Below are 81,261 nucleotides of genomic sequence, written 5' to 3'. Positions count from 1 at the left end.
TGGATGGCCGACAAGAAAGCCGATACCCTGGCCGCCCTCTTCCATGAGAACGCCGTGTTCGTCCATATGGGGGGTAGCTGGGGAAAGGAACAGGAAGTCAATATCATCAGAGGCGGCGGCATCCATTACAAGCAGGCCGAAATCCAGGAAACGAGGGTGAAGTTCATCGGGAACACGGCCATTCTCTTAAGTAAGATCCGGCTATTGGCCGTGGTCGGCGGCAACGAGGTCACCAATCCTTTTATAGTAACGGAGGTGTATGTGAAAGAAGGGGGTAAATGGACTTTAGGCTCCCTTTCGTTCACCAGGTTGATGGGCAATTAAACCCCCTTTTCCCTGCTGGTATCCAGGCTTTTAATGGGATCCGCGGCGATAACCATAATATAACTACCTCTATGATGCAGCTACTGTTGGTGCTCTTTTTACTGTTCTCCTCTTGTTCTTCCCCCCAGACGGAGGATAGCGAGGTAAAACCTGTCCCTAACTTAACTCCCGACAAAGTATTGATTGTGTATCTGTCCCGGACCAACAACACCAAGGCCATAGCGGAGATAATCCACAAGAAGGTCGGGGGGGCTTTGGTGGCCTTGGAATTGGAGAACCCTTACCCCCAGAACTACCGACAGATCGTGGACCAGGTGGCCAATGAAAATGCCACGGGTTTCCTGCCTCCCCTGAAAACGAAGATTGCTGATATCCAAAGCTATGACGTGGTGTTTATCGGCTTTCCTACCTGGGGCATGCAACTGCCCCCGCCCATGAAAAGTTTTCTGAGGCAATATGACCTGAGCGGGAAAACCATCGTGCCTTTCAACACCAATGCGGGCTATGGGATAGGGAGCACTTTCGAGACCGTGAAAGCCTTGGCTCCCAACAGCATGATTCTGGAAGGCTTCACGACCAAAGGCGGCGTGGAAAGGGACGGTGTCTTTTTTGTGATGGAGGGAGAAAAGGAAAAGCAGGCCCAGGAGGAAGTATCGAGATGGCTGAAAAAAATTAATCTGGCTAAATAGGTGGGTTTATACCCGCCTATTTGGCAAACAATCATTTACCTATATTCTTGAAACAATGCATCGATTTAACAGGATACCCGATAATCTCAAGGCTGTTTTCTTCTTGTTTATAGCGTCAACCCTTTTTTCGGCTTGTGCAATAACCAAAGGTACAAGCCCCGGAGCGATAGTGATCCAGGAACAAGGCAGCTTCGCGGTCGGGGGCACCGTGGTCACCAACCCCGGCACCTTCGACCCCATAAAACACGGTTCCTATAACCCGGTAAACCAACCCTCCGAAGGGCAGACGCTGCACGGAGACCATGCCTATGTCTTTTACCAGGTACCGGTGAAGGCCCGCAAGTTACCGCTGGTATTCTGGCACGGCCACGGGCAGTCGGCCAAGACCTGGGAGACCACGCCCGACGGGCGCGAGGGGTACCAGAACATCTTCCTGCGCCGCCGCTTTCCGGTTTACCTGATGGATCAGCCCCGCCGGGGCCGGGCCGCGCGCAGCACAAAGCCCGTGAATATCACGGCGGCCGCCGATGAGCAGCTTTGGTTCGGCATCTTCCGCCTCGGCACCTACCCGGACTTTTACCCGGGGGTGCAGTTCCCCAAAGACCCCAAAGCCTTGGATCAGTTCTTCCGCCAGGGGGTGCCCAACGCAGGGCCCTACGACGCCCAGGTGAACATCGATGCGGTCTCTTCCCTGCTTGACAAGATAGGGCCTGGCATTCTGGTCACCCACTCGCAGAGCGGTGGCCCGGGGTGGCGCACGGCCATGAAGAACGACAAGGTAAAGGCCATCGTCGCCTTCGAGCCGGGCGGTGACTTCCCTTTCCCCGAGGGCGAGACGCCGGAAGGCATAAAGCTCGCCGGCCGTACGGTCACCCCACCGGCCGTCCCGATGGCGGACTTCATGAAACTCACCAAAATCCCGATTATCATTTACTACGGGGACAACATACCGGAGCAGCCTTCCGAAAACCCGGGGCAGGAACAATGGCGGGCTTTTCTTGCTATGGCAAAGCAGTTCCGGGATGCAGTGAACCGCCACGGGGGTGATGTGACCTTGGTGCATTTGCCTGGGATAGGAATCAAAGGCAATACGCACTTTCCTATGTCGGACCTGAACAATGTGCAGATCGCTGACCACCTGTCAAATTACCTTAAGGAAAAAGGGCTGGACTAACCCAGCCACTGTACATCCTCCCGAGATGATGACCCGTATTTTGTAAAACTTAGCCCCAATGAAAAACCACCATTCCATTTTCCTGCTCGCTTTGATTGCCCTTGTGTTCTGCTTTCCTGCAGGCATGAACGCGCAGGGCAAACCCCAAGGGGCCGAAATGTTAGATGCCCGGCAGCGGCATATCGTCACTATATCCTCCTTTACGGCGAAAGGTGATCTGGAAAGCCTTGGCAAAGCGTTGAACGCCGGGCTGGACGCGGGGCTTACCATCAATGAGACCAAAGAGGTGCTTGTTCACCTGTATGCCTACTGCGGCTTCCCCAGAAGCCTTCAGGGAATCAACACCTTGATAGCAGTCCTGGAGGAGAGAAAGGCAAAAGGCCTTGTTGATAGGGTCGGTAAAGAAGCTTCCCCGGTAGAAAGCCCCGTAACGAAGTACCAGCAGGGCAAAAAAGTTCTGGAAACCCTGACCGGCAGACCGGAAACAGGACTCAAGACGGGTTATGCCGCCTTCAGTCCTGAAATAGAGGTCTTCCTGAAGGAGCATCTGTTTGCTGATCTTTTTACGCGGGACATTCTGAGTTACACGGACCGGGAAATCACCACCGTCTCCGCCCTGATCAGCCTTGGGGGTGTGGAGCCTATGATGCAGTCCCATATGGGCATAGCGATGAACCTGGGCATGTCCGAATCCCAGCTGAGGCACCTGCTTTCCATCGTGGAGTCAAACGTCGGAAAGAAGGAAGCCGAGTCCGGCAGGAAGGTGCTTTCTGCCCTGCTGGCATCAAAGAAGAAGTAGAAAAATTGGAGACTTAGGATACTTACACCATAACACCTATTTGATATGAAAAACCTTGAAATAAAACTGGCGGTGTTATTTGCCGTGTTGGGCCTGTCAAGCTGCGCAGTGGCGCAAAACGTAAAGGAATCCGCCCAAACCCTAGGTCTTCTTTACGCCAAAGGGGTAAGGGCCCCATCCTCCAACTTCACGGGCACCGTTTGGGTGAATATGCTGGTGACCTCTGAAGACAAGTTGGACATCGGGGCTGGGAGCGTCACGTTTGAGGCCGGGGCGAGGACGAATTGGCACAGGCACCCGGGTGGGCAGGTGTTGCTGGTTACGGAAGGCAAGGGCCGCTACCAGGAAAGGGGTAAGCCGCCGAGGGTGATACAAAAGGGTGATGTGGTGAAATGCCCCCCTGGGGTAGACCATTGGCACGGTGCCTCGCCTGATACTGGGCTTACCCATATCGCCATTTCCACCGATGCCGAGAAAGGGAATGCAGAGTGGGGCAACCCAGTGACTGATGAAGAATATAGCAGATCTAGATAAGTTGTTTTTTGTATTAGAAAGGTGCTCTTAGATCTGATAGCTTTCTAATCGTTCAGGAGTCCTATAAAACTGCCATATCCTAGTACGGGAAACTTTGATAGATAAATCGGCAATTTTATTTTGATTTGGTTCATGTTTAATGGGATGGGTAGGTGAGACCACCACGGGAATATTTCTTGTCTAAATGGTAGGAGCTGGGGGGATCACCTAGGCATCTGAACCCAAAACATGCGACTCCCTTTTGTGAATGGTCTGGGTACAGGCGTGTGGCGCTCTGTGGATAGACCTATCCCGGCCTACTTTAGGTCAGGCAACTTTCTCTTCATCATTTTAGACCTTAGGTATGCTGGATAAACCATAAGCCCAGGCGGTACACCGCAAAAGGTATATACTTATCCGACACGATACGGAGTAGGGGGGCTTCAAAGGGGGTAGGGATACCGGTATTTGAAAAGAGGTGCATTCTCTTTTACTTGCCAGAATGCCTCATAGGGCAGGAAATCTGGTATCGTTGTTCAGACTCTTGCGATATCGGTGTCCGAATAGTGTCCGAAGGGCAAGAAAAAAGCTCCTCAGAATGAACTGAGGGGCTTTGTAGTAGTCCGTAGGAGTGAATTATCGAACTTTATCCACAGTGATTTGGCTGCTTTAGAAGATTACTTAAAGTTGTAAAAAAACGCTCATAATACTGATAGCAATCCTGTCTTACGTAAAATATGCCTCCAAGCGAGTTTGTCCTTTTTTAACAACAGAGTTGCAATTGATAACTTAAATGCCGCCTTTGGGCAGATTTAGAATCTGCTGCAGCTCATTTCTATACCACTGAGGTGCAATTGAAATTAGCAAAAGCCCGGAATTACCTACGGAATAGATTTAAAACTTTCTATACCACTGAGGTGCAATTGAAATTGTTGGGTGAAAGACCCGAACCTGCCCACGACCAGGTACTTTCTATACCACTGAGGTGCAATTGAAATTTGGTGGCGGTACTTCTTCGGCTTGGGCTTGGCCTCCACTTTCTATACCACTGAGGTGCAATTGAAATGCGCGTGCTTTGTAGTCAATACCGAAAGCGTTTCCAGGCTTTCTATACCACTGAGGTGCAATTGAAATGTACCTCGCATTGGCTAGGTTCATCACCACGATCAACACTTTCTATACCACTGAGGTGCAATTGAAATCGGTTGATACTATCCCGATGGCCGCGCCCACGCCACCTTTCTATACCACTGAGGTGCAATTGAAATCGCCTTTTTGGCGATGTCAAACAGTTCTTTCCCGACTTTCTATACCACTGAGGTGCAATTGAAATCGCCTTTTTGGCGATGTCAAACAGTTCTTTCCCGACTTTCTATACCACTGAGGTGCAATTGAAATCCATGCAAGACTACTCACAACTCTCAGTCCTACTACTTTCTATACCACTGAGGTGCAATTGAAATCTGAGACAGCATTAGCAACCGGGCTCTATATCAGCTTTCTATACCACTGAGGTGCAATTGAAATAAAGTAGAGTTTCAGGCAGATAAACCACTAAAAGCCCTTTCTATACCACTGAGGTGCAATTGAAATTTGGGAAGATGCGACGGTGAACGGGGTGGAAGATGAAACTTTCTATACCACTGAGGTGCAATTGAAATCAAATACCGGCACGTTATTGGCCTGGTTATTATCTTTCTATACCACTGAGGTGCAATTGAAATGGCCACGGACAGCGTACTAATCTTAGAGCCCCAGTCAACTTTCTATACCACTGAGGTGCAATTGAAATTATGAAATACTGCTGAACCTGTCTTACTTCAGCAACTTTCTATACCACTGAGGTGCAATTGAAATGCGCTTACCGCCTGATACTTTCGCGGTGGTGTAAGACTTTCTATACCACTGAGGTGCAATTGAAATTTAAGGCTTCTGAAGAAAGAATGCACCCGATTCAACTTTCTATACCACTGAGGTGCAATTGAAATTGGTAGCGGTGCCTTCCTGAAGCGTGTACTTCGTTACTTTCTATACCACTGAGGTGCAATTGAAATGTTGTTGGCATAGGTATCGCGGGAAAGAATCATGTACTTTCTATACCACTGAGGTGCAATTGAAATCGTGCTTTTGCCAGTTTGAAGCCCATGTCCATCAGGGCTTTCTATACCACTGAGGTGCAATTGAAATTTCTTTTTTTGGTAGCGCAACAGGTCACGGGCATGCTCTTTCTATACCACTGAGGTGCAATTGAAATGAGGCGTGCGATCTTCTGATAACTTCCGTGGTTCCTACTTTCTATACCACTGAGGTGCAATTGAAATGGAAGGCGAAGGACGATAAGGCGAAGTACCTTATACACTTTCTATACCACTGAGGTGCAATTGAAATTGAAGGCGCGGGGAACATCGCGGTCACCAGCGATTCCTTTCTATACCACTGAGGTGCAATTGAAATGTGGGCAGAGGCGCACGAAGACGAAAGCATCCTGCAACTTTCTATACCACTGAGGTGCAATTGAAATTCACCCAGAAACTAGAAGAAGCCATGGCCCTTATCAGCTTTCTATACCACTGAGGTGCAATTGAAATTGGGAAAGCCGTGTTTTGCTAGGTGAAAGTAATGACTTTCTATACCACTGAGGTGCAATTGAAATTCTGTTGTAGAGTTCTCGAATTGGAATGGAGCAATTTTCTTTCTATACCACTGAGGTGCAATTGAAATTGACACGAAGAGAAGAGACACCTGATTGAGTTTTTTGCTTTCTATACCACTGAGGTGCAATTGAAATTAACTATTGGTGATTCTTGGCGTTAGATGAATTACAGCTTTCTATACCACTGAGGTGCAATTGAAATCTTTATAGAAATAATCCTACGTTTTCGGGTGTTTACACTTTCTATACCACTGAGGTGCAATTGAAATGATTCCCTTGCTGCCCATGGCGGAGGTAGTCCAGCCTTTCTATACCACTGAGGTGCAATTGAAATTAAATGGCTGATAAACATCACCCAGCGAAAATGACCTTTCTATACCACTGAGGTGCAATTGAAATTGCCCAGAACAGACAGAGCTTCCTGCAGGATCTTCGCTTTCTATACCACTGAGGTGCAATTGAAATCATATCAAAGCTTACATTCTGCTTCCCGCTCTCCATTCTTTCTATACCACTGAGGTGCAATTGAAATATTGTCAGAGCGGCACCGGATGAAACCTTTTCTATACCTTTCTATACCACTGAGGTGCAATTGAAATGGCCTATTGCTCGCCTAGCAGCCATATTGAACCCAACTTTCTATACCACTGAGGTGCAATTGAAATCTTTTTCCGACTCGTCAACTCTTTCTGGTATTCAGCTTTCTATACCACTGAGGTGCAATTGAAATTTTCCTCCCTCAGTTTCTGGGATTGGGCGTTATACTCCTTTCTATACCACTGAGGTGCAATTGAAATGCGTTCTCCCTGAAGTTACTCCGCAGCATCTTCTTGCCTTTCTATACCACTGAGGTGCAATTGAAATGGTCAGTCGCAGCACCTGCGGTGTGTAAGACCGCTCCCTTTCTATACCACTGAGGTGCAATTGAAATCTTGAGTTTGCCTTTCACGTACTCCATTATCTCAGCTTTCTATACCACTGAGGTGCAATTGAAATCAACCCTAAAATTAGAAGAAAAAAGCCTTTTCCTGTACATAGGAAAAGGCTTTTCTAGAGAAAACTGCGCTAAAAAAGCGTCAGGCGGTAGTAAGGTAAAATCACCGGGCAGCCGACGACTGGCCTCATGATCTGTTTTTGAGGGGTTTTCATAAAAACAGCCTTGAAACGGACAAGCACTTGCCTCTACCCGCAGGAAGTAGACACCTCACCCGACGACTAGAGAAAACGTTGCGGGCTGCCTTTGTCGGTGCCGAGGACGTGGCGCTCGTGGTAGCGTTCCTCGCGCATGCGGTAGATGACCACGCCGTCGCCTTCCTCCATAAGTTGGTTGGCCTCGTGGCGGAGGCGTTGGTACTGGGCCTCGGTGAGCTCACCCTCAAACACCGAGTTCTGGATCCAGGTGAGATACTTCCGGAAGAGCTTCAGCATTTTGCCCACGCGCTTCTGGCCTACGTCATACACGGCAATAAAATAAGGCATATCAGTTTAAGTTTTTTACAAGATGTCAAAGAACTAGCAAGCGACGTTTTAGGCCTGTTTTTCGAAAAACAAGCTTAAAACGCACGTCAAAAATTGCCTCACCACCACATGTGCAGGCCTTGGTAAGCATCCTGCTTGGGGTCGCAGAGGTGGCGCACCAGCTTGTGGCACTCCAACCGCACTAGCCTCTCATAAGAGATGTGGCGGCCAAGCTGCCGGTGCAGCACGGTTTTCTGCAGGCGCTGGTCCAGGTGGGCCATGAAAATCTTCCGGCCCTCCTCCTTGAGGTAGCAGCCACCCAGCCGCTGCTCGAAGTGCTTGGGCTGGATCTCGCCGTTCTTGAGCAGCTTGAAGATGGCGCGGTCAATGAGCAGCGGCTTGAAAATCTCGGCCACGTCCAGGGAGAGCGAGTAGCGGCGGTCGCCGGGCTCGTGCAGGAAAGACACCGTGGGGTCCAGCGCGGTGCGGTAAATCTGCCGCAGCACCACCGTGTAGCACAGCGAGTTCCCGAAGGAGATGAGCGCGTTCAAAGGGTTGGAGGGCGGCCGGCGCTCCCGCTTGTTGAACGGAAACTTCTGCGCCACGGCCTCGCCCAGCAGCAGCGGCCAGCTCTGGTAGTAGTAGTCGCGGGCGCGGCCCTCGGCGCTCATGAGCGTGGGGATGTCGGGGCAGGCCGGAATCCGGGCGCGCTCGGCCTCAATCTGCTCACAGCTCTCCTGCAAGGCGAATGATTCAGGCTCTGGCAGGCGCGGCACGTAATAGCGCATCACCCGCAGGATGTTGAACAGCGCCGCATCCACTAACTCCTTCGCCAGCACCAGCCGCTTCTTCGGGCTGAGGTAGTGCTGGGCCTGTGCCATGCGTACCCGGCCGCTCACCACCGGCTGCCGCGGGTACAAAGAGGCGGTGTAGTTGCCGTAGTAGTCGAAGAAGAACAGCGGGATGCCCTGCTGCGCCAGGAACGTGACCAGCTTGGTGTTGATGTCAATCTCCCCGAACAGGTAGATGCTGTCCACGCTCTCCACCGCGAACGGCAGCCGCTGCCCGTCGGCGGGTTGGCTGGGCAGGCCCTCGGTGTCCTCATCGTCGGGGATGCGGCAGTCCAGGGCGCATTTCTCCAGGGCCAGCGTGTTGTGCTTCCGGCGCAGACGGCCGTTGGAGAACAGGTAGAAAGGGCGTTTCATGGGCAGAGAAGTTTTGTGTGTGAAAGGGGAGACCTCACCCCCGGCCCCTCTCCCGTGGAGAGGGGAGCTTTACCCTTGCGTTTTGGGGCAGTTTTTTGAAAAACAGGCCCAAAACGCAAGGGGTAGTATTGAAAGACATTGGCCAAGGCCGATGACGTGTTTATCCGTAGCAAAGCTCCTCAAAGGCACATTTGCGGCAGAATTCGCGCTTGGGCAGTCGGGCCGGCGGGTGCGGCTGTTCCAGCAGTTGCCCCAGGTACCGGAGCTGCAAAACCAGCTCCTCCTCCTGCTGCGGCCCCAGCGTAACAGGCTCTGACCGGCGCAGGGCGGGGTAGTCAATCTGCCCCCGGAAAGGCGCCCCGTCGGCACCCGTCACGCCGTTCAACTTCAGGAGCCACAGGTAGAACCGAACCTGGCTCAGGTGCGCGGCCTGGCAGGAGCGGCCCTTCTTGGTCTCGTGCAGCACTCCGTCGCGGAGCACCGCCCGGTCAATGCGGCCCGTGAGCGGCGTGCCGTCCGGAGCGGTGGCGTACAGGTCCAGGTGCTTCTCGCTGCGGCTGTAGCTGGTCTCGTCCAGGAGCCTCCCCAACGCCACGTCTTCTGATTCCTGCTCCATCCAGATGCCCTGCCGCACCAGCCACGCCTTGCGCGGGCAGATAAGGTAGTAGGAGAAGAGCATACCGCCAATGGGCGCTATGCTCTTTTGGGATGGAGGGGTATTAGAGGACTGCTGCGGCATAGTCAAACGCCAACAATCTGTTTTCCAAATCTACCCTAGCTTGTTCCATGGCATCGGCGGTGCCAGTCACACCAGAGATATAGCCTTTGGCAGTGAGTGAGGTGTACACATCAACTTTTGGAATTACATCAATCACCGGAACAGCACGGTTCGGGTTTTCTTCGTCTAAATCTGCGCGAATTGCAGATGCTATCAGTGAAGCATTTTCACTGATGGCCAGGGCTAAAGTGGTTTGAGGGCTATAGGTACGGGCTTGGTTGCTGGTGATTTGCCAATCAACAATTGCTGTTGCCAAACCTTCAGCGATGGCGCGGCGGCGGTTTTCAGGGCAAAGCAGAAATTCTCCATCTGCGGACGACTCCCAACCATCTGATTTAAGTTCCGCTAGCATAGCAGGGCTAAGTTCTGGTTCGTGTTGATTAGTTGCCACCGTGAACAAGCGTTTTAGGTCAATGGCCAAATCATAAACAAAGAGACCGGTAGTGCGGCTATTTTCAGGAATCCAGTGTCTTCTAGGTAAAGTACGCTTATTTGATTGTAAATATTCCTGAATCTCATCGGCTGTTAGCTCCTGGCCGGCCGCGTTCAGCACTCTTACGGGGTTTTGTTCTGGACGGTCGCTACGGTCAAAGGTGATGTTCTCTTTGTAAACATTTACTAAAAGTGGATGTAATGGGCGCATTGCAGAGATGGAAAGTGGGCTTCGCCTTTTTAAGGTGATTTCACCGGTGCGTGCTCGCATCCATCCTCCTAATAGCTGGTCAGCATAATGAGGGTCGCATGGAGACCAAGGCTCTTTATTTTCAATTGAGTCTTTCTTATTTATTTCATAATTATATGTAATTGGTGCGCGCGGTTCATTTAAAGTTTCAGATAAAGCATCCATTATTGAACGCTTTACTTGTTGTCCACTTGAAAATGCTACAGGTTTATTGGAAATAGGGTCAAAGTAGGTTTTTTGACCTTCCTGCACACAAAAGACAGTATGTTCAGCAATGCGTAATCCTCTGATGTAGATATAGTTTTTCATGGCTACTATTTTTTGTAAAGTTTATTTAACTGTTTGTTTAGCATCCGCTACAGCATACTTCAATTTAAGAAGTGCCATAAATAATGGAAAATTCTGTCTTGGTAGTTTAGCAATTTCAGTAATTGCATCATCCATAATCTGGTGTGATTTAGGATTTTCTTTAATGATTTTTGCTACTTGTAGGGATAACTCACGAAGATGTTTACTTTCAAGTAGACTGTTTATACTTTGTGATTTAGTGTTTTTACCTCTTTCTTCTTTAGAAAGATGGGTTAATGCTTCTGCCAACTCCTGGGCTTTTTGAAGCAATTGTTCGTTGTTTAGCATAGCGATTATCCAGATTTCGTAGATTTTATAAAGTTGATTTTCCTGAACGTTTTTAAATGGCTTGCCTGGGCCTTTAAAGTTGGGCATGTATTCTCGTAATTTAGCGGGCTCAATAGCTCTTAACCCGATAGAGCCCTGCAGGCAGGCGCGCTCAAACCCAAACTGGGTTTCGTAGATTTCATCCAGGCTTTTAAGGTTCTCGATACTCGTGTCCTCGCCAGCCAACTGCGCATACAAATCGGCTTTATTTACAATCTTTCTCACCTCATTCAACTGCAACTGCACAAAACCAAGGGTGGTGTTCATCTGGCTCATGGAGTACACGTAGGCCGTTGTAGGCTTCTCCAGTTTCTGAGCCAATGCAAACATCACCTGAATCCAAGGCTGTGTTTTTAAGCTTAGCACGCCATCTGCATTATTTGTCTCGGGTTGCTTCCGAAGCGGATAAAGTGGGTCAAAGCGAGGAGCAAAAGCATTGATAAGCCACCAGCCGTTCCAGGTGTTTATTTGGTGGGGCTTTAGCGAAGTGGTCTCTTTCATGTACCTTCTGTACCAATGCCACCCGTCGTACAAGGCAAGAATGACCTGGTCAGAATCTACTAAAAGATTAAGGCCCCCATTGATGCCGATTCCCAAGGCTGCCCCAATCCAGGAAGCATATACATCCTCGGCTGGTATCTCAATGGCAAGGTTATTCACTTGGCCGCTGGTACCAGCAGTTGGGTCTGCGGCGGCACCACCTAAATAAAAGGAACCATCTGGAAACTCAGTTTCTATTTTGGTTAATTGTTCAGACAGCGCCGTTGCCCGCACCTCAGCGGTAAGAGGCTTTTTCTTCTGCTGCTTGTAGGCCTGGTCAAACTTAGAATTATTGACGTGTTGTAGAAAGCGGTTGTCGTCAAAAAACAGCGGGTAGTACACCTCTTGATAAAACGAAGCGGCGGTGTGTTCTTTTTGCTCCCGTTGGTTGTACAGCTCAATGAGCCGTTTTCCTATATATGCAGTGTACATATGGCTATAGCATTTGAGTAGGTTGAACAGTTGGGGCAGTAGTAGATTTAGGGATAACTAAACCAATTTCTAAGCCGTCGGGATTATACCAAGTATTTTTAATGACATAGGGATAACTTCCTAGCTCTAGTTGTGTGAGGGAAGACATTTGGCCTAGCAACGATTTCCACGGAACCGGAATTTCAAGCATCTGCCGTGCGGTACCTCTGCAGCTGCGGTATTCCTCTACATCTTTTTCCTGAATGCAGACCGCGCTTTCTATCTCCAGGGCATCCAGCAGTACCGACTTGGGTCGGTGGCAAAGCAAGGGAAGGGGCATGGTGTGCATATCTATGGAAGGCAGTTCAACCTCTCCGTACACTTGGTTCATGAGCTTTTGCAGTTCTTTTTCTTCCAGTAAGCCATCTGGCAAAGCCTCAAAGCTTCGGCGCACAATGTCCGCTTCATAAGGGAAAATGTCTTCGTCTGTCTCGCTGGGAGTAATTGCATGAACGGGTTTGTAGGTGCCAATGGTGGTTTCGGAGCGTTTGCGGTGTACTCGTCCGAACCGCTGAACCAACGCATCCAGTGGAGCGGCATCGGTGACCATGCGGTCAAATGAAATATCTAAGCTAACCTCTACCACTTGCGTGGCAATGACCAGGCAAGGGCCTTTCATTTCATTGTAGCGGTAAATCTCGCTTTCCAACTCAGAACGGTCACACCTCCGGTAACGGCTGTGTACCAGTAAAACGGGCACATCAGGAAAGGCCTCTTGAGCCCACAAGTATCTGTCTTGCGCCAGCTGTACCCGGTTTGCCACAAGCAGAACCCGTTCTTTGTCTTCTAAGGCCTGTGCTACTATCTCCCTTGCCGTCTCTTCATCTTCGGTTTTAAAGACTTCATGCCGGTTGAATTTTACCAGCTCTTCTTCTGGTGGTTGCACTTGCTGCACCTTTTCGGCACCGCCTAATGCCGTAAGTATGTGCTGGATTAGGGATTCAGAAATTGTGGCAGTGCCAATGTGTATGCGGCAGCCGAGGGAAACCAATCGCTCAATCAGCTTAAGGGTCATGGTGCGCACCTGGCCGTTATAGACATGCACCTCGTCCAGGATTATATCACATCCCTGCAAATCCAGGGAAAGGGCTTCGTAACCGTTGATGTGAAAGATAAGAGGTAGCAATTGGTGTGGCGTAGTGACTTTCAGCCCTGCGCCCGCTTGCCGTTGCAATATTTGTTCTTCCGTTATTGCCTGCCCATCCTTCTTTTTCAGGCTTATTTTGCTGGCAGCATGCACTCGCCTAATGTCTTCTCTTTTATTTTCAGGCTTCCCTTGGTTCACATCATGCGCAATCCGTTGGAACATGGCATTGATGCTGGCTTGAAAAGGCAAGGTGTAGACCACGCGGCCTTGGCAGCGTTTTAAGAGGAAATCTGTTTTTCCGGCTCCGGTAGGCGCAATAACCAGCGTATGATTTTTGCCTGCATCAGAATCTTTAAGCGAGAGCGGGTAAAGCGGATGGCTCCGGTTGTAGAAGCTCAAATCTGGGACTTTGAAAAAGCCGCTTGCCAGACTTTTTGCTTCTCCCATAAACTCAGAGGCAAAATGGTCTGCGGCCATTAAAACCCCTCTCCATTTAGACCAGCCATAAGGCAGTGTTTCTGTATAGGCTATTGCGAAATTGAAAGCCTCACGAGCTTCGTCTAAACTAACCGGCCGGTATGAAATTAAAGTACCTTGCAGAACTTCGTTAAGTTTAACTTGCCAAGTCTCAAAATCCTCTGAATGACGTTGAAATACTTTCTCTCTTCCATATTGAGTAACTAAATCTAAAAGTCCACGGCTACGGGCATCATCTTCCAAGGATTTATGATGGGCAACTACCATCTCAATAAGCGGCTCCCAATCTTGGCGGTCAAAAAGCGGAAGTAAGAGCAGGGATGACAGTTCATGCCGGTGTGGCATAGAGCGTAATGTTTCGTCTTGGTTCACCTCGCCCTGCAAAATCCTTTGAAAGTAAGGGTGTGCTTTTCCCAAGTCGTGCAGCAATGCTCCTTTGATAGCCAACTCAACCGGCAGCCCATACGCTAAGGCAAATAATTCTACTGCCTCCGTAACATGTAGGGTATGGGCCCGGAGTGTTAAACCGCCTTGTTCGGGACTTTTAGCTAATAATGTCATAGCTCTGGGCTAAGGTCAAGGATAGGGTTGCCAGTAATCTTTATCTCGCCGTACATGGGCACATTATCTTCGTAACGGTTATGACCCACTAAGATGCTGGTAGGTGTTTTGCCGAAGAGCAGTTCAAAGCCCGGCATATGGTCGAACTCATCTTCTGTAACAGTGACAATAGTAGGAGAGGGAAGTAAGACATCTTCGTTACGGCTAAGGCAAATATGTTGCTCGGTAGCTAGCTCGGCGTCCTCCAATGTGGGGAATGCCAGCCAAAGGTGCGGGTAAAGCATAATTCCCCTTGATATGATGGAAAGTGTTCTTGTCGCTTCTTTATAAGCCCCTTTGCGCTTTTCTAGAAAGGCTCTGGACTGGGTTCTTTCTTGCTGCAAAGAAGTGCCTGCGTGCATGAGCTTGTGCCGCAAAATGGCAGATACACCTAGCTTAATGCGTATGCCTTCAAGGATGCTAGGGGTTAAAAATTGCTGACTGAAGGTTTTCTCATCTCGTACGGCCGTCCATGGTTTGATAAATCCGAATGTGCCGCTATATTCTACTACGTAATATTGTTCCATAGATTTACGCTCTTAACCCTCCAAAACCACTTCCTGTCAATTCCCCGGCACCCACCAGCCACGCAAACTGCACTGCTTCTGGCGAGCCCTCCACAATAACCGGGCAGAGGCTGCCTTTGTGCTGTATGCCTTTTATTTCCATCAACTTATGCCGTGGGGTTAAGAAGCTCCGGTCAAAGGCCACGGAAACGCCCTCGGCAGAAAGCCCCGCTTTTTCCAATTTGTGGCGCAGGGTAGCGGTAAGGGCCACATCTGCGGCGGGGGAGTCATGCAGCAGATATTCGCGGGTGCCGTCTGGCCGTACCTGCCGGGCAATCACGGGGCCGTCTGCCAGAAAGCGGTACTGCTCACCAAAGGCGGGGGTAGCCAATTCCTGCACCTCGTACACGCGCATACCAAAGAAAAGCTCCGGCTCGTTGATGATGCCCATAAGCAATTTGCGGGTGGCCTCTTCTGAGTAGAAGGAAATCTGCCAGGTAGCCCCAGCAGGAAATGCGAGTGCCCCGCGTTTTACGGTGCCTCCCCGCAACCACCCAAAACTGTATAGGCTCAATCCGTCATGCAGCGCATTCTCCGGCCCCAGCCAATAATGCAATCGGTGGGTGAGTTGGTATAGATGGTTGAAGGGCACCGATTGGGTATTAGGCGAAAGTTTTAGTTGTATCCTCATGTTTGTTTGAGTTTGATGTTCCGATTTACAAAATGCCATCGCCAGAATCTGGCGGCCATTTTAAAAAAGTTAAGTTTATTTATAAAAAAAGTGTGCATTCCATGCGCTTTGGTTCAGGTTGGGCTTTGGCTGTTTTAGGCTTATTTTTCTAAAAACAGGCTCTAAACAAGTCAGACCAGTTTCGGCAATAAAAATCACAATTTTATGCTTCGTACCTCCTAGCCATTTCCCGCACCCGCAACTTCATTTTCTCCCGGAGTTCCTGCGGCTCCAGCACTTCTATATGCTCACCATAAGCTAAGATGGCCATCTCAAGTTCGTTGTTCAGAACAATGCGCAGCGAAACCACCATGCCCTCGCGGCTTTCCTCAAGTGTTGTTTGGCTGAGGTGCAGGGGAACCGTCTTGAGGTAGGGGCGCATGGTGGAATCAACCCGCAACACCACTTCTGTTACTTGTTGCTCAGGTCCAATGAATACACCCAACCCATCTTGTTTCAAGGCCAAGAACTCAGGCCGGCGGTCTATCTGTACAGTTGTTTCGGTGAGTTGCGGCTCCCGCATCCGTTCAAGCCCGAAGGTTTTAAAACGCACGTCTGCTTGGTCCCAGGTGGCCAGATACCAGCGGTTGCGGTATTCCAGCAACAGGAGCGGGTCTAACTGGTACAGCTTGCTTTGTGGGGAACCAAAGGTTTGGTAGTGGAAAGAAAGTTGCCGCTGGCTTCGCAGGGCTTCCCACAGCACAGGTAAGTGCTCCAACTCGTGGGTTCGTTGGTTTTCTTCCAGCAGCAGGTATTGGCTCGTCCGCAAGGCATCTGTGGAATGGGTCAGAAAGGCCAGTCGCTCGCTTCGCTCCAGCAGCTGCAGGAATTGCCCGAAGTTGGAAAGGTCTTCGTCTTGGGGCTTCTCCAGATAGTATCCCTTACGCCGGGGACAGGACTTAATCCGGATGCCGTAATTCTCCTGAATCTCTTTGATGTCACGCTCAATTGTGCGGGGCGAAACCTTGTCCAGGTCTTCGGCCTGTAGCCGTTCCAGTAGCTGCTTCTTAGTAGGGAACAGAAAGGGCGGCTGCACCATGCGCAGGATAGCCAGGTGCCGCCGGATGATGGCGTGGTGGTTCATGGATTGAATATTGGATAACTTATTTTCCCTGAATATATGGATTTAAGCTTATAGGGCAGGGATTATAAGTACCTTCATAGACTTTTTATTAGAATGACGATGAGCTTCTATGCTGGTGCGAGTCATACCATAGCAAAACACTTGAATAGCTCAGTATATGTGTTTTTCTAATTCATAAAGATCAATGTTATTTGATAGTTTTACCTATCCCTTGTGAGGCCGTGTCTGTGGTAAGACTACGATGTGCATCCACCAGACTGGTGTTTATGGTTTATGGATATTGGTTTGATATTTAACATTATTGGGTTACTTCTATTCCTAATCGATTAAATATGTTTTCGATGCAAATAACGGATTACCTCTCCTACATTTTTAAAGGGGAGGAGCAGGAGAGCATGCACCAGTACATCTCGCAGCACCCCGGGGAGTACTACCTGGATCGCTCGGATGAGCTAAGCATGGAGCTCTGGCGCTTCTATTACCAGAATGTTTTCCTGGCGAGCCAGCTCTCGGCCATGTCCGGCTTCCTGGACTTCCACCTGTTCAAGTTCAGGGGGGAGCCGAGCGACTTTGTTTTCTTCGTCCGGATGAGCCCGGAATGGATACCAATGGACGCGGTGGGGTTCATCTCCAACACCAGGTTCAGGTCCGAGCTGGCCCTCATGCCGTTGGAATGGCTGGAGAAAAGAAGGCGGTCGGCCGAGCGGAGCCCCGCGCTGTCAACCGGGCAGGACTATAGGATAAAGGCCGTGCGGGAGGGCGAGCCGGTACCTATCTGGGAGATTGAGCGGTTCTTCGTGCATAGGCTGTGCAGGCCGAGGAAAAGGGGAGGGGAGAGCATCGTGGAGGAGAGTATGGTAAGGCGATGGGTGCACACCTGCTTCCACGGGTCGGACCTGAGGCTGGAGAGCGTAAAGGTACAGGTGAACGGAACCCAAAAAGACATCCTAGGGGCGGTGTACGAGTTCTTCGACAAGGTCGACACCGATACGTCCTCCACCCACGCGTACTGCTACATGCTGATAGACACCTTCGACAAGTTCTCCAGGTACATAGACCCAGTGACTGGGGAGTACAGGGTGGAGGTCCTGCAAACGAACTTCGCGCGCCACGGCAAGAAGACCAAGAGCTTCTAGGTAAGAATAAAATTGACGGAATTTTAGACGGAAATCTTGACGGAAGACGTACTTCCCCTTAGTTGGCCCCCGTTTCAGAAATTGCCTCCATAAACACTTAAAGACAACGTTTATGATAGAGCTATTTCTACTTTTATCCCTTGCGCGAGGGGCGGTTGCAGCAATCGCCTGGCGCATCAACCCTGGACCCCACGTCGCACCCTCTGCTGAGTGTGACAAACCATGAGCCTAATAAGTTTATTTAAGAACTTCACCCAAGTACTGGAGGACAGGCCCCTGGGGGGCATTCTCCATAGTATCCAAGATGGGGCTTACCGGAGCCAAGTGGAAGCGGTGCGCTCATTACTGGTACAGGGCAAAAAGAATGAGTACGAGCAGGCGAAGAAAAGCCTGCCCGCCTTCACGCCCTCTGGCCGGTACATGGGAGGGCGCAAGCTGGAGCACCTGCGGGTGTACTCCGGCGTGGTGGCGCTGGACCTGGACAAAGTCTCGGAGGGGGAGCTTGCCCTAGCCAAAAGAATAGCCTCGGGGGAGCCCCATACCTACGCCGCCTTCACCAGCCCCTCGGGCAACGGGCTGAAGGTGCTGGTGCGGGTGGACAGCGGCGCAGCTTCTCACAAACAGGCTTATCGCCAGGTGAAGGAGCACTACGCCATGCTGCTGGGGCTGAGGATAGACGAGTCGGGCAGCGACGTGACGCGTCTGTGCTTCGTCTCCTGGGACCCAGACCTTTACCTGAACCCGGAGGCGGCTGTTTTCCCGGTGAGTCAACAGGAGTTGCCTACCGTTGCCAACGCAGGTCAACGCACCACCGGCAACGCAGGTCAACGCAGAGCCAATGCCGCTGTAGGTGCTGGCAACACCGGGGAACCTTCGTTGGAAGAGGTGTTCGTTCATTGCGTCACGCTCACGGAGCGCAGGCACACCTACGCTGAGGGGAGCCGCAACGTCTTCGTGCACCAGCTGGCCTGCAACCTGAACCGCTACGGGATAAACCAATCCGATGCGCTGGGCTATCTGTTATCAGATTACGGCTATGATGCGCAGGAGGTCAGGGCGGCAGTCAACAGCGCCTACGCCAACACCCAGGAGCACGGGATGAATGTATTCCGGGGGAAATACGGCGCTGGGCAACGCCTTGGAACGACCACCAACGGATTCCAACGCGAACCAACGCCCTACAATCAACGCGAACCAACGTCCCTCCAACGCACGCCAACGTCCGGGCAGGAGTTTGAAGAAGATACTGAAACTGAATGGGGGAATGAAGGGCTTGGTTCAATCCCCAGCCCAAGTGGGGCGGAGACCTACATCGACCGGATAGAGGAGTTCCTGCTGGCCCGCTACGGGTTCCGCTACAACGTGGTCACCTCCCGGCAGGAATACCGCACCGGTGCTAAGGGCAGATGGCAGCCGCTGAGCGACCGCGCCGAGAGCACCATGCTCAGGGAGCTGAAGAAGGCCCAGGTGCGGGTGAGCCAGGCCGAGCTGCGGATGCTGCTCTCCTCGGATTTCTGCCCGCTCTACGACCCCTTCAAAACCTACTTCAACGCCCTGCCTTCCTGGGATGGCCATACGGACCACATCGGTGCGCTGGCTTCCACGGTGACGACTACCGACCAAGAGCAGTGGCAGACCTGCTTCCGCAAGTGGTTCGTGGCCATGGTCGCGGGCGTGCTGGACGAGAAGGTGGTCAACCACACGCTCATCGTGCTCAGCGGCGGGCAGGGGCTGGGCAAGACGACCTGGGTGCTGAACCTGGTGCCCAGGGAATTGAAGGAGTACCTCTACTCGGGGGAGATAAACCCGGGTAACAAGGACACCCTGCAGCAACTCTCGGAGAACATGCTCATCAACCTGGACGAGCTGGAGAACCTGAACCGCTCGGAGATAGGCTCCCTGAAGGAGATGGTCACCAAGGGCGAGATAAAGGTGCGCCGGGCCTACGGGCACCACCACGAGAAGATGCCCCGGCGGGCGAGTTTCGCCGGGTCGGTGAACACGGCCCAGTTCCTCTCCGACACCACCGGCAGCCGCCGCTTCCTCTGCTTTGAGGTCCTGGACATCGACTACCAACGACAGACGGACATGGGAATGGCCTACGCGCAGGCGCTGCACCTCTACAGAACCGGCTTCCGCTTCTGGTTTGACCGAGAGGAGATACAGGCGGTCACGGCCAGCAACGAGCGTTTCCAGGTAAGAACGGTGGAAGAGGAGCTGCTGCTTTCCTGGTTCGAGAAAGCCGGAGAAGGGGAAAAGGCCCTATTCCTGACCACCTCCCAGCTAGTGGCAAGACTGGCCGAGAAGGCGAAGATAGGCGTGACGGACGCCAGCGCCAACAAACTGGGCAAGGCCCTGCGGAAGCACGGCTTCGGGCGCGTGAAGCGGGGCGGCAGCTACGGCTACCTGGTGCGGGAGCTCACCTGGGATGAGGTGGAGGCTAACAGCCAGCAACGCCCGCAAGAAGTCCCAGGCAGGCCCCAGGAGGTCACCCCGCCTTTCTAGAACCAACCATCACAAGGAACGGGTAAGATGGGTAAGCACATTCCGCCGAAAAGCCTTACCTGGGGGCAAACTTGTAGCAAAGGCAATAAAGAAAGCTGCGCTCCAGGCAAATAGGGGCAGTTTTCACAGGCAAAGCAAGCCTTTGATTTCCTACTTAGAGGCGGGTAAGCACTTTCTTCCGAAAACTGCTTACCTATCTTACCCGAAGCCCATACCGGGCAACTTCCAAGCGGACAAAAAATAAATATCGGCTCTATGGACAGGAGCCGAGCAGAGTGTGAAATATTTTATTACCTTTAGGTAACAAACAGAAATGAGACAAGAACCAGAGAACATAGAACCAATAAAGAACAAAGAATCAATGGAGAATAACGCACAGGCGGGCATGTTCGCCTACAAAGGGACAGAGACGTCACAGGGGCTGATAGCCCGCCTGTGCGAGCCAACTTTCTCGGTGCGGGAGGCAGGCATCACGGCCAAACGCTTCCACGGCTGGCACCACGCGGGCCTCTTGCCCTTCGCCATCCCGGAGGGCAGGAAGAACCTGCTCTCCTTCCACGGGTTCATCTGGGTGCGCCTGATAGACCGGCTGCGGACGCTGGGCTACCCGCTGGAGAATATCCGCCAAGTGAAGGAGTACCTCTTCGCCGGGACAGACCCAGGGGACGCGTCCCGGGATGTGGGACACCCCATGCCGCTGCTGGAGACGCTGCTGATACAACAGCTGGTGGATTGCAGTGAGGTGGGCGTGGTGCTCATACCCCCATTGCAGCCCAGGCTCTGGGTGGAGGCTTCTGGCGAAACCCGTCTTAATGGGACGCACCTATACCTGTCCCTCACGGAGCAGGTTCGGGAGTTGAGGGTGAACAAGGTACTGGAGGCGAAGGTGAGGGCCCTTGGCCTGCCTAACCCACAGGTGACTGATAAGGAAGGAATGTACGGCCAGCAGACAGTGGGGGAGATGTAGGCAATGTCCCACCTTGGGGCCACACCGGAGCAACGCATAGCAACGTTCAGCAACGGTAACCAACGGCATCTGCTTTCAGTGCCCAAAGGCGGGACAGCGATACATTAAAGACCCATACGGCTGCGGAACCGACACATTCCGTGGAAACAACCAGAAAACAGGCCGAGAACCAGCAAAAAGAATGGAAAACAGGCGAGAACAACGAAGGACAACGCGGGTTGCCGGAGGGTATAGGCGGGGAGGGAGAGGGCTTCTACCGCCACGTCAGGGAAGACGGGCAGCTGAGGGAACGGCACATAGCGGCCCTGCTCTCCACCCCAGGGTACGGCCACCTTTCCGAGGAACAAGCCGGTGAGACGGTGGACCAGATGCTCCGGCTCACCTCCCTTCTCTACGGGGTGCTCCGGCAGGAAAGCGCACCGGAGCCTGATACCCAATAAAATGCCACCTACAAGAGAGAATAGGTAGCGCAGGGACAGGAATACAGACAGAATCAATCAATAAATCAGCGAAAACAGCAACCAAGACCATGGAAAAGGAAGTGGCAACCAATACAGCAACGGGGAGCAACAGGAAACCAGCGCCTCTAGCAACAAGCAGCAACAAGAAATCAACGCCCGCCAACGCAAAACCAACGCATACCAACGCTAAATCAATGGGTGGCAATGCAGAAGCAATGGACAGCAATGGCGATGCGACGGAAAACCAAGGGGCAGCAATGCCCTCCGCAATGGCTGGCAATGCAAAACCAATGGTCGGCAACGGTAAACCAATGCCTCCCGCAACGGGCCGCAATGGCAAAGCAATGCCTGGCAATGTTGACCTGGGCATCTTCGCCCGTCCGCAGATGCAGGACAAGAAGAAAAACAAAGCCGTGGCCCGGGGCAAGGTGGCCGTCATCTACACGCGTGTATCTACGAAAGAGCAGGCCGAGACGAACCAGAGCCTGGAGACCCAGCTGGAGCGCTGCCGCGGTTACGCCGAGCGCCACGGCTACGAGGTCGCCGCCACCTTCGGGGGCACCTACGAGAGCGCCAAGAACGACGAGCGCAAGCACTTCCAGCTGATGCTGGACTTCGTGCGGAAGAGCCGCCACAAGGTAGGCTACATCATCGTCTACAGCCACGACCGCTTCTCGCGCTCCGGGCCCAACGCCATCTACATCGCCGACCAGCTCTCGCAGCTGGGCATCTCCGTGGTGGCCGTCACCCAGCCGGTGGACACCATGACGGCGAGCGGCAAGCTCCAGCAGGGCATCCAGTTCCTCTTCTCCCAGTTCGACAACGACCAGCGGCGTGAGAAGTGCGTGGCGGGCATGGAGGCCAAGGTGCGCAAGGGCTTCTGGATGGGCCCTGCGCCCATGGGCTACGACCAGTACCGCGTGAACGGAGAGCAGGTCATCAAACCCAACAAGACCGGAAAGCTGGTAAGGCTGGCCTTCCAGCTCAAGGCCGAGCAGGGCCTGAGTAACACCGACATCATCCAGAGGCTGAAGGCACAGGGGCTCACGCTGTATAACCAGACCCTGACCAAGGTCTTCCGCAACCCCTTCTACTGCGGGCTCATCACCCACGGGCTGCTGGGCGAGGGCGAGGTGATAGAGGGCAGGCACGAGCCGCTGGTATCAAGAGATGTTTTCCTGCGGGTGAACGGGCTCCAGGCGCAGAATGCCCACGGCTACACCCAGGTGAAGGAGGACGCGCAGTTGCCGTTGCGCCACCACATAAAATGCGGTGAGTGCCATAAGCCACTCACCGGCTACGAGATGAAGAAGAAAGGCATCCACTACTACAAGTGCAACACGAAGGGCTGCTGCCTGAACCGAAACGCCGGCAAGATGCACGAGCTGTACCAGGGGCTGCTGAAGGAATACCAAATCGATCCGATCCTGCTGCCGCAGGTTCAGGAGATGATGGGCCAGGTATTTGCAAAGCTAAGCCAGGAGCACGTGCAGGAAGAGAAGCGGCTGAAGCTGCAGTCAGCGGAACTTAAAAAGAAGCTGGATACGCTGGAGCGGCGCTATGCCTACGGGGAAATAGAGCGTGAGATATTCCAGAAGTTCAGCGGTGAGCTGAAAGCAGAGGAACGGGAAATCGGGGTGAACCTGGAAAAACTCTCCGGACCTTTATCGAACCACCAGATGTTGCTGGAAAAAGGGCTGAGAATGGCGCTAAGTCTCTCATCCTCTTGGACTAAGGGGAACGCTGTTAATCGTAGGAGGCTACAGGCGTTGGTGTTCCCGGAAGGGGTGCAATATGACCGGGAAAAAGAGGCTTATCGAACCACCAGGGTGAACTCAGTTTTCGGCCTTGCTGCGGAGATTTCGCAGAAAATGGGGCAAAAAGAAAGAGGGAAAAGCAGTAGTGAAACTGACTTTTCCCTCTTGGTAGTCCGTAGGGGAATCGAACCCCTGTTACCAGAATGAAAATCTGGTGTCCTAACCCCTAGACGAACGGACCATCTTTCGGTTTTGATGGTGCAAATATAGAGGGCGCTTTTATTTCTGCCAAGCATCTTTGTTAAAAAAAATGCGTTTAAACGCTAAATAACTCAAAATGAGCCGGTAAATTTTTAATTTGTTTTGCCTGTTGGAACATGTAACTTGCCACCCTTAAACGAGAATAAAAACCTTAATCAACATGTCTAAGAAACTAAGAGTAGCCATCAATGGCTTCGGCCGCATCGGCCGTCTTACCTTTAAGACCCTGATGGAACGCGGAAACGTGGAAATTGTAGCCATCAATGACTTGACTGATAACGCCACCCTGGCGCACTTACTAAAATATGATTCAGTACATGGCCGCTTCAACGGAACCGTTGCGGCTGACGAGAATAGCCTTACGGTAAACGGACAGCGCATTGAGGTATTTGCGGAGCGTGAGCCTAAGAATTTACCTTGGGGTAGACTAGACGTAGATGTCGTATTAGAGTCTACTGGCCGTTTCGTAGATGAAAAAGGGGCGGGCGGACACTTAGAAGCTGGTGCCAAAAAAGTGGTCATCTCGGCTCCCGCCAAAGGGAACATTCCTACGGTAGTACTGGGGGTAAACGAAGAGACCTTGACCGGGGCAGAAACCATTGTGTCAAACGCCTCTTGTACCACTAACTGCTTAGCGCCCATGGCGAAAGTGTTGGATGAGGCCTTTGGAATTGAGAAAGGCTACATCACTACGGTACACGCCTATACCGCAGACCAAAACCTACAAGATGCGCCTCACGCAGATTTGCGCAGAGCCCGTGCCGCCGCCGTTTCCATTGTTCCAACCTCTACCGGTGCCGCTAAGGCGGTTGGTTTGGTGTTGCCGCACCTGAACGGTAAATTAGACGGAGTGGCCATGCGCGTTCCAATTCCAGATGGTTCATTGACGGACTTGACCGTGATCCTGAAACGCGAAGTAACCAAGCAGGAGATCAACGAGGCAATGAAGAAAGCTGCCGAAAACGAATTGAAAGGCATTCTGGAGTATACCGAGGATCCAATCGTTTCTATTGACATTGTAGGGAATCCACACTCTTGCATTTTTGACGCTAAAATGACCTCTGCCAACGGTACGTTGGTGAAAGTAGTGGGCTGGTATGACAACGAGTACGGTTACTCTAACCGCGCTGCTGACTTAATGGAGCGTTTGGGCGCATAAATTTTCAGCCCTCTTAACACCAAGTGGTGCTGCCTCCGGCGGCACCACTTTTTTTGTGTATTTTTACCAAAACAGCCCTAAAACAACTTAGAGCATGTTTAAACTTTTGGGTTTGCTGGCTCAACCAGCAAGAGCAAGGTTCTGCAAAGCAATTTTTGAGCCTCATAGCAGTGCTACGAGGGCGATGAAAGTGCAAAGCCAGGTTCTCTCTACGGCCGTATGCAGCGCAAAAGCCAAAGTTTAAACATGCCCTAAGCACCCAAAACCGCTTTTAACGTTTTGGGGAGGTTTTTCAAAAAAGAGGCTGGAAACCCTAATTGAGTTCTATACAGATGCCGCTGCCCATGGAACAGACCACCGCCCCAGAGAAAGTTTGTTTTATCCTGAACCCAAAATCAGGGGTGAAGAGCAATACATCGGTACCCGGGCTCATAGCTGAGCACCTAGACATTACCCGCTGGAACCCAGAGATACTTCTCACCCAACGCGCGGGCCATGCCACAGAACTGGCAAGGCAGGCGGCGTCTGAGGGGGCCCGTTTGGTGGTAGCCGTGGGCGGAGATGGAACCGTGAACGAAGTAGCCCGGGCCTTGAAAGGCACTTCCTCGGCATTGGGGATCTTACCCAAAGGTTCCGGGAACGGCCTGGCCAGGCACTTAGGCATTCCGCTGGCGCTACCCCAGGCCATCGCTCTGCTGAACCAGCCCAGCTTCCACCACATAGATTCCTGCACCATCAACGGCCATCCGTTTTTCTGTACCGCCGGTATTGGCTTTGACGGATTGGTGAGTTCGGTTTTTGCCAAAAGCACTAAACGCGGACTGAGTAGTTACATCCAATTGGTGGTGCGGGAGTTTCGGAATTTTCAATCGGAAGAAGCCACTGTCCATATCAATGGTCGGGAGCTTACGTCAGAGTTCTTTGTGGTGGCTTTTGGGAATGCCTCGCAGTATGGCAATAACGCCTATATCGCGCCCATGGCCAATATTCAGGATGGATTGATGGATGTCTGTCTTATCCGTCACGTGGGCATCGCCGAGGCCATTCAACTAGGCTATGGGTTATTGACCAAACAGCTGGCGCATTCCAGCCTGGCCGAATTCCATACCTGTTCTACCGTTCGCGTACAAAGCAAAGAGCCCCAGTATTTCCACGCCGATGGTGAATTTATAGGCCAGGCCACCCAGTTTGAAGTACAGATGTTTCCGAAGTCTTTAGAAGTAGTCGCCTCTTTGTAGGTAAACGCATAAGAACATGAGCAAAAACAAAAAGAACCGCGAAGGGGTGGTCTTCTCCACCAACCCAGATTTTGAGTACCAGCATCAACAAGAGGAAGAACTTCAGACGTTGCCGCCCCAGCAGCAGAACCTGCGGGTGCAGCTTGACAAAAAGAGCCGCGGCGGCAAGCAGGTCACGTTGGTGACCGGTTTTGTAGGCCAGGACAGCGACCTGCAAACGCTAGGAAAAACCATAAAGACCAAATGCGGCGTAGGCGGCAGCGCCAAAGACGGAGAAATCACCATCCAAGGTGACTTCAGGGATAAAGTCCTGCAACTCCTGCTTGATCTTGGGTATAAAGCGAAGAAATCTGGCGGGTGATGAGCACCTTGGGAAAGCGCCCCTCCTAGGCTAAGGAGGGCAGGGATGGTTTGCTGTTTCAAATAGTAATGGCCTTTACTAAACGCACCAATTCAGGCTTTCGCTTGAGTACCTGCTGGGACTCGGCCGGGCGTGAGCACTTTTCGGCAGAAATGCAAAAAGCAGCCCGTAAACGCACGCAAAAGCCAGCTACTCCCAGGCATCAATCAACTTACTGTCCAGAAGCTTTCAAATAAAGCAGTGCCTTCGCTACATCTGCTGGCGTATCAATGCCAATGGTCTCCAACTCAGTAACCGCTGTGATAATCTTAAATCCATGCTCCAGCCAGCGCAACTGCTCCAGGGACTCTGCTTTCTCCAGGCCGGAAGGCTGCAATTGCGTCAGTTGCGCCAATACCGTGCTCCGGTAGCCGTAAATACCAATGTGTTTGTAATAGCCGTGACGGGAGAGCCACTCATGCGGCTCGGCTCCGCGGAGGTAGGGGATAGGATGACGGCTGAAATAAAGGGCCTGGTGCTGGGCACCTATCACCACTTTGGGGCTATTGGGGTTCAGAAGTTCCTCCGGTGAAACAACGGGCTTGATGAGCGTAGCAATCTGGGCATCTGGCTGCGTGAAGCAACCCAGCACCTTGTTAACCTGCTCGGGCTGAATAAAAGGCTCATCGCCCTGAATGTTTATTACTACGTCAAAGGCTTCGTCAAGCTGTGTATAGGCCTCGTAGCAGCGGTCGGTGCCGCTTTGGTGGTGAGCTGAGGTCATGATCACGTTCCCCCCGAACTCCAGTACATGTTGCCTGATCCGGTCATCGTCTGTGGCGACCACTACTTCCTGAATAGCTGCGGTTTGGACTTGTTCGTACACCCGTTGAATCATTGACTTTCCTTCCAGCATCACCAAAGGTTTGCCGGGGTAACGGGTAGAGGCAAATCGGGCCGGAATGATTCCAACTGCTTTCATGGGAACAGGTTTAATAGATCAACGTCAAGCGTTCTTGATGGCTTCAAAGATAGTATTATTTCAGATGGTTGAAGAAGTAGTTTGACTTGGCATTTACCTGGAGCCTGTTCAGAAGAGGTAGGCTCTTAGTGGAAAATGTACCTGGGGTTGTGCGGGTTGCCGGCTGTTTTGGCTCTGTTTTTCAGAAAGTAGAAGTAAAACGAAGAAGCTCTATTGCCTCATAGACAAAGCACCAGCGTTTACTGTCTGGTTGGTCTCTAATACACACGCTAGGGGTAGAGCGAAAAAAATATTCCAGACGTAGAAGAGGGGAAGGGGGATTGTTTCCCCAAAACTGAAATGCCTTGCTAGTGAAGTCTAAAACACTCAGAAAATGCAACCGCTAGGGAAATACTTGGTCATTCTGGGATTGGTGATAGCGGGAGTAGGATTGCTGCTTTGGCTGGTAGGCCCGCGCCTGGATTGGTTTGGACGCCTGCCCGGCGATGTGCGGGTGGAACGGCCCGGCTTCAAAGTGTTTGCCCCTTTTACCACCATGTTGCTGCTCAGTGTCTTGTTCAGTTTGGTACTTTGGGTTGTCAGGCGGTTTTTTGGCTAGTTTCCAGAAAACAGGCCTTTTTCAGGGAGGTCTGGTCGCGCTGTGAAACCGAAAGAACTTTGATACAGTCAGAAATCTATCTTAAACAGGTTTACAATTTATCTTTATATAAATGGGCAGCAAAGTAAAGCCCTTCCCTGTAGATTGCAGGAAAGGGCTTTAGAGCTTGTTTAAATTTCAGGTTTGCTGGCGAAAATTGTCAGAGAAAGGTTCTGCGGAAGGGTTTTTTGAGCCGCGTAGCAGCACTATGGTGCAACGCAACCGCGAACGCAGGTTCTTTTTATGGCAATTTGCAGCGCAAAGATGAAATTTAAATATGCTCTTACTTGCTGCTGCTGATGCAAGGAGTTAAAAATTACTGCATCGCTCAGCAGGCTACTCCTGGGGTTCGCCTACCCAGATCGTTTTCTGGTTCACAAATTCCCGGATGCCCAGGTAAGACAGCTCCCGGCCGTAGCCAGATTTCTTTACGCCGCCAAACGGCAAGGCTGGGTCAGAGGCCACAATGGTATTCACGAACACCGCCCCGGCTTCTACCTGTTTGGCCAGTTCCTGCCCGCGTGTGATATCCTTCGTCCAGATGGAGCCGCCCAGGCCGAAAGGCGAGTCGTTGGCAATCCGGATGGCATCTTCTGCGTCTTCGGCAATGAACACCAAGGCCACCGGGCCGAAGAACTCTTCTTCGTAGGCAGGGTTTCCGCGCTCAATGTTTGTTAAGATAGTTGGGTGGAAAAGGGCTTGGTCAGGGTCGGGCTGGCCGCCTTGGAGGTAGAGTCTGGCCCCGGCGGCCACGGAGCGTTCCACCTGGTGGGTGAGTTCACGGGCCAGGTCAACGCGCGCCAGGGGGCCGTAGTCAATGTCCTCGTCTTCCAGCGGATTGCCCGTGCGCTTTTTCTGCATGTTTTTGGAAAATTCGGCCAGAAACGCCTCGGCAATGGGCTTCTCCAGAATAAACCGTTTGGCGGCAATGCAGCTCTGGCCGGTATTGATCAGGCGGGCGCTGGCCGCTTTCTGGGCTACGGCTTCCACGTCTACATCGGCTAACACCACAAAGGCATCAGAACCGCCCAGTTCCAGCACGGTTTTCTTTATCTCGTTTCCGGCCACCGAGGCAACTTTGGCCCCGGCCCCTTCGCTCCCGGTCAAGGTCACGGCTTTCACGCGGTCGTCTTTTATCAACTGCTCCACTTCCTTAGAGCCAACCAGCACCGACTGGAAGCAGCCTTTGGGAAACCCTACTTTGTCAAACACTTCCTGAATGGCCAGTGCGCACTGCGGTACGTTGGAGGCGTGTTTCAGTAAACCCACGTTGCCCGCCATCAAGGCCGGTGCCGCAAACCGGAACACCTGCCAGAAAGGGAAATTCCAGGGCATAACGGCCAGAATAGTGCCCAGCGGTTCATAGGAGATAAAACTGCGGACGGCACTGGTTCTGATGTCCTCCTCGCGTAGGAATTCCTCGGCGTGCTGGGCGTAGTAGTGGCAGACCGTGGCGCATTTGTGTATTTCGCCGCGGGCCTGCGCCAGGGGTTTGCCCATCTCCAGGGAGATGAGGCGGGCGTAATAGTCTGTGTTGCCCGCCAGCTCACCGCCGGCGCGTTGCATTAACGTAGACCGTTGCGAAAAGGAAGTGGTGCGCCAGGTTTGGAAGGCCGAATCTGCGCGGCGCAGCGTTTCCTCAATCTCCTGCGGCGTGGCTGGTTCAAAGGTTTTCTCAACGGTATTGGTGTATGGATTAAGGGATTGAATGGGCATGTGAGGGATTGATTAAGATTAAGTACTTATTTGGAGCCGATGGTGCCTAACGCGCAGGGGCATTGCCCGTAAAAATACGAACATGGCTTTCGCCGATAAATAGTTCTTCAAAACATATTGTACCTAACCGTGTTAAAAGAGTTACGTAAAGGAGGGAACTTTCGCCTCCCCTGCTTCCGTCACCACTGCCTTCTGGCCTAAAGATCTTATTTGTTGGACTCAACTTTGAACAATACTTCTGAAGAGGAGCTGGTTGCGCAATTACGGGCGCAGAACCCACGGGCCATCACGCTCCTTTACCGTAACTACTCGGCGGCGCTGTACGGGGTGATCCTCCGTATTGTGAAGCAGGAAGAAGTGGCCGAGGACGTTCTGCAGGAAAGCTTCGTGAAGATCTGGACTGCTTTCCCTACCTATGACGAGCAGAAAGGGAGGCTCTTCACCTGGATGCTGAACATCTCCCGAAACTTGGCGATTGACAAAATCCGCTCCAAGCAATATCGCGTAGGTTCAAAGACGCAGCCCATGGAAAACACGGTTACGTCTCACCTGGTGAGCGCAGACGGCATCAAACCAGACCACATTGGGATACAGGAAATGACCGGGCAATTGAACCCAGATCAAAAAGTTATCATAGATTTGATGTATTTTAACGGTTTCACCCAAAGTGAGGTGGCCGAAGAGTTAAACATTCCGCTAGGCACCGTGAAAACCCGGGCCCGGATGGCCATCAAGTTCTTGAGCAAATTAATCAAATAGAGTTGAATACACAGGAGTACATAGATTCAGGAGTACTGGAGCTGTACGCAGCCGGTGGCCTCACGCCCGCAGAAAGCGAGGAAGTGGAGCGCCTGGCCGCGCAGCACCCCGCCGTGCGCACCGCCCTGGAGGAGTGCCTGCAGACCATGGAAGCGTATGCGCTCACCCATGCCCAGGCTCCGCGCCCCGAATTGGAAAAACAGATTTTACGTCACCTACAGGCCACCGCAGAAACCAGCACCGCCTCCGCCGGAAAGGTCTTGCCCCTGAATCCTGCTGCTGCCAGTACTTCCGCCAGAGAAACCAGCCGTTGGTGGCAAATAGCGGCTGTCATTCTCTTGGTGCTGAGTGCCGCCGCCAACGTGTACTTATACAGCCGCCTGCGTGATACCCGCCATGAACTGCTCACTGCCCAACAGACCACCCGGCAGTATGCCTTGCAGGTGCATCAGCTAGAGAACCGGAGCCTGCAATCAGAGAATTTACTGGGCGTGCTGCGCAATCCGCAGACGCTGGCGGTGCAGTTAAAAGGAGTAACCCAGCACCCCCAGGCGCAGGCCACTGTCTTCTGGAACCAGGAAACCAAAGAAGTGTATTTTGATCCCGCCAACTTACCGGCGGCACCCTCGGGCCGCCAATACCAGCTTTGGGCCCTGGCGCAAGGCAAACCGATTGATGCCGGGGTAGTGAAAGCCACGGAAAGCACCCTTCTCCGGATGAAGTCCATTGAGGAAGCCCAGGCCTTTGCCGTCACTCTGGAGCCCGAAGGAGGCAGCGTGCACCCTACCTTAGAGGAAATGTACGTGATGGGAAACAGCAGTAGGTAGTAGCCGAATCCGCATCCCTGCATTAGCGAGAGTTGCGTGTCATTCCCCAGTCTGCCAGGGTAGGTAAACGCCGCTGCCAAAGAAACAGCCCGCAGATACCAGCAGAACGGAAACGTGCGTTTAATGTTGGCCAACGGCTGCAGGTTTCTTTTGGGGAAGGTTTAAGGAAAACAGGCTGGAAACGGCATCGGAGCAGACACTCGTAGGTCTAAAGACACTACAAGGTCTTTGGAGCAAGCGGCATCGCGGAAAACAGGCCCAAAACACGAAAACCTGTGAGGTCTCCAAGACCTCACAGGTTTAAAACCAACTGGCGCGAGACTCCCGTCTCGTGACAAAGGATGAAGTGAGTCTCCAGACTCGCCGGGAACCACCGCCAGTTTTGCGTAAGGTCAGGTTTATACCCCCTTTTTGCAGGCAATCCGGTTTTGAGGCTGTTTTCTGTAAAATCACTTGAAAACGGGAACAAACCTTTCCAGCCTACGGGGCGGGGTGCGTAGAACTTACTTTGCCGCGCACTTGTTTTCAACCCAGGGCAATTTGCCAATCTTACAAGACCTCATGAAGAAACACCTAGATCCGTCTACCTTAGAATTTATCCGGGACTTGCGGCAGCACAACCAGCGCGATTGGTTTGAGCAGAACCGCAGCCGCTATGATGCCGCCCGCCTGGATTTTATCTCTTTTCTGAAAACCTTGCTCAAAGGGGCGTCCGCGTTTGAGCCAGCCCTGGAAGGACAGGAGCCCAAAGACCTCATGTTCCGCATTTATCGCGATGTGCGTTTCTCCACCGACAAACGTCCTTACAAAGACCACATCTGCGCCTACCTGGCCGAGGGCGGCCGCAAGACCATCAACCCCGGTTTTTACCTGCACATCAGCCCCAATGATGGGTCTTTTCTGGCGGGCGGTGTCTGGATGCCCCCGGCTCCGGAACTGAAGGCCATCCGGCAGGAGATTGACTACAATTATGATGAGCTGAAAGGAATTCTCCACAGTCCTTCGTTCCAGAAATACTACGCGGGCCTGGGCGGCGAGAAACTGAAAACCACCCCCAAAGGCTATGACAGTGAAAACCCCGCCATTGACCTGCTTCGGCACAAAAGCTGGAACACCACCTACATGCTCCCAGATGAAGTAGTCACCAGTGAGCGCCTTTATGAGGAATGCCTGGCGGCGATGAAAGCAGTCAAACCCCTGAATGATTTCTTCCTCAGACCTATGAAGGAGTTGAAAGAACTGAAGGCCGAGGAAGTATAATCCATTTCATGGCCGTTTTCTGGAAATCGGTTTAGAGCTTGTTTACATTTTAGGTTTGCAGCGCAAAGATGAAAGTTAAACAAGCTCTTAAAACAAAAGAGCGTCTCCCTGGGTAGGGAGGCGCTCTTTTGTTTATTCCAGCCTAATGTGCTAGTATGCCTTTCTTTCAGGTAAGTTTACTTTTAATGTAATCACTTGAAAGAAGTGGGGGCGGAGTAATTCTATATGTGTCCTTAGTTAATAGTTTATGTTAAATACAGATAAAGCGTTCAACCAAAAATATGGCTCCACTTAAACGAATCATTTGTACTTGGCTGTTGGGTATGTGGGGGACAGGTGCGACCGCGCAGGGTATTCCAGACACTGAGGTATTTCTGGTCACGCTAAAAAGCCAGAAGGAAGACGTACAGGTTGGGGTACCGACTAATATTACCCAACGGCCCGGCTATGACAATCAGCCCAGCTTTACGCCAGACGGGAAGTCTATTCTGTTTACCTCACAGCGGGATGGACAGCAGACCAATATTTTCCAGTATTTTCTGGCAAGGAAGAAAACCCAGCAACTCACCAATACGCCAGAAGCAGAATATTCCCCCTTGGTGACACCAGACGGGAAAAGTTTCTCTGTGGTGCGCGGAAAAGAGCAGCATCTATGGCGTTTCCCGCTGAAAGCCGGAACCAGTCAGCCTGCCCTGTTGCTGGAGATGCCTCAGTTGATTGGGTACCATGTATGGTATAACCAAGACACGTTGCTGGTGGCGGCGTTTCCAGAGCAACCGCCTATGAGCCTGCATTTGGCAGTGCCCAGTACCAAGACAACTGTAAAGTTGGAAGAATCCATAGGCCGAAGTCTGCATAAAGTGCCTCGGATACCCGCCATTTCTTACCTGGTACCTGTCTCAGATTCAGTAGCGGAAATCAGGCAATGGAACCTGAAAACAGGAGAACGGCAGGTGCTTATTCAGGCCTTACCGGGCATCCAGGATTTCGCGTGGTTGCCAGACGGACTTCTACTCATGGCGCAAGGTGCCAAGCTTTATGCGTTTCGCCCAGGTACCCCGCAACGTTGGACAGAGATTGCAGACTTCAGCCAATACGGGGTCAAGCATATCACCAGATTGGCGGTGAGCCCCAAGGGAACCCATCTAAGTTTTGTCGCGAACCAGTAAGAAGAAAGCTTTAAACTAAACGAAGAACCCGTTTTAGGCTCGTTTTTAGAAAAACAGGCCTAAAACGGGTTCTTCGTTTGGTCTAATACTCAATTACCTTAAAAAGTCTTCTTCATAATTGTAGAGAAGAAGGAGGCGTTCTGGCGTTCTGGGTTTGCGTGCCATTTTTCCGGGCCATTGTTGGTGTTATCACCAACAATCCTTTATCGGCTCCCTTCTTAAAACTTCCATCAAACTGAACTGAGTAGAAGTTGCTGGTGATCACACCATAGCCGTCAGGCTAAGGGCACAAGTACCTCGTTACAGGGTAACGAGGCTACATGGCCGGGTATTCCGTAGCGACGTTACCCTGTAACGTCGTACACATTCCTTCTTAGCCTGACGGCTATGGGGAGAACACCAGCAACGGCGAAAAGGGTGGGTTGCGGTACACGTCCTATGGCGCAGATTTACTTCCGCGCCATAGAAGAGGTTTGTTATTTTTCTCTTCAAGATCAGCGCATGTAAGGGGTGGACTCAAATCAGGTGGCATCGGCATAAGAACCTACCCATACTTGCAAAAGGCTCTGCTTTAACCCTGTTTTTCTGAAAACAAGCTCAAAAAGGGAGTCTTTGAGGAGAGTTGATCTTTGGCTAGGGTTGCCGGTAGATGTGGCCGCCTTTCATCACCAACTGTACCTTCCGGATAGCGGTAATGTCTGTGGTAGGATCTCCCGAAACCGAAATCAAATCGGCTAAGAGGCCTGCTTTGATGGTGCCCAGGCGGTTGTCCAGGTGGAAGCGTTTGGCGTTGCCAGAGGTGGCGGCGCGAAGCACGTCCAGGGTAGGCATGCCGTAGTCTACCAGCATCTCCATCTCGCGGGCATTGTCGCCGTGCGGGAAAACCCCTACGTCACCGCCCACCACAATGGGTACTTTGGCTTTTAGGGCGGCTTTGAAGTTGGCGCGCTTCTGGGTGAGGCGGGCAGGTTCTGGGTCTTGCCCTTTGCGCCAGCCGTTGTATTGGAGAATGGCATCGCCAGCGGCGAGGGTGGGGCAGAGGGCCACGTTTTGGCGGGCCATCAATTTGAAGACCTTGGGCGTGGCACCGTCGCCGTGTTCAATGGTTTCCACCCCGGCCTCGGCAGCGCGGCGCATGCCTTCGGGTGTGCTGGCATGGGCCACCACCGGGCGACCGCTACTGGCGGCAATCTCTACAATCAGTTTCAGCTCGGTTAGGGTAAACGTAGGCATGGCTTCGCCGTTAGGGCCCCAGCGGTAATCGGCGTAGACTTTCACCACATCGGCCCCTTTGCCAATCTGATCCCTGACTACCCGGGTGATGTTGTCTACTCCATCGGCGGCCTCGGCCCCCTGCGGAACCTCAAACGCCGGATCAAAGCCTTTGGGGCCGTAGCTGCCCGTGGCGATCATCGCTTTCCCGGCCACCAGCATGCGCGGCCCGGGGATAATGCCTTGGTCAATGGCTTGTTTCAGCCCAACGTCTGCGTACTCGGCCCCTTCTGAGCCAAGATCCCGCACGGTGGTGAAGCCAGCCAAGAGCGTATTGCGGGCGTGTACCGTGGCACGGGCTACCCGAAGGGCATCGGCTTCCTTCAAGACCTGATCGTTCCACGAGGTCTCATTGTACGGGTGCAGCAGCAAGTGGGAGTGGCCCTCAATGAAACCAGGCAGAAGCGTTTGTCCCGGCAGTTCCAGTTGGCGGGCATTCAGTGGAACGGATACCGTCTTGGCTGGCCCGGCGGCAAGAATGCGCTCGCCTTGCACCACCACCACCCAATCTTTCTGCAGGTGGTGTCCGTCAAACACCTGGCTGGGTTTCAGGACGAAGACGGAATCCGTTTTAGGCCTTGTTTGGGCAAAACTCACCGAAAACGTTACCAGAAACAGTAGGGAGGGCAAAAACGCGGCGAATCTTTTCAAGGTGGTTTTTAGGTTAAGAGGGAACATGCCATTCTCCTTTCGCGATGAGTTGTACCTGGCCGCCTACGTTCACTTCATATTGATCTGCTGCGATTACCTGGCCTTTCAGCTTGATGATGGCATTTCGGTTGATTTCATAGCCTTGCTCTACCAGTAATTCCAGATTGTCCTTTTGGAAATAGCGGTGCTTGAGGAGATATCCCAGTAAACAGCCATTGGCGCTTCCGGTAGCGGCGTCTTCAATGACCTGTCCGTTTTCCAGCGCCAACATGCGGGCGTTCACCTGATGATCGGGCGAATAGGTTTCGGGGCAGAAGAAGTAGAGCGCCACCGTGAGGCCATCGGGGCGTTGCTCTTTGTACAGGCCGTGTTCCTGAAGAAAAGCGAAGAGCCTCTCAGGCGGTAGCCGTAGTCTCTGCATGTCTGCCAACTTCTGCAGCGGGACAATCAGGAACGGCAAACCCGTAGAGACTTCCTGCACGGGAAACTCCGGCTGGAGCGCTTCAATGGATACCCCAAGAAGCTCTGCCATGCGTTCTTTGGCCAACGGGTCACCGAAGTTCGGATTGATTTGCCGCATCATCAAGAACGTTGGCTTGTTGTTGGAATAAGTGAAGGACACCGGTATCTGGCCCACTTTCAGCTGTAGGTTTAGCGCTGGTACCTGTTCCTGCAAGATGAATTGCTGGATCACAAAGGCAGTGCCCAGCGTGGGATGACCCGCAAAAGGCACTTCATACTCTACCGTGAAGATTCTGGTGTCAAAGCCTTGCCCTAGGGGTGCGTCTGATAAAATGAACGAAGATTCTGCGAAGCCTATTTCCTGCGCCATCTGCTGCATCTGCTTTGTAGATAGGTTCTGGGCCCGTAGAAACACCGCCAGCTGATTTCCTTTATAAGGCGCATCAGCGAAGACGTCTACTATATAAAAGGGGATTGTTTGCATGGCCGGAAGTTAGCAAGTATCTGGCAGAAGAAATACTCACGTGACCCCAGGAAGAGAGGGGCAGACGTTTTGATTGTCTTTTTCTGAAATTAGACTTAAAACAGAGCCGCTGCTTTCTTTCCCTTTTGGGAGGCAGAAAACAGCGGCTCTTTTTCTGCTCTTTCTCTGCTCCGTTAATCTATGGAAATGTCGCTGTATTTGGCCTGTACAAACATGAAAATTCCGTAGCCAATTAAACCAATGGCAACCACCGCTAACAGCAAATTGCCGGAGGGTGAATTTTGCAGAAACGAGAAAGCGCTTACCGTGCCACCGGCTTTTTCTGGTTGTTGCAACCAAGCCGCTCTTACAAACAAGAAGCCAATAATACTAAAGACAATCCCCCGGGCGGAATAACCGGCTTGCCCTGCTTTTTTCAAGAAGTTATATTGATTTCTTGGTAAGCCTCTTACCTCTTTCATAAAGGAACCTGTTACGCCTTTGTACAATTGATATAATCCGTTGCCGATGGTAATCAATCCAATAACGATGGCTAGGTATTTCCCAAAAGGCTTGTCTAGCAAGCCAATAACCAAGTCTTTTTCTTTTGTGCCCCCACCTGCATTATTTCCGTTACCGGATAATATCCTAAAAGCGAGGAAAGCTAAAGAGCCATACAATAGTCCAATGAAAGCATAGGAAATTCTTTTGACTATTCCTTTCGCTTTAGAGCCTTTGTGTTCTGTGTCATAGAAAGCCTGTGTCATTCTCCATACGCAGTAGCCAACTAAACCAACAGCTAATATTCCTAACAGCAACCCTCCCCCAGGATAGTCTCTTACCTGGTAAAAAGCATCTGAGTTGGAAGCTTTTTTGCCGCCCATTCCCAAAGCTGCCATGGCCGTTAAACCTCCTACTAAGATGTAGACCAATCCTTTTGCCACGTAGCCTGCTTTCGCAAACGTTTCAATCCAATGCTTTCTTTGTCTATCCATTATGAGTACTGTTGCTGAGTTTATAACCTGTTTGTTAATCTGGTATGATTGTTATTAATGCTTATGTACATGTGCATTAACTTAGTATAATATTTACTGCTTATAATTGATTTAATTAATTATAACAGGGCTTGATTCTGTAATAAGCTTCTAATTTAAAAATAATTAGTTAAGAGTGAATTGCTTTTATATCTAATTGATAAAAATATTAGCAAATGCTTTGGATTCAAGGAAGACTCCCTTGGGAGTGTTTAATAAGTCTATGTTGTGGAAAGAAAACAGAATTAAACTATTATGTTGAATTATGGCTAATAAATTATTGGTCAGTAGTTGGTTATAATGCGTTAACATAGTAATAGCTTTAATATAAATTAGTTCGTCTGAGAATTAGCCATAGGTAAGCACTAAGTTCAATCAGCTGGCAGGTTTGTACAACTAAGTGCCAAGGGTTTGAGAGGTAAAAGAAGTAAACAGCACCCAGTTGTAAAATCTATACGAGAAGCAATAGTAGATGTTGTAAAGCTGTATTCGTTGTAAATATGAGTTGATTACTTAGAGTTGATGGAGGCGTGTGTTGATTGAAGACATTGAAATAAAATCAAGATAATAAGTTTAGATGTCATAAGAGCTGTTATAGCACTAGTGGGTAGATATGTCTCCGTCGTCGTTTCAATGAGTAACTTGTGCTTACTCTGTATTAATTTGAATTCAGGTAAATAGATGAATTTTCTTTGTGGATGATGTTTAATAATTTTAAAATAAACGTATTAAAGCTACGTGTGTAAAACTATTGAATGGTTGATTCTGGCTAAAATTTTAGTTTGGAAAAGTTATAAAAGTATGTAGCTATTTTATTTATGCTTATTATTAAAAGGTATATATGATATTAGTGTAGATAAGTATCAGGATAAATTAAGCTATCTGTTTTTTTCTCCTGAAAAGATCTTGTGAGCGAATTGGAAAACCTGTCAATAAACGAAATTGTTGTTTGTTGCTGAGATCTTTTCAGGAGGATGATTAGAATTAATATATAGTTATTTATGTTTAGTTACTTAGGTTGAATTTACTGTATTAGTGTTGCTGTAATTATTTATTATTGATAGGTATGGTTTTTATAAATAGAAGCCTACTTAAATAAATATAAAGTTTAATATACAACTGATTAGAATGGATCATATTTTTAATTATAAATGTTTGTTTTGTTAGCTAAACTGCTTGATTGTTATATGTTATAAGTAAGTTTAATTCTTAAAATGGAATTAATGCAATATCAGTATTGTATAATGAATGATATATATGTAGATGTAAATCATTAAAAGATATTGTATTATATACGCGAAAGTGTTCTTTGATGTGTTGTCCATATTTTGACGGAATAAAAAAGAAGTTACTGATTTAATGTGCTGATAAATTAGTGCTATAATGCCATTAGGAAAGATCTATAAACGAAATTGTTTTTAAGCTAATACCAGAATATGAACTGTAGGCAAGTGGCGGTCTTATGGGCAAAGTATGTTATGGAATTAAACATGACTGACCTCCCGCAGGAGATTGGTAGAGAGGGGAACCCCGCTGACGCGTTTTGGGGCTGTTTTACGGAAAATGGTTCCGAAACGGGCATTGGCGTAGACGCTCGCAGGTTTAAAGACACTATGGGGTCTTGTGAGCAGGCGACATCGTAGAAGCAGGCTGTTAGAAAGTACTGGCGCGTGACTACGGTCTTGTGCCTAGGGATGAAGCGAGTCTCCAGAATTGCCGGAACCATCGGCTAGAGGGCGGAACGTCAGACAGGAGTTTCCGTCTTCAACTGCTTTGGGTAGGTTTCAGGTGGATAAGCTACTTGCGATGGAGTTCAAAAGATTTTGCAAAGGGCTTGCAGGAAAAAAAAGGATACAATACATTTGTACCACCAAATAGGGAATAGCCCTGTTTGTACTTTGCGCACGTGGTGAAATTGGTAGACACGCCATCTTGAGGGGGTGGTGCCCTACGGGTGTGGGAGTTCGAATCTCCCCGCGCGCACATGAACAGAAGAGCCTATTGGTTTACCAATAGGCTCTTCTGTTTTTAGGCTGTTTTACTGAAAATAAGCCGAAAACAGTCCCGTTCAGGCTAAGGCAGCGCCTAATGTTGCTTGAAAGGGTTCCCGGGTTTCACCAGCAGTACTTTTTCCCGCTCCACTATGACTGATCCCGGGGTGGCTCCTTTCGGTTTTCTGACGTACTTTTTGGGCGTGTACAGAACAGGGCAGAGGCTATCGTTCTTGCGTTTGGAGTAGAAGCCTGCCAGTTGGGCGGCGGCTTCCAACACGGGCATCGGAAACGTCTTTCCAGATTGGTATTTGATGACCACATGAGAGCCGGGTACGTCTTTGGCATGCAGCCAGAGATCATCTTTGTGGGTGTGTTTCAGGGTGAGTTTGTCATTAGACTTCGCGTTTTTGCCCACCAGAATCTTGAAGCCCATGGTCTCAAAGGTATGGTAAGGCAGATCAACCGGCACCGTTGTTTGGGTAGGGGCGTGCTGTTTCAGGAATAGCCGTAACTGCTGGGCCGTTTCTATACTTTCTAACTCCTGCAGAAGCCGCGTGAGGCGCTCAACTTCCTCCTCCTTGCGGGTGGCCCGCTCTTCTAACAGCCGAAGTTCAATCTTTTGGTTTTTGGCTTTCCGGTAGAGGCGCTCGGCGGTTTTCTGGGGCGTTTCGGTGGCGTGCAGTTTCACCAGGCGGGTAGTGTCTGAATAGAAATCGTACAGCTCTATTTCTTTGCTCCCGGCCGGAATGTTGGTGAGGTTGGCCATGATCACATCGGCGGTTTGGGCATAGGGAGTGCCGTGGTGCCATTGTTCCAACTGCTCCTGTATCTGCCACCATATTTTCTGCGCGCCGTCTAATTGCCTGCTGAATCTCTTGTGCGTGGCGGCATAGTTCTTCTGGAAGTACTCCTGAGACCGGTACTGGGGCACAAAGGCATTCAGCGCCGAAATAGGGTCAGAGAAGGTCTCCTGAATGCCGCCGATGGGCAGCAGGGAGAGGCGGAGCAGCTTGTGCAGGGTGGTGAGGTAATAGGGGGAGGGGTTCTCCAAGATTTGCAGCATCTCCTGCACCAAATCCCATTGTTTGGCCGGGGCTAAGGCAGGGTAGCCTTTTTCCTGAAGGTAAAGCCAGGGAACATCGCCCAGGGTAGGCAGCATCTTCCTGAGATCCTGCGGCGTTGCCAGAAAGGTTTTCTTCTCCAGTTGCCAGTTCTGGTTCATCTGCCGGTAATCCAGCTCCAGGTCTTTGGCGAGTTTCTTATGAAACAACTCCACGGCTCTGTCTTCTACAAACAGCACCACATTAGACCGGTTCCCGAACAGTTTGAACAGCAACACGCGTTCGTTCGTGAACCTGAGGTAAAAGCTCCGTTCCTGCCGGTGTACCCGCACCTCTACAACCTCTTCGCCCAGTAGGGCCGGAAAAAGATCTACTGAGTTTTGCCGTGCCCGGTTAAACGAGGCTGGAAACTGAAGGCTGGAAAAGGTAGACGTCTGAATGGCCTTGAGGTAGAACTCCTGCTCGCCCTTGAAAAAAGCCAGCATCAGCTCGTCTTTCTCCTGGCTGAAGGCGGCTTGTAAGGTGAAGCCGCGCAGGTCTGCATTTAGTTTCTGGGCTAGTTTTCGTAAAAAGAAGTAATTCTGATGCACGGTTATAAGGTAAGGACAAGTCCGTCATACGCCAGTTTTACGTGGGAAGGCAGTTCTTTTTCCACCACTCTGTGCAAACCCAGCAAATGACTGATGTGGGTGAGGTAGGCTTGCTCTGGGGCTACTTCCTTTAAAACCGCCAGGGCCTCTGAGAGGGAGAAGTGCGAAATATGCGGCTCTTTGCGCAGGGCATTCAACACCACAATCTTAGACCCCTTTATTTTTTCTTTCTCCGCATCAGAGATGAAATTGGCATCTGTGATGTACGTGAAATCCCCTATCCTAAACCCGAATACCGGCAAACGGTGGTGCAGCACATGGATAGGGGTAATGGGGATGCCCTGTACCTCAAAGGGTTCGTTCTGAATGGGGTTCAACTCCACCCGAGGCACGCCCGGATAGGTGTGGTTGGTGAAGATGTAGCTGAATTCCTGCTGTAGCTGGTGCAGCACCCGTTGGTCGGCGTACAGCGGCATGTCTAGGTGCTGCATGAAGTTGTACGCCCTAATGTCATCTAAACCGGCGGTATGGTCTTTGTGTTCATGCGTGAAGAGGACGGCATCTACCCGTTTCACCCGTTCGCGCAGCATCTGCTGCCTAAAATCTGGGCCTGCGTCAACAATGAGGGATTTCCCCTCCACCTCCACCAGAATAGAAACCCGTAGCCGTTTGTCCCTGTAATCTAAGGAGCGGCAAACCTCGCATTCGCACCCAATAACGGGTACGCCCTGCGAGGTGCCAGATCCTAAGAACGTTATTTTCACGTAGTGGTAATGGTTTTGTGCTTAATGGCCAGGTACAACTCCTGGCTTTCGGGCCGCAGATGCTCCGGGTTTAGGTCTACCGCCCGAAGGATCTCTACAAGGCAATTGATTTTCCCCTCTAGGGGGAAATACTTGTTTACTACCGCTACTTTGGTGTCTTTCAGAAGGCAGAAACCAGATTTGAAAGTCCCTTTCTCATAACGCAGCATGTACTCAGACTCTGCAAAGATATCTTCTAACCGGTTTAGAAAGGGCCGGGTATACTTTAGCTGCATAGGTAGGTAAAAGTAGGAGTCTACTGCACGTATTCTTTCACGGTTTGCACCAGCATGTCAAAGTCAAGCGGCTTAGGTAAGTACGCGTTGATACCTGCTTCTTTGAATTGTTCTAATGTGTAGTTGTTCGCGTTACCGGTAACGGCAATAATAGGAATTTGCGAAATCTGTGGATCTTGGTTGGCCCGAATCTCTTTCGTGCATTCCATACCGTTTTTCACAGGAATGTTCAAATCCATAAGAATAGCGTCTATTTTCTGGTCTTGAACTTTCTTCAGAACTTCTCCGCCGTTTTTAGCAGACACTACTGTGTAGTTTTGCAGTTCTAGGATTTTCTTGGTAAGGTTCAAAATAACAGAGCTATCCTCTGCAATCAAAATGGTTTTAGACTCGGCCATGGCTAGTTTGATAAAATTTTGTTTCTGTAATTATCTCTAAAAATAGTAAAACTTGATTCTAAATCAGAAAATGTATTATTAATGTTTGACAACTTACCATTAATAATATCATGTTCCATTTCTTTTGCCAGCGTAGAAACTCCATCAAGGCCCAACGTAGAGGCAGTGCCCTTGATTTGATGCAGTGTACCCAAAATTTCTTTGTAATGTTGTGCCACCACTTCTTTTTTGGCCTCTTCCAGCAATTCTGAGGTTTCTTCCTCAAATTCAACATATAACTGCAAGGCAAAATCATCGCCCCCCAAACTTTTCAGCTGGTCTACAATGCCCATGTTCAGGGTCAGATCTCCACTGGTCTGCGGCTGGGCGGGCACCGCAGGATTCTCCGTGACGGTGGCTTCTGGTGTTACGCCGTGCCCATACCATTTAAGAATACGGTCATTTAAGTCAGAAGCCTTCACCGGTTTAGAGATATAGTCGTCCAGTCCTTCATTGATGAACTTTTCGGCATCATCTTTCATGGAGTAGGCCGTCATGGCTATGATGGGCGGGCACCCAGAACCCAGCAGCTTCTTGAGCTCTTGCGTAGCGGTCACCCCGTCCATCTCGGGCATCTGTATGTCCATGAAAATGAGGTCGTAGCGTTTTTGAGTGGCTTTCTCTATGGCTTCATACCCGTTAGAAGCCACATCTGCGTAACAACCCATGCGCTCCAATAGTTTAAGGGCTACTTTCTGGTTGATCTGGTTATCATCTACCAGAAGCAGAATCGGCTCTGGGTCAAACAGGGCAATTTCCTCTAATTCCTTAGATAATTGAAGCTGGTCATGAATCTGTTGTACGTTCTCCGCTTCCTGGCAGAGAATGGTGAACCAGAAAGTACTTCCCTTGCCTGGCTCAGATTCTACGCCAATCTCGCCGCCCAGCAACTCAGCTAGCTGTTTTGAGATGGCTAAGCCCAAGCCGGTACCGCCAAACGTTTTAGAGGAAGAATTGTCTAACTGGGTGAAATTGGTGAAAAGTAATTGGATATCTTCCTCACAGATGCCTATTCCTGAGTCTTTGATCCTGAACATGAGTCTGTGCGCTTGTTTCTCTCCGCCAACGCGGCTTACTTCTACCCGCACGGTGCCTTCATTGGTGAATTTGATGGCGTTTGAGGTAAGATTGGACAGAACCTGCAATAAACGGGTCTCATCTGTGACTATGTACTGCGGCGTATCTTCTGAGATGGCATACGTAAACGTAAGGTCTTTCTGCGCGGCCCGGTTGGCGAACAAGGAGTGGATCTTCTCCAGCGAGTAATGCAGATCAATGCCAGACAGATTCAGTTGCAGTTTACCCGCCTGTATCTTGGAGAGGTCAAGAATGTCATTGAGGATGTCCAGCAAGGCATCTGATGATTTACGGAGCGTGTCTATGTAGTCTATTTGCTCCGCATCGGCGGCGGTATGGTGCAGCACGTCAATCATGCCAATAATGCCGTTCATAGGGGTGCGCAGCTCATGGCTCATGTTGGCCAGGAATTGGTTTTTCACCTGAAGGGAATTCTCGGCCAGTTCCTTCGCCCTGATCAGTTCCCGCTGGGTGTCTTTCAGTTCGGTGATGTCTCGGCAGACGCCTTCAATCGCCACGGGCACTTGGTTCTCATCTAAGATGAGGCGGGAGTTGATGAGCACTTCTATTTCCTCGTTTTGGCGGGTAAGGAGAGCCGTTTCAAAGTTTCGGACGTTTTTCTGGGCAAAAAGCATCCGCAGCAATTCTTCGCGGTCTTCTGGGCGGGCGTACAGCATTTTAGCCTTTTGGCCCATGACGTCATCTGGCGTATACCCTAACACCTCCTGTATAGAAGGGCTAATGAGCTGGAAGTCGCCTTCCATGTTGGTTTTGTAGTACAGATCCTGGAAAGACTCAAAGATCTGCCGGAATTTTTCTTCGTTTACGGCCAGAGAAAGCTGTGAGATCTTTTTCTCGGTGATATCCAGCGCAATGGCAGAAACATCTTCAAAGCTGCCGTCTTCCAGGTAAATTGGGTTCAGTAATACCTCCCGCCAGGCACTGGTGCCATTGGGGTGGTGCAGTTCAATCTCAAACTGCTGGGCCTCGCCCAAGAAGGCAGATTCATAGGCTTCCTTTATCAAGGTGAAATCTTCCCTGGAAACAAAGGAGCCTACCATTTGGCTTAATTTCATGCCGATGGTTGGCAGGTTCCCAGTCCAGGAATGGATTTCATTGAAGAAGTTCTGGTTAAAGGACGTTAGCTGGTATTGGCGGTTGATAGACCACATCAAGTGGTTGCCGCTTTCAAAAATGGCTTTTAAACGGGCATTCTGGATGTTAATCTGCTCCTCGTTTCTTTTCCGTTCAATGGCCAGGGCCACCTGGTTAGAGATAAAGTGCAGAATCTCAATGTCGGTCTGTACGTAGGCCTCTGGGTTTTTGTAGTCCCGTACGGCAATCACCCCAATAATGCGCTCACCAATGGAAAGGGGGGAGGAGAGCATCACTTCCGGAATGACGCCGTTTACTTCCACTTTCCCGTCTTCCACCAATTCCATGAAATCGGCTTTGGAAGCATACAGCGGTTTCCCGGTTTTGATGATGTACTCGGTCATGCCCATAGAAAAAGGTCTGGGGGCGGCCGGTGTATCTGAGTTCTGGTCTACGTAGTACACAAAATTGATCAGATCTTTCTCCTCATCAAACAGCGCGATGTAGAAGTTATGCGTCTCAATGATCTTGCTGAGTTCCCGGTGGATAGCACTGTAGAGAGACGGTAAATCTTTGGAGCTGATGGCCAGGTTGGCGATGCTGTAATACACCTTTTGCAGACGCTCGGCTTTGATCCGGTCAGTAATGTCGTGGAGAATGGCGCGGGTGGCAATGGGTTTCCCGTCCTGCCAACTGCAGTTGATACTCCCAATAAGGTGAATGGGTTTTCCGCTTTTGGTAAGGAAAACCGTTTCAATTTTATTCACGTCATCCCCTTTGTACAAGTTGCGGAGCTGATAAATCAGTTTGGCCTTGTAGTACGGGTGCACAATGTCATTGAGGGTGAGGTTCTCAATGTCAAAATCGTTGTAGCCCAGTTTCTCCTTCCAGGCGCGGTTCACGAAAATGAATTTGTTGTCCGTAGAGATGTTCTGGATCAAGTCATGAGCGTTGTCAAACAAGTCCTGCAGCCGGATTTTGTTGTCTTTCAGGGCTTCCATGGCAATCCGCTTGTCGGTCATGTCTTTGCCCACGGCGGTAATCCCTATCACCTTGCCTTCCACATCCATCTCAAACATGATGTTCCAGCGCAGGATTTTAACCGATTGCGATTTGGTGATAAGATCCCACTCGTAATAACTGCGGAGCGACTGGTTCTGCAGGGCCTTCTTTATTTCCTGTACCCGGGCGGTTCTCTCGTTTTCGGGCACAAACAGGTTGTAGTAGTTCTGGCCTACCACTTCTTCGCGCTTATACCCGGTGTACTGCAGAAAATAATCGTTTACGTACACCACCCGCAGATCCAGATCCATGCTCACGTACGCCAGGTTCACCTGGCTCAGGAAAGAGCGGAACTGGTGCATGGACTCCCGCAGCACTTCCTGGCGGCGCATGAGGGCTTGCGCCTCTTTGCGGGAGGTGATATCACGCACAATGCACTGCACAAAACTGACACCTTCCAGAAGAATAGCGCTTAACCCGATCTCGCCGTCCAGAATGCTGCCGTCTGATTTTTCAATGCGCCACTCCAAACTGCGCGGCTGGCCGTCTTGCAGGGTGCTTTCAATAATCTGCAGCGATTTCTCCACCGAAGAGGCATTATCGGCCTGAAACGGGGGAGAAAAGTCGGCCAGCCGTTTGCCAATGATGTCCTGCTTGTCACAGTCCAGTAACACCGTGGCCTGAAAGTTACAGTCCACAATCTGGGTCTGGTTCAGGAGAAAGATGGAGTCATTGGAAGACTCAAACAAGGTCTTGTATTTGCCTTCTGAGTAATGCAGTTCCTGCCGAAGCTCAAACCTGGAAAGGTAGGAGCTGACCTCAAAGCCTAAGTGGTTGATGAACTCAGTGAGCGTACTGGTCATGTGCAAGGCATCATCTACCAGCAGAATAACAGTAGCCAGGTACTGCTTGTCTGTGCTGATGGGCATGGCCACCAGTTCGCGCTTATTGAAAAGGTGCTGGAAGTTTCTGGAGATGCTTAACAGTGACCGGTTCTTGTTTTTATTCTCCAACTGCGCCAGGAACTCTGGGTTGAGGGCCAGCACACTTTTGTCTTTGAGGAGAAAGGATTGATCGCCTTTGCTGGACACCAACTGCACCATACGGGAAGTAGGCTGGTAAATATACACGCCCCCGCCGCAGATACTGGGTAAACTGATTAACTCACTGAGAACCACAGAGAGAATGTCTTCTGCGGTTTTCAGGTTAGTGATAAGTGGCAGGAGCTTGTTCATAAACTCCTGTTGTTCCTGGCGCTGCCGTCCGCTTTCGGTGGTGTCACGGGAATCTTCCAGGGGTTTGGCGCTACCCAGAATCACATCCTGCCCAAAATATTTCCCGCACCTGAACGAAAGCAGAAGCGGGAAAAGGGTGCCGTCGCTGCTTTCAAACCACCAGTCAAAGCGTTGGGTCTTTCCTTCGCAGGCCAGCAGGATTTTTTTCTTGAACGCGATCCTTTCCGACGGATTTAAGTTAAACGCCTCAAAAACGCTCTTGCCAATTAATTCCTGCTTCTCTACCTGAATGATGGCCGCCGTCTCTTTGTTGATGTCAATGAACATGCCTTTCTTGTCCAGGATAAACAAAGACTCATTGCTTTCTTCAAAAATGGTGCGGTAACTAGACTCACTGGCGAACATATCGCCCGCGGGCATTACCTCTGCTGAGGCCGCCCTCACGGCGATGTATAAAAGCTCAACCCCATCTTGCTGCACCAGACTAGACTTAAAGTAAAGCAACTGGGTGTCCAGGATTCTTTCTTTAGGCTGAATGAAGCCGCTTATGTTCTTGCGCTTGCGCAGCAAACGGACGTTTCTGTCAAACTCATAACACTGTTTCTTGTCCAGCAGCGCTTTTATGTTCATTCCTTCGGGAATTTCATTTCCTTTGAAGAATGTCTCCCTGGTCTGCTTGTTCACGCATAGAAGGGTGCCGTCTGGAGTACACACAAACATGTATTTCCGGCTACCGCTCACATGCTCCGCAAAGTCAATCAGGTGCGCGGCCGCAGCTTTCTGGGCTGTGGTGTCTACCGTTGTGTTACGTATTGTCATCACCGTAGGTCTGCTATTCAGTTGGGGTTCCCTTTCCTGGAGGGGGCTGGCAGGAAAGACCTGTTTTAGCAAAAATAAACGAAAAATTGGATATTTACACTTTTCACCCCCGCAACATTGTTTATCTCTGAATATGGTTAAATCTATTGTCTTTACGGTCACTACAGATATTAGCCATGACCAGCGCATGTTACGGATTGCCACTACGTTAGCCTCTGCCGGATATGCCGTTACCCTGGTGGGCCGTTTGCTTCCGCAGTCTTCCCGGTTACCAGAATCACCCTTCCGGCACCACCGAATCCGGTGCGTTTTCCTGAAAGGGCCTCTTTTCTACCTGGAGTTTAACCTGCGGCTGGTGATTTGGTTTCTTGCCCACCGCTTTGACTTGTACGGGGTGGTAGACGCAGACACCGCCCTTGCCGGAATCTTGACGGTAGGGTGGCGCAAAAAACCACTTATCTATGATGCCCATGAACTATTTCCGGAAATGCCAGAAGTGGTGACTAGGCCCTTGGTAAGAAAAATTTGGACTTTACTGGAGAGGGCGGCGTTTGCCAAGGCCACGCTTGCCTATACCGTGAGTGCCTCTCTGGTGGCGTACTTTCAAAAGAAATACCAAAGAGAAGTACACCTTATCCGGAACATGCCCGTCCGCCAGCAGGCCTTCGCGCTGCCCCAAACTCCGCCGTATTTTATTTACCAGGGTGCCCTGAACGTGGGCCGAGGGCTGGAAAACACCATTAAAGCCATGCAGGAGGTGCCCGCCAGGTTAATCATCTGCGGAGATGGCCCCCTCAGAACCAGTCTTCAGGAACTTACCAGGCAGTTGGGGGTGCAGGGCAAAGTCCTCTTTGAAGGCAAGGTGGCTCCCGCTGCGCTCGCCCGTATGACCGCATCGGCCTGGGCCGGCATCATGTTGCTGGAACACCAGGGACTCAGTTATTATTACTCTCTGGCAAACAAGTTCTTTGATTACGTGCAGGCCGGTATTCCGCAGGTGTGCGTGCCTTTTCCAGAGTACCAAGCGCTAAATGCCCGGCATGAGGTGGCGCTTCTGGCTAGTGCGGAGGTAGGGGAAGTCCGCGATGCCCTGTTAACTTTGCTGCAAAATGAAGAAACGTACCACCGGTTACAGCAAAACTGCCTGTTGGCCCGGCAGGAGTGGTGCTGGGAGACGGAAGGGCAGAAACTGACGGAGCTTTACGCCAGACTAATATGAAAAAACAGAAATTCTTAGTTGTAGTGGTGGGGCCCACGGCCGTAGGGAAGACTGATTTCTGTGTGCAACTGGCAAAGCATTTCCAGACCCAGATCTTGTCTATGGATTCGCGGCAGTTCTACCGGGAGTTAAGCATTGGCACGGCCAAGCCCACCCCCCAAGAACAGGGCGGGGTGGTGCATCATTTCATAGACTCCCATTCTATTCTGGAGGAGTACAACGCGGGGGCCTTTGAAGAAGATGCCCTGCGCTTGCTGCAGGATTTGTTTCAGGAGCATAACGTGGTCATTGCCACCGGCGGCTCTGGGCTTTATGTGCGGGCGCTGTGCGAAGGATTGGATGAAATGCCGGACATCCAGCCGGGCATTAGGGAAGAGCTGTCCCGAAGGTTGGCAAAGGAAGGCCTGCCTGTGTTGGTGCAGCAGCTACAGGAGCTTGATCCCGACTATGCCGCGCAGGTAGACGGGCAGAATCCGCAGCGGGTGGTACGGGCCCTGGAAGTTTGCCTGAGCAGCGGCCAGCCGTATTCCTCGTTCAGAAAGAAAAGCAAGGAGCAGCGGCGGGACTTCCACATCATCAAAATCGGGTTGAACCGCGACCGTCCGGAACTCTATGACCGCATAAACCTACGCATGGAGCTTATGCTGGAGCAGGGACTTTTAGAGGAGGTGAAAGGGTTAGTGCCGTACCGCCAGCACCAGGCCTTGCAGACCGTTGGCTACACTGAACTGTTTGACTTTTTAGACGGGGCCTATTCGTATGAAGAGGCGATCCGGTTACTGAAGCGAAACAGCCGCAGGTACGCGAAACGCCAACTAACCTGGTTTACCCGTGACCCGCACATCCAATGGTTCCACCCCCGCCAATGCACGCAGGTTCTGGCGTATATTCAAGCTGAAGTAAAGAATGCCGAAGAAAAGTGATGTAAGCCGGGGCTTATTTCTTCACTCTTTTCGCCTAAGCGCCGCTAGTCGTTTAGAGGCTACTTTTCAGAAAACAGCCTCTAAACAACTGTGGCTTTCTTGATGGATAGAGGTGAAGCGTTGATTTGAGATTATATCTTTATTGGTGCGTTTTGGCGCTTAACGGGTCTCTTTGGAGAGTATTGGCAGGTGCATGCGGTTTTCCGTTCTCTTGGCTTGTCTGTTTGTTGCGTGGGTGCAAGTGCTGTATTGTTTCATCTTTGGCGGTATGCGCTCACGGCCGCGGGGCCCCGCCTTCCCCTCTCGCACTGCCCTTTCGGCCTGAAGAGTCTATTCCTTTTAGCTGATTGATGTCTGTCCAGGGCCAAAAGCGAGGCGCGCTCGGGGAAGACTGGAACTGGAAGAAGTAGCAGAAGCGGTTAGAAAGGTACCTGTAGAGACCAGGCACTGCCTTGTCTCTACAGGTACCTTTCTAATTCAGGGAAATCTCTCTAAAGCAGATACTCCCCCTTTGAAGGGGGCGAAGGGGGATGTTTACACCTGCCGAACTACGCATTCCTATCTCCTGCAAAGGCGCATTCCCCTCCTGGGAGGGGTAGGTTCTGTCTCCCACGCAATGTCGCCTACTCCAACGGAGAGAAGAACCCCGCTGATGCGTTTTGAAGCTGTTTTGCGGAAAACAGGCCCAAAACGCAAAAACCTGTGAGGTCTTCAAAACCTCACAGGTTTAAAGTAAACTGGCGCGAGACTGCTGCCTCATGACGTAGGAGGAAGCGAGTCTCCAGGCTCGCCGGGAACCCCTAGCTCTAGTGCGCACAGTTACGTGTAATGCCTCTATTCCCCTGCTGGGAGCTCATCATGCAGGGAAAATTGAGTGGCTATTTAGTTTCTGAAGCTTCCAGAAAACCAAACTGTTCTTTCGGAGTTCCACTCCGGAAGCAACCTGCCGGGGAGTTCTACTCCCCTTTCTTTTGCCCGTGGCTCCCCGCGGAGTAGAACTCCGCAGCAGATAGGTTCGGGAGTAGAACTCCCAAACAGCAAGGTAGAACTCCCGAACAGCAAGGAAAAAGTTTTTCCCTGCAGGATTAACTTGGGAGGGGAGGTTTTACCCACCACCATTTCCTTCCAAGGCGCACCAATCATCCACCAGGGGTTATTATTTGGAGTAAAAAGGCGGTAGCGGATTGAGCCTGGTGTTCTGTCTTTGGTGCCAGTACGGGTAAATGGGAGGTGCTTCACTGGCTTTATCCAGTTTCTTCACTTGCTCCATGGTCAGATTCCAGCCTACGGCACCCAGGTTCTGCTTTAGCTGTTCTTCGTTTCGGGCACCAATAATAATGCTGGACACGGTGGGCCGTTGCAGAAGCCAGTTGAGGGAAACCTGGGCTACTGTCTTGCCTGTTTCTTCGGCAATGTCATCCAGCACGTCCATGATACTATAAAACAGCTCTTCGTTGACCACTGCTTCCGGTACGGGGCTTCCGCCTTGCGCAATGCGGCTGTCCTGCGGGTGCGGCTGACCCCGGCGGTACTTTCCGCCTAGCCTGCCCGCTGCCAAAGGAGACCAGATCAACCCACCTACGTTCTGGTCTAACCCAAGGGGCATCAGTTCCCACTCATACTCGCGGTTGGTGAGGGAATAGTACACCTGGTGGGCTACGTAGCGGTTCCAGCCATACTTTTCAGAAACGGCTAGGGATTTCATCAGGTGCCACCCAGAAAAGTTGGAGGCGGCAAGGTAGCGCACCTTTCCGCTTTGAATCAGATCGTTTAGGGTGCGGAGGGTTTCCTCTACGGGGGTGTTCCCGTCAAAACCGTGCATGTGGTAAATGTCAAGGTAGTCGGTGTTCAGGCGTTTGAGGCTGCCCTCTACCTGTCGCAAAAGGTGGTACCGGTTTGAGCCCTGGTTGTTGGGGCCCTCCCCGAACGGGAAGGTTGCTTTGGTGGAAATGAGAACATCGTTCCGTCGGCCTGCCAGGGCTTTCCCCAGAATCTCCTCAGACATCCCCTGCGAGTAGGTGTTGGCAGTATCAAAGAAATTGACCCCGGCGGCCAGGCAAAGGTCTACCATACGGGTTGCTTCCTCTACCTGGGTGCTGCCCCAGGCCTTGAAAAATTCTGTACCCCCGCCAAACGTAGCGGTTCCGAAACAAAGCACCGGCACCCGTAGCCCCGATGCCCCAAGTAGTCTGTATTCCATTTTCTATAACTGAGTGATGGATTAAAAACGGCTCAGTTCTGTATTGGTTTTAGGGAAAGGCGGAAAGCTGATTCTTTAAAGGTTAGCATCACCACAATTAGGTAGGCTCTTAGAGTTCTAAAAGTGAAACAGGGGCAGAAGGTATCTTGGTAACGGAGCTGTTTTGGGGCTGTTTTCACGAAAACAGGCTAAAATAGCTGATGAACTGGAAGGGATAGAGTTGTTCCGATTGATAATTCTACGGGAACTCCGAAATTATTTGGCTCGCTACTAGCAGATTCTCCCCCTGAGGCTCATCCGCCCTCATAAGTCTAAAGTCCAAAACTTTACGCCTACTGTCTTCGCATCGGACAAAAGTTATATGCCTCTTCTTCCGCCTTCTCCTCCTCGGCCTTCAAGGGGGACAGAATGCGTAGCTTGAACCGTGGGCAGGAAGAATGTGAGGTTGACTTTCTGCGGCAAAAAAAGGAGGACAAAAAAATACGTTTTGAGCCTGATTTCAGGAAATCAGGCTCAAAACGTATCTGAGGATACTGGGTTTGTAGTAGAGGAGGCTACACGCTCAGTACTTCCACCAGTTTCAGGAAACTTTCGCTGATGGGTTTTTTCTTGGTGATGGTGTCATGGAAGGGGGTGTACACAATCTCGCCGTTCATGACGCCCACCATTTCATTGGCGCGGCCGGCAATGAGGCCTTCCACGGCGGCCATGCCCATCTGGCTGCTCAGCAGACGGTCGGCGGCGGTGGGTGAGCCCCCGCGCTGCACGTGGCCAATGATGGTAACCTTGGCATCCATCTGCGGAAGGGCTTCTTTCACCTTGGCGGCTATTTCGGTGGCACCGCCTTCATCCTCCCCTTCGGCCACAATAATGATGAACGAGGTTTTAGATCGGCGCCAGCCTTGCTGCAGGGTTTCAATCACCTCAGACATGGCCGTAATGGTCTCCGGGATCATCACCATCTCGGCACCGCCGCCAATGGCGCAGGGCAGGGCAATGTACCCCGAGTCGCGGCCCATCACTTCCACAAAGAAAACCCGCTCGTGGCTGTCGGCGGTGTCCCTGATCTTGTCAATGGCGTCTAGGGCGGTGTTGACCGCGGTGTCATAGCCAATGGTGTAGTCTGTGCCGTAGAGGTCGTTGTCAATGGTGCCGGGACACCCGATGACCGGAATACCGTATTCCTCATAGAAGACCTGCGCGCCCGTGAAAGTCCCGTTTCCGCCAATGGCCACAATGCCCTCAATCCCGAATTTAGAGATCTGGTCAAAGGCTTTCTTCCTTCCTTCGGGGGTCTGAAACTCGGCGCAGCGGGCAGATTTAAGGATAGTGCCGCCCTTCTGGATGATATTGCTTACTGAATGGGAAAACAGCCGGTAGATCTCTCCCTGGATCATGCCATTGTAGCCCCGGCCAATTCCGTATATTTCTAATTTATGGTAAACTGCTGTCCGCACTATCGCGCGGATACAAGCATTCATGCCCGGGGCATCTCCCCCAGACGTAAAAACAGCTATTTTCTTCATCTTAACATCTAAAACGAGCCGCAAAGTAAGGGTTTACCGAAGAAAACTCAAGCTTTTTCATAAACCCATGGATCTGCACCCGCCTTCAGGGGCATTCTGCCGGAGCGTGAAATTCCTATTTTCCTTCTTGGAGTGCCTTTAAAAGGCATGTTCATAAAAATTTGAACAGTTTTAACCCAAGGGGGCAGCAAATTTTTCAAAATTCCGTAAATTATATGGCGTAAATGGATTTGTGCAAATTTTGCGCAGAAGCCGTTCCGGTACACTAAAATCTTCCACACACATCTGACGGTTACTCTATGTTTTCAATTTTTGAGAGTGAAGAAACAAAACGGCTCAAGAGCCACATTGTTAATTTAGGGGCATTAGCTAAAATTGATGGGCATATAGATTCAGCGGAGATGGAGCATATCATCTCTATTGGGGAGCGGAAAGGCATGCGCGCCCAGGACGTGCGGGCCTTGCTGGCAAACTCCACCAGTGTGAAGCATGCGATGCCCAACAATGATCTGGATAGGTTTGACCAGGTGTATGACCTGGTGGAGATGATGCTGGCCGATGGCATAGTGGACGACAGTGAGATGGATTTCTGTCTTGACATTGCTACCAAAATGGGGTTCAGGAAGGCGGTGGTGGGTGTGTTGATTAAGAAAATAACCACCGGCGTGAAAGACGGGCTCACCCGCGAGGAAATCAAAGAGGAAGCCATCCAGTTTCTGGAGATCCAGTAAGTGCCTGGGAGTTAGTCGCCTGTTTCATATTTTCTGAATTTCCCGTTCTCCCAGACGTACGTGGCCGTGTAATTCTCGGCCCCCACAGAGAGGCCATCCTGCGGAAGAGTTACCTTTTTACGGGTGGCTCCATCAAGCAACTTATCTGCTTTCTTGGCCAGCGTGAGATAACGGATGCTTCTTTTTTTCTCCTCAATGTCAAACAGCTGGTGCCGCTCCAGCAAATGCTCCTGAAAATCGCCTGCCGGGGCTTTCAGAAAAACGTATACAAACGCCGAATCCCGCTCCATGAGTTGGATGGCGTAATCCAGCTTGTTGTCGCCGTTGAAATCTGCCTGTACAAAATAGGGGCCCTGCTCTTCGCTGGGAACGCGCTGCGCGTCATAGGTGGTGAGCGTGGGCAATTGCCAGAGGCCGTGGGTACGGTCTAGGTGCACCTCTAGCTCGGCCGGAAGCTGCTGTTTCACGTCCAGCGGAATGGTGGTGGTGGCGGTGCCGTCAATGCGGGTGTTGGACACGGAGTCCACTACTTGCTCATTCTCAGCAGCGACAGTGCTAATGGGGGCTTCGGTTAGGTTTTCTTGGGCCTTTTCAGGAGAACAGCCCAAAAGCAGGAGGAAAGGGCAGAGGTGGGAGATTCGGTTCATACAACGGGTGACTTTGTTTTCTCTGTACGAACGAAACTCTGGTCTGGCTACGCCGAAAAAGTGTTTTAGGCCTGATTTCTGAAAACCAGGCTTAAAGAGCATGTTTAAATTTTATTTTTGCGCTGCAAACGGCCATAAAAAGAACTTGCGTTCGCGGTTGCGTCGCACTTTAGCGCTGCTACGCTGCTCAAAAAACGCTTCGGCAGAAGCTTTCTCTGGCCGTTTTCGCCTGCAAACCTCAAATCTAAACAAGCTCTAAAACACCTTATAGAGGCCAGAAGATTGGCACTATAAATAGTATAATAGCGACCAGTATAAGGGTTAATCCAGAACCAATTTTCAGGAAATCTTTGAACGTGTATTTCCCGGGGCCATACACTAGAATACAGGACGGCTCAAAGGGTGTCACCAAGGAAACGGAAGCCGATAGCATGATGGCAATGGCAAAGGTTCTTGGGTTGGCATCTAGCTGAATAGCGGTCTGCAAAGCTACCGGCAACACCACCAAAGCGGCGGCGGCATTGGACATGGGTTGGGTTAAGAACACCGTCAAGATGGCAAAGCCTGCTAAGATGACGATAGTACCAAATGGTTCTAGAAGCCCCACAATGGCATTAGCCAGGAATTTGTCGGCTCCGGTGTTTTCCATGGCCAAACCAAAAGCGGTCATCCCTCCAATCAAGATAAGCAGGCGCCAGTCAATGACTTGGTAAGCACGGTCTGTGGAGATACACTTGAATAAGACGCTCAACAAAGCCGCTCCCAGAAAACAAATAGACAGGGGCAGAATGTTAAAACTGCCCAAAAGAATGGCCAGAATAAAGAAAGATAAAGTTAGAATGCCTTTTCGTTTCTTGAACATGATAGGCTTAAACTCATCCAAAACCGCTAAATGCTGGTTTGATTTGATATAATCCAATCGCTCAGCTGGGCCTTGCACCAAGAGCATATCGCCCAGTTGTAGCTGTACATCGCCAATCTTGGTCCTGATGGTTTCGCCCTGCCGGGAAACGGCCAGCACAATCAACCCGAACCTCCGCTGGAATTCCACTTGCTTGATCGTGTTTTTGAGAAGGTCAGACTTGCCGGTAATCAGAATCTCGGCCAGTTTGATGTCCCCGCCCACCAGGTCTTCCTCCACAATCACATCGGCCAGAATCTGGATTCCCTTGGTTTCCTTTACTTTGATCAGGTCACTCATTTCCCCTTCCACCAACAGCACGTCACTAGGTCTTATGCGGGTACGGTAATCTGGGAGGAAATTCTCCTTGTTCCGGATGATGTTCAGTATCCGGAAACCCATTTTGGAAAGGTCAGAAGTGAACGCCACTTGCCCAATCAAGGGAGAATCTTCCTGTACCACAATCTCGCTTAGATACGTTTTGATGTTGTAACTAGTGGTAAGGCCTTGGGTAGCCGTGTTGGGTAGCATGCGCTTGCCAATGGTCATCATGTACGCAATGCCCACCACGAAGATGATCATGCCAACCCCCGTGAATTCAAAGAAACCGAAGGGTTCATACCCGGCCTTGCTCATGTAGCCACTCACGGCCACGTTGGTAGAGGTGCCAATGAGGGTACAAGTACCGCCTAAGATGGAGGCGTAGGCCAAGGGCATTAAGAACTTAGAACTGCTGGTGCGCATTTTCTTGGCCACCCCCACAATGGGCGTCACGAAGAGGGCCGTCACGGTGGTGTTGTTCATGAACGCCGAGACCAAGCCGGGGAAAAACATGATGGAAAACAACAGGACATTGGGTCGATGCCCGGCATGCCGCATCAGCCAGTTCACCAGAAAGTCTAGAATACCTGTGTCTTCCAGCGCCGTCCCAATCACGAAAATAGAAGCCAGAATAATAATGAAATCACTACTGAAACCGTCAAAAGCTTCATCTGGGGTAATGATTTTAGTGCTGGTTAAAATAATCAGCAGAATAATAGTGACTATATCTACGGAAAGCTTTTCTGAGGCGAAAAGGGCAACGGCAGCCAAAAGTAAAAACAGAACTAAGGCTATTTCCATGTGGGCAGCGCGAGGTTAAACGTGGAAGTCGTGAAATCTAAATAGAGATATGGCAAAGTAGCAAATTAAGCGGGTTGGAATTCGTGTCTTGTACTGCTACAGGATATAAAAGGTTCAAGATGACAATATAGATATTTTAAGTTTCTTTTCAGGAAAACTGCCTAAAAACGGACTTCTTCGGCAATGGCCGCCAGAATGAGGTCGCAGGCTTCGTCAATCTCAGAAAATGTGATGGTAAGAGGAGGGGCAATGCGCATGGATTTATCGCAGAACAGAAACCAGTCGGTGAGGGCCCCTTTCAGGATGGCATTGTCAATGATAGGCTTGAGAAGGTCAAAGGAATCGAATTCCACAGCCATCATCAAGCCCAGGTTCCTGATTTCCTTGATGGCCGGGTGCACCAGTTTCTCTTTGAACCGGGCGGCCTTCGCGGTCACCTGCTGGAGTAACCCTTCCTCCTGAATCACCTGCAACGTTGCCAACGAAGCCGCGCACGAAACCGGGTGCCCGCCAAACGTGGTGATATGGCCCAGCATAGGGTCATTCTTAAGCGAATGCATGATTTCCTGCCGAGAGATAAATGCGCCAATGGGCATGCCACCACCCATGCCTTTGGCGCAGGTGAGAATGTCCGGCACCACGCCAAACTGCTCAAAGGCCCAGAAAGTACCGGTACGGCCAAACCCGCTTTGAATCTCATCCAGAATGAGCAACGCGCCTACTTCCTGGCAACGTTTCTGCAAGGCCTGTAGATAGTCTACTGATGGTACGCGTACTCCGGCCTCGCCCTGTACTGTTTCTAGAATAACCGCCGCCGTGCGGGAAGTGATTTGCGCCAGATCTTCCACCTGGTTGTGTCTTATGTGCCGCACATCTGGTAACAGCGGCCGGAAAGCCCGTTTGAAGCTTTCAGATCCGTTCAAAGACAACGACCCTTGGGTTGAGCCGTGGTACGCATTGTCAAACGCAACCAACTCGGTGCGGCCGGTGAAACGCTTGGCCAGCTTGCAGGCACCCTCCACGGCCTCGCTGCCCGAGGAAACGAAATACACGTTATCCAGCCCGGCCGGTAAGGTTTGCGCCAGCGCATGCGCCAGTTGGGCCGGTGGGGCCTGCACAATCTCGCCGTACACCATCAGGTGCAGGTATTTGTCTAGCTGCGCCTGAATGGCCTGCAATACCTTGGGGTGCCGGTGCCCCACGTTGCTCACCCCAATGCCCGAGATCAGATCCAAATACCGCTCGCCGTGGGGGCCGTACATGTAGACTCCCTCGGCTCTTTCTACTTCTAAAAGCAAGGGGAAATCTGTGGTCTGGGCTTGGTGTTGCAGGAATAATTGACGCGGAGAAAGCATATTGATAGAGGTTATTCTCCGGCAAAGATACGAAGAAGGATGTTAGCCCCTTCCTGGACTTACCGGCTGACCAGCTACAGCCTTCCAAAAGTCGGGTGTTTCCGTTTCTTGCTTGTTTTCAGAAAATCAGGCTTAAAAGAGAACCCGCAAAAGTCTGTTGCCCGTTGTTGGTGAGCACACCATAGCCGCCAGGCTAAGGAGAAGCGGGGGTATTTTCTCTTGCACAAGTACCTCGTTACAGGGGAACGAGGCTACATGGCTGGGTATTCTGTAGCGATGTTACGCTGTAACGTCGTACACTTTCCCTCTTAGCCTGACGGCTATGGTGAGAACACCAACAGGGGTACGGAAAATTCATGTAGCAAGACTGCCTCTTTTTCCTAAGCCGCTCTTCGGGCGTTCTACGCCCTTCTTTTGCCCGTGGCTCCCGGCGGAGTAGAACTCCGCAGCAGACAGGTTCGGGAGTAGAACTCCCGAACAGCAAGCAATGAGACGTTAGCAAAAGTTCTCCCACAAGATTCGCCTGGCAGGGAGGAGTTCACTTTCCCGCACAACTCCCCAAGGCGTGACCCCTGCTTTGAACGTTTTCGGGCTCTTTTCCCAAAAACAGCAGAAAACAAAAAGGGAGACTCGCGCCTCCCTCTCTACACTAAACACTAAAACCTACTCTTTACTTCTTGGCGGTCTGTAGCCGCTCCAGCAGAAGCTTGGTGAATTCCCGCTCAGCCCGGTAAAAATTAGCCAGTTGGCGGGGGCTGATGATGCGCAGGTATTTGTCCATGAACTCTTTGTCCATGTTGAGTTCCCGCTGCCGGATGTTGAGGCGGTTCTCCAGGCCAGCCTGAATCTGCTCATCTGACAGGTTGCTCAGTTTTTCTTCCCTGAAATGGCGGCTTTTCTGACGCAACTCATTCCTGCGGCGGTCGTGCTCCTGGTAAACGGGCCAGAAACGCTGCGCCTGGTCGCCGGTGAGGTTTACTTTGTCGGTGATGTAGGCAATCTTGGCCGTTTCAATTTTTTCGATCCGGGCTTTGCGCTCTTCGGGGGTTTCTTTTTTCTGGCCCTGGGCAAAGGAAGCAGATCCTGCCAGAAGCAGCAGAAACAGAAACAGCAATTTTGTGAACTTCATGCTACTTGTATTAACGGTCTTCATACGCTTCTTCCAACAACTCCTTTGTTTGCTCTTCGCTTATGTCTGAACTGATATCGGTGTAACGCACGTCCAGAAACTCCAGGGACTGGCCCGGTTTAACGGCGGGTACTTCGGCCAGGTCGGCGGTTTCCAGGTCTACATGGTTCATCAGGTATTGGTAAATGTCTTTCTGCGAAACCTGGGCCATTACGTCATCTGGTGATGGGCTAGGGTTAAAGTACTGGGTTGCCAGAAAAGACAAAGCAAATACCAGCCCCAGCGAGGCACCAGCCACGGCGGTTTTCATCTGCCAGAACCAGGAAACCGGAGAGGCAGATTTGGCCGAGGCATAGGCCGTCCGTTGCATGATGCGCCTAGGCAGGGCATCAAAATAATGCTCGGGGACTCTAAAGCCCGGGTCTTTGGGTAATTCTGCCATGTCTAGCTCCTTTCTCTTATCCATCTGTTTCTTAGATACTATTTATCTCCAGAGGTTTAATCTTTTTTCAAAAATTCTTCAATTTTTTTTACCGCAATGTGGTAAGAGGCCTTGAGAGCGCCCACCGAAGTACCCAGAATCTCAGAGATTTCCTCGTACTTCATTTCATCAAAGTATTTCATGTTGAAGACCAGGCGTTGCTTGTCAGGCAGACGCAGAAGCGCCTTCTGGAGTTTCAGTTGGATCTCGTCGCCGGAGAGGGTGTCTGTGGAATCCAGCTTTTCTGCCAGCTCGGCGGCCACGTCATGGATGGGGAGGAAAAAGCGTTTCTTTTTAGCGCTCAGGAAGTTGAGGCACTCATTGGTGGCAATGCGGTAGATCCAGGTGTAGAGTTGAGAATCTTTCCGGAAATTCTCCAGGTGTGTCCAGACCTTCACGAAAACCTCCTGGGTCAGGTCATCGGCGTCTTCATGGTCAATCACCATTTTACGCACGTGCCAATAGACCTTCTGTTGGTACTTGCGCACCAGTTGGTTGAAAGCCAGGTTACGGGAAGCTGGGTGCTGGAATTTCTCTAAGATCTCTTTGTCTTCCAAGGGAAGGGAGCGGTTGGTTGTTAGTTGTTAGTTGTCAGGAAGAAGTCTATTCAGATTCTAGGTGAAATGATTTTGTAAGTTATGAAAAATGCTTCTGTTTCAGGGCCAATTCTCAGAAAACAGCCCTAAAACAGAAGCAGATGTAGTATTACTTGATTTTACGCTATCTTGTTAGTGGTTCCCGGCTAGTCTGGAGACTCGCTTCATCCCAAGTCACGAGACCGGAGTCTCGCGCCAGTTAATTTTTTAAACCCGTGAGGTCTTAAAGACCTCACGGGTTTTTGCGTTAGAGCTTGTTTAAATTTCAGGTTTGCTGGCTCAACTAGTCAGAGAAAGGTTCTGCGGAAGGGTTTTTTGAGCCGCGTAGCAGCGCTACGGGGCGAGAAAAAGGCGAACGCAGGTTCTTTTTATGGCCATTTGCAGCGCAAAGATGAAATTTAAACAAGCTCTAGGTCTGTCATTATATTCTAACAACTGACAACTAAAAACTGACAACTACTTACGGGCCAGTACGCGCTGCACGGCGGCTACAATGCTTTGCTCGTTCAGGCCGTATTTCTCCATCAATTGCTCTGGGGTACCGCTTTCGCCAAACGAATCATCTACGCCTACCAGCTCCTGCGGAAGCGGCATGGTCTGGGCCAGCAGACGGGCCACAGACTCGCCCAGGCCACCGTTGAATTGGTGTTCCTCGGCGGTTACCACGCAGCGGGTTTTGCTCACCGACGCTAAGATGGCCTCTGTATCTAACGGTTTAATGGTGTGAATATTGATAATCTCGGCGTCAATGCCTTGTGCTTCCAGCAGTTTGCCCGCCAGAATCGCTTTCCAAACCAAATGGCCCGTAGCAATAATGGTGACGTCTTTGCCCTCATTCAGCATTACGGCTTTGCCGATTTCGAATTTCTGGTCAGCAGGGGTGAAGTTAGGCACTACCGGACGGCCGAAGCGCAGGTACACCGGGCCTTCATAGTCCGCAATGGCCATGGTGGCGGCTTTGGTCTGGTTATAGTCACACGGGTTAATCACCGTCATGTTAGGGAGCATTTTCATCATGCCCACGTCTTCCAGAATCTGGTGGGTGGCACCGTCCTCGCCCAACGTCAAACCGGCGTGCGAGGCACAGATCTTCACGTTCTTATGCGAATACGCCACACTCTGCCGTATCTGGTCATAGACGCGGCCGGTTGAGAAGTTAGCGAACGTACCGGTGAAGGGTATCTTGCCGCCAATGGTCATGCCCGCCGCCAGGCCAATCATGTTGGCCTCGGCAATACCTACCTGGAAAAAACGCTCCGGAAACTCCTTGATGAAGTCGCCCATTTTAAGCGAGCCTACCAGGTCGGCGCAAAGCGCGACCACGTTAGGATTGGTGCGGCCTAGCTCCAGCAGGCCAGCCCCGAAACCGGAGCGGGTATCTTTAGATTCTGAGTATGGGAAGTCCTTCATCTTAGTTGAAAAGTTTTATCGTAGTCGTTAAATTAGATTGAATACTGAAATTCTTTACATCGGTGAACTTGCTGCCTTTGGCGGTTTTCATCCTGAAAACCACCCGGTAGCGGCCCGGTTGTAAAGGTAAACTTATTTTGCTGCTGCCCTCGGGCAGGTTCCAGAGCCATTCCTGCGTTCCGTCGTTCTTTAACAGGTACAGGCTGCCGTAGCCTTTTAAATCCTGGGTGATGTTGAGTGCGCCCGGGGGCGGAAACGTAACCTCGGTGGCTTGGCCTTGCCGAATGGTTACGGTCTTTCTGAGGCGCGGCAAGGTCAACAACTCCACTTCGTAGGTGCCGGCCAGGTACTTCTGCTGGCTGGGAAAACGCTGGGTCTGCAAAAGAGTAGGGTCGCCTTTTTCCCGCACCAGCGCCGTCATGGAGCCGTAGCCCGTGGGCGCATCTTGCCGCAGGTACAGGTAGCCCTGAGGCGCTTTCACCCTGAACACGTTGTGCCGGCCGGGTTTGATGTCCAGGTTACGTAACTCAACGGCGGGCAACGTGTTTACCACCAGGTTGTAAGAGAGCAACGCGTCTACTTCCAGCGCATCGGGCTTGCCCGAGGCATCTAGGTAATGCACAAAATTGTACTCCGGCTGGCCGGTCACGTTGTTCAGGAACGTGAGGTTCACGTTGGTTTCCACGGGCCGTCCGGCATCATCCGTCAGTTCCACAGACACGGTGGTTTTCTTCAGGGCAATGCTGATCACGTTCTCCATTACCTGTTGGAACGTCTTGATGTCTGAGGCGTTGTAATACTGCCCCATGCACCCGAACTGCTGCGCATACCCGGGGTCATCGCCCAGGCCAATAATGAACGGCTTCAGGAACACCCGCTTTTTCTGCAGGGCCAAGGACGTAGCGCAGGGATCGCCGCCGCAGCTCTCCAGCCCATCGGTAATGATGATGATCACGTTCCGGGAGTTTGGATCCTGCGGGAAATCATTCGCTGATTGCTCCAGTGAATACGTGATGGGCGTGTTGCCTTTGGGCGTAATGAGCTGTAGCCGTTTTTTGATGTTTGTGGCGTTATGGGCGGCAAACGGAACCTCTAACTTGGTGTCTTTGCAGTTCTTTTGGTTGGCCGGCGTCTGGTGCCCGTACACGCGCAAGGCAATCTCCAGGTTGGCGTAGGTGTCCAGCGAATCGGCCATGCGGGCCAGCATGGTTTTCGCCACGGCCCAGCGTTGGCTGGTTTCCCACTTGGCCATCATGGAGCCAGAGGCATCCAGCAGAAACAGCAGGCGGGTCTTCTTGGGGGCCGGAGCCTGGTTTTGCGCAGCCGCAGGCAAGAGGGTCATGCCTCCTATCAGAAAGCAGAGCAGCCACAGATAAACAAAACGCATTCGCTTCATGCCGAAGAAGAAAAGGGGCAGGCGCCTAAGCGCCTGCCAGCCTGCTTTATATTAATAGTCGTTGAGGGTTTCTTTGAGTTGTACCAGCGCCTGCTCTAACTGGGCATCATTTGGTGCCACCCCGTGCCATTTGTGCGAGCCCATCATGAAGTCCACGCCATAGCCCATTTGGGTGTTCATCAAGATACAGATGGGCTGCCCCTGGCCGGTCAGAGATTTGGCCTCGTCCAGTACTGGAATCAGACTGGCGAAGTTGTTTCCGTTGTCACAGTTCAGCACTTTCCAGCCGAAGGCTTCAAACTTGGCCCGCAGGTTGCCCAGGCTCATCACGGCATCTACGGGGCCGTCAATCTGCTGGCCGTTGTAGTCTACCGTCCAGATGAAATTGTCTACTTTGTGGTGGGCGGCGTACATGGCCGCTTCCCACACCTGGCCTTCTTCTAACTCACCGTCACCGGTCAGCACGTACACCAGTTTATCGTCGCCGTTCAACTTCTTTACCTGCGCGGCCCCAATGGCTACCGAAGGGCCCTGGCCCAGGGAACCTGACGCGATGCGGATGCCCGGTAACTGTTCCTCGGTAGCGGGGTGGCCCTGCAGGCGGGAATTCAGTTTCCGGAAGGTGGCTAATTCTTTAGGGTCAAAGTACCCGGCGCGGGCCAGGGTGCTGTACCAAACCGGTGAGATGTGGCCATTTGACAGGAAAAACAGGTCTTCGCCGATGCCGTTCATGTCAAACTCAGGCTTGTGCGTCATCTGACGGAAGTAGAGCGCTACCAGAAATTCGGTGCAGCCCAGTGAGCCGCCCGGGTGCCCGGAGTTAACGGCGTGTACCATGCGCACAATATCCCGGCGAACCTGATGCGCCACGTGTAGCAATTGTTCCGTGTCGTAGTTGAATGGATTCATTTTTTATGATGGTGAAAATGGGAAGATTTGGAAATGTGAAGATTTGGAAATGGGAAGATGAGGGTTCTGTTTTAAGCCTGTTTTGCGGTTTTAGGGGTGTTTTCCTAAAGATAGGCCTAAAACGGAAAAGGGTTGTCTTTCCCCTACGGAAATAACAACCCTTACCAGGTTATTTCAGCAACTGGGCAGTGTGGTTCTTGGTGTCTACTTTGGTGATGATGTCTTCCATCTTGCCTTCCTCGTCTATCACAAAGGTGTAGCGCATGGTGCCCATGTATTTGCGGCCGTACATGCTTTTCTCCTGCCACACGCCGTATTTCTCCACAATCTCATGCTCCGTATCGGCCAGCAGCGGGAAGGGAAGGTCAAACTTCTGGATGAATTTCTGGTGCGATTTTTCATTGTCTACGCTTACTCCCAGTACCACGTACCCTTTGGCCAGCAGCGCGTCATAATTGTCGCGCAGGTTGCAGGCCTGGGCCGTACAGCCCGGTGTATCATCTTTGGGGTAGAAGTAAAGGACTACTTTCTTGCCTTTGAAATCACTCATTCTTACGGGATTCCCGTTCTGGTCTTTTACCTCAAAGTCTGGGGCTGCGTCACCTATTTGTAGCATGTTTTGTAGTTGTCAGTTATTAGTTGTTGGTTGTCAGTGTTTGGTTGTTACCTCCATTTTAGGGCTGTTTCTTGAAAAACAGGCCTAAAATGGAAATTTATTTTCAGGCTTTCCCCGGTAATCTCGCCTGCCAAGCGTACTTAGCTTGAGGCGATTGGGAGAATTGTCTGTTTGTCTGTCAGACTAACCTTATGGCTCTGGTTGAAGTTTAGCTGCGGTTAGACAACCTGGTCCTCCTAGATTTTTAGTTTGGCAGGATTCTGTCTATTGTTAAATAGCGTTAGAATTTCAACAGACTGTTTAGTTAACCTGTAATAGATGGTAATTTGAGGTGTTAGAACAGACCGTCTGACATTTTTCCTGCTATTCGTCAATGGATAAAGCAGTGGCCGTTGGGAAATAATGTTAATCCTTCTATCAAGCCTTACAAAAAACTTTGATACTTCCTGGTTTGTCCAGTTGTTGGTTAAGTATGCAATGATGTTGTCAAGATCAGATAAGGCTTTATTTGTCCAGACTATCTCATAACCACTTTTCATACCTCTTTCTTACTTCTTCGTGGGCGGTGACATTGCCATTCTGTGCATCTTCCAAACCCTGGTCAATGGCATCTTTCTCCGCTGGAGATATTTCTTCCCACCAATCTGTTGGGGCAGACTGAGTTTCCCGTAAGAATTTTATTCTTTCAATAAGAGTTTGGTCTGTTAACCCCGCCAACCATTCTATAAGCTTAAGTTTCTCCGCCTGTATATTCATGGCTAATTTGAATCAAGTTTCATTTTTTCAGTCAATAATAGAGGTTAGATAGAATAAGGTTTTAAAGTTGGAAAACTCTTAAACCTGTTTAGAGTTTTTCATTAATCGGTCATTAAAGCAATTCCTCTGGTGCAAGTGTCTGATTATGCCATCATTTTTGGCCTGTTTCTATAAAAACAGGCCAAAAACAAGAGGTTTATCTATAAACTGCCGCAAGCATCGGCTGAGACCTCGTTTCTAGGCTACTTTTATGAAAACAGGCATAAAACTCTAAACAGCTTCTCTGTAAAAGCTCTTAGGTAGTTACTCTAAAGGTTGCTCAAGGGGCATTTATTTGCTCGGCTATGCCCTAATGTCAGATTCAAATAGCCATAACTTTTCATTCTGTATAACCTTTATTCTTTCTCTATTCTTTATACTTCTTCTTTTCTTGACATGTTGCCCAACAACTGACAACGGCCTCATGCACAATGTTGGGTGTGGTGCTTCTTCTACCTATTGTCAAGCTTTTGTATTAACTCCTCCACTCTTTTCCTTACGAATTGGGCTTTCTCATCTATAGCTATCATTCTGCTGTCATTCCCAGCAAATCCGCTGCTGTTCTCTGCTGCGTATTCCTGGTCAACCTTTTTGAAAAATACATCTCTTTTCCCGAGCCACTTTATTTGCTCATCCTTCAATGCGGCTTTCCCAGTTTGGTCAAGTGGTCTACGGAGTTCGTTGTAGACCACATTTAAACAGCTGTCCATCTGGGTATAGTATAGTTGGGAGCAACCAAGCATGTTTGTTCCTTTGCCCAAACAAGCTTTATATTTCTTGTCGATAGCCGTCAGTTCTTCCAGAGTCTGTGCCTGACCTGAGAATGTAAGAAAGGCGAAAAAGGAAAATAGGAGCGGTAATTGTTTTTGTCTCATCTTGTGATTCATTTATGCATTGCACCCAACTGAGAACCAACAACCAACAACTAAATCCTAGTGGTGTACACGGCCTCATTGCCCATGGCATCTTTCACGCGTAAGACCACCTCTCCGGCCAAAGGTACAGTTTTATCTAATTTCTCTGAGGTGAGGGTAGAGGTTTTGTGCTCCCATTTGAGCAGCAGCCACTGTCCGTTGACCTCACAAGACCAGGACGCGATGCCCGACAGGTTATCCCAGATTCTGAAGCTAATTTGGTTTGCTGATTTACTGGCCAATTTGATGGTAGGCGCCACGGTATCGCTCAGGACTTTGAACTTGCCCAGGTCTCTGGCGCTAAACGTAATGGCGTCTCCGTCCCAGGTGCCACCCAGAAAACCGGCTCCTTTGCCCCAGCCCAGCGCGTACACCGCCGCTTTGGATTTATCAAGCGGTACCTTGGCGGGCCTGATGGTGACCTTGGCCGGTTGGAAAAGCGTGGTCAAGGGGTTGTTGATGCTGAAGACGTCCTGGGCGTTCCGGTCGGTCTGCAGGATGAGCGTGTCATAGAGAGAATTCTCCCGGAAGGTGATGTCCATAAATCGGTTGGAGAACAGAAACTCGGTGCCGGGGGGCACCAGGTGATTGAACGGAAACCGCACGCGCGTACCCGTGACCTCCGCGGAGTCTGGCAAGCCGCCAATCAGGTTATAGAGGTACACAGAGCCCGCGTTGGTGGTGTAAGAAGGAATGACGGCGTACTTATAATTCCCAATGTAGAGATCCAGGTTGCGGGCTTTCTGGGCAGTATCGGCCACCGTTATTTTCAGGAAGCTTTCCATGACCTCATGCCCAATTTTAGGCTTGGTTACCTTGGGCGCGCCCAGGGCTTTGTAGGCACTGCTTTCGCCTTTGATATAGAAACGCAGCTGCGAAACGTTTTTGTAAGAGTCAGACAGATCGGCTACCACTTCATATACCTGGCCTTCCTGCACCCTAAAGCGGCCACGGTTGTGGTCAATCTCATAAATGGGCAAAGTGTTGCCATCTGCGACGTACAAACGCTGGAAGGCCCGGTTCTTCAATTTTAACACCGGAAAGTTGATGTGGACAGATATCTGCCGCTGCTTGTCAAACGGAACGCCGTCAATGTTATGGCGGTAAATGGTTTCGCCGTTGATGCGCAGTTCCATGGCCTGCACGCCGTTGGTATTGGCGGCGCCATTGTACTGGTCAATGGCCTGGATTTCAAGCCCCAGTAAACCCGCCGCCGAAAGGGTATCAGCAATGGTGTACGTAGCGCCTTGTTTTACCGGCGTGAACTCGCGGCGCGTGAATTCCCCGTTTACGCGCGCGTCAATGCTTTGCGGCGTGAGGGCGAAGTTGTAGATGGTGGGCGGAACCTGGTCTACAATCTCGGCGAAGCCGTACCGAAGCGGGTTGAGCAGGTTGTCTTTGCTGTCGCGTACCTCAAAGTGCAGGTGGGGCCCGCCAGAGCCGCCGGTGTTACCGGAATAAGCGATGATGTCGCCTTTCTGAACCGGAAACTGCGCCTCATGAAAGTGCGCCTCTACATCAAACGCTTTTTTCTGGTACTGCAAGGCCAGCAGGTGGTCGGCCAAAGAAGGGGCAAAGTGGTGCAAGTGGGCGTAGGTGGTGACCAGCCCGTTGGGGTGCGTCACGTACACCAAATTACCGTAGCCGTAGCTGGAAATCTTTACCCTAGAGATATAGCCATCGCCGGCGGCGTACACGGGTAAACCAATCTTGCCTTCGGTCTTGATGTCAATGCCGCCGTGGAAGTGGTTGGGCCGTATTTCGCCCATGCTGCCCGAAAGAAAGTTCTGGGTGCCGGGTTTAATGGGAAACGTAAACGGATTAGCGGTAAAAGGAGCTTGTGGGGCGGGCTGGGCCTGTGTTGCCTGCGCCAGGGCAGCCCCGCTACTTCCCCAAAGAAAAGCTACTAGAAATAAACGTACGCTACTTAACTTCAAAATTCAAAAGGTTTTTGTCTTCTATGAACGCCTCAAGTCTGTCTCCTATTTTAACCGCCCCCACGCCCGCCGGGGTACCGGTGAAGATCAGGTCGCCTTTTTTAAGCGTGATAAACCGGGACATATACGCCAGAATTGCGCCAAAGTCATGAATCATCAGGCCAGAATTTCCCTGCTGCTTGAGTTCGCCGTTTAATTTCAGGCCGAAGTTGATGTTGTCAAATGCCGGAAACTCTTCTGCCGGTAAAAAGTCTGAGATAGGGGCCGAGCCGTTGAATCCTTTCGCCAACGTCCAGGGCAGGCCTTTGGTTTTGGCTTTGGTTTGCAAATCACGGGCGGTAAAATCTATGCCAATGCCAATGCCGTCAAAATACTTAGCCGCAAACTTGGGCTGAATGTTCTTGCCCTCTTTGCTGATGCGCAGCACCAGTTCCACCTCGTAATGGATGTCTGTGCTGTAGTCTGGGAAGTAGAAAGGCTCATTGTTGCGCAGCACGGCAGTATCTGGTTTGAAGAAAATAACGGGCTCGTCAGGCACCTCGTTTTTCAGCTCGGCAATATGTTCGGCGTAGTTACGGCCAATGGCTAATATCTTCATGGCATTTTTTTGTTTTCAAAGATAGGACATTCTCTGTGCCGCCTCAAGTCTGGCAAAAAGACAAGCCGAAAATAAAATTGGCATGGATTTGTATAGGGGATAAAATAGATTTGCGTCCGGATTTCGGTACGGCCAACACTTTGTCTTCTTTTCTCCGTATAGGTCAGCGTTCCTATGCAGAGGCCATGGCCGGGCAGGATCTGATTTTTGTATTACCCTTACTAACCTATCTATGAAAACGAGCATGTTTAGAAATGCACTCTTCTCCTTGGCAGTTCTGCTAATGGTTGGGTGTACCACAGTACCCATCACCGGACGGCGGCAAGTGTCGCTGGTGAGTGACCAGGAAGTGATCCAGATGTCTTTTCAGGCCTATAGTGACTTGATGAAACAAAGCAAGTTGTCCTCTAATGCCTCCCAAACCGCCATGGTAAAACGGGTGGGGCAGCGTATCCAACAGGCCGTAGAGAGCTTTATGAGGCAGCAAGGAGCTTCGGCCCAGCTGGAAGGCTACCAGTGGGAATTCAACCTGATAGATGACCCCAAGCAACAAAATGCTTTTGCCATGGCCGGCGGAAAAACTGCCGTGTACACCGGGCTGTTGCCCATTACCCAAAACGAAGCCGGTTTGGCCGTAGTTATGGGCCACGAAATTGCCCACGCCATTGCCAAACACTCCAATGAGCGCATCAGCCAGCAGTTACTGGCCGAGTACGGTGGTGCTACCCTGGGTTCTTTGGGCGGAGGAGCCTCTACGCAGGTAATCAACTCTGTGTATGGTATTGGCGCGCAAGGCCTGCTCTTGAAGTACGGCCGCACCCAGGAAACAGAGGCCGACCGCTTAGGTTTGATTTTTATGGCAATGGCTGGTTACAACCCAGAAACAGCTATTTCTTTCTGGGAAAGAATGGCCGCCAACAGCGGCGGACAGGCCCCCCCAGAAATCCTGAGCACCCACCCCTCAGACGCTACCCGTATCGCCAACATTCAGAAGAGCCTGCCCGAAGCAAAGAAATACTACAACGCCCGCTAAGCCATGAAAGCAAGAACCAAATGGTTTGTGTTCAGCGCCGTCTTATTGGCGCTCCTGCTCAAGTCTGACAAAGCGAGGTAGTATCAGGTAGTGTGTACCAAGTAGCACGATTACTACTGACGGGCTTCAAAACAGAATGGCCTCCTTCAATTAAAAGGAGGCCACTCTGTTTTGAAGCCGTTTTAGAGAAAAGAGGATTAAAATGGAGCAACGAATTGCAGTTTTGTAGAAACCAGGCACCGCCTTGTCTCCACGTTATCAGATCAATGTAGGGGCAATCCCTTGTGGTTGCCCTTTTCAATTCTAACGCAAATTTGTTTCTTTGACTCACAAGAACAGCACTATGGCGCGGATTTACTTCCGCGCCATAGTATGCCAAAGCAAGGTAAGTAGCCCTCCAGATAAGCTGAAGTTTAAAAAAAACGAAAGCCTCCTTCCCCGGAAAGAGGCTTTCGTTTATAGCCTGTTTTCTTAAAAGAAGCCTAAAAAGGATGCATTACAACTTCAAAGCCGTCTGCTGCAAAGCTCCACGAAGCTTGATACGGGTCAAGACTTTCTTGGTGTACAGCGGGAAGTCGCCTTTCATCATCCAATCATAGTAGCTGGGTTCTTTCTTGAGTACCTCTATCACCGACACGTTTTTGTGCTTCCCGAAATTGAATACCTCCACGCCGTGGTTGTTGAACACAATGCGGCCGGCTAAATCGGCGGTTTTCTGGAAAGTGAATTTGTGCAGCGCCTGCATGTCATTCTGTACCGGGAAAACGGCCTGGTTTTCGGCACCGGGCAGCGGCACTTGCTCGTACATTTCTACCTGTGATTTGAGAATCTCGTACGTGGCAATGGTATCAGCCTCGGCAGAGTGGGCGTTTTCCAGCGGTTTGTGGCAGTAGAACTTGTAGGCAGCAGACAGGGTGCGCTGTTCCATTTGGTGGAAAATGCGGCATACGTCCACAATAGACCGGTTCTCAATTTCAAAATCTATGTCTACGCGCAGAAACTCCTCGGCAAGTAATGGAATATCAAACTTGATGAGGTTGAATCCGCCCAGGTCACAGCCTTTCAGAAACTCATCCAGCGCGCGCGCCAGCTTTGCGAAGGTAGGGCAGTCGGCCACGTCATCGTCGTAGATCTTGTGGATCATGCTGGACTCAATGGGAATGGGAATGGTGGGGTTGACGCGCGTGGTCTTGAGGATTTCCTCGCCGTTGGGCAGCACCTTGAGCATGCTGATTTCCACGATGCGGTCGCGGCAGATGTCCACTCCTGTGGTTTCCAGGTCAAAAAAGACAATGGGTTTGCGCAGATGTAATTTCATGAACCAGGGATTAAGATGCGGTGATGGTATCTGCCAGTTTCTGTAAATCCAGGTTCCCGAAGTTGCCGGACGTCATCATGAGCAGGTTTTTGTCTTTCCAGTTGTTGCTGAGCAGATACTCCTGCAGGGCCTGGTTGTCGGTGTACACTTCTATTCCTTCATCGCCGAAGGCCGCCTTCAAGTCCTGCGGGTCAAGGGCAGGCATGCGTTTGTGCTCCAGGGTTTTGGGGTTGAAGTACACAATCTTGACATCGGGCGACAGGAACGTGCCGTTGTATTGCGGCAGAAAGTCTTTGTTGAGGCTACTGAAGGTGTGCAGTTCCAGGCAGGCAATGAGTTGCCGGTTTGGGTATTGTTTTTTCAATGCCTCAGAGGTGGCTTTCAGTTTAGACGGGGCGTGCGCGAAATCTTTGTAGACCAGCGTGTGCTCGTTCTCCCCGATTTTCTCCAGACGGCGGGCGGCTCCTTTGAAGGTAGCCAGCGCCTCATAGAACGCCTGTCCTTTGATGCCTATCTGCTTGCAGACTTCCTTGGCTGCGCTGATGTTGCGCAGGTTGTGCTCGCCAAAAAGCTGGATTTCTACATCGTCCTTCTTGGTTTTGAGCACGGTTTTGCCGCTCTTCTTTATTTTGTGTTCGTGAATGGTGTAGCCGATGTAGTTCACATCTGAGTTGTTGGGCACGCACACTTCCAAAACCTGCTCATCGTCCTGATTATAGATCATGGTGCCGGCCTTGGGCGTCATGTCCACGAAAATGCGGAACTGCTCGCGGTAGTTTTCCTCGGTGGGGAACACGTTGATGTGGTCCCAGCTAATGCCGCTGATCACGCCAATGTGGTGGTGGTATTTATGGATCTTGGGAACGCGTTGAATAGGCGAGGACAGGTACTCATCACCTTCAATGATAATGATGGGCGCATCATCCGTGAGTTTCACCATCAGGTCAAAACCTTCCAGTTGGGCACCCACGGCGAAGTCAAACTGGCGGTTGTGGAATTTGAGCACGTGCAGGATGATGGAGGTGATGGAGGTTTTGCCGTGGCTGCCCGCAATCACAATGCGCTGCTTGTTTTTAGACTGCTCGTAGATGAACTCCGGGAAAGAGAAAATAGGAATATTGTGTTCCTGGGCGTAGAGCAGCTCGGGGTTGTCTGGGCGGGCGTGCATGCCCACTATCACGGCATCGGGGCGGGAATGAAGCTTTTCGAGGAACCAGCCTTCGGCTACGGGCAGCAACCCTTCGGCGGCCAATCGGCCTTTGGCCGGTTCAAAAATCTCATCGTCTGAGCCTGTCACTTTCAGGCCTTTCCGGTGCAATGCCAGGGCAAGGTTATGCATAATGCTACCCCCAATGGCAATCATGTGAATGTGTTGATACGCCTCTGTACTCATGTAGTCTCAATCAAAGAGAGCAAATGTAGTGATTTTAGAACACGCCCTTCTACGAGAGCCGCAACGGATTTGTGGATATCTCCCAAGAAATTTGTGGATTACTTTGAAATTCTACCTTCCTCAACCAACCAAAGAAGCTGAAATTGGGGTGCGTTCTAGTCTGTTTTAGGGCTGTTTTTTAGAAATTAGGCTGTAAACGACTGGTGCCTGGGGGCTTTTTGAAGGGAATTTTTCTTCCAGTACAGCCTTAAATAGATAAGGCCTAATGCTTGCTAGTAGTATATTGGGGTAAGCCGGGGTGAAATTTAAAATCCTTTTAAAACCGCTGTCTCCTTTGACTCAAAGATAATCAGCCAGATACGTTTTAGGGACAGTCGCCTATTTACAAAGTGTGGATATGTTTGTGGATTACCTGAGGCGGGAACATTCTTACATTTGCTTTTATGGAGGAGATGAAATTAAAAGCGACGAGAGGGAAGGCTGCCTGGAACCCCAAGCAGACCGTATCTCCAGGAATGGGAAAGCTTCCGCCGCAGGCGTTGGAGCTGGAAGAGGCGGTGTTGGGTGCGCTCATGTTGGAGAAAGACGCCCTCACGGCCGTCATTGACTTATTAAAACCCCAAAGTTTCTACAAAGACGCGCACCAGCGTATTTTCAAGGCGATTCTGGCTTTGTTTGACAAATCTGAGCCGATTGATATCCTGACCGTAACCCAGGAACTGCGCGAGCAGGGCGAACTGGAGTTTGTGGGCGGGGCCTTTTACGTGACGCAGCTCACCACCCGCATCAACTCAGCGGCCAACATTGAGTTTCACGCCCGTATCATCACCGAGGCCGCCATCAAGCGCGACCTCATCAGTATTTCCTCTGAGGTGCTGGGCCGGGCCTACGAAGACACCACCGACGTATTTGATTTGCTGGACTCCACCGAAGCCAAGTTGTTTGAGGTGAGTGAATCCAACATCCGGAAGAACTTTGATGACATGCAGTCTTTGATGCACAAAGCCCTCAAGGAACTGGAAGCCAAAAAGAGCCAGAAAGAGGGCTTGACCGGGGTGCCGAGTGGCTTTACCGCCCTTGACCGCGTGACCTCGGGCTGGCAGCCTTCTGACCTGGTGATTCTGGCCGCGCGGCCCGCGATGGGAAAGACGGCGTTCGTGGTGTCTGCCATGCGCAACGCCGCGGTGGACTTCAACAAAGGCGTGGCAATTTTCTCGCTGGAGATGTCCTCCATTCAGTTGGTGAATCGTCTTATCTCGGCCGAGGCCGAGTTGGAAGGCGAGAAGATCAAGAAAGGAAACCTGGCCGATTACGAGTGGGCGCAGCTGAACCATAAAATCTCCCGCCTGAGCCAGGCCCCCATTTTCATTGACGACACGCCGGGCCTTTCCATCCGGGAACTCCGGACCAAGTGCCGCCGCCTCAAAGCGCAGCATGACATCCAGATGGTCATCATTGACTACCTGCAGCTCATGAGCGGCAACACTGAGGGCAAGGGCGGCGGAAACCGCGAGCAGGAAATCGCGTCCATCTCAAGGGCGCTCAAGCAACTGGCCAAGGAGTTGAGCGTGCCGGTCATCGCGCTTTCGCAGCTGAGCCGGGCCGTGGAAACCCGCGGCGGCGACAAAAAACCGATGCTCTCTGACTTACGTGAATCTGGTTCCATTGAGCAGGATGCCGACATGGTGATCTTCCTGTATCGTCCGGAATACTACGGCATCACCGAGGACGAGATGGGCAACCCGACGCTGGGAGTGGGTGAGGTGATCATCGCCAAACACCGGAACGGGGAAGTGGGCAGCGTTTCATTGAAGTTTATTGGCAAGTACACCAAATTCGGGAACCTGGAAGACGGTTTCGGGGGCGGGGCCGGTTTTGACGGCGGAGGCGGAGGATTCCCTACCTCTGACTTTGACGGGCCATCCGCCGCAGGCGGGCCAAACACCATTAGGTTGGGCAGCAAAATGAACGGCGGCGGCGGAATGCCTGCTTCCTCGTTTGATGACGCTCCTCCGTTTTAAGAACCGCAGAGCGGGACATACACGCAAAAGGCCGCTTCTGGAAAGAAGCGGCCTTTTGCGTTTCTAAGCTGTTTTTCTAAAAACGAGGAGAAAGCACGGGGAATGCGCTAAGCATAACCTTTGCTGCGTTTGCTGCCTTGCTGTTCGGGAGTTCCCTTGCTGTTCGGGAGTTCTACTCCCGAACCTGCCTGCTGCGGAGTTCCACTCCGCCGGGAACCACGGGCAAAGAAGGGGAGTGGCACTCTGGAAGAGCGGTCTGCTTCTAGGGTACTTTCAGGACATAAATTGAGCGCTCCCAGGAACTCAGCTAGTAGGGAAACTTTTACGCACGTTGCTGTTCGGGATTTCCAATCCCGAGCCACTCAGTTGGGGATTTATCAATCCCCTTCGCGCCAGTTGGGTCGTTACGGGGAGTGGAACTCTGAAAGAGCGGTTTGATTTTCTGGAATCTTCAGAAACTAAAGGGCTACTGATTTCCCCCTCTGGGAGGAGAAGAGGCAGGTGCTACCTATCCCCAACGTTCCTTTGTAGCGCGTGCACCCTTCAGTAGTGGTGTTGGGGCAGTTTACAGGAAATCGGCTTAAAAATGTAATTTGTCCTAAGCGTTTCAAGGGAATTCACCGTATAGATTTCGGGCTGGGAAAAAGGGGATTTCCGTTTCTGCGCCAGTTGTGGTAAGTTCGTGGAAGTGTTGGCTTAGTTTACTCAATGAATACGTTTCAATTAAAAAGAGGCACCCTCCGGATGGAAGGAGACCGTATCTTCATCAGCGGTAACCAGGCCGGGTATGTGAAAGTGCTGCACCTGATTGCCGCAGTCTTCTGGGTGGTCTTTTTCTCCATGCAGGCCCAAAAGCATTATAAAACCTATCTGATCACCCAGCAGTTGAACCAATTGCTTTTCACGGTGCTCACGGCGGGCATTGTCCTGTTCTGGCTCTACGTGGGGTATACCCGCGGCATCATGGACGCGGGCAAAGATGAGATTCATGTAAAGCAGATTGTGAAGGCCCAGAAAAAACACGACACCTCTGAAAAGGCCTCCATGGTTACCCTTTTCCTGGAGGGGAACAGGCGGAAAACCCTGGAGTTCATCCATCTGGACGATCTGCATTTTGCTGATTCTCTGGCCGGAAAGGGAGTGCCCATTGTGGAATAGCAAAATAAGCCTCTGCCCGTAGCCGTTTAGGGAATGATAGCCCGTTTCTGCCCTTATTTCTGAAAAACAGGCCCAAAACGACATTTCTGGGTTTTATAGAGAGGCCGCGTCTGAACCGCTTTTGCCTATCTTTTGGGTTGCCACAGAGAGAGTTGCTTTGGCGTTAGGGCCGGGAAGGAGGAAAAGTGAATTCGCCTTTTGTTTCCTGTGGATGGCGCGCGCTGGAGAAGTTTACAAATTATGAGGAAAAACGACACACCATCATTCATCTCTTCCCCCGCCTCCGGTTTTCAGTCAAAAGGACGGGTGTTGCTTCTGCTGGCAGGCTTGTGTTGGATGAGCCTGGGAAGCGTACGGGCGCAAGGCGACTTTGAGACCGAAAAGCAGTTATACTTCTTCCGCCTCTGGGGGCATCTGAAATACCATCACCCCGCCTCGGCCATGGGGCTACTGAATGCCGATTCGCTGTTCCTGCACCACCTGGGCAAGGTAGACTCGGCCAAAAACCAGCGGCAGGCAAACGCCGTGTTCAGGCAGCTGTTGAAAGACGTGGGCGTGCCGGCCAGTAACAAGGTAGAACCGCAGAAGGACAAGCCCGAAGGGACTTTTCTGCTCAAAAACCTGGACGATGGCTGGCGCACCAAATCAAAGTTCCTGACCTCGCAGAACCGCAAAACCCTGAACCAGATCTTTGAGCGCCGGTTCACGGATGAAAAGCATTATTATACCTACATCCGCAACAATCCTTTTGGCGGCACCATGCCCCATGAGCCTGAATATGAGGTAGACCCCAAGGAGAACCTGCCGTACCCGCTCCGTATGCTGGCGCTGGCCAAGTTCAAGGCCTTTGTAGACTACCTGTACCCCTACAAGCACCTCATGGACGAGAACTGGGACGCGGTCATAAGCCAGTACATTCCGCAGTTCGCGCAGTGCGCCACCCGCCCGGAATATGAACGGTTGCTGCTGAGCGTGAACGCCCACCTGGATGACACCCAGGCGTATTCGTTTTTCCGGCAACTGCACCACCGCGAGCAACTGTTCAAGAACCGCTTTTACCCGCCGTTTGATTACCAATTGGTCGAAAAGAAGATGGTGGTCACCGCCCTTATTGACGAGGCCCTGTGCAAGCGCTCCAACATCCGCCGCGGCGATATGATAGAGGCGCTGGACAGTGTTACCGTGGGCGAGTGGGTGGGAGCCCTGAATGCCCTGCTGTCTGTTTCAAATGAGAACGGCCTCTGGAGCCGGGTAGGGGAGTGGGGCGATAACCTGCTGTTCCGGTCAGAAGATGGGGGCATGCGGGTGCAGCTCACGCGGGGCAAAGAGCAACTGACCACCACGCTCCGGCTCATGGATCCTACCCAGGCCGCCAAAGCCAAGCTCATTGATGCCTATTTCAAGAAAAAGCTGGCCGTGCCCGCCAGGAAAAACAAAGGCTTGGAATACGCCGCCAAAGGCATTGTGCATTTTAAGGTAGACGATACCTTCCGGATGATCAAAGACCAATCCTCAGAGGAAGATTACCGCCTCATGGACTCTCTCTTCAACCGCGCCACAAAGGCCAGAGGCATTATCTTTGACATGCGCGGCGAGCCCGACCACAGCGATTTCGTGTTTCATTACGTGTACAAGAAGTTTGGGAAGCAGAACCACTACTTTGCCCGCTATTTCCAGCTGAACCCTTACCAGGTAGGTTCTTACCGCCTGCTCACCCAACCCGAAGTCTATTTCCCCACTGAGTTCACGCCTGATGGAGCCAGTTATCCGGGCAAAGTGGTCATTCTGGTGAACGGCAAAACCCAGACCATTGGCGAGTGGCATACCATGAGCCTGCAGCACCTTTTCCCCGGCAGTATGACGCTGGGCGAGCAAACCGCCGGTGCCGACGGTGATGTGAAACGGATTGTCTTACCGGGCAAGTACGTGGTGGCCCTCTCGGGCAACGGCATCTATTACCCCAACAATGCCGTGACCCAACGCCTGGGCGTACGTCTGGATCAGGAAGTGCACCCCACCCTCAAGGGCATCCTCTCCAAACGCGACGAACTCCTGGACAAAGCCCTTGAACTCATTGGCGTGGAAGAGGAGAAGGTTGAACCCAAAAAAGTAGTGCCCAAGAAGAAAGTAACTAAGAAGGCACAAGCCAAAAGGTAAGGTTTACTTGTGTTTATAGAGGAGGTGGCTCTCTGAATTTAAACGTATCTTTCTATTACATATTTCTTATATTAGGTGTAGCGTCTACGGTTAGCTGTATTGCTGATAAGCGTATGTTGACGTATATACGGTAGTTGGGCGTAATAAAAACTATAAATTTTATAGGGCAATGTCTAAAAGTGAAGAATATGGTATCGAGTTCTTTAAAAAAGATGCTCCCTTTGGCGGAACATTCTATGTTGCCGAAACTGCGAATCTTTATGACAGAGAGCTAACATTCCATATAAGCAATTGTGACAAACGGATTACGGAGATACAGATAGAGGATTTACAAAAAGCACTTGAGGGGGAACCGATTCAGGAAGATTGGGGTGAAGTATTAGGTTCTACTTTGGATATTTTCCCAAAAGAAGGCACTGTTCAAATTGGATATATGAACCGACGCATACCAATAACTGACTTTAAGAAACTTTTAGAAGAGTGGTTGGCTTTCATTCAATCTTAGTACAAAAAAGAATAAAAAAAAGAAAAATTACTCCGCCCAACATTGTGTAAACGTCATCTCCAGCCGACGGCTGTCGGCGTCGTTTACACGAGACCGTTAGCACCAATTTTAAAAATGAATTTTGAAACTATATATAGCCGAAAAAACCAGCTATTCCCTGAACAGCTTGACATAAGAGATGGAAGCTTTGTCCAAGATTCGACTGGATTCCTCTCACAAAACCTTGTAGATATCTGGAACGCAGCCGAGGAAAAATCTGAAAGTAGCGCGGAGGGTTATTTTATTTGGGCCATGTATTGTTTGCTACACCGACAAGCCAAAAAAGCCTTTAGAAAAGGAGATTTCACGTTAAAAATCAGCGACCTCACAAAGGAAGATATAAGAAAAGAGTACGAAAAAGTACTAAAGAAGGCAGAGCCAAAAAGAAGAATCAAGTCTTGTTGCAGAATGATGGCGTCACAGTTTAACAAAAAATGTGAAATCCATGATTCAATATACGATTGCCCAGATGTAATTCTTGATAGAAATGAACAAGGAAGCCAATTTAGAATATTGATACATGACGGTGGCACTTCAGGAATATCAATTAAATTCTGTCCATGGTGCGGTAAAAAAACAAAAACAGGTGCTAACAATGTGTAAACGGCATCTTCGGCCGACGGCCTTCGCCGCCGTTTACACGAGACCGTTAGTGGTAAGTGAAAATATAAAATATGGCTACAGAACTAACTGTCCTTCAATGGGCAGAAATTTTACAGAATTCTGAATTAACAAAAGAGATTGATTTAAAAATCCTACAGACACTTTACGGATTTCCGAATCATAAAGCTTTCGCAAGTGAGATTGGAAAAATTTTAGGCTATAAAAAAAGTCCTCAAAGTCCACTAAATTCAGAAGTTGGATTCTTTGCAAAAAGAATTGCTAAGGTTTATGATATTGGATTCACAGCTAGAAGCCAGCAACAGTTTAAATATTGGGACTTATTCTTTCTTGGAGAACCATCTGGCACAAAATTCTACTGGATTTTAAAGCCAAATCTTAGAGAAGCATTAGAGAATACTGCACTTACTGGCGATGAGCAGTTCCCAGAAGAACTTCCAACTAACACAGCGAATAGATTCTTTGAAGGGCTTAAAAGGAGTATTACTGTAAACGCCTACGAAAGAAATACAAAAGCCAAAGAACAATGTAAAAGCCATTGGGGACATAAATGTGCGGTTTGTACCTTCGACTTCGGGAATACTTATGGGGAAATTGGTTATAGATTTATACATATTCACCATTTGACACCAATTTCTCAAGTCGGGGAAAGGTATGAAATAGACCCTATTGAGGATTTGAGACCTGTTTGCCCAAATTGCCACTCAATGCTCCACCGTAAAGAGCCGCCTTACACGATTGAAGAACTTAGGTCTATAATTGAAGAGCAAGTAAAAGATAAAACACCTACCACTAACACTGTATAAAAATCATGCTTCGGCCGACGGCCGCGCACGTTTTTTATACTAGTCCGTTATATGCAATTTTAAATATAAAAAATTTGGATAGTACCTGTGTCCGTTTAAGCTTCCTTTAAAGCAGTTTTCCTTTAGTGCAACTTTTTCTATCTTTGCTTCGTGAATACTAAAAAGAAGCACCGAACCATCATTTTCTTTAAGGACTATTTTGAAGAGTTCTTTATAAAACAGCGGGATAAGGTGAAGGATAAAATCATCTGGACTTTTGACTTGATAGAGAATCTTCCAAGAGTTCCCGATACTTATCTTAAGCACATTTAAAACACGGAAGGGCTCTTTGAGATTCGTGTTCAGCAGGGAAGCGACATCTACCGAATTTTTTGCTTCTTCGACAAAGGCCAATTAGTTGTTTTGGCAAACGGCTTCCAAAAGAAAACACAAAAAACACCTAAACAGGAAATTGAGAAGGCTATAAAAATCAAAGGAGAATATGAAAGCAGAAGAAAATAACATCATGACACTTGACCAGTTCAAGGAAAAGCATTACGGGAAAGTAGGCACGAAGAAACGTGATGAATTGGAAGAAGGATACGAAAACTTTAGAATAGGAGCTTTGATTCATGAAGCCCGTCTTGAAAAAGGCTTGACTCAAGCAGAACTTGCTGCAAAAGTAGGAACCACTAAATCCTATATCTCAAAAATTGAGAATGACCTTAAAGAGGTACGGATATCAACACTTAAAAGAATTATAGAACTTGGCTTGGGGGGGCACTTAGAACTTTCAATCAAACTATGACCTACTGAAATATGAAAAGAAAAACAGCAGCCAACGGATAGTATATACAAAACCTTTGCTCCGCTGTGGGCTTTGCATACACTATCCGAAATCTATGAGTAAAACAAGTGCTTTGCTCTAAATATTGTTCAATCTCACCTCATACGGTGTCCCTCTTTTGATAACGGC

The 81,261-nt window shown here is 50.6% G+C and carries 69 protein-coding genes, 2 tRNA genes, 1 pseudogene and 1 CRISPR repeat array; of the genes and pseudogenes, 31 read left to right on the top strand and 41 right to left on the bottom strand.

Translation table 11 applies throughout. The features are described from left to right. The 5 genes from HHO50_RS19170 to HHO50_RS19150 form a co-directional block, all read left to right on the top strand. A partial coding sequence (locus HHO50_RS19170; protein WP_181308531.1) for a nuclear transport factor 2 family protein occupies positions 1 to 324 on the top strand: 324 nt, incomplete at its 5' end. A 71-nt stretch (positions 325 to 395) separates the two neighbouring features. Then, entirely contained in the window at positions 396 to 1,013 is a 618-nt protein-coding gene (locus HHO50_RS19165; RefSeq protein ID WP_219921589.1) for a flavodoxin, read from the top strand. Between the two features lie 169 nt (positions 1,014 to 1,182). Beyond that, positions 1,183 to 2,187, top strand: a complete 1,005-nt coding sequence (locus HHO50_RS19160; protein WP_370457646.1) for an alpha/beta fold hydrolase — start codon at positions 1,183 to 1,185, stop codon at positions 2,185 to 2,187. Positions 2,188 to 2,245: 58 nt separating this feature from the next. After that, the gene (locus tag HHO50_RS19155) at positions 2,246 to 2,986 is read left to right on the top strand and encodes a carboxymuconolactone decarboxylase family protein (protein ID WP_181308527.1); all 741 of its coding nucleotides are present in this window, start codon (positions 2,246 to 2,248) and stop codon (positions 2,984 to 2,986) included. A 45-nt stretch (positions 2,987 to 3,031) separates the two neighbouring features. Further along, positions 3,032 to 3,520, top strand: a complete 489-nt coding sequence (locus HHO50_RS19150) for a cupin domain-containing protein (protein ID WP_181308526.1) — start codon at positions 3,032 to 3,034, stop codon at positions 3,518 to 3,520. Positions 3,521 to 4,257: 737 nt separating this feature from the next. Continuing rightward, a CRISPR array of direct repeats spans positions 4,258 to 7,148; the repeat unit is 30 nt; unit sequence CTTTCTATACCACTGAGGTGCAATTGAAAT. A gap of 219 nt (positions 7,149 to 7,367) precedes the next feature. Here HHO50_RS19150 and cas2 read toward each other — a convergent pair. The 9 genes from cas2 to HHO50_RS19105 all read right to left on the bottom strand — a co-directional run bounded on the left by cas2 (position 7,368) and on the right by HHO50_RS19105 (position 16,445). After that, on the bottom strand, positions 7,368 to 7,631 hold the full coding sequence (gene cas2, locus HHO50_RS19145) for a CRISPR-associated endonuclease Cas2 (RefSeq protein WP_181308524.1): 264 nt from the start codon (positions 7,629 to 7,631) through the stop codon (positions 7,368 to 7,370). Between the two features lie 98 nt (positions 7,632 to 7,729). Next, entirely contained in the window at positions 7,730 to 8,815 is a 1,086-nt protein-coding gene (gene cas1b / locus HHO50_RS19140) for a type I-B CRISPR-associated endonuclease Cas1b (protein ID WP_181308523.1), read from the bottom strand. Between the two features lie 160 nt (positions 8,816 to 8,975). Continuing rightward, the gene (locus tag HHO50_RS19135) at positions 8,976 to 9,554 is read right to left on the bottom strand and encodes a CRISPR-associated protein Cas4 (protein WP_181308521.1); all 579 of its coding nucleotides are present in this window, start codon (positions 9,552 to 9,554) and stop codon (positions 8,976 to 8,978) included. Then, on the bottom strand, positions 9,535 to 10,584 hold the full coding sequence (locus HHO50_RS19130; RefSeq protein ID WP_181308519.1) for a CRISPR-associated protein Cas7: 1,050 nt from the start codon (positions 10,582 to 10,584) through the stop codon (positions 9,535 to 9,537). The genes HHO50_RS19135 and HHO50_RS19130 overlap by 20 nt, the downstream gene beginning before the upstream one ends. A 21-nt stretch (positions 10,585 to 10,605) precedes the next feature. Beyond that, on the bottom strand, positions 10,606 to 11,922 hold the full coding sequence (locus HHO50_RS19125) for a hypothetical protein (protein WP_181308517.1): 1,317 nt from the start codon (positions 11,920 to 11,922) through the stop codon (positions 10,606 to 10,608). Positions 11,923 to 11,926: 4 nt separating this feature from the next. Then, positions 11,927 to 14,086: a CRISPR-associated helicase Cas3' gene (gene cas3 / locus HHO50_RS19120; protein ID WP_181308515.1), complete on the bottom strand. Its 2,160-nt coding sequence runs from the start codon at positions 14,084 to 14,086 to the stop codon at positions 11,927 to 11,929. Then, positions 14,083 to 14,652, bottom strand: a complete 570-nt coding sequence (locus tag HHO50_RS19115) for a hypothetical protein (RefSeq protein ID WP_181308513.1) — start codon at positions 14,650 to 14,652, stop codon at positions 14,083 to 14,085. Before HHO50_RS19115 ends, cas3 begins: the two co-directional genes overlap by 4 nt. Positions 14,653 to 14,656: 4 nt before the next feature. Beyond that, positions 14,657 to 15,322 carry a CRISPR-associated endoribonuclease Cas6 gene (locus tag HHO50_RS19110; RefSeq protein ID WP_181308511.1) on the bottom strand — a complete coding sequence of 222 codons (666 nt, stop codon included), beginning with the start codon at positions 15,320 to 15,322 and terminating at the stop codon, positions 14,657 to 14,659. Between the two features lie 202 nt (positions 15,323 to 15,524). After that, positions 15,525 to 16,445 carry a YafY family protein gene (locus HHO50_RS19105; RefSeq protein WP_181308509.1) on the bottom strand — a complete coding sequence of 307 codons (921 nt, stop codon included), beginning with the start codon at positions 16,443 to 16,445 and terminating at the stop codon, positions 15,525 to 15,527. Between the two features lie 332 nt (positions 16,446 to 16,777). Here HHO50_RS19105 and HHO50_RS19100 point away from each other — a divergent pair, with 332 nt between their 5' ends. The 5 genes and pseudogenes from HHO50_RS19100 to HHO50_RS21625 form a co-directional block, all read left to right on the top strand. After that, positions 16,778 to 17,581 carry a hypothetical protein gene (locus HHO50_RS19100; protein WP_181308507.1) on the top strand — a complete coding sequence of 268 codons (804 nt, stop codon included), beginning with the start codon at positions 16,778 to 16,780 and terminating at the stop codon, positions 17,579 to 17,581. A gap of 222 nt (positions 17,582 to 17,803) precedes the next feature. Further along, positions 17,804 to 20,086, top strand: a complete 2,283-nt coding sequence (locus HHO50_RS19095; protein WP_181308505.1) for a VapE domain-containing protein — start codon at positions 17,804 to 17,806, stop codon at positions 20,084 to 20,086. Positions 20,087 to 20,399: 313 nt separating this feature from the next. Beyond that, positions 20,400 to 21,053, top strand: coding sequence for a hypothetical protein (locus tag HHO50_RS19090; RefSeq protein WP_181308503.1), 654 nt, complete (start codon positions 20,400 to 20,402; stop codon positions 21,051 to 21,053). Between the two features lie 140 nt (positions 21,054 to 21,193). Beyond that, on the top strand, positions 21,194 to 21,493 hold the full coding sequence (locus HHO50_RS19085) for a hypothetical protein (protein ID WP_181308501.1): 300 nt from the start codon (positions 21,194 to 21,196) through the stop codon (positions 21,491 to 21,493). Between the two features lie 89 nt (positions 21,494 to 21,582). Beyond that, positions 21,583 to 22,656: pseudogene (locus HHO50_RS21625) on the top strand (recombinase family protein); the annotation flags it as partial. Between the two features lie 781 nt (positions 22,657 to 23,437). Here the strand turns inward: HHO50_RS21625 and HHO50_RS19075 are convergent. Beyond that, positions 23,438 to 23,512 (bottom strand) — tRNA-Glu (locus tag HHO50_RS19075). 180 nt (positions 23,513 to 23,692) lie between these two features. Here HHO50_RS19075 and gap point away from each other — a divergent pair. From gap to HHO50_RS19060, 3 genes are all read left to right on the top strand, one after another. Further along, positions 23,693 to 24,691, top strand: coding sequence for a type I glyceraldehyde-3-phosphate dehydrogenase (gap, locus tag HHO50_RS19070; RefSeq protein ID WP_181308499.1), 999 nt, complete (start codon positions 23,693 to 23,695; stop codon positions 24,689 to 24,691). A 344-nt stretch (positions 24,692 to 25,035) separates the two neighbouring features. Beyond that, positions 25,036 to 25,929 (top strand): diacylglycerol kinase family protein, encoded by an 894-nt coding sequence (locus HHO50_RS19065; RefSeq protein WP_181308497.1) that lies wholly within the window; start codon positions 25,036 to 25,038, stop codon positions 25,927 to 25,929. A gap of 16 nt (positions 25,930 to 25,945) precedes the next feature. Next, on the top strand, positions 25,946 to 26,290 hold the full coding sequence (locus HHO50_RS19060; RefSeq protein ID WP_181308495.1) for a translation initiation factor: 345 nt from the start codon (positions 25,946 to 25,948) through the stop codon (positions 26,288 to 26,290). 211 nt (positions 26,291 to 26,501) lie between these two features. Here HHO50_RS19060 and kdsB read toward each other — a convergent pair whose 3' ends face one another. Continuing rightward, on the bottom strand, positions 26,502 to 27,251 hold the full coding sequence (gene kdsB, locus HHO50_RS19055) for a 3-deoxy-manno-octulosonate cytidylyltransferase (protein ID WP_181308493.1): 750 nt from the start codon (positions 27,249 to 27,251) through the stop codon (positions 26,502 to 26,504). A gap of 373 nt (positions 27,252 to 27,624) precedes the next feature. Here kdsB and HHO50_RS19050 point away from each other — a divergent pair, with 373 nt between their 5' ends. Further along, positions 27,625 to 27,849, top strand: a complete 225-nt coding sequence (locus tag HHO50_RS19050) for a DUF2905 domain-containing protein (RefSeq protein WP_181308491.1) — start codon at positions 27,625 to 27,627, stop codon at positions 27,847 to 27,849. A 375-nt stretch (positions 27,850 to 28,224) separates the two neighbouring features. On the opposite strand, the gene HHO50_RS19045 is transcribed toward HHO50_RS19050, so the two are convergent. Then, on the bottom strand, positions 28,225 to 29,604 hold the full coding sequence (locus HHO50_RS19045; protein WP_181308489.1) for an NAD-dependent succinate-semialdehyde dehydrogenase: 1,380 nt from the start codon (positions 29,602 to 29,604) through the stop codon (positions 28,225 to 28,227). 225 nt (positions 29,605 to 29,829) lie between these two features. Between HHO50_RS19045 and HHO50_RS19040 the strand changes: the two genes are divergently transcribed. The 4 genes from HHO50_RS19040 to HHO50_RS19025 all read left to right on the top strand — a co-directional run bounded on the left by HHO50_RS19040 (position 29,830) and on the right by HHO50_RS19025 (position 33,619). Further along, entirely contained in the window at positions 29,830 to 30,363 is a 534-nt protein-coding gene (locus HHO50_RS19040; protein WP_255478824.1) for an RNA polymerase sigma factor, read from the top strand. Positions 30,364 to 30,365: 2 nt separating this feature from the next. Beyond that, positions 30,366 to 31,190, top strand: coding sequence for an anti-sigma factor domain-containing protein (locus tag HHO50_RS19035; RefSeq protein ID WP_181308485.1), 825 nt, complete (start codon positions 30,366 to 30,368; stop codon positions 31,188 to 31,190). Positions 31,191 to 31,751: 561 nt separating this feature from the next. Beyond that, complete coding sequence (locus HHO50_RS19030; protein WP_181308482.1) at positions 31,752 to 32,450, top strand: DUF2461 domain-containing protein; 699 nt, start codon at positions 31,752 to 31,754, stop codon at positions 32,448 to 32,450. A gap of 281 nt (positions 32,451 to 32,731) precedes the next feature. Then, positions 32,732 to 33,619, top strand: a complete 888-nt coding sequence (locus HHO50_RS19025) for a PD40 domain-containing protein (RefSeq protein ID WP_181308481.1) — start codon at positions 32,732 to 32,734, stop codon at positions 33,617 to 33,619. Between the two features lie 633 nt (positions 33,620 to 34,252). On the opposite strand, the gene HHO50_RS19020 is transcribed toward HHO50_RS19025, so the two are convergent. The 3 genes from HHO50_RS19020 to HHO50_RS19010 all read right to left on the bottom strand — a co-directional run bounded on the left by HHO50_RS19020 (position 34,253) and on the right by HHO50_RS19010 (position 37,462). Beyond that, positions 34,253 to 35,569: an amidohydrolase family protein gene (locus tag HHO50_RS19020; RefSeq protein ID WP_181308479.1), complete on the bottom strand. Its 1,317-nt coding sequence runs from the start codon at positions 35,567 to 35,569 to the stop codon at positions 34,253 to 34,255. Then, positions 35,556 to 36,488 (bottom strand): PhzF family phenazine biosynthesis protein, encoded by a 933-nt coding sequence (locus HHO50_RS19015; protein ID WP_181308477.1) that lies wholly within the window; start codon positions 36,486 to 36,488, stop codon positions 35,556 to 35,558. Before HHO50_RS19015 ends, HHO50_RS19020 begins: the two co-directional genes overlap by 14 nt. Positions 36,489 to 36,661: 173 nt before the next feature. Beyond that, positions 36,662 to 37,462, bottom strand: a complete 801-nt coding sequence (locus HHO50_RS19010; RefSeq protein WP_181308475.1) for a DUF1206 domain-containing protein — start codon at positions 37,460 to 37,462, stop codon at positions 36,662 to 36,664. Positions 37,463 to 39,401: 1,939 nt separating this feature from the next. Between HHO50_RS19010 and HHO50_RS19005 the strand changes: the two genes are divergently transcribed. Then, positions 39,402 to 39,484: transfer RNA gene (locus HHO50_RS19005), tRNA-Leu, on the top strand. Between the two features lie 102 nt (positions 39,485 to 39,586). Here HHO50_RS19005 and HHO50_RS19000 read toward each other — a convergent pair. Genes HHO50_RS19000 through HHO50_RS18980 form a run of 5 tightly spaced genes read right to left on the bottom strand, consistent with a single transcriptional unit; the run spans position 39,587 to position 47,850 of the window. Next, on the bottom strand, positions 39,587 to 41,146 hold the full coding sequence (locus HHO50_RS19000; protein ID WP_181308473.1) for an NFACT RNA binding domain-containing protein: 1,560 nt from the start codon (positions 41,144 to 41,146) through the stop codon (positions 39,587 to 39,589). 2 nt (positions 41,147 to 41,148) lie between these two features. Then, on the bottom strand, positions 41,149 to 41,910 hold the full coding sequence (locus HHO50_RS18995) for an MBL fold metallo-hydrolase (protein WP_181308471.1): 762 nt from the start codon (positions 41,908 to 41,910) through the stop codon (positions 41,149 to 41,151). Then, on the bottom strand, positions 41,907 to 42,185 hold the full coding sequence (locus HHO50_RS18990) for a hypothetical protein (protein WP_181308469.1): 279 nt from the start codon (positions 42,183 to 42,185) through the stop codon (positions 41,907 to 41,909). Before HHO50_RS18990 ends, HHO50_RS18995 begins: the two co-directional genes overlap by 4 nt. Positions 42,186 to 42,205: 20 nt before the next feature. Continuing rightward, complete coding sequence (locus HHO50_RS18985) at positions 42,206 to 42,583, bottom strand: response regulator (RefSeq protein WP_181308467.1); 378 nt, start codon at positions 42,581 to 42,583, stop codon at positions 42,206 to 42,208. 2 nt (positions 42,584 to 42,585) lie between these two features. Next, a complete protein-coding gene (locus HHO50_RS18980) occupies positions 42,586 to 47,850 on the bottom strand; it encodes a PAS domain S-box protein (RefSeq protein WP_181308465.1) in 5,265 nt (1,754 codons plus the stop codon). A 133-nt stretch (positions 47,851 to 47,983) separates the two neighbouring features. On the opposite strand from HHO50_RS18980, the gene HHO50_RS18975 reads away from it, so the two are divergent. Continuing rightward, on the top strand, positions 47,984 to 49,069 hold the full coding sequence (locus HHO50_RS18975; protein WP_181308463.1) for a glycosyltransferase: 1,086 nt from the start codon (positions 47,984 to 47,986) through the stop codon (positions 49,067 to 49,069). Beyond that, positions 49,066 to 49,992 (top strand): tRNA (adenosine(37)-N6)-dimethylallyltransferase MiaA, encoded by a 927-nt coding sequence (gene miaA / locus HHO50_RS18970; protein WP_181308461.1) that lies wholly within the window; start codon positions 49,066 to 49,068, stop codon positions 49,990 to 49,992. The genes HHO50_RS18975 and miaA overlap by 4 nt, the downstream gene beginning before the upstream one ends. A gap of 1,156 nt (positions 49,993 to 51,148) precedes the next feature. On the opposite strand, the gene HHO50_RS18965 is transcribed toward miaA, so the two are convergent. The 3 genes from HHO50_RS18965 to HHO50_RS18955 form a co-directional block, all read right to left on the bottom strand. Next, entirely contained in the window at positions 51,149 to 52,192 is a 1,044-nt protein-coding gene (locus HHO50_RS18965) for an aldo/keto reductase (RefSeq protein WP_181308458.1), read from the bottom strand. A gap of 554 nt (positions 52,193 to 52,746) precedes the next feature. Beyond that, on the bottom strand, positions 52,747 to 53,718 hold the full coding sequence (pfkA, locus tag HHO50_RS18960) for a 6-phosphofructokinase (RefSeq protein ID WP_181308456.1): 972 nt from the start codon (positions 53,716 to 53,718) through the stop codon (positions 52,747 to 52,749). Positions 53,719 to 53,765: 47 nt separating this feature from the next. After that, positions 53,766 to 53,999, bottom strand: a complete 234-nt coding sequence (locus HHO50_RS18955) for a hypothetical protein (protein WP_181308454.1) — start codon at positions 53,997 to 53,999, stop codon at positions 53,766 to 53,768. Positions 54,000 to 54,119: 120 nt separating this feature from the next. Here HHO50_RS18955 and HHO50_RS18950 point away from each other — a divergent pair, with 120 nt between their 5' ends. Further along, positions 54,120 to 54,449 carry a TerB family tellurite resistance protein gene (locus tag HHO50_RS18950; protein ID WP_255478823.1) on the top strand — a complete coding sequence of 110 codons (330 nt, stop codon included), beginning with the start codon at positions 54,120 to 54,122 and terminating at the stop codon, positions 54,447 to 54,449. A gap of 11 nt (positions 54,450 to 54,460) precedes the next feature. On the opposite strand, the gene HHO50_RS18945 is transcribed toward HHO50_RS18950, so the two are convergent. The 15 genes from HHO50_RS18945 to HHO50_RS18875 all read right to left on the bottom strand — a co-directional run bounded on the left by HHO50_RS18945 (position 54,461) and on the right by HHO50_RS18875 (position 69,255). After that, entirely contained in the window at positions 54,461 to 55,096 is a 636-nt protein-coding gene (locus HHO50_RS18945) for a hypothetical protein (RefSeq protein WP_181308450.1), read from the bottom strand. A gap of 265 nt (positions 55,097 to 55,361) precedes the next feature. Then, complete coding sequence (locus HHO50_RS18940; RefSeq protein ID WP_181308448.1) at positions 55,362 to 57,119, bottom strand: SLC13 family permease; 1,758 nt, start codon at positions 57,117 to 57,119, stop codon at positions 55,362 to 55,364. Positions 57,120 to 57,280: 161 nt separating this feature from the next. Continuing rightward, entirely contained in the window at positions 57,281 to 58,474 is a 1,194-nt protein-coding gene (locus HHO50_RS18935) for an aspartate aminotransferase family protein (RefSeq protein WP_181308446.1), read from the bottom strand. A gap of 670 nt (positions 58,475 to 59,144) precedes the next feature. After that, complete coding sequence (locus HHO50_RS18930) at positions 59,145 to 59,603, bottom strand: Spy/CpxP family protein refolding chaperone (RefSeq protein ID WP_181308445.1); 459 nt, start codon at positions 59,601 to 59,603, stop codon at positions 59,145 to 59,147. 10 nt (positions 59,604 to 59,613) lie between these two features. Then, a complete protein-coding gene (locus HHO50_RS18925; protein ID WP_181308443.1) occupies positions 59,614 to 60,069 on the bottom strand; it encodes a hypothetical protein in 456 nt (151 codons plus the stop codon). A 32-nt stretch (positions 60,070 to 60,101) separates the two neighbouring features. Then, positions 60,102 to 60,641, bottom strand: coding sequence for an RNA polymerase sigma factor (locus HHO50_RS18920; protein WP_181308440.1), 540 nt, complete (start codon positions 60,639 to 60,641; stop codon positions 60,102 to 60,104). Between the two features lie 495 nt (positions 60,642 to 61,136). Then, complete coding sequence (locus tag HHO50_RS18915; RefSeq protein WP_181308438.1) at positions 61,137 to 62,090, bottom strand: transketolase family protein; 954 nt, start codon at positions 62,088 to 62,090, stop codon at positions 61,137 to 61,139. A gap of 1 nt (position 62,091) precedes the next feature. Continuing rightward, on the bottom strand, positions 62,092 to 63,486 hold the full coding sequence (locus tag HHO50_RS18910) for a VWA domain-containing protein (protein ID WP_255478822.1): 1,395 nt from the start codon (positions 63,484 to 63,486) through the stop codon (positions 62,092 to 62,094). Between the two features lie 51 nt (positions 63,487 to 63,537). Further along, complete coding sequence (locus tag HHO50_RS18905) at positions 63,538 to 64,395, bottom strand: transketolase (RefSeq protein ID WP_181308437.1); 858 nt, start codon at positions 64,393 to 64,395, stop codon at positions 63,538 to 63,540. Positions 64,396 to 64,564: 169 nt separating this feature from the next. Further along, positions 64,565 to 65,011 (bottom strand): thioredoxin-dependent thiol peroxidase, encoded by a 447-nt coding sequence (gene bcp, locus HHO50_RS18900; protein ID WP_181308435.1) that lies wholly within the window; start codon positions 65,009 to 65,011, stop codon positions 64,565 to 64,567. 236 nt (positions 65,012 to 65,247) lie between these two features. Then, the gene (locus HHO50_RS21620) at positions 65,248 to 65,550 is read right to left on the bottom strand and encodes a type II toxin-antitoxin system RelE/ParE family toxin (protein ID WP_181308433.1); all 303 of its coding nucleotides are present in this window, start codon (positions 65,548 to 65,550) and stop codon (positions 65,248 to 65,250) included. Further along, positions 65,534 to 65,767, bottom strand: a complete 234-nt coding sequence (locus HHO50_RS18890) for a hypothetical protein (protein WP_181308431.1) — start codon at positions 65,765 to 65,767, stop codon at positions 65,534 to 65,536. Before HHO50_RS18890 ends, HHO50_RS21620 begins: the two co-directional genes overlap by 17 nt. Positions 65,768 to 66,258: 491 nt before the next feature. Then, positions 66,259 to 66,681 (bottom strand): lysozyme inhibitor LprI family protein, encoded by a 423-nt coding sequence (locus tag HHO50_RS18885; RefSeq protein ID WP_181308429.1) that lies wholly within the window; start codon positions 66,679 to 66,681, stop codon positions 66,259 to 66,261. A gap of 50 nt (positions 66,682 to 66,731) precedes the next feature. After that, the gene (locus tag HHO50_RS18880) at positions 66,732 to 68,657 is read right to left on the bottom strand and encodes a M23 family metallopeptidase (protein ID WP_255478821.1); all 1,926 of its coding nucleotides are present in this window, start codon (positions 68,655 to 68,657) and stop codon (positions 66,732 to 66,734) included. Next, a complete protein-coding gene (locus HHO50_RS18875) occupies positions 68,644 to 69,255 on the bottom strand; it encodes a fumarylacetoacetate hydrolase family protein (RefSeq protein ID WP_181308427.1) in 612 nt (203 codons plus the stop codon). Before HHO50_RS18875 ends, HHO50_RS18880 begins: the two co-directional genes overlap by 14 nt. Before the next feature lie 232 nt (positions 69,256 to 69,487). On the opposite strand from HHO50_RS18875, the gene HHO50_RS18870 reads away from it, so the two are divergent. Beyond that, entirely contained in the window at positions 69,488 to 70,288 is an 801-nt protein-coding gene (locus tag HHO50_RS18870; RefSeq protein ID WP_255478820.1) for a M48 family metallopeptidase, read from the top strand. 496 nt (positions 70,289 to 70,784) lie between these two features. On the opposite strand, the gene HHO50_RS18865 is transcribed toward HHO50_RS18870, so the two are convergent. Together HHO50_RS18865 and murC are read right to left on the bottom strand one after the other, a co-directional pair. After that, positions 70,785 to 71,606, bottom strand: a complete 822-nt coding sequence (locus HHO50_RS18865) for a 3'-5' exonuclease (RefSeq protein ID WP_181308425.1) — start codon at positions 71,604 to 71,606, stop codon at positions 70,785 to 70,787. 10 nt (positions 71,607 to 71,616) lie between these two features. After that, positions 71,617 to 72,999 carry a UDP-N-acetylmuramate--L-alanine ligase gene (murC, locus tag HHO50_RS18860; protein ID WP_181308423.1) on the bottom strand — a complete coding sequence of 461 codons (1,383 nt, stop codon included), beginning with the start codon at positions 72,997 to 72,999 and terminating at the stop codon, positions 71,617 to 71,619. A 452-nt stretch (positions 73,000 to 73,451) separates the two neighbouring features. On the opposite strand from murC, the gene dnaB reads away from it, so the two are divergent. The 6 genes from dnaB to HHO50_RS18830 all read left to right on the top strand — a co-directional run bounded on the left by dnaB (position 73,452) and on the right by HHO50_RS18830 (position 80,306). Next, a complete protein-coding gene (dnaB, locus tag HHO50_RS18855; RefSeq protein WP_255478826.1) occupies positions 73,452 to 75,020 on the top strand; it encodes a replicative DNA helicase in 1,569 nt (522 codons plus the stop codon). Between the two features lie 708 nt (positions 75,021 to 75,728). Further along, positions 75,729 to 76,178, top strand: a complete 450-nt coding sequence (locus HHO50_RS18850) for a hypothetical protein (RefSeq protein ID WP_181308419.1) — start codon at positions 75,729 to 75,731, stop codon at positions 76,176 to 76,178. Positions 76,179 to 76,418: 240 nt separating this feature from the next. Next, positions 76,419 to 78,335, top strand: a complete 1,917-nt coding sequence (locus HHO50_RS18845; protein WP_181308417.1) for a S41 family peptidase — start codon at positions 76,419 to 76,421, stop codon at positions 78,333 to 78,335. Between the two features lie 169 nt (positions 78,336 to 78,504). Further along, entirely contained in the window at positions 78,505 to 78,840 is a 336-nt protein-coding gene (locus tag HHO50_RS18840) for a hypothetical protein (RefSeq protein WP_181308415.1), read from the top strand. Positions 78,841 to 78,954: 114 nt separating this feature from the next. Then, positions 78,955 to 79,482: a hypothetical protein gene (locus HHO50_RS18835; protein WP_181308400.1), complete on the top strand. Its 528-nt coding sequence runs from the start codon at positions 78,955 to 78,957 to the stop codon at positions 79,480 to 79,482. 71 nt (positions 79,483 to 79,553) lie between these two features. Beyond that, the gene (locus tag HHO50_RS18830; protein WP_181308398.1) at positions 79,554 to 80,306 is read left to right on the top strand and encodes an HNH endonuclease; all 753 of its coding nucleotides are present in this window, start codon (positions 79,554 to 79,556) and stop codon (positions 80,304 to 80,306) included. A gap of 39 nt (positions 80,307 to 80,345) precedes the next feature. On the opposite strand, the gene HHO50_RS21615 is transcribed toward HHO50_RS18830, so the two are convergent. After that, positions 80,346 to 80,699 carry a hypothetical protein gene (locus HHO50_RS21615; RefSeq protein WP_370457642.1) on the bottom strand — a complete coding sequence of 118 codons (354 nt, stop codon included), beginning with the start codon at positions 80,697 to 80,699 and terminating at the stop codon, positions 80,346 to 80,348. On the opposite strand from HHO50_RS21615, the gene HHO50_RS21610 reads away from it, so the two are divergent. Next, positions 80,640 to 80,807: a type II toxin-antitoxin system RelE/ParE family toxin gene (locus tag HHO50_RS21610; protein WP_370457648.1), complete on the top strand. Its 168-nt coding sequence runs from the start codon at positions 80,640 to 80,642 to the stop codon at positions 80,805 to 80,807. The genes HHO50_RS21615 and HHO50_RS21610 overlap by 60 nt on opposite strands. Beyond that, positions 80,788 to 81,093: a helix-turn-helix domain-containing protein gene (locus HHO50_RS18820; RefSeq protein WP_181308388.1), complete on the top strand. Its 306-nt coding sequence runs from the start codon at positions 80,788 to 80,790 to the stop codon at positions 81,091 to 81,093. The genes HHO50_RS21610 and HHO50_RS18820 overlap by 20 nt, the downstream gene beginning before the upstream one ends. Positions 81,094 to 81,261: the final 168 nt, after the last annotated feature.

This window comes from Rufibacter sp. XAAS-G3-1, assembly GCF_013623775.1.
Classification (GTDB): Bacteria; Bacteroidota; Bacteroidia; order Cytophagales; family Hymenobacteraceae; genus Nibribacter.
Note: the sequence above shows the minus strand (reverse complement) of the source record. Positions and strands in the feature narration are given on the sequence as shown.

Bases quoted from the DNA above. Each gene is read 5' to 3' on its own strand.
- HHO50_RS19165 (WP_219921589.1), top strand. From the start codon at position 396: ATGATGCAGCTACTGTTGGTGCTCTTTTTACTGTTCTCCTCTTGTTCT.
- HHO50_RS19155 (WP_181308527.1), top strand. From the start codon at position 2,246: ATGAAAAACCACCATTCCATTTTCCTGCTCGCTTTGATTGCCCTTGTG.
- HHO50_RS19150 (WP_181308526.1), top strand. From the start codon at position 3,032: ATGAAAAACCTTGAAATAAAACTGGCGGTGTTATTTGCCGTGTTGGGC.
- cas2 (WP_181308524.1), bottom strand. From the start codon at position 7,631: ATGCCTTATTTTATTGCCGTGTATGACGTAGGCCAGAAGCGCGTGGGC.
- cas1b (WP_181308523.1), bottom strand. From the start codon at position 8,815: ATGAAACGCCCTTTCTACCTGTTCTCCAACGGCCGTCTGCGCCGGAAG.
- HHO50_RS19135 (WP_181308521.1), bottom strand. From the start codon at position 9,554: ATGCCGCAGCAGTCCTCTAATACCCCTCCATCCCAAAAGAGCATAGCG.
- HHO50_RS19130 (WP_181308519.1), bottom strand. From the start codon at position 10,584: ATGAAAAACTATATCTACATCAGAGGATTACGCATTGCTGAACATACT.
- HHO50_RS19125 (WP_181308517.1), bottom strand. From the start codon at position 11,922: ATGTACACTGCATATATAGGAAAACGGCTCATTGAGCTGTACAACCAA.
- cas3 (WP_181308515.1), bottom strand. From the start codon at position 14,086: ATGACATTATTAGCTAAAAGTCCCGAACAAGGCGGTTTAACACTCCGG.
- HHO50_RS19115 (WP_181308513.1), bottom strand. From the start codon at position 14,652: ATGGAACAATATTACGTAGTAGAATATAGCGGCACATTCGGATTTATC.
- HHO50_RS19110 (WP_181308511.1), bottom strand. From the start codon at position 15,322: ATGAGGATACAACTAAAACTTTCGCCTAATACCCAATCGGTGCCCTTC.
- HHO50_RS19105 (WP_181308509.1), bottom strand. From the start codon at position 16,445: ATGAACCACCACGCCATCATCCGGCGGCACCTGGCTATCCTGCGCATG.
- HHO50_RS19100 (WP_181308507.1), top strand. From the start codon at position 16,778: ATGTTTTCGATGCAAATAACGGATTACCTCTCCTACATTTTTAAAGGG.
- HHO50_RS19095 (WP_181308505.1), top strand. From the start codon at position 17,804: ATGAGCCTAATAAGTTTATTTAAGAACTTCACCCAAGTACTGGAGGAC.
- HHO50_RS19090 (WP_181308503.1), top strand. From the start codon at position 20,400: ATGAGACAAGAACCAGAGAACATAGAACCAATAAAGAACAAAGAATCA.
- gap (WP_181308499.1), top strand. From the start codon at position 23,693: ATGTCTAAGAAACTAAGAGTAGCCATCAATGGCTTCGGCCGCATCGGC.
- HHO50_RS19065 (WP_181308497.1), top strand. From the start codon at position 25,036: ATGGAACAGACCACCGCCCCAGAGAAAGTTTGTTTTATCCTGAACCCA.
- HHO50_RS19060 (WP_181308495.1), top strand. From the start codon at position 25,946: ATGAGCAAAAACAAAAAGAACCGCGAAGGGGTGGTCTTCTCCACCAAC.
- kdsB (WP_181308493.1), bottom strand. From the start codon at position 27,251: ATGAAAGCAGTTGGAATCATTCCGGCCCGATTTGCCTCTACCCGTTAC.
- HHO50_RS19050 (WP_181308491.1), top strand. From the start codon at position 27,625: ATGCAACCGCTAGGGAAATACTTGGTCATTCTGGGATTGGTGATAGCG.
- HHO50_RS19045 (WP_181308489.1), bottom strand. From the start codon at position 29,604: ATGCCCATTCAATCCCTTAATCCATACACCAATACCGTTGAGAAAACC.
- HHO50_RS19030 (WP_181308482.1), top strand. From the start codon at position 31,752: ATGAAGAAACACCTAGATCCGTCTACCTTAGAATTTATCCGGGACTTG.
- HHO50_RS19025 (WP_181308481.1), top strand. From the start codon at position 32,732: ATGGCTCCACTTAAACGAATCATTTGTACTTGGCTGTTGGGTATGTGG.
- HHO50_RS19020 (WP_181308479.1), bottom strand. From the start codon at position 35,569: ATGTTCCCTCTTAACCTAAAAACCACCTTGAAAAGATTCGCCGCGTTT.
- HHO50_RS19015 (WP_181308477.1), bottom strand. From the start codon at position 36,488: ATGCAAACAATCCCCTTTTATATAGTAGACGTCTTCGCTGATGCGCCT.
- HHO50_RS19010 (WP_181308475.1), bottom strand. From the start codon at position 37,462: ATGGATAGACAAAGAAAGCATTGGATTGAAACGTTTGCGAAAGCAGGC.
- HHO50_RS18990 (WP_181308469.1), bottom strand. From the start codon at position 42,185: ATGCAGCTAAAGTATACCCGGCCCTTTCTAAACCGGTTAGAAGATATC.
- HHO50_RS18985 (WP_181308467.1), bottom strand. From the start codon at position 42,583: ATGGCCGAGTCTAAAACCATTTTGATTGCAGAGGATAGCTCTGTTATT.
- HHO50_RS18980 (WP_181308465.1), bottom strand. From the start codon at position 47,850: ATGACAATACGTAACACAACGGTAGACACCACAGCCCAGAAAGCTGCG.
- HHO50_RS18975 (WP_181308463.1), top strand. From the start codon at position 47,984: ATGGTTAAATCTATTGTCTTTACGGTCACTACAGATATTAGCCATGAC.
- miaA (WP_181308461.1), top strand. From the start codon at position 49,066: ATGAAAAAACAGAAATTCTTAGTTGTAGTGGTGGGGCCCACGGCCGTA.
- HHO50_RS18965 (WP_181308458.1), bottom strand. From the start codon at position 52,192: ATGGAATACAGACTACTTGGGGCATCGGGGCTACGGGTGCCGGTGCTT.
- pfkA (WP_181308456.1), bottom strand. From the start codon at position 53,718: ATGAAGAAAATAGCTGTTTTTACGTCTGGGGGAGATGCCCCGGGCATG.
- HHO50_RS18950 (WP_255478823.1), top strand. From the start codon at position 54,120: ATGGAGCATATCATCTCTATTGGGGAGCGGAAAGGCATGCGCGCCCAG.
- HHO50_RS18945 (WP_181308450.1), bottom strand. From the start codon at position 55,096: ATGAACCGAATCTCCCACCTCTGCCCTTTCCTCCTGCTTTTGGGCTGT.
- HHO50_RS18940 (WP_181308448.1), bottom strand. From the start codon at position 57,119: ATGGAAATAGCCTTAGTTCTGTTTTTACTTTTGGCTGCCGTTGCCCTT.
- HHO50_RS18935 (WP_181308446.1), bottom strand. From the start codon at position 58,474: ATGCTTTCTCCGCGTCAATTATTCCTGCAACACCAAGCCCAGACCACA.
- HHO50_RS18930 (WP_181308445.1), bottom strand. From the start codon at position 59,603: ATGAAGTTCACAAAATTGCTGTTTCTGTTTCTGCTGCTTCTGGCAGGA.
- HHO50_RS18925 (WP_181308443.1), bottom strand. From the start codon at position 60,069: ATGGATAAGAGAAAGGAGCTAGACATGGCAGAATTACCCAAAGACCCG.
- HHO50_RS18915 (WP_181308438.1), bottom strand. From the start codon at position 62,090: ATGAAGGACTTCCCATACTCAGAATCTAAAGATACCCGCTCCGGTTTC.
- HHO50_RS18910 (WP_255478822.1), bottom strand. From the start codon at position 63,486: ATGAAGCGAATGCGTTTTGTTTATCTGTGGCTGCTCTGCTTTCTGATA.
- HHO50_RS18905 (WP_181308437.1), bottom strand. From the start codon at position 64,395: ATGAATCCATTCAACTACGACACGGAACAATTGCTACACGTGGCGCAT.
- bcp (WP_181308435.1), bottom strand. From the start codon at position 65,011: ATGCTACAAATAGGTGACGCAGCCCCAGACTTTGAGGTAAAAGACCAG.
- HHO50_RS21620 (WP_181308433.1), bottom strand. From the start codon at position 65,550: ATGAAAAGTGGTTATGAGATAGTCTGGACAAATAAAGCCTTATCTGAT.
- HHO50_RS18890 (WP_181308431.1), bottom strand. From the start codon at position 65,767: ATGAATATACAGGCGGAGAAACTTAAGCTTATAGAATGGTTGGCGGGG.
- HHO50_RS18885 (WP_181308429.1), bottom strand. From the start codon at position 66,681: ATGAGACAAAAACAATTACCGCTCCTATTTTCCTTTTTCGCCTTTCTT.
- HHO50_RS18875 (WP_181308427.1), bottom strand. From the start codon at position 69,255: ATGAAGATATTAGCCATTGGCCGTAACTACGCCGAACATATTGCCGAG.
- HHO50_RS18870 (WP_255478820.1), top strand. From the start codon at position 69,488: ATGAAAACGAGCATGTTTAGAAATGCACTCTTCTCCTTGGCAGTTCTG.
- HHO50_RS18865 (WP_181308425.1), bottom strand. From the start codon at position 71,606: ATGAAATTACATCTGCGCAAACCCATTGTCTTTTTTGACCTGGAAACC.
- murC (WP_181308423.1), bottom strand. From the start codon at position 72,999: ATGAGTACAGAGGCGTATCAACACATTCACATGATTGCCATTGGGGGT.
- dnaB (WP_255478826.1), top strand. From the start codon at position 73,452: ATGAAATTAAAAGCGACGAGAGGGAAGGCTGCCTGGAACCCCAAGCAG.
- HHO50_RS18850 (WP_181308419.1), top strand. From the start codon at position 75,729: ATGAATACGTTTCAATTAAAAAGAGGCACCCTCCGGATGGAAGGAGAC.
- HHO50_RS18845 (WP_181308417.1), top strand. From the start codon at position 76,419: ATGAGGAAAAACGACACACCATCATTCATCTCTTCCCCCGCCTCCGGT.
- HHO50_RS18840 (WP_181308415.1), top strand. From the start codon at position 78,505: ATGTCTAAAAGTGAAGAATATGGTATCGAGTTCTTTAAAAAAGATGCT.
- HHO50_RS18835 (WP_181308400.1), top strand. From the start codon at position 78,955: ATGAATTTTGAAACTATATATAGCCGAAAAAACCAGCTATTCCCTGAA.
- HHO50_RS18830 (WP_181308398.1), top strand. From the start codon at position 79,554: ATGGCTACAGAACTAACTGTCCTTCAATGGGCAGAAATTTTACAGAAT.
- HHO50_RS18820 (WP_181308388.1), top strand. From the start codon at position 80,788: ATGAAAGCAGAAGAAAATAACATCATGACACTTGACCAGTTCAAGGAA.